Genomic DNA, 90,034 nt, shown 5'->3' with positions numbered 1-90,034 from the left:
GCAGGGGAAGATGCAGCCGATGATCCTGGTGATGCTGCGGCCGACCGTGGCGCCGCCGCGGGACACCGAGTGCGTCGACGTTCCCGGGGGCCCGCAGACCGAGACGTTCTTCGCGAAGGACCTGCGCGACTCGGTGATGGCCCACTACCGGGTCGACAAGACGCCCGCCAGCTGGGGCATCGTGGGCGACTCGACCGGCGGCTACTGCGCGCTGAAGGTCGCCATGCACCACCCGGGTTCGTACGCGGCCGCCGCGGGCCTGTCGCCGTACTACAAGGCGCCGATCGACCCCACCACCGGGGACCTCTTCCACGGCAACAAGAACCTGCAGAACCGGTCCAACCTCTTCTGGACGCTCAAGCACCTGACCGCGCCCGAGACATCGCTGCTCGTCACCAGCAGCAGGATCGGTGAGCACAATTACAAGGACACGCTCTCCTTCATCAAGAGCGTGCAGGACACGAACGTGACCAGGATTTCGTCGATCATCCTCCCGAGCGGCGGCCACAACTTCAACACCTGGCGGCGGGAGATCCCCGCCACCCTCCAGTGGCTCAGCTCGCGACTGGTCGCCCACTGAAGGTGTGGGCCTGACGCCCCGTCGGGCAAGGCCCGGTCATCTGGCTGGCGTCACTGGCTGGCTGTCCGTTGACCGTGCTCATGCCGTTGGCGCGAACGGGTTGGAGCGTGTATGTGGATGCGATCGGACTCGCGGCTCTCGGAACATAGTTCACGGCTTTTCTTTCAACTTATATTGACGGCTTGTCGGGTGGCGCCTAACGTCCGATCAACATCGCGCCCCACAGGCGACCTAGGAGACACGCGTGGCAAACGTTCTCGCTGTGCTCGTCCGAGCCCACCGTCATCGCAGACGCGCAACCGCCCTCACGGCTGCGCTCCTGCTGCCGGCCGCCGCCGGCATCGCACTGGTCTCGGCCCCGAGCGCCGGCGCCGCGACCATCCCCACCGCCCCCACTACCGTCGTGAACGCGAACAGCGGCAAATGTGTTGACGCGCGTGCCGCGGCCACCGATAACGGCACCGCTGTGCAGCAGTACACCTGCAACGGCACCGGCGCCCAGTCCTGGCAGTTCACCCCGACCGACAGCGGCTACTACCGGATCGGGGTCGCCTCCGCGCCGAATCAGGTCTGGGACGAGACCGGCGTCTCCACCGCCGACGGCGCGCTGACCCAACTGTGGCTCTACGGCGGCGGCGCCAACCAGCAGTGGCTGCCCGTCGCCGAGGCCTCCGGCACGTACCACTTCGTCAACCGCAACAGCGGCAAGTGCCTCGACGTGCCGTCCGCGTCCACTGCCGACAGCGTCCAGTTGCAGCAGTACACCTGCAACGGCACCGGCGCCCAGTCCTTCACGCTCACCGGCGGCCTCACCCCGCCGCCCAACACCCCGGACTTCGGCCCCAACGTGACGGTGTTCGACCCGTCGATGCCGATGTCCACCATCCAGTCGAAGATCAACTCGGTCTACAGCACCCAGCAGACCAACGAGTTCGGCACCCAGCGCAACGCCCTGCTGTTCACCCCCGGCACGTACAACGTCGACATACCCGTCGGCTACTACACCCAGGTCGCCGGGCTCGGGCTGTCACCGGACCAGGTGTCGATCACGGGCGGCGGCATACACGTCGAGGGGCACACCAGCGACGGCAACGCCACCCAGAACTTCTGGCGCGACGCCGAGAACATGTCGGTGAGCCCCAGCTCGGGAAGCACCATGTGGGCCGTCTCGCAGGCGGACCCGTTCCGGCGCATGGACGTGCACGGCAGCATGAAACTGTGGGACGACACCCACGGCACCACCACCAACTGGTCCAGCGGCGGCTACATCGGCGACTCCCGCGTCTCCGGCCAGATCAACTCCGGAACCCAGCAGCAGTTCCTCACCCAGGACACCGCCATGGACGGCGGCTGGACCGGGCACAACTGGAACATGGTCTTCGTCGGCGACACCGGCGCCCCGGCGACCAGCTTCCCCAATCCGCAGTACACCACCGTCGCCCAGAGCCCGGTGATGCGCGAGAAGCCGTTCCTCTACGTCGACGGCTCGGGCAACTGGCAGGTGTTCGTCCCGTCTGTGCGCACCAATGTCCAGGGCCCGGACTGGGCGAACGGCAACGCCCCGGGCACCTCGCTGCCGATCAGCCAGTTCTACATCGTAAAGCCCGGCGACACCGCCACGACGATCAACAACGCGCTCGCCGCCGGCCAGAACCTGATCGTCACCCCGGGCGTTTACCACCTGTCCGCCCCGCTGAACATCACGCGCCCCGACACGGTGGTCCTGGGACTGGGCCTGGCCACCCTCGTGCCGGACAACGGCGTCACGGCGATCACGACCGCCGATGTCGACGGCATCGACATCGCCGGGCTGCTGATCAGCGCGAACACCACCAACTCCAGCACACTGATGCAGGTCGGCCCGGCGGGCTCGAGTGCCAGTCACACCGGCGACCCCATCGTGCTGCACGACGTGTTCTTCCGCATCGGCGGCGACATCGCCGGCAAGGCCACCCAGACACTGGTGATCAACAGCAACGACGTCATCGGCGACGACCTGTGGCTGTGGCGAGCCGACCACACCGACGGCGTCGGCTGGACGACCAACCCGGCCGCCAACGGACTGATCGTCAACGGCAACGACGTGACCATGTACGGCCTGGCGGTCGAGCACTACCAGAAGTACCAGACCACCTGGAACGGCAACGGCGGCCGCACGTACTTCTACCAGAGCGAGACCCCCTACGACGTGCCCGACCAGTCCAGCTGGACCACCAGTGGAGGCGACCTCGGCTACGCCTCCTACAAGGTCGCCAACTCGGTCACCTCACACGAGGCGTGGGGTGTGGGTGTCTACGCCTACCTCCGCGACAACCCCTCCGTCGTCCTCGGCCATGCCATCGAGACACCCACCACGTCCACGGTGAAGTTCCACAGCATGGTCACCACGGTCCTCGGCGGCGACGGCACCATCAACCACATCATTGACGGCACCGGCAACCAGGTGACCCCGAGCAGCAACGTGGCCTACCTGGTCGGCTATCCGTAAGTCCGACGCGGACCTGACGGCACACAGGACAGAGGCCGGCATGGGGCGAGAGGGCCCGGGCGGGGGACCGCCCGGGCCCTCTTGGTGGAGCGGAACCAGACCTTCTGCGGCGAGCCCGCCCCGCTCGCGGCCGCCGAACGGACGCTGATCGGTGAGCGCCCACAACTCCATGCCGTGGTGCCAGAACACCCGCTCATTCTCCGGCAGTTCGGCCGGCACCCAGTGCGGGTCGCTCGCGGCCTGAGCGTCCAACGGGGTCACAGACGGCAACACACGTCGTTTTCCGGAGCAGGGCGGACCCGCCCGGTATCTCGGGCTCAGTGGTCGTATGACAGGGCAGCCTGCTTCCGACAAGGTGAAGATCCCTTGGTCACCGGCACCAAGGGCTTCCGCGGCATCCAGACCCGCGTGAGCGGGGTCCTCGCCTGGCGGAACCTGTTCTGGGGGCTGACCTACGCCATGGCCGACAACCCGGACGTCTGGAAGGACGGCGCCCTCCTGCAAGTGGCGAGGAACTGCGCATGGCTCACGAAGCGCCACAATGCGTGAAAGCCGACGGCCACAGGTGACCTTCGCTGGTGCAAGGTCGATACTGCCAATAGACGGGAGGGACGTTACCCCGATCAGGGTGGCCCCAGCACCTGTCATCGCGTCACAAGAGTCAGCGTCGAGTCAGCAAGAGACCCGCCACAAGCCGCCTCCGACCGCCACGAACCGCCTGGATCAAGAAGGCCCTCAGTGCCGATGACCTGTGAAGACGCAGGCCCGAAGCCCAAGTGCCAAGCTCCCGAGGAGACACCCATGAAGATGCTGATCAACGTCCCGGAGACCGTCGTGGCGGACGCGCTGCGCGGAATGGCGGCCGCGTATCCCGATCTGATCGTGGACGTGGAGAACCGGGTGATCGTCCGCCGGGACGCTCCCGTGGCCGGGCAGGTGGCGCTGGTGTCCGGCGGCGGGTCGGGGCACGAGCCGCTGCACGGCGGGTTCGTGGGCCCGGGCATGCTCTCCGCCGCATGTCCCGGAGAGGTGTTCACCTCCCCGGTGCCGGACCAGATGGCGCGTGCCGCGGCGGCCGTGGACAGCGGCGCCGGTGTGCTGTTCGTCGTGAAGAACTACACCGGCGACGTGCTCAACTTCGACATGGCGGCCGAACTGGCCGAGGACGAGGGCATCCAGGTCGCCAAGGTGCTCGTCAACGACGATGTGGCGGTCACCGACAGCCTGTACACGGCCGGCCGGCGCGGCACCGGCGCGACGCTGTTCGTGGAGAAGATCGCGGGCGCCGCAGCGGCCGAGGGGCAGCCGCTGGAGCGGGTCGAGTCCATCGGGCGTCAGGTGAACGAGAACTCCCGGAGTTTCGGTGTCGCGCTCAGCGCCTGCACGACCCCGGCGAAGGGCAGCCCCACCTTCGATCTGCCGGACGGCGAGCTGGAGTTGGGCATCGGCATCCACGGCGAGCCGGGCCGGGAGCGGCGTCCGATGATGACCTCCGGGGAGATCGCCGACTTCGCGGTGAACGCGATCCTGGAGGACATGCCGCCGCGCAGCCCCGTGCTGGTGCTGGTCAACGGCATGGGCGCCACCCCGCTGCTGGAGCTGTACGGATTCAACGCCGAGGTTCAGCGGGTGCTGCGCGAGCGCGGGGTGGCCGTGGCCCGCACACTCGTCGGCAACTACGTCACCTCCCTGGACATGTCGGGCGCGTCGGTGACGCTCTGTCAGGTCGACGAGGAGCTGCTGCGGCTGTGGGACGCGCCGGTGCGGACTCCCGCGCTGCGGTGGGGGATGTGATACGGCGGACGAGGCGACCATCACCCGTAGCACGCCGGTCATCACCCCTACCACGCAAGGAGATCCAGTGCTCGACGCCGACTTCTTCCGCCGCTGGATGGCGGCGACCGCCACGTCCGTGAACCGCGAGGCGGAGCGGCTCACCGCCCTCGACTCGGCCATCGGGGACGCAGACCACGGCAGCAATCTGCAGCGCGGCTTCACCGCCGTGCACGCCGCCCTGGAGAAGGAGGCGCCGGACACCCCGGGCGCGGTCCTGGTGCTCGCCGGGCGGCAGCTCATCTCCACGGTCGGCGGCGCCTCGGGGCCGCTGTACGGCACGCTGCTGCGCCGGACCGGCAAGGCCCTCGGCGAGGCCGCGGAGGTCAGCGAGGAGCAGCTGGCCGAGGCGCTGCGCGCGGGCGTGGACGGGGTGATGGCGCTGGGCGGGGCGGCACCCGGCGACAAGACGATGATCGACGCCCTGGTGCCGGCCGTGGACGCGCTCGGCGACGGATTCGCCGCCGCGCGGGCCGCCGCCGAGGAGGGCGCGGTGGCCACCACCCCGCTGCAGGCCCGCAAGGGCCGGGCGAGCTATCTCGGCGAGCGCAGCATCGGCCACCAGGACCCGGGGGCGACCTCGTCGGCGCTGCTCATCGCCGGTCTCGAAGAGGCGGCGGAGGGCGGACGGTGAGTGACGAGAAGGTGGTCGGGATCGTGCTGGTGTCGCACAGCGCGGAAGTGGCCGCCTCGGTCGCCGAGTTGGCGAAGGGCCTGGCGGGCGGGGCCCCGGCGGTTCCCGTGGCCCCGGCGGGCGGCACCGAGGGCGGCGGGCTGGGCACCAGCGCCGAGCTGATCGCCGCCGCGGCGGCCTCGGTGGACCGGGGCGCCGGGGTGGCGGTGCTCACCGATCTCGGCAGTGCCGTGCTGACCGTGAAGGCGTTGATCGCCGAGGGGGACGAACTGCCCGACGACACGCGGCTGGTGGACGCGCCGTTCGTCGAGGGCGCGGTCGCGGCGGTGGTCACCGCCGCCACCGGGGCCGACCTGGACGCGGTGGAGGCCGCGGCGGCGGAGGCGTACGGCTACCGCAAGGTGTGACCCGGCCGCGGGGGCAGGCTGGTCATCTGTTCGCGACGAACAGCCTGGCCAGCCGCGCTCCTGCGGCGACGGCCGCCGTGTGGTCCTCGATGGGGTGCACGCGGGAGTGCCTGAAGACGATGTAGGTGACCCCGGAGGGCGCCCCGCCGCTACGCGGGTCGGCCCGGATGCCGAGGGCCCGTGCGGTGGCGTAGGAGGCCTCGCCGATGAGGTCGCGCGGACCGGTGTCGCCGACCACGGCGTACTGCACCCGGTCCCGGTAGATGACGGCGGCGACCGAGCCGCCTCGAACGCCGAGCTTGCGGGGGTTCCAGATACGGCTGGGGGCCGGGACGACGATGTAGGGCAGGGTCTCGGCGTTCAGATGCCGGCCGTCGGACTGCTGGTAGGCGGTCACGGTGGCGAACTGCGGGTCGGTGCGGCGATTGCAGCGGGCGGTGGACCGTCCGTCGCAGTCGACGTCCATGTCGGCCTTCCAGAAGACGGCGTCCTGGGTGCCGCAGACGGGCACGGTGGCGGGTCTGCCGGCGTCGGTGCGGTACCGGCCGCGGGAGATCTGGTGGCATTCGCCCAGCCGGGCCAGCAGGTCGGTGGCGGCCACCGCGCCCGCGCTGCGGGCCGCGGGCCGTTCCCAGGGCGGGACGGGGGCGGCCGGTACGTACAGCGAGGCCGGAAGGTGCAGTGCGGCCGGGGCGAGCAGGGCGACGCCGGCCAGGGCCGGCGTCAGCGACGGGACACGCACGATGAGAGAACCCTCTCGTCGGGGACGGGCGGACATCCAGCACACTGTGGTGGCGGTCCGGGCGGCCGGGCGTACCGGCCGCCCGGAAGGGGCTGGATGGAGCACGCTTCTGACGACTGATGAGGGACAAGAGGACGCTGCGGGACAACAGGGGCCGGGGATCGGGAACAAGCCCGCCCCCGATCCCCCGGCCACCCGCGTCGGCGCGGCTTCGGCGACGACAGCGTGTCCGCGCCAGCGGCATGAACTCCCCTGCCCTCTCGGGTAGTTCAGCCCTAGGGAAGCTCAGCATACGTAACTTCCCGGCATGGTCACCAACGCGGGCCCCCAGGTCACCCGTGCGGCCCTCTTGCCGCGCCCGCACCCGCCGCGCCATATTGGTCCGGACCTTTCTGTGATGTCCCATGGCGCCGGCCCCGGGAGGCAGAGCCGTGCGACGCGTTCCATGGCCGCTCGTGCCGGTCTGCGGGGCCCTGCTGCTGGTCGCGTCCTGCGCCTGGAGCCAGGCGGGCGAAAGCGACGAAGGCCTGGCGCCCGGCGCTCCCGGCGGGGTCACCGCGCAGGCGGGCAGTGCCACCAGCGTGCACGTGATGTGGAACGCGGTGCCGGACAGCCCTGGCATCCGCACCTATGAGGTGTATCGCGGCACCACGAAGGTGGAGGACGTGCCGGGTTCGCAGCACATGGTGGACGTCACCAGGCTCAGGCCGTCCAGCGTGTATGCCTTCACCGTGCGGGCCCGGGACACCGAGGGGCGGCTCGGACCGCCGAGTCGTACGGTGCGAGCGCGGACCCCGGCGCGGGTGGCGGCGGACCGCTCGGCGCCCAGCCGGCCGTCGCATCCCGCCGGGCGGGTGCTCGGCGCCCGGGAGGTCCAGCTGTTCTGGGGCGCTTCCCGCGACGACCGGGGCGTGGTGTCGTACGACGTGTACCAGGGCGGGGCGAAGATCCACAGCGTCGGCGGGAACCAGACCGCGACCGTGGTCACCGGACTGCGCCCCGGCACCCGTTACGCCTTCACGGTGCGGTCCCGCGACGCCGCCGACAACCTCTCCCCCGCGAGTGCCCCGGTCCGCCTCACCACCCCGGGCACCGACGACGGCCGGAACACCGCCCCCACCGGCTTCACCGCGAAGACCCACCGGGCCGGCGGGGCGTACTACCTCGACCTGGCCTGGGACCCGCCGCGCACTGACGGCGTGATCACCGAGTTCCAGATCGAGCTCGACGGCACCGCGGCGACCTCGCTGGTGTGGGGCGGCACTCCCCCACGCGGCCGGGCGACCTACAGCTTCTACGTCGGCCGGACCCCTGGGGACGAGCACCGGGTACGGCTGCGGGCACGGCTGCCGGACGGCACGTGGGGCGGCTGGTCTCCGGAGCTGACGGTAACGACGGAGGGCTGATGCGGAGGACGCGGTCCATGGCGCCCTGCGCCGGCCGAAGGAAACCGTCACCTGACCGGCTGCCTCCCAGGTGCGCGCGTCCCCGCGGCCACGTTGGCTGCTGCCCATGCACACCTCGCGACTCCTCGTCCGCTCCGGTCTGGCCCTGGTGGCCGCCGTGGCGCTCCCGGCCACCCTCGCCGGGCCGTCCGCAGCGGCCTCGGGCATCTCCGTCAGCACCACCGGGTCCGGCGTCTCGGTGGTCACCAGCGCCTGCTCGGAGATCAACGGCAGCTGGGGCAACGCGGCCCTGCTCACCAGCGGGCAGGCGAACTTCTCCCAGGGCCGGCAGGTGCCGCTGGCGGGCACGTCCGTCCGCCAGTCCGCGACCTGGTCGAAGGTGAAGCCGGGGACGTACACCGTGGTCGTGGTCTGTTCCAGCGGCAGCACCGCGGGCAGCCAGTCGGTGATCGTCACGTCCGGATCGGGGCCGACGATCTCCTCGACGGCCTCGCCGGCGTCCGCCCGGGGTGTGCTGGGCGGCCTGGGCGGTGCCGCCCGGGACTACGGCCCGCTGACGCTGGGCATCGGCGCGGCCCTGGTGAGCACCGGGGCCATCGCCACGGGCTGGTATCTGCGCCGGCGCGCGAAGCCCTACCGGCTCTGACGCAGCGGCCGCGGACCCGGCTCAGCCGCCCTCGGGTCGCAGTTCGGCGAACTCCGCCAGGGCATGGGCCAGCCACTGGGTCCAGAACGTCTCCAGGTCGATGCCGGCCCGCAGCACGAGATGGCGCAGCCGGTCCTCGGGGGCGTCCCGCTCGGGCGGGAAGTCGCGCTTCTCGATCTCCTGGTACTCGGCCAACTGCCGCCGGTGCAGGTCCAGATGGCGGCGCAGATCCGCCTCCAGGCCCGCCGTGCCGACCACCGCCGCGGCCCGCAGCCGCAGCAGGAGCGTGTCCCGCAGCGGCTTGGGGTCCTGCCCGGCGGCGGCCCAGCGGGCCAGTTCGGCGCGGCCCGCGGGCAGGACCTCGTAGCTCTTCTTCTGCCCACGGGCCGGCGCTTCCGCCGGCAGTGTGCGGATGAGGCCGTCGGCCTCCAGTTTCGCCAGCTCGCGATAGATCTGCTGGTGCGTCGCGGACCAGAAGTAGCCGATCGACTTGTCGAACCGGCGGGTCAGCTCCAGTCCCGACGACGGCTTTTCCAGCAGGGCGGTGAGGATCGCGTGCGGGAGTGACATGGCCTCATCCTAGGGATCGCCGGACGGCGCCCTACAGCGCCGCCGCCAGCTCCGTGCCCTGCTTGATGGCCCGCTTGGCGTCCAGCTCGGCGGCGACGTCCGCGCCGCCGATGAGATGGACGCTGCGCCCGGCGGCGGCCAGTTCCTCGTACAGGTCGCGGCGCGGCTCCTGGCCGGTGCACAGGACCACCGTGTCGACCTCCAGCACCGTGCTCTCCTCGCCGACGGTGAGGTGCAGGCCCGCGTCGTCGATCCGGTCGTAGCGGACGCCCGGGACCATGGTCACGCCGCGGTGCTTGAGCTCGGTGCGGTGGATCCAGCCGGTGGTCTTGCCGAGGTCCGCGCCCACCTTGGTGGTCTTGCGCTGCAGCAGGTGGACCTGGCGCGGTGGGGTGGGCCGCTGCGGCGCGGCGAGGCCGCCCGGCGTCCGGTAGTCCATGTCGACGCCCCAGGCGCGGAAGTACGTCTCCGGGTCCTCGCTCGCCTTGTCCCCGCCGTCGGTGAGGTATTCGGCGACGTCGAAGCCGATGCCGCCGGCGCCGAGGACGGCGACCCGGTCGCCGACGGACACGCGGCCCTGCAGCACGTCGAGGTAGCCGACGACGCGCGGGTGGTCGACGCCGGGGATGTCCGGGGTGCGCGGGGTGACGCCGGTGGCGACCACGACCTCGTCGTAGCCGGCCACGGTCTCGGCGGTGACCCAGGTGTCGAGGCGTACGTCGACCCCGTGCGCGTCGAGCTGGTGGCGGAAGTAGCGCAGCGTCTCGTCGAACTCCTGCTTGCCGGGGACCTTGCGGGCCACGTTGAGCTGGCCGCCGATCTCGCTCGCGGCGTCGAAGAGGGTGACCTCGTGGCCGCGTTCGGCGGCGCTCACCGCGCAGGCCAGGCCCGCCGGTCCCGCGCCGACGACGGCGACGCGCTTCTTCAGCCGGGTCGGGGAGAGCAGCAGCTCGGTCTCGTGGCAGGCGCGCGGGTTGACCAGGCAGGAGGTGATCTTGCCGCTGAAGGTGTGGTCGAGGCAGGCCTGGTTGCAGCCGATGCAGGTGTTGATGGCCTCGGGGGTGCCGGCGGCGGCCTTGGCGACGAAGTCGGGGTCGGCGAGCATCGGGCGGGCCATGGAGACCATGTCCGCGCAGCCGCCGGCCAGCAACTCCTCTGCCAGCTCCGGGGTGTTGATGCGGTTGGTGGTCACCAGCGGCACGGACACCTCGCCCATGAGCTTCTTGGTGACCCAGGTGTAGGCGCCGCGCGGGACGGAGGTGGCGATGGTGGGGATGCGGGCCTCGTGCCAGCCGATGCCGGTGTTGATGATCGTCGCCCCGGCGGCCTCGACCGCCTTGCCGAGGGTGATCACCTCGTCCAGCGAGGAACCGCCCGGAACCAGGTCCAGCATGGACAGCCGGTAGATGACGATGAAGTCCTCGCCGACCGCCTCGCGGACCCGCCTGACGATCTCGACGGGGAAACGCATCCGGTTCTCGTACGACCCGCCCCAGCGGTCGGTGCGCCGGTTGGTCTGCGCCGCGATGAACTCGTTGATCAGATAGCCCTCGGAGCCCATGATCTCCACGCCGTCGTAGCCGGCCTGCCGGGCGAGGCGGGCGGCACGGGCGTAGTCGTCGATGGTGCGCTCGACGTCGGCCTCGGTGAGTTCGCGCGGCACGAAGGGGCTGATCGGCGCCTGCAGCGGGCTGGGTGCGACCAGGTCCTGGTGGTAGGCGTACCGCCCGAAGTGCAGGATCTGCATCGCGATCCGGCCGCCCTCGCGGTGCACGGCCTCGGTGACCACCTGGTGCTGCTCGGCCTCCGCCTCGGTGGTGAGCCGGGCGCCGCCCTCGTACGGCCGGCCCTCGTCGTTGGGCGCGATGCCGCCGGTGACGATGAGGCCCACCCCGCCGCGGGCGCGGGCCGCGTAGAACGCCGCCATGCGCTCGAAGCCGCGCTCGGCCTCCTCCAGGCCCACGTGCATGGAGCCCATCAGTACGCGGTTGGGCAGCGTGGTGAAGCCCAGGTCGAGCGGGGTCATCAGGTGTGGGTAACGGCTCATCGGGCCCTCCGTGCGCGGTGTCGTCGCCTCTTGTTGTAGAGGAAGCGCGAGCCTTTATGCAACTAGTTGCACAACCGCTGGGAGGTGACACCGACCACCTTGTACCTACTAGTATGTACAAGCAGCACGCACCACTTCCGGACAACGGCGAGGCGCAGTACGCCCCGGCCGACGCCGAGCCGGCCGGGGCGCTGCAGTAGTACGGGAAGGGGTCAGCGGCTGCGCAGCCGCAGATGCAGGTCCCTCTCCTGGTCGCCGGAGGCCGTACAGGTCTCCTCGACGGTGAACATCGAGTCCAGGGTGTGCCGGAACCGGTCCACGGCCCAGTAGCCGCCCTGGACGTCCGCCTGGACGGACGCGTCGAGGTGGACCGGCGGGCAGCCCGGCCCCCGGGCGTCCGCGACGTCGTACGTGCCGAGCCACACCATCGGACGGACCTCGTGGAGCTGCTGAGGGATCTCGTCCGCGCCCCGGTCGGACGCGAAGCAGGAGCCCAGCGCGTCGAAGACGAGGCGCGCGTCCTCCTTGGAACCGCTGATCTCCACCGTGACGGTTTCCGGATGCGACCGCTCCGTGTGTGCCATTGATCGCTCCTTTCGTGGCGCGCCGCGGTGAAAGGGAGTACCCCGCCGAACCGCGTCCACCCTCAGGAAAGCACCACCTGCCGGTCGGCACACCCCAGGCGGGTTCAGCCGCGGGAGAACTTGTACGTCTTGCTGTCCGTCAGGATGCAGAAGCCCGGTGACATCACGATCACGCGCAGGATCCCGGTGCGCCGGTCGTAGTCGATGCCCTCCACCTCGAAGCTGCCGGAACAGGAACTGCGCAGCGGCAGCTGGCGCAGGGCGGTGACATGGCCGGTGACGTCACCGGAGCCGTTCGGCGGTGCCGACAGGTCGATCTGGAGCAGCGGCTTGGTCATGCCGAAGAGGCTGCCGTCGGGGTCGTCGGAGGAGCACAGCAGGGTGGTGGGGCCGGAGAAGTCGCAGCCCTGGACGTCACGGACGGCGTGGTCGAGGTTGACCGTGGACACCTGCGGGAGGTTCGCCGAGGGCGAGGTGGACGGGTTGACGCCGGGGGTGGGAAAGACCAGCAGGCGGTTCATCGTCCCCCACTCGCCCGAGAGCATCCACTGGCCGTCGGGCGAGATCGCGTCCCAGGAGTTGTTCAGCGCCTCGCCGGGGCTGAGCGTGTGGACGTACTCCGACCAGGTGCCGTCGGGCGCCTGCACGCGGTACATCTTCGAGTTGCCGGAGTCCTGCTGGTAGGGCTCGATGTAGTAGCCGTTGTACGAGGCGTCGGGGTCGCCGACGTGGTTCCAGCCGCGCATGGAGACACCGAGGGGAATGGTGCCGATACCGGTGTACCGGTTGGGGCTGTTCGCGGGGACCTCCACGGAGGTCAGTCCCTGGCTCTCGTCCAGTGGCCGGGCGCGGTCGGAGCCGGTCTCCGTCCAGGTGTCGGCCGCGGAGGCGGGCACGGGTGCGGTGAGGGACACGACAGCGGCGGTGGCGAGGGTGACGAGACCGGCGAGGACTGCGTGACAACGTTGCCGGGCGGACGCGGGCATGGCCGACTCCTCGGGCGGGGGGCGGGGCTGGGAACACTCGGTCGGCGGACAGTCTGGCGTGGCGTGTTAGTCATGTACAGGCCAATGCAGCAACATGAGCGTGAACTCTCCCCGTCCGCCGAACGGGCGTGCAGGATGTCCGGGACAGACTTCGGCCCCGGCCCGCGGGCTTCGACGGACGTGCACGGCTGTGGTGAGAGATGGTGGAGGTAACCGGCGCGGCGTCGGAAAGTCGGGTGTGAGCTTGGTGGATCAAGGGGAGTCGGCACGGGGGACGGCGTGCCGTGCGGACGGGCGAAGGCGGTGCATGGCATGAGTGCAGCCGAGGCTCCGGTGACGGAGGGCGGCGAGCCCGTGCGCGGGCCCGTGCGGCCGGGCGGACTGCTCGACGTGCTGGGCGTGGCGTCGGTGGTGCTGGACACCACCGGGCGGATCGTGCTGTGGAGCCCTCAGGCGGAGGAGCTGTTCGGCTACGGCGCGAGCGAGGCCCTCGGCCAGTACGCGGCCCGGCTCATGGTCCACGAACGGCACTTCGAGCTGGTCGGCAAGCTCTTCGCCGATGTGATGCGCACCGGGCAGAGCTGGGCCGGCGGCTTCCCGATCCGGCACAAGGACGGCAGCACCCGCCTGGTGGAGTTCCGCAACATGCGGCTGCTGGACGACCACGGTGACGTGTACGCGCTCGGACTGTGCGCCGACCAGTCGACCGTACGGCGTCTGGAGCAGGACGTGGCGCTGTCCGAGCGGATGGTGAAGCAGTCGCCGATCGGCTACGCGGTGCTGGACACACAGCTGCGGTACGTCTCGGTCAACCCCGCCCTGGAGAAGATCAACGGGGTGCCGGCCGCCGAGCACGTGGGGCGGACGCTGCGCGAGGTGCTGCCCATGCTGGACTCCGAGCCGGTGGAGACCGACGCCCGGCAGGTGCTGGACACCGGTGTGCCGGTCATCGACAACACGCTGGTCGGCCGTACCCCCGCCGACCCGGACGAGGACCACACCTGGGCCCATTCGCTGTACCGGCTCGAGGATGCCATGGGCAATGTGCTCGGAGTTGCGGTCACGGTGGTCGACATCACCGAGCAGCACCGGGCCTCCATGGAGGCGGAGGCCGCCCGCCGCCGGCTCGCGGTCATCGCCGACGCCTCCGCCCGGATCGGTACGACGCTCGAACTGGAACGCACCGCCTGCGAGTTGGCCGAGGTCGCGGTTCCGGAGCTCGCCGACCTGGCGGCCGTGGATCTGCTGGACTCGGTGGTGGAGGGCCGGCGCAGCACGCTCGGGCCGTCGGAGTCGGCGGTGATCCGGGCCCTTGCGGTGCGTCCGCAGGACGGCTCGGACGCGGTGCTGGCCGCCGATCCGCCCGGCCGGATCGCGCGGTACGGACCCGACCGGCTGGTCACCGAGTGTGTGCGCTCGGGCGAGGCGGTGCTGGTGCCGCAGGTGAAGGACGAGGACCTGCCGCGCATCGGCCGCTGCCCCGAGGCGGCCGAACTACTGGGCCGCGCGGGGCTGCACTCCTATCTCGCGGTGCCCCTGATCGCGCGCGGCGAGGTGCTGGGCGCCCTGGATCTCAAACGCACCCGCAATCCTGCGCCGTTCGACGAGGACGACGTGCTGCTCGCCCGGGAGCTGGCGGCCCGGGCCGCCGTGCAGATCGACAACGCGCGCTGGTACCAGAACGCCCGCAACACCGCCCTCACCCTGCAGCGGAGTCTGCTGCCCAGCAGCCCGCCGGTGACGACCGGCCTGGAGGTGGCCTCCCGCTACCAGCCCGCCGGGGCCACCAGCGAGGTCGGCGGCGACTGGTTCGACGTCATCCCGCTGGAGGGCGGCAAGACCGCGCTCGTGGTGGGCGATGTGATGGGCAGCGGACTCAGCGCGGCCGCGACCATGGGCCGGCTGCGCACGGCGACCACCACGCTGGCCGCCCTGGACCTCGACCCGGCACTGCTTCTCGAGCACCTGGACAAGACCACGTCGGCCCTCGACCACTCCATCGCGACCTGTATGTACGCCGTGCACGATCCGCATCTGCGGCAGTGCCGGATCGCCAACGCCGGCCATCTGCCGCCGGCCCGTCTCCGCCCGGGCCGGCCGCCGGAACTGCTCGACCTGCCGACCGGGGTGCCGCTGGGCGTGGGCGGCGTCGCGTTCTCCACGGTCACCGTCGACTTCGAGCCCGGCGATGAGCTGGTGTTCTACACCGACGGACTGGTGGAGACCCGCAGCCACTCCCTGGACGAACGCCTGGACTTCCTGCTGTCCCTGCTCGACGACCCCGCCCGCCCGCTGGAGGAGACCTGCGACCTCCTGCTGCGGACCCTGCACCACCCCGACAACCACGACGACGTCGCCCTGCTCATCGCCCGGGCACAGGAACTGCCCTGACGGTTACGGCAGTACGCCGATCACCACGTGCGCGGACAGCTCCTCCGACATCGCCGGACGGGCCGTCAGACCCGCGTCGGCGAAGGCTCGTACGGCGGCCGGTGCCTGGCGTTCGCTGGTCTCGGTCAGCAGACAGCCGCCCGGTGCGAGCCACTCGGGCGCCCCGGCGGCCACCCGGCGCAGGAGGTCCAGGCCGTCGGCGCCGCCGTCCAGGGCGACGCGCGGTTCATGGTCGCGGGCCTCGGCCGGCAGCAGGGGGAGTTCGGCGGTGGGGACGTAGGGCACGTTGGCGGTGAGGATGCCGACGCGGCCGCGCAGCGCGGGGGGCAGGGCGTCGTAGAGGTCGCCCTGATGGGCCCGGCCGTCGAAGGCGGCGAGGTTGCGCGCGGCACAGCGTACGGCGGCCGGGTCGATGTCGGCCGCGTGCACCTCGGCACCGTCCAGGGCGGCGGCGAGGGCCGCTCCGAGCGCGCCCGAGCCACAGCACAGGTCCACGACGACGCTCGCCTGCGGCGCCTGGGCCAGCGCCTGGTCGACCAGGAACTCGGTACGGCGGCGGGGGACGAAGACCCCCGGTTCCACCGTGACGCGCAGTCCGTGGAACTCGGCCCAGCCCAGGACGTGTTCGAGCGGGTGCCCGGCGGCGCGCCGTTCCACCATCGAGCCCGCCTCCTCCGGCGTGCGGGCGGTGGCGAGGATCAACTCCGCCTCGTCCTCGGCGAAGACACACCCGGCGGCGCGCAGCGCGGAAACGAGGGCGGCGGGAGAAGAAGAGGACAGAGAACCAGAGGAAGACATAGGGGCGGAAAGCCTTTCGGACCGCGGGACTTCAGGGCGCTCTCGCGGTCACCGCTGCCGGTGCGCCGTCCGCGACCGGACGGCCACCCTACCCCAACGGGTGTGCCCGGTTCCGGGTGGGAAAAACGCCTGGCGCGGTGGCGGGCCGGGCGGCTACGCTCGCCGCGATGACGACTCACGCCTCGCAGAGATTGGGGGTCCCGTCCGCGCAAGGTGAGCGCTGATGCTCCCTTCCACCGCGCACGGGGACTCCCGGCTTTCCTTGTGGCTGCGCGTACGGACGTACGCCGTGCCACCGTCCATGATCGAGCTCGCCACCGGCCGCCGTGCCGCCGGAGACTGGGCGGGGGCCTGCGCCGCCGCCCGGATCGACGTCGACCTCGATCTGCGTTCCGTCGCCCGCGCCCACGGCCGGGAGATCGCTGCCCGGCTCCGCGCCGACCTGCGGCGTCTCGCCCCGGACCTGTTGCGCTGGCACATGCCGAGGATCGCGCCCGACGGGCTGCTGCGCCCCGGCCTGACCCTGACACTGGCCCGGTACGAGCGGCCCGGCCGGGCCGGCCCACTGCATTTCGTGGCCCGCACGCCGCCGGCCTGGGCGGACGCCGGCCAGCGGATCAGCCTCGCCCTGTTCGATCCGGCCGATCCGCCCGCCGGCCGCCATCCGCATCCCCGCCCGAACCGCCGCTACCGGCTCGATCTGCACCGGCATCTGTGGGACGCGAGCAGGGCCGGCGAGCTGCGCGACCGGTCGGGCGCCGGCGGTCCCGCGCCACCGGACCACGATCCGCTGGGTCTCGTCCCGGCGGGGCATGGCTGTGCCGTCGGCCGGTGGGCGGCCGAGGCGGGCCTCCTGCTGCGCGCCGACGGACACCCCGGCGGAACCTTCGCCGTACGGCTCGGCGGTGGGCGCCGCTTGCTTCTGGCGGTGGCGGCGGACGGGGGCCACCCACCGGAGCCGAACGAGCACCGGCGCCGACCCGTCCCGTCAGACGGGCCGGGAGGCCCGGCCGGGCTGCGGCACCGTGGCCAACCGCACCACGTCGCCGCCGTTCACGACCACCCGCACACAGCCCGCCCGGCCGACGGATGCCCTGGCCGACCCGAGCTGCCGCACCACCGCCAACCGCACCTTGCCGCCGACGGGCACGACACCCCGAATCCGACCGAGCACCCGCACACAGCCCGCCCGGCCGACGGACCCCCAGGCCCGTCCGAGCTGCCACACCACCGCCAGCCCCACCACGCCGCCGACGCGCACGACACCACTGATCCCACCGGCCACCCGCACACAGCCCGCCCGACCGACGCGGCCCCAGGCCCCGCCGGAACGTGGCACCACCGCCAACCCCACCGCGTCGCCGACGAGCGTGTCACCCCGGATCCGGCCGAGTTGCCGCGACAGTTCGCACACGGTGACGGTGCACCGCGCCTGCGGATCGTCGAGGAGGTTCCGCCGGGCGGGCTCTCCGCCGTACCGGTGCTGCCCGATGCGGCGACCTGGGTGGCGCCCGATCTGGAGTTGCTGCGTGCCGGGCTGATCGGCGCGGACCGGCTGCATCCCCTGGTCGCCGACGCGCTGGTGCCCGGTCACAGGACCACCGCTGCGCTCCGCGATCCGGACCCGGTGGAGCAGGCGCGTCAGGTGCAGTGCCGGGGAGCCACGCACCGGATCGGCCTGGTCGGCGGTGTCCTCGTACCGCTGGACCACGATCCGGACGAGACCCGGCGCGAGGAGCTGCTGGCCGCGCTCGGCGGACCGCCACTGCCCTGTCTGCGGGTCATCGACGAGGCGCACCGGCGCCCCGACTGCCTGGCCGGTGTGCGGGAACGGCTGGACCACGGGGACACCGTAGGCGCCCTGGCCGTGGTCGAGGGGCTGCTGGGCCCCGGCGCTGTGCTGCGCGAGGGACCGCTGCGGGACGAACTCACGGCGGCCGCCGAGCGGCGCATCGCCTATGGGCTGTACCGGGCCGGTCTGACCGGCAACGGCGGCACGTCCACCGGCCCGAGCCGCCGCAGCGGCCGAAACCGCCGCCCCACCCGACGGCAGACCAGCACCGTCACCTTCTTCTGAACCTCCTTTCTCTTCCGCTCACTTCACATCCTTCAGGTGATCCCACATGACTGCTGCCACCGCTCCTGTCTCCCTGATTCCTCAACTCGACGTCGCCGAAGCCCTGTCGGCCCTGCTTAGCGACACGACCACCGAACCGCGCTCCGACGTCCAGCTGGAGGCGCTGACCCTGGCCGTGGCCGCCGATCTTCCGGTGCTGCTGTGGGGCGAACCGGGCATCGGCAAGACGGCGGCCCTGACCCAGCTGGCCTCCGCCCTGGACCTGCCGCTGACGACCGTCATCGCGAGCGTGCACGAGCCGTCCGACTTCTCCGGCCTGCCCGTCGTGGGGGACGATCCGGCGGTGCAGGGCGTCCCGATGGCCCCGCCGGACTGGGCGGTGCGGCTCGTACGGGCCGGGCGGGGACTGCTGTTCCTGGACGAGCTGTCCACCGCTCCCCCGGCGGTGCAGGCGGCCCTGCTGCGGCTCGTGCTGGAGCGGCGGATCGGCGCGCTGCGGCTGCCGCCCGGGGTACGGATCGTGGCCGCCGCCAACCCGCGTTCCTCGGCGGCCGACGGCTGGGAGCTGAGCCCGCCGCTGGCCAACCGGTTCGTGCATCTGCAGTGGACCCACGATCACGACGTCGTCGTACGGGGCCTCGGCGGGACCTGGCCGCGGGCCACCCTGCCCCGGCTCGACCCGGAGCGGCTGTCCGAGGCCGTGGCCTTCGCCCGGCGTGCGGTGTGTGAATTCCTCGTAGCGCGGCCGGGGTTGGTGCACCGGCTGCCGAGCGGGGAGAGCCGCCGGGGCGGTGCGTGGCCGTCACCCCGGAGCTGGGAGGCGACCCTGCGGCTGATCGCCTTCGCGACCGCCGCCGGATCCACTCGGGACGTGTTGTCGCTGCTGGTGCGGGGCACCGTGGGGGACGGCCCCGGCCTCGAACTGCTGGCGAGCCTGGACCGGATGGACCTGCCCGACCCCGAGACGCTGCTCGCCGACCCGGCGAGCGCCGAACTGCCCGAGCGCGGAGATCTGCGGCAGGCCGTACTGGACGGCGTGGTGAACGCGGTCCGGGGGCGCCCCGAGCGGGCCCGCTGGGACGCCGCCTGGGCCTTGCTGGTGCGGGCGATGGAGACCGGGGCACCGGACGTGGTGGTCGTGCCGGCGACCACGCTGGCCTCGCTGCGCCGGGCGGACTGGGAGGTACCGGCGGCGATCGAGCGGCTGGCCGGCGTGGTGTCGCTGTCCCGGCGGGCCGACCAGGCCGCCCGGATGGCCGGGACCCGCCGGTGACGGCGGACGCGCCCGGCGCGCTGGACCTCGGCAAGCTGTTGGCCGCGCGGCTGCACGCGGCCCGCGTCCGGCCATATCTGGCCACCGCGCTGTTCGCGCTGCGGCCGGTGGAGTCGCGGGAGGTGCCGACGATGGGGGTCGACCGGTACTGGCGGTGCTATGTGTCACCGGCGTTCGTGGATCGCACACCGGTGCCGGAACTGGCGGCGGTGTGGGTGCACGAGGTGTCCCATCTGCTGCGCGACCATCACGGCCGCAGCGACCGGTTCGCCCGCGAGCACCAGCTGACCGGGCCCGCGGAGCGGCTGCGCATGAACATCGCCGCCGACTGCGAGATCAACGACGATGTGTACGGCGAGGGGCTGGTGGAGCCCGAAGGCGCGGTGACACCGCAGACGATGGATCTGCCCTCGGGTTGGTTGATGGAGGAGTACCTACGGGCCTTCCGGCTCCGGCCGCGCCTGGACCGGCTGGCCTGGCTGGACTGCGGCAGCGGCGCCGACGGGCTGGACCGGGGCTGGGAGCTGGGGCCGGACGGCGCGCACGGGCTGAGCGAGCAGGAGCGCGACGCGGTCCGGTTCCGGGTGGCGCAGGGCATCAAGGGCAGCCCGGGCGACGCACCACAGGGCTGGCGGCGGTGGGCGGAGGAGGTGTTCCATCCGCCGCAGCCGTGGCGGCAGTTGCTGGGCTCGGCGCTGCGGTCGGCGGTCTCCGCTCCGGGTGTGGGCGAGGACTACAGCTACGGTCGGCCGGCGCGGCGTTCGGCCGGGCTGCCCGGGATCGTCCTGCCGAGTCTGAGGCGCCGGCCGCCCCGGGTGTGCGTCGTCATCGACACCTCGGGGTCGGTCAGCGACGCGGAACTGGGCAGCGCGTTGCTGGAGGTGACCGCGATCTGCCGGGCCGTGGGCGGCCGGCGGGACCTGGTCTCCGTGCTGTCCTGCGATGCCGCGGCCCGGACCGTGCAGCCGCTGTGCCGGACGGAGGGCATCGAGCTGGTGGGCGGCGGCGGGACGGATCTGCGCACCGGGTTCGCACGCGCGCTGCGGACCCGGCCCGACGCGGTGGTGGTCCTGACCGACGGTCACACGCCGTGGCCCGAGGAGCGGCCGTCGTGCCGGACGGTGGTGGGGCTGTTTCCGCGGGCCGGCGGGTCGTACGACGAAGATCGTCCCGACTACCAGCCGGACTCGCCCCCGGCGTGGGCGCGGGTGGTGACGATCGGGTCGGCGGCGGGGTGACAGGCCGGGCCGGGGCCGTCCGACGACATGCCGGCAGGGAGCCCCGCCCGTCGCCGGGCGCGCTCCCTGTTCCGGGCGGCACCGGGTCAGACGCCGACCGTCTCCTCGACCTCTTCCTCGGCCGCCCGCGCCGCCGCCCGCTCGGTCGGTGCCACGGCGGGCGTGGCAGCCGACTCGGTCCCGGTCGCGGTGCCGGGGTGGCCGGCCGCGTGCCGGGCCTGCCGGGGCCGCTCGTACAGGGCCGCGATCCCGGTCACGACCAGGCCCACCAGCAGCCAGGCGCCGAGGGTCCACACGTTGCGCGCGAGACCGTCGTCGCCGAAGTACAGCAGGCTGCGCGCGCCCTCGACGAATCCGGCGCCGTTCCAGAAGGCGTGCAGCGTGCCGAAGAAGCCGTTCTGCAGCTCGGGGCGGAACAACCCGCCGGAGCTGGTGAAGTTGAGCATCACGAACAGCACCATCATGGTGAGCGTGGTCCACCGCTTCAGGAAGGTGTGCAGTCCGACGCCGATGAAGAGGATGCCGGCCGAGTACAGCCAGGCCATGCCCCACACGCCCGCGAGGTCGTGGTGGGCGAGGTGGAACACCGGTCCGGCGAGCAGCGCTCCGATGCCGCCGACCACGGCGGAGACACCGAGGGTGAGCAGCGCCCGTACCCGCATCGAGAGGGCGGCGCCCGCGGCGCCGAGCGCGGCGACCGAGGCGTAGGAGCCGATGCTGAGGGCGATGAGCAGGAAGAACAGGCCCTGCCCCGTGGGGTCGTCGGCGACCGGCTCGGCCACGTCGGTGACCTTCAGCGGCACGCCCTCCTTGGCTGCGACCGGCGTGAAGACCTTCTCGACCGCCGTCGCGCCCATGTCGGAGGCGGCACTGGCCACCAGCAGTTCGGGCGCCTTGGCGCTCGGCACGTAGGCGCCGGTCACATCCCTGGACTTCAGCAGGTGGACGGCGTCGGCGCGGGTCGCGACCGTGCGGACGTCGAGCTTGTCCCCGGCGGTGTCCTTGACCGTCTGGGCGAAGACCTTCGCCTGCGGGGCGCTGCCGACGACGGCGACCGGCAGGTGGTGCGGCTCCGGGGTCACGAAGGCCCCCATGTACGCGAGCCCCATGCCTATGCACATCAGCAGCGGGGTGATCAGGTGCGTGAGCACATGCCGCAGTGCGGGCGACCTCATCGCGCGCGACCTCCAGATAGTTGGCTTATACAACTCTCACATCAAGTTGTACTATACAACTAGAACGCCGGAGGAGGGATTCCCGATGAGCGCAGCGGCGTCGGCCGTCGAGACGATCCAGCGCGAGATGACCATCTTCGCCCGCCGGGCCCGGGCCTCGGCGGGCCGTATGCACCCGGAGCTGTCCCTGGTGTCGTACACCCTGCTCGGCCATCTGGAGGAGCAGGGCGGCTGCCGGGCGACGGATCTCGCCGCCCACTACGCGCTCGACAAGTCCACGGTCAGCCGCCAGGTGGCCGCGCTGGAGCGGGCCGGGCTGATCGAGCGCCGCCTGGATCCGGAGGACCACCGGGTCCAGGTGCTGCATCTGACGGAGGGCGGCCGGGACATCCTCGCCCAGGTCACCCGCAGCCGCCGGGCCGCGTTCCGCGAGCGGCTCGCCGACTGGCCGGAGGAGGACCTGATGCGCTTCGCGGCCTACCTGGAGCGGTACAACGCGGGTCCGGGCGAGACCGGCGCCGACCGACCGCCGGCCCCGGCATGACAGCGCACCGGCCGCGAGAGCTACGCCACCGGCACCGCGGCCCGCTCGTCGGCCAGCCGCTCCGGGGCGCGCGCCGCCAGGAAGGCCGTACGGCGGCGGAGCCGGAAGCCGAGGGACTCGTACAGCCGGATCGCGCCGGTGTTCTGGGCGCTCGTGTGCAGGAAGGGTGTCTCACCGCGCTCCCGTATGCCGTGCGCGACCGCGAGGATCAGCCGGGTGGCGAGGCCTTCGCCGCGGAAGGCGGGGTCGGTGCAGACCGCGCTGATCTCGGTCCAGCCCGGCGGGCGGAGCCTCTCCCCCGCCATCGCGATCAGCGCGCCGCCGCGGCGGATGCCGAGGTAGGTGCCGAGCTCGACGGTGCGCGGCAGGAACGGTCCGGGCCGGGTGCGGTCCACGAGATCGAGCATCTCGGGTACGTCCGCCGGGCCTAGGCGCACCGCCTCCGGGTCCGGCGCGGCGGCCAGGCCGTCGTCCACGAGTTGCACGCCCTCGATCCGGAAGGTGATCTCCCAGCCGTCCGGTACCTCGCCGCTGTACCCGGCCAGCGGGATCTCCGCGCCGGGACCGGCCAGCGCGGCCAGGTCGGCCCAGTCCCGCGCGTCCGGTTCGTCGGGCAGCGCCAGCCAGGGAGAGACGTCGACGGGGTAGCGCAGCACCCGGCCGCGCCGCTCGGCGAAGCGGGCGTGCGGGCCGGTCAGGGAGGCGAAAGCGGGGTTGTCGAGGACGCGCTGGGCGTCGGCGGCGGGCCCGTCGCCGGCGCCCGCTCCGGCTATGACGCTCACGCGGCCACCTCGATCACGATCTTGCCGAGGGCGTGCCCGTCCTCGACGGCGCGCAGCGCCTGGCCGGCCTGCTCCAGCGGGAAGGTGCGGGTGATGTGCGGCTTCAGGGCGCCGCGTACGGCGAGGTCGGCCACCGCCTCGAGCACGGCGGAGGTGCGGACCCGCTTGACGGGGGCGCCGCCGACTGCGGCCGCGGCCTGCTGCGGCGAGCCCGCGGTGACCAGCTTGCCGCGGTCCTTCAGCAGTTCGGCGGCCTCGGTGAGCACCGGCTCGCCCACCAGGTCGTACACCCCGTCGATGCCGTCCGGCGCGGCGGCCCGCACCCGCTCGGCCAGGTCGGGTCCGGAGGGCACGTGCACCGCGCCCAGCGACTCCACGAACTCCCTCTTGCCCTCGCTCGCCACGCCCACGACCCGCAGCCCGAAGGCGCGGGCGATCTGCACGGCCGCGGTCCCGACGCCGCCGCCCGCGCCCGTCACCAGCAGGGTCGAGCCGCCGGGCAGGTCGAGCTGGCGGAGCCCGTCGTAGGCGGTCGCGGCGGCGACCGGGAGGGTGGCGGCGTCACGGAAGGACAGCGCGGCGGGTTTGTGGGCGGTCACGTCGGCGATGAGCACGGCGTACTCGGCGAATGCGCCGCGGGCGGCGCTGCCGAACACCTCGTCGCCCACGGCGAAGCCGGTGACTCCCGGGCCGACCTCCTCGACGACGCCGGCGGCCTCGCTGCCGAAGACCGTGGGAAAGACAGGCTCGCCCTCGCCGGGGCGGCGGAAGCCCTGGCGCAGCTTCCAGTCGACGGGATTGACGCCCGCCGCGCGGACCGCGATCAGGATCTCGCCGGGGCCCGGACCGGGGCGGTCGAGGTCGACCAGCGCCTCGGTCTCCGGTCCCCCGTGCCGCGTGTAGACATACGCCTTGGACATGCTGTTTCCCTCGCTTCTCTCGCCCTGCCACCGGTGTACCGGTGGCGGCATCGAGGGCAAAGGAGAAGCGCCGCAGAGCTATTCCCGTGGCCCGAAAGAGTTCATACGGCCGCAATCATCCAGGCGTGAGGGGCGATGACCAGGGACGGAGCACGCGGAACGACCACGTACGGTTGAAGGATGAACGTTACGCGAGGCTTCACGGGCCGCCCGCGCGTCCACAACCCCGGGCTGCCGCCCGGGCAGTACGACGCGCGCGAGGAGTGGCCGGTCCTGTCCGCCGAGGTCACCCCCGACCTCGCACCGGCCGACTGGTCCTTCCGCATCGACGGCCTGGTGGAACAGCCGCACAGCTGGGACTGGGACGCGGCGCACGCGCTGCCGGCGTCGGCGTACGACGGCGACATCCACTGTGTGACCGGCTGGTCGAAGTTCGGCGTGCGATTCGGCGGGGTCTCGCTGGACGCGTTCTTCCATGTGGTGCGGCCACATGTGTCCGCCACCCATGTGCTCGCCCGCTCCCACACCGGCTACACCACCAACCTGCCGCTCGCCGACCTCACCGGCGGGCGGGCCTGGATCGCCTGGGAGTACGACGGCGAGCCGCTCCCGGCCGAGCACGGCGGCCCGGCGAGGCTGCTGGTGCCCCATCTCTACTTCTGGAAGAGCGCCAAGTGGATCGCCGGCCTGACACTCCTCGACCACGACGAGCCGGGCTTCTGGGAACGCAACGGCTACCACGAACGCGGCAACCCCTGGCAGGAGCAGCGGTACTCCGGTGACTGACACGGTGACAACGAACCCGGGCAACCACGCCACAAACCCGGAACCAGGGATTCCGCCCGTGCCTCGGGCCCTGGCCCCGGCCGCCGGCGCCGCGGCACCGCAAGCAGCCGGCTGCGCGCCGGACGAGTTCGCCCGCGCTGCGGCCCCGGGCCCGGCCGTCCCCGCGGACCCGACCGCCGGGGTGGCAACCGGGAACCCGCAGGCTCCACTCCCGGATGCCGCCACCCCCTCCCCGCCGCCCCCTGAGCCGACCGGACCGGCGGCGGCCCCCGGCCTCGCTGCTCGCTCGCAGGACGCGGCCGCCATCACGGCCCCGCTCCTGGCCGCAGCCGCCCTCGCCCCGGGCCTCCCCTCCCACGGCGCCGCCGTTGCCGCGAGGCGTTTCGCGGTACCGGGACGCATCGCCGTGAGCGATCAGGTGGCGGCCGTGTGGCAGATCGCCACGGTGACGGAGATCCGGCGGGAGACGCCGCGCGCGGCCACCTTCCGGCTGGCGGTGCCGGGCTGGGCGGGGCATCTGCCCGGCCAGCACCTGATGCTGCGGCTGACCGCGGCAGACGGGTATGTGGCGCAGCGGCACTACTCGATCGCCTCGGCGCCTGACGACTCCGGGCACATCGAGCTGACCCTGGACCGGGTACCGGACGGCGAGGTCTCCGGCTGGTTCCACACGGTCGCCCGCCCCGGTGACACCGTCGAGGTGCGCGGGCCGCTGAGCGGCTTCTTCGCCTGGCCCGGCGACCGGCCCGCGCTGCTGATCGGCGCCGGCTCCGGGATCGTCCCGCTGATGTCGATGGTGCGGCACCACCGCAGCCGCGGTCTCACCGTGCCGCTGCGCATGCTGGTGTCCGCGCGCAGCCCCGAGGAACTGATCTACGCGGCCGAGCTGGGCGCGGAGACGACGCCCGTATTCACCCGCAGCGCCCCACAGGGGGTGCCCGTGGGACGTATGGCAGCCGCACATGTGGGGCCGCTCCTGGCCGAGCAGCCTCCCGGTGGGTGGGAGGCCTATGTGTGCGGATCCAACGGGTTCGCGGAGCACGCGTCCCGGCTGCTGGTCGCGGCGGGCCAGCCCGTGGACCGGATCCGCATCGAGCGGTTCGGCTGACCCTCCGGGTCGCGCGCGGGGATCGTTCGCGCAGCGGTGGGGCGCATGGCGCGTTCCGAGCTCCAAGTGGGCTTGAACCCGCGGTTCGCGTGTGAGCGAGGTGCTCCGTACGGGGTACGAAACGGGTGTGGACGCTCGTGTACGTGAGCGGCGGAGGGGGGCGACGAGCCCGGGCCTCATGGACCGGCTCGTCGGCTCTGCGGCTCCGACGGTGCGAGGAGGTGGACATGCGTACCGGGGTGCGTGGCTGGCGCTGGCAGCACAATCCGCTGCGGCGCCGCTCGGATGTCGTGGAGGCATGGACGCTGCTGATCGTGGCCGTCCTGCTGGTCGTGGTCACACCGCTGGTCGGCGTTGCCGCGGGTCTGCGCGCGCATGACACGGCCCGCAGCGTCGCGGTCGCCCAGCGGGCCGAGCGCCACCAGGTCCGTGCGCAGGTGTTCGGCGACCCGCCCGAGCGGCTGTCCGCCGAGCAGGGCGACCGCGCGTACCCGTACCGCGCCCACGTCCGCTGGACCGAGCCCGGCAAGGGCACCCGTACGGCGTGGGCCCGGGTGCCGGCGGGCACCCGTACCGGTGACACGGTCTCGGTGTGGTTCGACGCCCGGGGCCGCAGTGTCGCGCCGCCGCCGGACGAGGCGGCGGTCTGGCAGCACGCGGTGACCATCGGGCTGGTCGCGGCGGGCGGTTCGGCGGCCCTCGTGCTCCTCGTGCACGCGGTCGAGCGCCGGATCGCGCTGCGCCACCGGCTGGCGGAGTGGGAACGGGAATGGGCACGGACGGGACCGAGGTGGACCCAGCCCCGGGCGTGAGGGGCAAGGTGCCCGGCCGGCCGCAGGGGAGCAAACGCTTACTGGCCACTCCTGCGGCGCCCACGTACGGTGAGCTGACGCAGTCTCCCTTCGCAAAGGTGGTTGTTGATGGCCCTGTTCGACCTGCCCCTCGACGAACTCCGCGAGCACCGCAGCGAGTCCACCGAGCCCGAGGACTTCGACGCCTTCTGGGACAAGACCCTGGAGGAGGCACGCGAGCACGAGCTGGACGCCCGCTTCGAGCCGGTGGACACCGGGCTGTCGACGGTCCAGGTGTACGACGTGACGTTCGCCGGGTTCGGTGGCCACCCGGTCAAGGGCTGGCTCCGGCTGCCAGCCGGCGCGACCGAACCGCTGCCGCTGGTCGTGGAGTTCGTCGGCTACGGCGGCGGGCGCGGGCTGCCGCACGAGAGCCTGCTGTGGGCCTCGACGGGCCGGGCGCACTTCGTGATGGACACCCGCGGCCAGGGCAGCGCGTGGGGCGCCGGGGGCGGCACGGCGGACCCGGTCGGCACCGGCCCGGCGTACCCCGGGTACATGACGCGGGGTATCGACGCGCCGGAGAACTACTACTACCGGCGTGTGTTCACCGACGCCGTACGCGCCGTCGAGGCGGCCCGCTCGCACCCGCTGACCGACCCGGCCCGTACCGTGGCGCTCGGCGCCAGCCAGGGCGGCGGCATCACCCTGGCCGTCGGCGGCCTGGTCCCCGACCTGGTCGCGGTGGCGCCGGACGTGCCGTTCCTGTGCGACTTCCCGCGCGCGACCACGCTGACGGACCGGCATCCCTACCGTGAGATCGGCCTGTTCCTCAAGACGCACCGGGGCCGCTCGGCGGAGGTGCTGCGCACGCTGTCCTACTTCGACGGGGTGCACTTCGCGGCCCGCGGCCGGGCCCCGGCGCTGTTCTCGGCGGCGCTGGAGGACCAGACCTGCCCGCCGTCGACCGTGTTCGCCGCGTTCAACGCCTGGGCGCACGAGGACAAGGCGATCGAGGTCTACGACTTCAACGACCACGAGGGCGGCGGCCCCTTCCACGAGGCGGAGCAGCTGCGCTGGCTGCGGTCGTACGCCTGAGGCGACGGACGGGCGCGAGGATCTGCCGGACACTTCCATCCAGTCCGACCAGTCGGTACGTTCGGGGGGCCCGGGTCGCAGCGTCGCGGCCCGGGTTCCCGGCGACGACGGAGGTCCCATGTCCGCGCACGAGACACAGGTCCACGGCCACTGCGACGCGCGTTTCGCGGCGGTGCGGGAGGCGTTCGAGGACAACTTCCGGGAGCGGGGCGAACTGGGCGCCGCGGTGGCGGTGACCGTCGACGGCACCACGGTGGTGGACCTCTGGGGCGGCTGGGCGGACGCGGCCGGTACCCGACCGTGGGAACGGGACACGCTGGTCAACGTGTGGTCCACCACCAAGGGCCCGGTGGCCCTGTGCGCGCACCTGCTCGCCGACCGGGGGCTGCTCGACATCGACGCGCCCGTGGCCGCCTACTGGCCGGAATTCGCGGCGGCGGGCAAGGAGAAGGTGCTGGTCCGGCATCTGCTGTCGCACCGCGCCGGGCTCTCCGGACTGCGCGAGCCGCACTCCCTGGCGGACCTGTACGACTGGGAGCTGACGACCGCCCGGCTGGCGGCGACCGAGCCGTGGTGGGAGCCGGGCACCGCCTCCGGGTATCACGCGCTCACGTACGGCTTCCTGGTCGGTGAGGTCGTCCGGCGGATCTCGGGGCTGCGGCCGGGGGCCTTCCTGGCGCGCGAGGTGACCGGGCCGCTCGGCATCGACTTCACGGTCGGGCTGCCGGCGAAAGAGGCGGGCCGGGCGGCCGAGCTGGTGCATCCACCGGCCGCCTCCCGCAGTGAACAGGCAGCGGTCTTCGGCCAGTTGGCGCCCGCCGCGCTGGCGGCGCTGGCGAATCCGGTGGTCGGCGCGGCGGAGGCGAACACGCCCGAGTGGCGGGCGGCGGAGATCCCCGCGGCGAACGGGCACGGCACCGCACGCGCCGTCGCGGCGCTGTACGGCGTCTTCGCCGGGCGCGGCTCGCTCGGCGGGCGGCGCGTCCTGTCGCCGGAGGCGGCGGAGCGGGTGCGCGAGGGCCAGGGAAGCTGCCGCGATCTGGTGCTGGGCGCGGGCTTCGAGGGCGAGACCGAGGTCGGGCTCGGTCTGTGGCTGAGCGGGCCGAACCGGTCGTACGGCCCGAATCCGCGGGCTTTCGGCCATGACGGGTTCGGCGGCTCGTGCGGGCTCGCCGATCCGGAGGCGGGCGTGTCCCTGGGGTACGTGATGAACCGGATGGGGCCGCGCATCGCCGACGACCCACGGAAGATGGCGCTGATCGACGCCCTGTACAGCGCGCTGTGACGACGTGATCGCGCGGGCGGGTTTCGGCCGAACCGGCAGACCGCTCTTCCCTCGTGGTTTAGACCAATGCTATTTGTGGTCGCGCAACGAGCCCGCACGACTACGTCTTGTCACCACAGGAGGGCGCGGCATGGCCCGCACCACCCCGCACGAACCCGCGCAGTGCGACGACCGGCCCCTGTACGGGCGGATCGCGGCACTGCTCCTCGACGAACTGCGCGCCGGCACCATTCCGCCGGGCGAACGGCTGCCGGGCGAACGGCACTTGGCCGCCTATTTCCAGGTCAGCCGGGAGACCGTCCGGCAGGCGCTGGAGGTGCTGCGGCGCAGCGGTGCCGTCGCCACCGACCGGCGGGGCAGCCATGCCACGCTGTCCGCCCGGCCGGTCGCGGCGCCGGGGACTCCGGCCTTCCCGCTGGGTTCCCGCTCGGCGGACCCGTCCGCGGTCGACCGGGCCACGGTGACCTGGGAGGCGCCGCCGGAGGAGCACGCGCGGGAGCTGGGCCTGGCGCCGCACCGGCCGACGCTGGTGCACCGCTACCGGTCGGCCACGCCGGACGGCCGGGCGCTGCGGACGGCGGTGACGTCGTTCTCGGCGGTGGCGCTGACCGAGGTCGCGGAGCTGGCCCGCTACCGGGGCCGGGCCGACGGCACCACGCCCGCGCAGCTGCGCCGGGCCTACGACTGGATGCGCAAGGCCGGCCTGTCGCTGCACCACCGCGATTCCATCACCCAGGTGGACGGCGCCGCCTCGGTGCGGGTGACCCGGCGGGTGCACGACCAGTACGCCCGGCCGCTGGAGATCACGGATCTGGTGGTGGACGCCGAACGGGACGCGCTGGTCTACGAGTTCACACTGCCCGCGGCCGGCTGAGCCCGCCGGGCCACCACCAGCCGGGCCCGTGGGCTGCCGTCGCCGCGCCGCCCGAACTCGGGCAGGGCGTGCAGCTCGACGGTGAACCCGGCACGCCCCAACTCCGTGAGCACGCCACTGAGCCGGAAGGCCCGGTAGTACATGACGAACGGCGGCCGCCACAGCGCGTTGCGCACCCGCATCACCGTGTCGAAGCCGAGCAGCATCCAGTAACCGGCCTGCGTCGGACGGGGCGGGGCGAGCACCGGGAAGGCGAACCGGCCGCCCGGCCGCAGGACAGAGTGGACCTGGGTGAACAGCCCCGGCAGTTCACGCGGCAGGAAGTGACCGAAGGCCCCGAAGGAGACCACGAGGTCGAAGGCCGCCGCGAACGGCAGGGCCCGGGCGTCGCCGCGCACCCAGGCGACCTCGGCCCCGCCGGCGGACCGCACCCGGCGCCGGGCGACATCGAGCATGCCCGCGCTGAAGTCGACCCCGGTGATGCTCCGCCGGCACAGCCCGGTCAGGACCTCGGCACCCGCGCCCGTGCCGCAGCACAGGTCGAGCCCGTCCTCGAAGGGGCCGAGCGGGGTGAGTGCCTTCGCCACGGACTCCAGGACGTCGTCGGGTGTCCGGAAGGGCGTGTGGTCGAACTTCGGGGCGAGCAGGTCGTAACCGTGCTCGACGGACGACAGCGCCTGCACGGCGAGTTCACGCAGGCCGGGGCCTTGGGGACCGAACATCTCCTCAGCCTAGAGCCACGCGCTCGGCCAGGACCGCGAGAACCCGCTCGCACCAGCGCAGATTCTCCTCCTCGAAGCCGATCCCGGCCATGAGGGTGAGGTAGGGGCCGACGCGGTCGGCGCCCCGGAGGTACTCGTCCTCGGTCCGGCCGTCGAGGAGGCGGCGCTGCACCCGCCGGTAGCGGTCGAGCTTTCCCCGTGCCCAGGTCATGCGCTCCTCGATCAGGGCGCGGGTGACCTCGGGGTCGGCGCCGTCCATCGCCTGGATCTTGATGAGGAGTTCGTCGCGGATGGCGGTGGGCCGTTTGGGGGGCTCGGCGGCGAAGGCGTCCAGCTCCGCCCGGCCGGCCTCGGTGAGCGTGAACATCCGCTTGTTCGGCCGCCGCTCCTGCTGCACCGTCCGGGCCTGGACGAGCCCGTCCTGCGCGAGGCGCTCCAGCTCCCGGTAGAGCTGCTGCGGGGTGGCGGGCCAGAAGTTCGCGAGCGAGACGTCGAACGACTTCGACAGCTCGTAGCCCGAGGCCTCGGCCTCCAGCAGGGCGGCCAGGACGGCGTACTTGAGCGACATATGGACAGGCTAGCAGTCGTTGATTAATCTCATCCGCACCTATTCAACTAATTGACTAGTCATTCTGCGAGGTGATCCGATGCACGCGTTCCGCGCCGCGGTCGAGGCCGGCGACATCGATGCGGTCGAGGCGCTGCTGGCCGAGGACGTCGTCTTCACCAGCCCGGTCGTCTTCAAGCCGTATCCGGGCAAGGCGATCACCGCGGCGATCCTGCGCGCGGTGTCCCAGGTCTTCGAGGACTTCCGGTACGTCCGGGAGATCGGGGACCCGGCCTCCCCCGACCATGCGCTGGTCTTCACCGCCCGGGTGGGCGACCGCGAGCTGACCGGCTGCGACTTCCTCCATGTGAACGAGGACGGCCTGATCGACGAGCTCATGGTCATGGTCCGTCCGCTGTCCGGGGCGCACGCCCTCGCCGAGGCCATGGGCGCACGGTTCGACGAGATCGCGAAGGAGGCGGAGGCGCGGTCGGTGTGAGCACCCGCGAACGCTTCAGCCCTTGAGCCGCCCCAACGGCTGGCATGGCGAAGCGGGAACCGCTGCTGGAGGAGCCGCTGGTGGTGTCCTGACTGACCAGGTGGGCCTCGTCGCCGATGCCGCTGACCGGGAGACGTCGTAACCGCCGTTTCCATGGCCTGACGGACCCACGAAAAGGGCGGGGTTCGTATGGCTGGTGTGCGGCTCAGACTCCGGGGGATGCGCCGGGTGTGAGCCGGACCGGCAGGGTGCGGACGCTGTTGCCGACGAAACCGGCGTGCGGGACCAGGTCGCCCTCGGTCGCGGCGAGTTCGAGGTCGGGGAAGCGGGTGAAGAGCCGCTCCAGCGCGATGCCGGCCTCCAGTCGGGCGAGTGGCGCGCCCAGGCAGTAGTGCGCGCCGTGCCCGAGCGAGAGATGGCGTACGGCGCCGGGCCGGGCGGGACGGGTGACGTCGAAGCGGTCGGCGTCGGGGCCGTGCGCGGCGGGGTCGCGGCCGGCGGCGGAGTAGCCGGCGAGCACGGGGGTGCCGGCGGGTATGAGCGTGTCGTCGACGGTCAGGTCGCGCACCGGGTAGCGGAACGGGAAGTAGCTGACCGGCGCGTCCCAGCGCAGGGTCTCCTCGACCACGTCGGCCCAGCTCGCCCGGCCCGCGCGCACGTGGTCGAGCTGGTCGCGGTGGGCGCACAGGGCGCGTACGGCATTGGTGATCAGGTTGAGCGTGGTTTCGTGCCCGGCGACGATCATCAGCAGGAGCGTGCCGATCAGCTCCTGGTCGCCGAGCCGGTCGCCGCCGTCGTCGCGGGCGGCGATGAGCGCGCTGGTGAGGTCGTCGGCGGGCGCAGCGGCCTTTCTCGCCGCGATCTCGCCCAGGACGGCGACGAGTTCACGGTTCGCGGCGATGACCTCGGCCGGCTCGATGTCGGTGGCCACGACCTGGCTGCTGAGGTGGTGCAGCCGGTCGCGGAACCCGGCTTCCACGCCGAGCAGTTCGCAGATGACCCCCATCGGCAGGGGCAGGGCGAAGTGCCGCCGCAGGTCGGCGACGCCGTCCGCGGCCTGCGCGGCTCGCGCCAGGCCGTCCAGCAGGGAGGCGGTCAACTGCTCGATCCGCGGCCGCAGTTGCTCCACCCGGCGGGGCGTGAAGGCGTGCCCGACCAGGGACCGCAGCCGCCGGTGGTCCTCTCCGTCGGCGGTGGTCATGCCCTGCACGGTGGCGAACGTGAGCAGCGGCCAGCCCGCAGGGATCCGGCCCTGTCGCAGATCCGTGAAGTGACGTGCGTTCTTGGCGACTTCGGGATGCTGGAGGAACTCCCTCAGTGCCTCGTGCCCGAGTACGGCCATCCCCTCGATCCCGCCGGGCAGTTCCACCGGGGCCACGGCGCCGCCGGCCAGCAGCCGCGCGTTGACGGTGTGCGGGCAGCCGCCTGCGGGGTCGAGTCGGTGCGGGGGCCGGGCGGCAGAGGTCTCCACGGGTTCTTCTCCTGACGGTCGGACGGAAAAGCAGGGCGGCTCGGCGGAGGAGCCGGACGGCTCGGGGCGGGAATAGACGCGGACGGCATCATGTTGACCGAACCGAGCGCACGGGTATAGTGCGATCAGCGCATGTGCGTGTCCCGTCGTACGGACACCGGTGCCGCAGTTCTCTCCACCAGCCCCTCGGCCGAGGCTTCCGACCGGCCCGGGCTTCTTCTCTGCACCACCTCGTGACCAGGGCGATTCCGCCGTACCCGAGGTGCCGTTCCCGCCGCCCGGAGGCATCTGTCAAGCCCTCCCGCTCGCGGCCTCTCCCCCCTTCCCAGCTCTCTTCTCCCGTCCGTGAAAGGACCTCCCACCATGACCACCACACTCGAACACCCTCCCGTGGTCCAGCAGGCCCCGGCCGCCCGGCTCGTCACCGGTGTCCTCGACATCGACGCGCAGGGGAAGGGGCACCTGCGGGCACCGCACCTGCTGGCCTCCCCCGCCGATCCTCAGGTCCCGCCCGGCCTGATCCGGCGCCATGGGCTGCGCAAGGGCGACCTCGTCGAAGGCGTCCGCGGCGACCGGCGCGCACTGACCGAGGTCACCCGCGTCGACGGACACGACCCGGCCGCCCTGCGCGGCCGGCGTCACTTCCGCGACCTCACCCCGCTCCACCCGCACGAGCGCATCCGCCTCGAACACCCCGCGTCCGGACTGGCCGGGCGCGTCACCGATCTCTTCGCGCCGGTCGGCAAGGGCCAGCGCGGACTCGTCGTGGCCCCGCCGAAGAGCGGCAAGACGGTGCTGCTCCAGCAGCTCGCGGCCGCCGTGGCCGGCAACCACCCCGAGTGCCGGCTGATCGTCCTGCTGCTGGACGAGCGCCCCGAGGAGGTCACCGAGATGCGCCGCTCGGTGCGCGGCGAGGTGTACGCCTCCACCTTCGACCGGACGCCCAAGGAGCACATCGCCCTCGCCGAGCTCGTCGTCGAGCGGGCCAAGCGCCTGGTGGAGGCCGGCGAGGACGTCGTGATCCTGCTGGACTCGCTGACCCGGCTGTGCCGGGCGCACAACAACGCCTCCGCCGCCGGTGGCCGCACCCTGAGCGGCGGTGTCGACGCGGGCGCGCTGCTCGGCCCCAAGCGGTTCTTCGGCGCCGCCCGCCAGGCCGAGGAGGGCGGCTCGCTGACCATCCTCGCCACCGTCCTGGTGGACACCGGCTCCCGCGCCGACGGCTACTACTTCGAGGAGCTGAAGAGCACGGGCAACATGGAGCTGCGCCTGGACCGGGAAGCCGCCACCCGGCGTCTCTTCCCCGCCGTGGACCTCGACGCCACCGGCACCCGCCGCGAGGAACTCCTCCTCACTCCGGCCGAATTGACGGCCGTCCACGGTCTGCGCCGCGTCCTGCGCTCCCGCGAGGGCGCTCCGTCCGGTCTGGAGACCCTCCTGGAGCGGCTGCGCTCCACCCCCGACAACGCCGCGTTCCTGCGGCAGATCCGGCCCACCCTGCCCACCGGCTGAGCCTTGCGGAGAAGGCAGGGATGCCGCGTCCGGGTTGCTCGCGTGGGCCGAACGGCCCTTCCAGCGCGAAGGACGGCGAACCCGTTCGTACGTTGATCATATGATCACCGGACTTTCTCATCGGGTGGCCGTGTCGGCCTGTGCCCTGTGCGTGGCAGGCGTGCTGGCACTCACCTCGGCCACCGCCTCCGCCGGGCCCCGTACCGGGGAACCCGCTCCGCCCGCGCCCCGGGCGGCGATGCCCGGCCCGAACCAGCTCTACCGCTCCGGCGTCCTGGTACGGCCGCACCAGGACGCGCCCGAGGTGCCGGACGTGTCGGCGCTGTCCTGGGTGGTGGCCGACGCCGGCAGCGGGGCGGTGCTGGCCGCGAGCGACGCGCACCGCAAGCTGCCGCCCGCGAGCACCCTGAAGACCCTGTTCGCCCTCACGGTGCTGCCCGCCCTGCCCGCCGACATGCGGCACACCGTGCGCAACGCGGAGCTGGCGGACATCGGCCAGGGCAGCAGCCTGGTCGGCGTCCGGGAGGGACTCACCTACCGGGTCTCCGACCTGTGGCGCGGGGTCTTCCTCCACTCCGGCAACGACGCGGTGCATGTGCTCGCCTCGCTGAACGGCGGCTGGGAGGCCACGGCCGCCGAGATGCAGACCAAGGCACGCTCGCTCGGCGCCATGGACACCCATGTCGTCTCCCCTGACGGCTACGACGCCGACGGCCAGGTGTCCTCCGCCTACGACCTCGCGGTCTTCGGCCGGGAGGGCCTGCGCAATCCGGACTTCGCCCGGTACTGCTCCACCGCCGAGGCGAACTTCCCCGGTGACGGCGCGCCGTACGGCATCAGGAACACCAACCGGCTGCTGACCGGCCAGAGCGGCGTGAAGAAGTATCCCGGCCTCATCGGCATCAAGAACGGCTACACCACCAAGGCGGGCAACACCCTGGTGGCCGCCGCCCGCCATGGCGGCCGCACGCTGGTGGTGACCGTGATGAACCCTCAGGAGGGCGGCGGGTTGGCGGTGTACCAGGAGGCGCGCGAGCTGCTCGACTGGGGCTTCGCTGCGGTCGGCCGGGTGGACCCGGTGGGCTCGCTGGACGGGCTGCGCGTCACCTCGCGGCCGGTGTCGAAGGCCAAACCGGTGGTCGCGGCCGCGTCGCACGCAGCGGGCTCGGGCTGGCCCAGCCCCGCCGTCGTCGCGGGGCTGGCGGGTCTCGTCGCCGGCGCCGCGGTGGTGGCGCTGCGGGCCGTCGCGGTGGCGGCGGTGCGGGCCAGGAGCAAGCGCACCCCGCGCGACTGACCCGTCGGCAGGCCGAGGAGCAGCCCCAGCGTGATCCAGGTGTAGGTGTTGCTGCCGAGGAAGCCGCCGATGCCGGAGGCGCCGTCGAACCACAGCCACACCACGCTCGTGCACAGCACCGCGTACAGGGCGCCCGCGATCCGCGGGTGCCCGGCGCGCAGCAGCACGGCGAACGACGGCAGCAGCCACACCAGATGGTGGACCCAGGTGATGGGGCTGACCAGGCAGGCCGCCGCCCCGGTGAGTGCGAAGGCGGCCGTCCAGTCACCGGCCCGCACCGCCTGACGGGTCCGCCACGCCCAGACGCACAGGGTCAGCAGGACCGCCGTCGCCCACAGCGGGCGGCCCGGCTCGCCGAGGCGGGCCAGCACTCCCTGGAGCGACTGGTTCGACACATAGTCGAGCCGGCCCACCCGGCTGGTGTCCCACAGCGCCTCGGTCCAGTAGTAGCGGGACGCCCGCGGATCGGCCCAGGCGGCCAGCGCGGTCGCCGCGAGGGCGACCGCCGTCGCGACTCCGGCCGCCCGGCGCCGCCCGGCGAGCAGCAGCAGACCGATGAACAGGGCGGGCGTGAGCTTCACTGCGGCGGCGAGGCCGATCCCGGCGCCGGCCCAGCGCTCCCGGCCGGTCGCCAGGAGCAGGCAGTCCCCCAGGACGAGGGCGAGCAGCACCAGATTGACCTGGCCGAAGCTGAAGGTGTCCCGCAGCGGCTCGAACAGCGCGAGCAGGCAAAGGCACAGCGACCAGCGGTACCACCCATGCCGCCGCCAGCCCGGGCCGGCCAGGATGCGCAGGATCACCGCCAGCGCGGCCAGGTTGACCAGGAGGGACGCCACGATCGCCGAGTCACGGTCCAGCAGCGCCAGCGGCAGCATGGCGACCGCGGCGAACGGCGGATAGGTGAAGCCGTACGTGGTGCCCGGCACTTGGTAGTCGTAGATGCGCCCGCCGTGGTGCGCCCAGGTGTGCACGGTGCCGTAGTAGACGCGCAGGTCGAAGAAGTCGCGCAGCAGCGGCACGGTCGCCGTGAAGACGGTGACCGCGGCGCCGAGGACGAGGACCAGCGCCAGACGGCCCCTGGTCGTACGCGGCCCCCTCACGCCATGCGTCCCGGGGCCGGGGCCTGGGCCGCCTGGTGGGCCTGCCACAGGACGACCACGCCGAGGACCCCGCCGGAGACGGCGAGCACCAGTTGCCCGAGGTCGGCCGGGCCGCCGCTGGGCAGCACGGCGAGGGCGAGGACGCCGGCCAGGGCCGCGACCCGGTGCCGTACCGAGGTGTTGGGCGCGGCGGCGGCGATGAGGAACAGGCCCCACAGCATGTACCAGGGGCGGATCGCCGGGCCGAACACGGCGACCGTCAGCAGGCTGAGCCCGAGTGCGTACACCGGTCTGACGCGCAGCCGTAGCCATATCAGCGCCACGGCGACGGCGGTGGCGGCGAGGCCGAGCAGATGCCAGGCCGGTACGGCCAGCGGGGCCAGGCTGCTGCCGAGGTGCTCGAGCAGGGCACCGGTGGCACGGCCGAGCAGGCTGGTCAGGGCCCAGTTGTGCGGGGAGACGGGGGTGGCCAGGGCGCCGATCCAGCCATAGCCGGTGCCGGCGACGGCCGTGGCGGCGACCGTCGTCACGGCGGAGGCGCCAGCCGCGGTCAGGACGGCCGGCAGCGGGCGGCGGCCGGAGCGGACCTGGAGGGCCACGACCGCCAGCAGGCCGAGCGCGGCCGGCGCCTTGACCAGGGCGGCCAGGGTGACGAGGACGGCCCCGAGGACTCCGCAGGCCGGCCGTTCCCCGCGCGCGGCGACCAGGCCGAGCCCCAGCAGACCGAGCATCAGGGCGTCGTTGTGGGCGCCCGCCACCAGGTGCAGCAGGACGAGCGGGTTGAGGGCGCCGAGCCAGAGGGCGGCGGCCGGGTCGGCGCCGCTGTGCCGGGCGAGGCGGGGCAGCGCGACGGCCATCAGGGCCACGCCGAGCAGGGCGACCAGGCGCATGCCGAGCAGGCCGGCCGGCAACTGTCCGCGGGTCAGCCCGGACAGCGCGGAGGCCAGCGCCATGAAGGCGGGGCCGTAGGGGGCGCCGGTGTGCTGCCACATCGGGGCCACCTCGTCGGCGAGCGGGCCGCCGAGCTGGGCCGGGCCCTGGGTGTAGACGTCCATGTGGTGGTCGACCATGGCGCCCTGCGCGAGGTAGCTGTACACGTCCCGGCTGAACAACGGCGGTGCCAGCAGCAGCGGTGCCGTCCATACGGCGAGCACCAGCAGCAGGGCGCGCGGGGTGGGCGGCTGGGGGCCGCGCACCAGACGGCCTAGGAGCACCCAGGCCGCTATCAGCAGGACGACACCGAAGTACACCCCGACCAGGCCGAGTGCCGCCTGCACCGAGGCGGGGGCCAGCAGATCCTGCACGGGCAGGGCACCGGCCGTCTCACCGCCGAGCGCGAGAAAGGCGGTGCCGGCCAGCCCGAGCACCTGGCAGCTGCGGAGATCGACGGGGAATGCCATGGCCAACACTGACTCAGCGTGTCAACGCCGGGTGGCCGGAAGGCGACGCTCCTCTCACCTGCGGGCGGCTCGCACGTGACCGGCGTGTGAGAAACGATGACTTTCGGGCGTACGGGAGGTCACTTCTGTGCACCATCGGCCTGTCCTTCGGCGCCCTCCTGCCCGCCCTCGCCGCAACGCGCCAGGTCGTCCCCGAGCCGGGTCGGGCGGCTCAGCCGCCTGCGCCCCACCGCCGTTGACCGGTCAGGACCAGCCCGGTCTGCTCGCCCACATGGTGCCGTGCGGGGCGGACGCAGTCCGTCGGACTGAAGGGTGCGGGCCGGTCAGAACACCGAGAGCCCGGTCAGCGTGGTGAACCGGTCGAGGGCCGCCACTCCGGCCACCGAGTTGCCGCGCTCGTCCAGGCCCGGGCTCCACACGCACAGCGTGCACCGGCCCGGTACGACGGCGATGATCCCGCCGCCGACGCCGCTCTTGCCGGGCAGGCCCACGCGGTAGGCGAAGTCCCCGGCCGCGTCGTACGTCCCGCAGGTCAGCATCACCGCGTTGACCTGCTTGGCCTGGCTGCGGGTGAGCAGCCGGCCGCCGTCGGCGCGGATGCCGTGCCGGGCGAGGAAGCCGGTGGCGAGGGCAAGGTCGGCGCAGGAGGCGGTGATGGAGCACTGCCGGAAGTACTGGTCGAGCAGGGTCGGCACGTCGTTGTCGATGTTGCCGTAGGACGCCATGAAATGCGCGAGGGCGGCGTTGCGGTCGCCGTGGGCGGTCTCGGAGGCGGCGACCTCCTTGTCGAAGTCCAGGGTGGCGTTGCCGCTCTCGGTGCGCAGAAAGGTGAGCAGCTCGCCGGCCGCGTCACCGGTACGGGTCTGGAGGCGGTCGGTGACGACGAGGGCGCCCGCGTTGATGAAAGGATTCCGCGGGATGCCGTTCTCGTACTCCAGCTGGACCAGGGAGTTGAAGGGGTTGCCGGAGGGCTCGCGGCCCACGTGCTCCCAGAGTTCGTCGCCCTCGCGCGCCAGGTCCAGGGCCAGAGTGAAGACCTTGGTGATGGACTGCGTGGAGAACGGCTCGCGCCAGTCCCCCACCCCGTACACCGTGCCGTCCAGCTCGGCGACGGCCATGCCGAAGCGGCGGGGATCGCAGGCGGCGAGGGCCGGGATGTAGTCGGCGGCCCGGCCGCGGCCGGGGGTGCGCTCGATCTCCTCGGCGATGCGCTCCAGGACCGGCAGGAAGGTGAGGGACGACGTCGTTGTCATGATCACCATTGTGCCTCCGGACCGGCCCTGGAGCCCATTCGCGTACGGGTTGATATCTGCCCGTAACCGCAGGTCAGGCGGCAGGTGCCCCGCTGCCCGCGACGACCTCGGGGCGCAGCAGCTCGGCGAGCCGCTCGGCCGGCAGGAGGCCCTTCTCCAGGACGAGTTCGGCCACGCCCCGGCCCGTGACGAGCGCCTCCTTGGCGATCTCGGTGGCGGCCGTGTACCCGATGTGCGGATTGAGGGCGGTGACCAGGCCGATGGAGTTCTCCACGGTGGCGCGCAGCCGGTCGGTGTTGGCGGTGATGCCGGACACGCAGCGCTCGGCCAGGGTGAGGCAGGCGCTCTGCAGGTGCGTGATGGACTCCGACAGGGAGTGCAGGATGATCGGCTCGAAGGCGTTGAGCTGGAGCTGTCCGGCCTCGGCGGCCATGGTGATGGCGACGTCGTTGCCGATCACCTCGAAGGCGACCTGGTTGACCACCTCGGGGATCACCGGATTGACCTTGCCCGGCATGATGGACGAACCGGCCTGCACCGGCGGCAGGTTGATCTCACCGAGGCCCGCGCGCGGACCGGAGGACAGCAGCCGCAGGTCGTTGCAGCTCTTGGAGAGCTTGACCGCGATCCGCTTCAGCACGCCGGACATCTGCACGAAGGCACCGCAGTCCTGGGTGGCCTCGACCAGGTTGGCGGCGGTGACCAGCGGCAGCCCGGTGATGTCGGCCAGGTGCCGGCGGGCGGCCTCGGCGTATCCGGCCGGGGCGTTGAGGCCCGTTCCGATCGCCGTGGCACCGAGGTTGATCTCATGGATCAACTCGACGGCCTCGGCAAGACGGCTGCGGTCCTCCTCGATCATGACGGCGAATGCGGAGAACTCCTGACCGAGCGTCATCGGCACGGCGTCCTGCAATTGTGTACGGCCCATCTTGAGCACGTCACGGAACTCGACGGCCTTGCGGGCGAAGGCGTCCTGCAGTACGGCCATCGCCTTGAGCAGGCCACGGACCGCGAACACCGTCGCTGTCCTGACGGCGGTCGGGTAGACGTCATTGGTCGACTGACCGAGGTTGACGTCCTCATTGGGGTGCAGATACATGTACTCGCCCTTGGCGTGACCGAGCAGCTCCAGCGCCCGGTTGGCCACGACCTCGTTGGCGTTCATGTTGGTGGACGTGCCGGCGCCGCCCTGGATGACGTCGACGACGAACTGGTCGTGCAGCTTGCCCGCCCGGATCTCCTGGCAGGCGGCCACGATCGCGCGCGCCTTCTCCGGCGCCAGCAGGCCGAGTTCCTCGTTGGCGAGGGCGGCGGCCTCCTTGACGGCGGCCAGGGCGTCGATCAGATGCGGGTAGGCGGAGATCGGGGTGCCGGTGATGGGGAAGTTCTCCGTCGCGCGCAGGGTGTGCACACCCCAATAGGCGTCGGCGGGTACGTCACGGTCGCCGAGCAGATCGTGCTCACTGCGCGTGGTGGCGGCGGTCATGAGGGTAGGGTCCTCTTTCCGAGGGTTGAGGGTGTGAGGGGCGCGGGCACCGAGTGCTACGCGCAGGCAGGGAACGGAACCGGATCCAGCGCACGCACAGCCTGCACGCACCCCACCGGCTCCCCACCCCCGAGCAACGGCTCTCCGGCGAACTCGGTCAGCAACTCGGGGGCCACGCCCGCGCGAGCGAGCGCCGCGGCCGCGACCGGAATCCGCGCCCGATTCGCCCCGTCGGCGATCTTCACCGCGATGGCTCGGCCATCAGGCAGGGCAGCGACCTGAACGCCCTCGAAGCCGTCCTTGGCCAGCAGTCCGGGCACGGCCCGCATGAGCGCGGCGACATCGCGCCCAGAGCCGGAGGCCATCTCGGCGTGCGTGCGCATTGCGTCGGCGACCCGGGCCTCGGGGGTGCCCGGGGCGGCCGAGGTGATCCGGGCCAGGGCGCGGGCGAGGCCGTGCAGGGAGATGGCGAACAGCGGCGCGCCGCAGCCGTCCACGGTGACCCGGGCGACCCGCTGGCCGGTCAGGTCCTCGACGATCTCCTGGATCGCCTGCTGGAGCGGGTGCTCCGGGTCGAGGTAGTCACTCAGGGACCAGCCGTTGAGCTTGGCCGTCCACAGCATGGCCGCGTGCTTGCCGGAGCAGTTCTGGGCCAGCCGGGAGGGCATGCGGCCCTCGCGCACCCAGGAGTCCCGGACGACCGGGTCGAACGGCATGTCGGGGACGTTGCGCAGGTCGTCCTCGGTGAGCCCGGCGAGTTCGAGGATGCGCCGGGTGCCGGCCAGGTGGCGGTCCTCGCCGGAGTGGCTGGCGGCGGCCAGCGACAGCAGTTCGCCGTCCAGCGGCAGCCCGGCCCGCAGCATGGCCACGGCCTGGAGGGGCTTGACGGCCGAGCGCGGGTAGAAAGCGGCCTCGATGTCGCCGAGTTGGAACTCCACCCGGCCGTCGGCGCCGAGGACGACGACGGAGCCGTGGTGGATGCCCTCGACGACTCCACCGCGGATGAGGTGGGCGACCGGGGCGTGGAGTGGTTCGCGGACGAGGGGTGCGTCTGCGGGGGAACTGCTGTACATCACTGCCTGCATCGATGGGTTGGGACGGGCCGGGTCGCGGGTCACGCGTCGGCACCCGTGGATGTCCGGGATATCCGGCCGCGGATGCCGTACCAGCCCGCGACCAGGGTTGCGACGATCAGCGGCAGACAGAGCACGGTGGTGCGTCCGGCGCCGCCGTCGGCGTACATGAGGACCAGGACGGAGGCGAGGAACGCCAGCGTCACGACCTCGGTCCAGGGGGAGCCCGGCAGCCGGTACGACGGCCGGGTCAGTTCGCCCTTCCGGGTCTTCTGCCAGAAGAGCAGGTGACAGAGCATGATCATGCCCCAGGTCGCGAGGATGCCGATCGCCGCGAAGTTGAGGACGATCTCGAACGCGTCGGCGGGGACGACGTAGTTGAGGCCCACGCCGAGGACACAGATACCGCTGGTGAGCAGGATTCCGCCGTACGGCACCTGGCTGCGGCTCATCCGCGCGGTGAACTTCGGGGCCGACCCGCTCATGGCCATGGAGCGCAGGATGCGGCCGGTGGAGTAGAGGCCGGAGTTCAGCGAGGACATGGCGGCGGTGAGCACGACCAGGTTCATCACGTCGCCGGCCGCCGGGATGCCGATGTGCGACAGGACCGTCACGAAGGGGCTCTCGCCGGCGCTGTACGCGTTCCAGGGCATCAGCATGGACAGCAGGACGACGGAGCCGACGTAGAACAGGCCCACGCGCCACATGATCGAGTTGATCGCCTTCGGCATGATCTTCTCGGGGTTCTCGGTCTCACCGGCGGCCACGCCGACCAGTTCGACGGAGGCGTAGGCGAAGACGACACCCTGGATGATCAGCAGCATCGGCAGCAGGCCGTTGGGAAAGACGCCGCCGTTGTCGGTGATCAGGGACGGGCCGGGGTGGTGGCCGGCCACCGGGTGCTGGGTGACCAGCAGGAAGATGCCGATCGCCATGAAGACCACGAGCGCGCCGACCTTGACGATCGCGAACCAGAACTCCAGTTCGCCGAAGATCTTCACCGAGATCAGGTTCACGGTCAGGACGACCGCCAGGGCTATCAGCGCGATCACCCACTGCGGGATGTCGGAGAACATGCCCCAGTAGTGGGTGTAGGTGGCGACGGCGGTGATGTCGGCGATGCCGGTGGTCGCCCAGTTGAGGAAGTACATCCAGCCCGCGGTGTAGGCGCCCTTCTCGCCCAGGAACTCCCGGGCGTACGACACGAAGGCGCCGGAGGACGGGCGGTACAGGACGAGTTCGCCGAGGGCGCGTACGACCAGAAAGGCGAAGACGCCGCAGACGGCGTAGGCGATGAACAGGGAGGGCCCGGCGTCGGCGAGCCGCCCGCCCGCGCCGAGGAAGAGGCCGGTGCCGATGGCTCCGCCGATGGCGATCATGTTGACGTGCCGGTGCTTCAGGCCTTTGCTGTAGCCGGCGTCTCCGGCGTCGACATGGCCGGACGAGGGGCGCGTCTCGTCTTTGAGGTGCTGCTCGCTCACGCCTCGGGTCCGCCTTCCGTGGGGAGATCGTCCGTCCGCTGGGGACGGACGATGTCGGTGAGGGTCGTCTCGACGCGGTCCAGGTGGTGGCTCATGGCCTGGACGGCGTCGTGTTCGGAACCGTCGATCAGCGCTTCGACGATGGCCCGGTGCTCGCGATTGGACTGCTCGCGGCGCCCGCCCAGCTCGTTGAGGAAGGCCGACTGACGCGCCAGTGCGTCGCGGATCTCCTCGATGACCCGGCGGAAGACCGGGTTCTGGGCGGCTTCGGCGATCGCGAGGTGGAAGAGGGTGTCCATCGCGACCCAGGCCGTGGTGTCCGTCTCCCGCTCCATGCGGTCGAGCAGATGGGCCAGGTGGTCCAGGTTCTCCGGGGTGCGGCGCGCGGCCGCGTAGCCCGCGACCGGGATCTCGATGTGCCGGCGCACCTCGAGCAGGTCGCTGGCCGCGTAGTCGCCGAAGGTGGGGTCCTCGACGGCGTTCGCGACGACGAAGGTGCCCTTGCCGGTCCGGGAGACCGTGAGGCCCATCGTCTGCAGCGCGCGCAGCGCCTCGCGCAGCACGGGCCGGGACACCTCGAGGGTGCGGCACAGCTCGGCCTCGGAGGGGAGCTTGTCGCCGATGGCGTACTCGCCGCGTTCGATGGCGCCGCGGAGGTGGGCGAGGACCGCTTCCATGGCGCTCACACGCCGGGGACCCTGACCACCTGTCTGGCTGTCTGACAGGTTCACGGGAGTGATCCTGCGGGTTGCGTGCCCGGGCTGTCAAGGCGTCGCGTAAGGAAACATTCACGGGGTGCGGCGCCTGAATGCAGGCATCCGCACCCCGTGGGTGATCAGGAGGGTTCGGTCAGGCGTTGAGCACGCCCGTGGCGAGCAGGCCGAGCAGGCCCACGCCGATGACGATCCGGTAGATGACGAAGGCGTTGAAGGAGTGCTTGGCGACGAACTTCAGCAGCCAGGCGATGGAGGCGTAGGCGACCACGAAGGAGACGATGGTGCCGACGGCGAGCGGCGCCGCGCCCACGCCCGCGCCGAGGGCGTCCTTGAGCTCGTAGATGCCGGCGCCGGTCAGGGCCGGAATGCCGAGGAAGAAGGACAGCCGGGTGGCGGCGACACGGTCCAGGTCCAGGATGAGCGCGGTGGACATGGTGGCGCCGGAGCGGGAGAAGCCGGGGAAGAGCAGGGCGAGGATCTGCGAGCAGCCGACCCACATCGCGTCCTTGAACGAGGTGTCGTCCTCACCGCGCTTGTGCCGGCCCATCTGGTCCGCCGCCCACATCACGGCCGAGCCGACGATCAGCGAGCCGGCCACCACCCACAGCGAGCCCAGCGGACCCTCGACCAGCTTCTTCGCGGCCAGGCCGACCACGACGATCGGGATGGTGGCGTAGATGACCCACCAGGCGAACTTGTAGTCGTGGTGGTAGCGCTCCTCACGGTTGGTCACACCGCGGAACCAGGCCGAGACGATCCGCTTGATGTCCTTGAAGAAGTACAGGAGCACGGCGGCGATGGCGCCGACCTGGATGACGGCGGAGAACCCGACGACGGACTTGTCGTCGACGGGGATGTGCATGAGCCCCTCGGTGATCTTGAGGTGACCGGTGGAGGACACCGGGAGGAACTCGGTCACCCCCTCGACTACTCCGAGGACGACGGCCTGACCGACGGAGATGGCGCTCATGGGATCCAGTTCTGAGGAGAGTTGGTCGACATTGTTGTAGACAGTACTTGTTGCGTCCGGCGCTCTGGCAAGCACCTAGGACCACAGGGCGGCGGCGATCGAGACTCCGGCGAAGGCGGCGGCGAGCCCCGCCACCACGCTCCCCACGACGTTGGCGGCAGCGTAGAGGCCGGAGCCCGCCTCGGACAGCCGCAGTGTCTCGTAGGAGAAGGTCGAGTACGTCGTCAGTGCTCCGCAGAACCCGGTGCCCACGAGCAGCTGCAGATGAGGCCCGGCCGCCCCGGCGGTGAACGCGCCCGTGAGCAGCCCGAGGATCAGCGAGCCGGTGACGTTCACCACGAAGGTGCCCCAGGGGAAGACGGAGTCGTGTCGGGCCTGCACCGCACGGTCGGTGAGATAGCGCAGCGGTGCGCCGACCACGGCCCCCGCGATGACGAGCAGCCAGTTCACAACTACTTCTCACCCTTCGGCTGCGTGCCCTCGGGGCCGCCGGTGCGCCCCACGTACCGGACGACCTCGCACTCCTCCAGGGTCACGAGCCCCTCCTCGACGAGTTCGTCGAGCTGCGGCAGGAAGGCCCGTACCCGCTCCTCGGTGTCCACTACGACGACCGCGACGGGCAGGTCCTCACTCAGGGAGAGCAGGCGGGAGGTGTGGATGAGAGAGGAGGCGCCGAAGCCCTCGATGCCCCGGAAGACGCTCGCCCCGGCGAGGCCGGCCGCGTGTGCGCGGTGCACGATCTCGGAGTAGAGGGGCTTGTGGTGCCAGGTGTCGTCCTCGCCGATGTAGACGGTCAGCCGGAGGGCACGGCCGGTGAGTGACGTCATCGCTTCCTCCTGATCAGCACACGGCGCGCGGCGATGGAGGCGAGCCACACCGCGGCGAGGGCCGCGCACAGCGTCGCGGCGAGGTAGGCGAGCCCGAGGCCCGGGCGGCCCGCGTCGACGAGCTTGCGGATGTCGACGGCGTAGGTGGAGAAGGTGGTGAAGCCGCCGAGCACGCCGGTGCCGAAGAAGGGGCGTACGAGGCGGTGGGCGGCCCACACGTCGGTGATGAGCACCATGAAGACGCCGATCACCGCGCAGCCGATGACATTGGTGAGGAAGGTCGCCCAGGGGAAGCCGCCGGACGGCGTGGGCCAGGCGAGGGCGAGGCCGTAGCGGGCGCACGCGCCGAGGGCGCCGCCGAGGGCGACCATCGCGACGACGGGTATCTGGGCACGCCACTGTGACCGCCGCCGTGGGGTGGGGCGGACACGGAGGCTCTGCGCTTCCGGGGCTGTCATGCGGGTGCGTCTCCTGTTCGGCCTGCCCCGACGGGTGATCACGGCCGGGCACCAGAGTACCGCCGTGTCAGCGGGCCGAGGTCCGTGCGCAGACCGCGACACCGGACTCCCACAGGCTGCCGAGGACGAGGTGGTCCCCGCTCGCGCAGACGCTGGTGACCATGCGGAAGCCGGAGCGGCGGCGGGTGAGGTGCCGGACCGTCCGTCCGCTGTCGTCGAGGGCCATCACCCCGATCGTCCCGCTCGGACGGTACGGCGCGTGTACGGCGGCCCGGGCGGCGGCGCCGCGCACCGCGGGCGGCGTGCGGTGCAGAAGGTCCAGCGGCGGAACCCGGGGACCGGCGAGCGCGACCCAGAGCGGGCCGTCGGGGCCCTCGCGCCAGAGGTTGTCCGGCATGCCGGGCAGCGTGGCGAAGAGGTCGGCGTGGCCGGCGCGCGGACCGGTGAGGTGGTAGCGGGTGAGGCGGCAGGCGCCGGTCTCGGCGATCACCAGGAAGTCGCCGTCGGCGCTCACCGCCAGGCCGTTGGCGAACTGCAGCCCGTCCAGCAGGACTTCGGGCTCACCGCCCTCGGGCGGCAGGCGCAGCAGCCGTCCGGTGCCGGTGTGCTCGACGATGTCGCCGATCCACTGGTCGAGTGGGTAGCGGCGGCTGGAGACGGTGAAGTACACGGTGCCGTCGGGCAGGGCGACGACGTTGCTGCAGAAGCGGAGCCGCTCCCCCGCCGCGGAGCCGGCGAGCACGCGGACGGTGCCGGCGGCGCCTTCGCCGGGATCGACGCGCAGCAGTCCACGCTCCGCGTCGCACACCAGCAGGCCGCCGTCCGGGAGGAGTTCGAGTCCGAGTGGACGGCCGCCGGTCTCGGCCAGCACCTCCACGCGGGCAGTGCGCCGGTCGCCGGGATGGTGGACGCGCAGGATCCGGCCGTCCTCCACTCCGGTCAGCACGCGCCCGTGCGCGTCGACGACGACGTCCTCGGGGCCGCGGGCGCCCAGGGAGACGTAGTGGAGCGGGACCAGTGCCGTGGGTCGGTCCATGCGCGTGCCCTTCGCGGTCGGTCGGCCCATTCCGACTGTGTCGTCCCCTCACCACCCCTTCTCGAAAACCCGGGCCACCTCCGCGATGCGGATCTCGTCGCGCCGGTAGCAGGTGCCCCGGTAGCTGCGGCGGGTGCGCAGCAGGCCGAGGCGGGTGAGGAAGTCCAGGTGGGCGACGGCGGTCCGGCGGGGCACGCCCAGCTTGGCGGCGACGGCGCGCGCGGTGACTCCCGTCTCGGCGAGGTCGCGGCGACGGGGCGCCGGAAAGTGGGCCGCGGGGTCCTTGAGCCATTCCAGGATCGACTGCCGCATCCGGCCCGAGGGAGTTCCCATCATCCGTCCGCCTCCGTCCCCGACCTCCTCGTACGCAGTGTTCCCACTGTCGCGCGGCCGACTCCGGCACGTCCGGGACTCGGCGGCCGTTGTCCGGTACCGAACGGCCGTACGAGTGAGCGGGTGCATATGGCCCCGGAAAATCGGCGAAGGCCCCACCGCCCCTTACGGCCGGGCCCGTCACCGGTGGCTCAGCGGTGGCTGAACCACGTCATGGAGGAGAGCGCCTTGTCGTCGTAGCCGAACAGGGCCTCGTTCTCGTAGCCGTTGTCGGAGGTGGCGTCCGACGCGTTCGGCGCCGCCGCCAAGAACAAGTCGGACTTCGCCGCCGCCCTGACCAAGATGCAGGACGCCACGGTCGCCGACATGAAGAAGCATGCCTTCGGGGTCTGTCAGTGACCAGCACCGCAAGCCCGAAGTCATACGGGGTCAAGGGGGCCAACGTCCTGCTGCGTGGCTGCACGCAGGCGCTGGCCGCGCACGACGTGCCACTGTTGCTGATGCTGGCGGGCACCGAGGACGAACGGCGGCCCATCACTCGGTACATCACCGCCGGTCACGTCGACGGGGTGCTGCTGGTGTCCAGCCACTCGGGCGATCCGGTCGCAGAGGAGCTGCGGGAGGCGGGCGTGCCGCTCGTCGTCTGCGGCAAACCGATCGGCCTCGGCTCCAAGGTGAGTTACGTGGCCGCGGACGACCGGGACGGGGCCCGGGACATGGTCCGGCATCTGCTGTCGCTGGGCCGGCGGCGGATCGGTGTGGTCACCGGTCCGCTGGACACCCCGGTGGCGTGGAGCGGCTCGCCGGATACCAGGAGGTGCTGGCCGAGGCGGGCATCGGGGTCGACGAGAGCCTGATCGTCTCCGGGGACTACAGCCGGGCGAGCGGTGAGGCGGGCGCGGAGCGGCTGCTGGCGCAGGCCCCGGACATGGACGCGGTGTTCGTCGCCTCCGACCTGATGGCGCAGGGCGTGCCGGCGGCGCTGCGCCGGGCCGGGAAGGGGGTGCCGGATGACATCGCTGTCGGAGGCTTCGACGACTCGCCTGCGGCTACGGCCGCGACTCCTCAGCTCACCACGATCCGGCGGCCGTGGGACCGGATCAGCAACGAGATGGTGCGGGTGCTGCTCGCGCAGATCGGCGGGGAGGATCCGGCGGCGGTGATTCTTCCTACGGAGTTGGTGCGGCGGGAGTCGGCTTGAGCGGAAACGCCCACTGGGGTGCCGCGCTGCGCCGTCGTGCGTCTGCAGCGCCGTCGTGGCTGGTCGCGCAGTTCCCCGCGCCCCTTCGGCGCTACCGCGCCCCGGGGCGAACCAGCCCCGTCTCATAGGCGAGGACCACTGCCTGGGCGCGGTCGCGCAGGCCCAGCTTGGCGAAGATCCGCGCCACGTGGGACTTGACCGTGGCCTCGCTCAGGGTCAGCTCGGTGGCCAGTTCCGTGTTGGACAGGCCGCGGCCCAGCAGCGTCAGCACCTCCCGTTCGCGGGGTGTGAGCGTGGCCAGGTCGGCGGGTACGGCATCTGGAGTGTGCTCCGTCTCGGCCGCGTACCGCTGCACCAGGCGCCGGGTGATCTGCGGGGCGAGGAGGGCGTCGCCGGTGCCGACGAGTCGTACGGCCGCCGCCAGGTGCTCCGGGGTGACGTCCTTGAGCAGGAAGCCGCTGGCCCCGAGGGAGATGGCCTCGTACACATACCGGTCCAGGTCGAACGTGGTCAGCATGAGCACACGGCAGTCCGGGTTCTGCGCCAGGATTCGGCGGGTGGCCTCCAGACCGTCCATGGCCGGCATGCGGATGTCCATGAGGACCACGTCCGGGCGCAGTTCCCGCGCCGCGGACACCGCCTCGGCGCCGTCGGCGGCCTCGCCGACCACCTCGATGCCGCGGGCGGTGAGGATCAGCCGGAAGCCGGTGCGGATCAACCTCTGGTCGTCGGCGATCAGGACGCGGGGCGCGCGCTCGGGCGTGTCCGCCGTCACGGGCGGTCCAGGGGTATGCGGGCGCGGACGCGATAGCCGCCGCCGAGTCTGCGTCGGGCGTCCAAGTCACCGCCGTAGACGGCGACCCGCTCGCGCAGGCCGATCAGGCCTCGGCCGGTGCCGGCGGACCTCGGTCTCGGGGTCGCCCGGGCGGTGCCGGTCAGCACGCTGGGGCCGGTGTTGAGGACCTCGACGCGCAGGGCGTGGTCCGCGTACCGCACGGTCACCTCCGCCGAGCCGCCGTCGCCGTGTCGGAGCGCATTGGTCAGGGCCTCCTGGATGATCCGGTACGCGGTCACGTCGATGCCCTGTGGCAGCGGGCGCGGCTCGCCGGATATGCGGACCTCGACCGGGAGCCCGGCGAAGGATATCCGGTCCACGAGCGGGCCGAGCCGGTCGAGGCCGGGCTGCGGGGCGAGGGGTGTGCTCGCCGCGTCCGCGCGCGGTCCCGGGTCGGGGGCGCCGTCGGTGCCGTCCTGTGCGGGGGCCAGCAGTCCCAGCAGATGTCTGAGGTCGGTCATCGCGCCCCGGCCGGCGTCCTCGACGGCCCTGAGGGCCGTCGCCGCCTCGTCCGGCATCGTGGCCAGCACCTCGCGGGCAGCGCTCGCCTGGACGACCATGAGGCTGACGTTGTGACTGACGATGTCGTGCAACTCGCGGGCGATCCGGTCGCGTTCGCCCGCGATCGCGGCCTCCGTGGCGCTCTCCCGCTCGCGCTCCAGCAGCCAGCCGCGCTCCCCGACCGCCGCCTGCCAGCGGCGCCGGGTGCGCACCAGCGCCACCGTCAGCCCGAGGACGGCCGCGCACGCCACCGCGAGCGCCGCCGTCAGCACGTCGTACTCCCCCATGCCGTTCATGGTCGCAGACGGCACTGACATCGGCGTCGACCTGGGGATTCAGCCCTCTGCATCCGGAGGATGAGTCCGGGGGCGGAGTGCCATCCGGGGAGGGATGCCGGGGACGGCGTCGCGCGTCTAGCGTCCTGGCCATGGTCACTGAGGTGAGAACGGGAGACACCGTCGTACGGCTCGACGGTGTGCGCAAGGAGTACGGCGAGACGGTCGCACTCGACGGGGTGTCGCTGGGGATCCGGGCCGGGGAGGCGGTCGCGGTGATGGGCCCCTCGGGGTGCGGCAAGTCCACGTTGCTCAACATGATCGCCGGCCTTGACCGGCCGACGGCCGGCCGTGTCGTCGTCCACGGCGAGAGCGTCGGGGAGCTGGGCGAGAAGCGGCTTGCGCTGTACCGGCGGCGCCGGATCGGCATGATCTTCCAGTTCTTCAACCTCATCGACGATCTGTCGGCGCTCGACAATGTGGCGCTGGCCGCCCAGTTGACCGGCACCCCGGCCCGGCAGGCCCGGCGGCGGGCACTGGAGCTGTTCGAGGAGCTGGGCATCGCGGACCGCCGCAATGCCTACCCCGCGGTGCTCAGCGGCGGTGAGCGGCAACGGGTGGCCGTGGCACGGGCGTTGATGAACCGGCCCGCGCTGCTGCTGGCGGACGAGCCGACCGGCGCGCTGGACAGCCGGGCCGGGGAGCAGGTGATGGACCTGCTGATCGACCTGAACCAGATCGGCCAGACTCTGGTCATCGTCACGCACGACGAGCGGCTCGCGCAGCGCTGTGCGAGCCGGCTGGTGCAGCTGGCCGACGGCCGGGTGACCGGTGAGCACACCCTGGAGCCGTCGGTATGAGAGCGGTGTGGAAGGCCGCGCGGGCGGCGGTGCGTCGGCGGATCCTGCAGACGCTGGTGATCTGGCTGGTCACGCTGGTGTCGACGGGGTCGATCGTGGTCGCGCTGGGGTTGGTGGACGCGGCTTCGGCGCCGTTCGACCATGTCTTCGGCAAGCAGCACGGGCCGCATGTGGTTGCCGAGTTCGACCCGGGCAGGGTGTCGGACGCGCAGCTGGAACGAGCTGCCAGGCAGCCGGGAGTGGAGGCGACGGCCGGTCCGTTCCCGCAGGCGACGGTGGACGTTCCGCGCGACGCGGAGGACCTGGGTCTCGGCGGCGAGGTCACGGTCGTCGGTCGTCCCGGACCCGGCGGCGCGGTGGACCGGGTGGACCTGTGGGCGGGCCGGTGGCCGACCCGGCCGGGCGAGATGGTCCTCAACCGCCAGTCCGACTGGACCGGCGACGACATCGGCAAGAAATTCCGGCTGCCGTCCGGGCCGACCCTCACCATCGTCGGATTCGCCTTCGATCTGAGCGACACGGCGGACGTGTGGGTCGCCCCGGACCAGATCACGGCCCTGCACCCGCACACCACGCAAATGTTGTACCGGTTCCGGGACGCGTCCTCGCAGAGTGCGCTGAGCGCGGGGCTGGCCCGGGTGACCGAGGCGCTGCCCAAGGGCTCGCTGAGTGGATCGCAGAGCTATCTGACGCTCAAGCAACGGATCGGCAGCAACGCGCGCGCGTACGCGCCGTACCTCATGGCGTTCGGCATCCTCGGCGTCCTGGTGGCGGTGCTGATCGTCGCCAACGTCGTCGGCGGTGCCGTGGTCTCCGGCTTCCGGCACATCGGCATCCTCAAGGCCCTCGGGTTCACTCCGGGGCAGGAGCTGGGCGTCTATCTCGTGATGGTCTCCGTACCGGCCGTACTGGGCTGCGCACTCGGCACGCTCGTCGGCAACCTGTTGGCCAAGCCGTTCTTCCAGTTCGTGTTCACGGGGCCCGACTCAGGGGTGCTGCACGACAGGATCGGCATCGCTCCCTGGGTGAACGGGCTGGCCCTGTTCGGCATGCCGCTGGTCTGTGTGCTGGCCGCGCTCGGCCCGTCCATGCGCGCCCAGCGGCTGTCGGCGGCGCGGGCGATCAGCGCGGGCAGCGCACCGCGTACCGGGCGGGCGCTCGGCGTCCAACGGCGGCTCGCGGGGCTGCGGTTGCCCCGGTCGGTGAGCCTCGGGGTGGGGCTGCCGTTCGCCAGGCCCGCGCGCAGTGCGCTCACGCTGGCCGCGGTGGTCCTGGGCGTGACCACCGTGACGTTCGCGACGGGTCTGGCGACGACGATGACCCTCTTCGGAGGCGGCAGGGATGCGTACGACGTCACGGTTTACGCAAGCAGCTACGTCCATGGCAAGCAGGTGCTGCCGGTCCACGGCGACCGCGAACTCCAGTCGCTGCTGGGCTCGTTGCCGGGTGCCGCACGGGTGACGGCCCGGGGGGACGAGGACGCGCGGCTCGAGGGGTCCACACAGAGGGTCATCTTCGAGGGCAGGCGCGGGCCGGACCTGTCCCTGGACGATGTGCTCGTCCGGGGCCGCTGGATGCACCGTCCGGGAGAGGTCGTGGTCGGCTCGGCCTTCCTGCGCCGTAACGGGGTGCGCATCGGAGACCATCTCCGGCTGCGCAGGAGCGGCCGTGCGGAGGAGGTCACCGTGGTCGGCGAGCTGATGCAGCAGAACGACCGGGTGGTCGCCGGCACCTGGCCGACGTTCACCGCACTGGTCCCGGACGGAAAGGCGTTCGCCTACCACGTCAAACTGCGCAAGGGCGCGGACGGGACGGCGTACGCCCGCGCCGCCCGAGCCGTCGACAAGGGGCTCAGTACCCAACTGACCGGACCGAGCAGCGGCGCCGAGACCATCATCGACTCGGCGACCGCCCTCACCCTGATGCTGGCCCTGGTCGCCTCCCTCGGCGTCTTCAACACGGCCGTGCTCAACACCCATGACCGGCGCCGCGACCTCGGCATGCTGAAGTCGATCGGCATGACCCCGCGCCAGGTGACGGTGATGACGGTGACGTCGATGGCGGTGCTCGGCGCGATCGGGTCGGTGCTGGGCGTCCCGCTGGGCATCGCCGCCTACGAGGTGGTCGTCCCACGGATGGCCGCGGGGATCGACATCACCCTGCCGTCGTACATGACGGACGTCTGGCACGTGCCGAAACTGGCGGAACTGGCGCTGGCGGGTCTGGTGATCGCCGTGGTCGGCGCGCTGGTCCCCGCGCGGCGCGCCGCCCGCCTCACCGTCGCCGAGGTGCTGCACAACGAATAGGGCCACCGGGGAGCCCGCAACCGGTCAGAATCGAAGAAGCCGGAGCGGGCTCCTCGGTCCTAGCGTGAGGTGCACCGGCGGAAAACCCGTCGGGCCACGCACCTCAGAAGGAGAGTCCCATGACCGCCGGCGTGCAGACGATCATCTACCCCGTCAAGGACAAGGACCGTGCCAAGGCCCTGTTCACCGCCCTGCTGGGTGTCGAGCCGTACGCGGACCAGCCCTACTACGTCGGCTTCAAGGCCGAGGGACAGGACATCGGCCTCGACCCGAACGGGCACGCTCAGGGCCTGACCGGGCCGGTGCCGTTCTGGCACGTCACCGACCTCCGGGAGCGGCTCGCGGCCCTGCTCGCGGCGGGCGCCGAGGTGGTCCAGGACGTGCGGGACGTCGGCAACGGCCGGCTGATCGCCTCCGTGAAGGACCCCGACGGCAACCTGATCGGCCTGCTCCAGGACCCGGCCGCCTGAGCACCGCCACCTCCGCTCACACCCGCACTAGTTGCACACTCAACGATTGGCTGGATCGGTGCTACGGTGCGGGTATGGCAGTCAAGACGGCCGAGGCCCGGCTCGAGGAACGGTGGCGGGACATCCTCGCCGTGCACGCGCGCACGATGTGCGAGATCGACCGGGCCCTGCACCCGCACGGGCTGGGCGCCAGCGACTTCGAGGTGCTGGACATCCTGGCGACCGAGTCGCCCGCGGAGGGCGACCAGTGCCGGGTGCAGAACCTGGTCGGCCGGGTCCATCTCAGCCAGAGCGCACTGTCCCGGCTGATCGGCCGGCTGGAGAAGGACGGGCTGGTGGAGCGCTCGGTGTGCGCGGAGGACCGGCGCGGGGTGTGGGTGGCACTGACCCCCAAGGGCCGCGCGCGGCACGCCGAGGTGCTGCCGCTGCAGCGCGAAGTGCTCGAGCGCATGCTGACCGGGGAGGAGCGCTGGAACGCCGGGCAGGATCACTAGAGCACCAGCTCGGCCCCGTCGGGCAGGACCTCGACGCCCTCCTCGGCGACACGCGCGCGTGCCGGTGAGGCGGGGTCGAGCAGCGGGTTCGTGTTGTTGAGGTGGGTGTAGATCCGGCGTGCGCCCGGATGCCGGGCCAGGGCGGCGAGGCTGCCGTCCGGTCCGGTGACCGGCAGGTGCCCCATGGCGGCCTGCCCGGCGCCGGACCGCACCGCCGTGCCCATCTCGTCGGCCGCGTAGAAGGTGCCGTCCAGCAGCACGCAGTCGGCCTCGGCGCACAGGTCGTCCAGCGCCGGACTCCAGGCGCCCACACAGGGCGCGTACACCAGCACTCCCCCGCTGGCCAGTGATTCCACCCGGTACGCCGTCACCCACGGGCCGGCCGGTCCCGGCGCCTGCACCGGCACATACTTCGGGATCTTCACACCCACCGGATGGGCCGTGACCACCAGCCCGCCGGCCAGCACGAACCCGCCGTCGGCCAGGCTGTCCGGCCACTCCCAGGGGGCATAGCGGTCCAGGGCCGCCCGGGCGGGGGCCAGCACGGTGCGGACCGGCGGGGCCGCGTAGACCTTCAAACCCGCCGCGCCGCGCAGGTCGGCGAGGCCGGTGACGTGGTCGGCCTCGGCGTCGGTGAGCAGGACGCCGCGGAGCGGGGTGTCCCGGGGGCCGGGTCCCGGCCGTAGCGCCGGTGTGGCGGCGAGCTGGGTGCGCAGGTCGGGCGAGGCGTTCAGCAGCCACCAGTCGCGGCCGTTGCCGGTGACGGCCGCGCACTCCTGGGTCCGGGAGGGCAGCTTGCCGTCCCTTGCCGCCGTACACAGCGAGCAGGCGCAGTTCCACTGCGGGAAGCCACCACCGGCGGCGGTGCCCAGCAGGACGACCCTCACGACCATCGGCTCCTTCGACATGCGTCCGGACCTGTTCTCGCTGGGGATCTTCCCGTGTCGGGCGGGGACTACCCGGCGGCGGGGGGCAGTTCCGGCCGTCCTGCGCCCGGCCGGCGGTCCGCCGGGCGGTCGGGCGGGATCGGCCCACCGGGGAAGTCGCGGGGACCGGTCCACAGAGCGGGTACGGCGTCGCAGCGCCGGCACAGTTCGTAGGCGATCGCCTCGTAGTTGACCCGCCAGCCCCGGAAGTGCGGCCAGGCCTCCTTAGGCGGGCGCTCGGCCCGGAACCCGGCCGACTCCAGCATGGCCACGGCCGCGTCGAACTCGGCGAAGGTGAGCCTGATGGCCGTGTCCGGCGACGGGTCGGTGTCGAAGGGGATGCGCAGCGCGCGGGCGATGTCGCGCAGGGCGGTGAAGCCGGCCCGCAGCACCAGCCGGGCCTCCGGCGGGGCGAGCCGCGGGGCCAGGGCCAGCTGCATCGCGGCCGCGTCCATCACCGCGACGAGACCGACCAGCCAGCTGCGGTGCGGGCGCGGGGAGCGGAAGGTCAGCAGGACGGGGTAGGTCGAGTGGCTCTCGCCCATGTCCGAGGCGAGGCGTTCCCAGGCGCGGTACAGCGTCGGCAGCGCGGTCTCGGTGTCGACCAGCCACTGCCGGGCGAGGATCTCCGGCCCCCAGGCGGGCTCGCCGGCCCGTGCCTGGAGCAGGGTGACCTCCAGTTCGCGGCGGTTGTAGGCGGCGTACAGGGTGGGCAGATAGGCGATCTGCAGCGCGATCACGACCGGTCCGGTGGCCGCGGCGACGAAGTCGAGCACCGACAGCTTCAGCCGGGCGCCGCCGGCGAAGCCGAGCGTGAACAGGCTGGACCCCGCCTCCCGGAACGAGGTGGTCCAGGACAGCGGGGACAGCGAGTACAGCAGGAGGCCGAAGCCGAGCAGCGCACCGGCGAGCCAGGTGGCGAGCATGCCGATGAGCATCAGCGGGGCCAGCCAGGTCTGTGCGCGGTCGATGGATGCGTAGTCCTTGCGGACGGCGGTGACCCGGAGGATTCGGCGCAGGGCCCACCAGAGGCGGAAGACCAGCACGGAGTAGAGGCCCCGGGGGACCACGAGGGTGCGGAGAATGCTGGTCAGGACCAGCACCAGGACCAGTGCCCCTGCCGCGCCGGCGATGTATTCCATGGGCCCATTTTTGTCGCCCATGGCGGTGGGCTGATCGCTTTCCTGCGCGGGTGCGGGTCGTCGGCGGTGTCTCGCGCCGTTCCCCACGGCCCTTCGGGGCGCTTCATCAGCGGGCCAGCAGCGTGCGCACCCCCTGTGAGGTGAGCGTCAGGGCGTGGGTGGAGTTGCCGTCTATGGCCAGGGAGAGGTCCTCGTCGGGCCATTGGGAGGCCAGGGCGCCGAGGGGTATGAGGCGGTAGCGGGAGACGAAGGGCAGGAGCTCGGCCATTTCGCCCTCCGTGGTGAAGACGGGGACGACCGGATCGCCTCCGGGCTGTTCCAGGACGGGCAGGGCCACGGTCGTGGCGTCGGCGCCCTCCCCGTCGACCGCGTCGTCCGGCACGGGGACGAGCACGTCACTGTGGGCGAGGACGTCCAGCGCGGCCTGGTCCTCGGCGTTCACGGTCAGCGCGTCCAGCGCCTGCTGGGCCGGTGTCGGCAGGTCGTTGTGTGCGGGTGTCTCCATGGCAGATCCCCAGGTAGCGACGGTCGTACAGGCGGGGGCGGAACCGCGCCCCCGGGCGTGCTTCGCCTCGCGTACCCGGTGGGCCGCGGGACATGCGTGAGGATCGGCGGGAGATCCGGTGACGACCCGGCTCCGGTGGTCCCCGGGTGCGGTGAAAATGCGCGGGCAGGGGCGATCGTCGCCCGTGCGGGTCGCCCGGCTCTAGGTCCTGTCGTCAAACTCCCGCCGTCCGCCCGGAGGGCGGGCCTCGCGCCCGCCGCGGAGCGGCTGATGTATGCAGTAGGTGCGTGCTCTGGGGGTCCCCCCGGCCGAAGGCTGGGGGAGTGCCGGGCCCTGGCCCTCGTACTGGGCGTACTTGGGCCCGGGCCCGGTGCGGCGAGTGGGGGTGCCCCCTTTGGGGGAGCGTGCATGGCGTCGCGGGGCTGGGGGCACCGCCCGGCCGAATGCTGGGGGAGGGAGTTTGACGACAGGGCCTAGCGTGGCCGCATGCCGATGCAGCCATGGTTCCGGGACGCCAAGCTGGGATCTTCGTCCACTGGGGCATCTACGCGGTGGACGGGGTCCCGGAGTCCTGGTCGTTCTGCACCGGACAGGTGTCCCACGAGCAGTACATGAAGCAGCTGGACGGCTTCACCGCGTCCCGCTACGACCCGCGTGCCTGGGCCGACCTGTTCGCCCGTGCCGGTGCCCGGTACGCCGTGCTCACCGCGCGCCATCACGACGGTGTGGCCCTGTGGGACAGCGCCCACGGCGGTCTGAACGTGGTGCGCCGCACACCGGCGGGGCGCGACCTGATCGCCGGATACGCCGACGCGCTGCGCGAACGCGGCCTGCGGGTGGGTCTCTACTACTCCCATTCGGACTGGAATCACCCCGACTACGCGAGCGTGCGGCACCCCGACCCGGACGAGAATCCCCCGAACCCCCTGGCGCACGCCCGGCCCGGCGAGGAGGATCCGGCGGCCTGGGCGCGGTTCCTCGCCCACCGGGACGGTCAGGTCGGGGAGCTGGTGGAGCGGTTCCGGCCGGATCTGCTCTGGTTCGACGGCGAATGGGAGCGCACCGAGGAGCAGTGGGGCCTGGACGCCCTGGCCGCGCGGATCCTGGCCGGCAACCCGGAAACGGTCCTCAACGCGCGCATGCTGAGCCACGGCGACTACGCCACCCCGGAACAGGGCGTGCCGCTCCAGGCGCCCGACGGACCCTGGGAGTTGTGCCTGACCGTCAAGGACTCCTGGGGTTTCCAGCACCGGGACCACAACCACAAGTCGGTGCGCCAGTTGGTGCGTTACTTCACGGAGACGATCGGCGCGGGCGGCAACCTGCTGCTCGACGTGGGCCCGCGCGAGGACGGCACGATCCCCGCGGAGCAGGCGGAGCGCCTGGCGGGGCTCGGGGCGTGGATCGGCCGGCACGCCGAGGCCGTGTACGGCACGGTGGCCGGCCTGCCACCGGGACATCACTACGGTCCGAGCACCCTGTCGGCCGACCGGCGGACGCTGTACCTCGTGTGCTTCGACGTCCCGCGCGAGACGGTGTGCGTGCGCGGGCTGCGCAACCGGGTGCGCAGGGTGAGCGTGCTCGGGACGGGCGCCGAGCTGGGCCACCGCGTCACGGGCGGGCTGCACGAGGTGCCGGGCGTGACCTGGCTGGACGCGCCGGCGGCGGGGCACGTGGACGAGTACGCCAGGGTGCTCGCCGTGGAACTCGACGGGGAGCTTGACCTCTACCGGGGGACGGGGCGCACCTGACGCGGGAGCGTCAGCCGAAGGCGAGGGTCAGCTCGAAGTAGGCGGCGTCGAGCAGGGTGACGACGTGCCCGGCGAAGAGGCCCTCGGCGGCCCGGCCGGTCCACCGCGTCACCAGGAACCACTCCCCCGGCGCGCGCCCGAGCAGCTCCGCCTCGCGGGCGTCCAGCGGCCGTCCGAACGCCCGCTGCTCCCCGTGGTCCGGCCGCAGCCCGGCCCGCAGCAGCACCTCGGTGAGCGAGGCCCGGCCGAGGCCCCGGGAGGGCAGCTCGCGGATCCCGGGCACCGGCGGCAGAAGGCTGCGCTCGTACGACACCACCGTGCCGTCCGCGACCAGCTCCCGGGTCCGCTCCACGCACACGAACTCGTCCTTCTCCAGGCCGAGTTCGGCAGCCAGGACCCCGTCGTGCGTCTCGCCTACGGCGAGGGTCCGCACGGTGGTGTCCACGCGCCGCACGAGGCGGGCGCGGGCCCAACCGGGCCGGTCCTCCGCCGGGCGGCCGTCGAAGACGACGTACGAGCCCTTGCCCGTGCGGGTCGCGATCAGGCCCTCCTCGGACAGTTCGGCGAGGGCCGCGCGGATGGTCGTACGGCTGACGCCGAACCGCTCGGCGAGGGCGTGTTCGCCGGGCAGCCGCTCACCGGCTCGGCGGCCGCCGTCGCGGATCTCCCGGGCGAGGATCCGGCTGATCCGCTGGTGCTTCAGTGGCACGCCGGTCACGGCCCGGCCTCGGCGAGCAGGTCGTCGACGGTGGTGACCCGGACCAGCGGCCGGTACAGGTCCATGATCTGCAGGGCCGTGAGGTGGGAGTCGTCGTCCACGCCCGCGCAGGCGTCCGCGACCACCAGTACTTCGGTGCCGGCGTCGGCGGCGGCGAGGGCGGTGGAGAGCACACAGCACTCGGTGCTGACACCAGCCAGGACCAGACGGTCGTCCGGGCCGACCCGGGCGGCGAGCTCCGGGGTCCACTTGCCGAAGGTGGTGGCGTCCACGACGTGGCCGGCCAGGTCGGCGAACTCGTCGGACAACTGCCAGAGTTCGGCGTCCGGGGGCTGCAGGGCGAAGGGCCATGCGTCGTAGTAGGCGCGCCAGGCCCCGGCCGGTTCCCCGGGGGCCAGGAAGCGGGTGAAGGTGACGCGGTCGGCGAAGGCCGGCAGCAGGCTGCGCACGCCCGCCACCGCGTCGGCGTACCGGGGTGTGGCCCAGGGGCTCGCCGGGTCGGCGAAGACGCGCTGCATGTCGATGACGGCGAGGTGTCCGGCGGTCATGGGTGGAGCACCCCCTCGCCGGTCACGGAGCTCGGTGCCTGCGCCTCCTGGGCGCGGACCCGGGCCCGGCCCGTCAGCAGGTGGCCGACGAAAGCGAGCGCCAGCGCCACCAGGACGCCGAGGTTGGCGTACGCCCAGGCCCCGGTCTTGCCGCCGAGACCGAACGGGCCGAGGAGGTAGCCCTGCCAGGTGAGCCAGCTCGCCGCGGTGTTGGTGACCAGGCCCCAGCCGACGGCCGTGGCGGTGAGGGTGAGGAGCAGGGGCGGCAGGGGGACGTCGCCGTAGCGCCCGTGCGGGCGGTAGAGGTCGCCGTCGTCGTAGTCGCGGCGGCGCAGGGCGAGATCGGCGAGGATGATGCCGCACCAGGCCGCGATGGGGACGCCGAGCGTGGTGAGGAAGCCCATGAACTGGCCGAGGAAGTCGCCGGCGAAGAACACGATGTACACCGAGCCGGCGATCATCAGGAGGCCGTCGAGGAAAGCCGCCAGATAGCGGGGCACCGGCAGGCCGGCGGAGAGCAGGGCGAGGCCCGAGGAGTAGATGTCGAGGACGGCGCCGCCGACCAGGCCGAGGACGGCGACCACGGCGAACGGCACCAGGAACCAGGTGGGCAGGATGGTGGTGAGCGCGCCGATCGGGTCGACGGCGATGGCCTTGCTCAGCTTCGGCGAGGAACCGGCCAGCAGCAGGCCGAAGACCAGCAGGAGCAGCGGGGCCACCGAGGCGCCGAAGGTGGTCCAGCCGATCACCCCGCGGCTGGACGAACTCCGGGGCAGATAGCGGGAGTAGTCGGCGGCGGCGTTCACCCAGCCCAGGCCGAAGCCGGTCATCATGAACACCAGCGCGCCGATGAACTCCTGCGCGGAACCCGACGGGACGGCGCTCACCGTGCTCCAGTGGATGTGGCCGGCGACGAGAGCGACGTAGACGACGGTGAGGACGCCGGTGATCACGGTGATCGCCGTCTGCAGCCGCATGATCAGGTCGAAACCCATGACCCCGCCGACGACGGTCAGCGCGGCCACCACCACGAGGGCCGCGATCTTGGTCTCGGTACCGCCGCCCCAGCCGAGGCGGGCGAAAACGGTCGCGGTGGCCATCGTGGCGAGCGCGGTGAGGACGGTCTCCCAGCCGACGGTGAGCATCCAGGAGATCACCGAGGGCAGCCGATTGCCGCGCACACCGTACGCCGCCCGGCTGAGCACCATCGTGGGCGCCGAGCCGCGCTTGCCGGCGACCGCGATGAACCCGCACAGCAGGAACGAGACGACGATGCCGAGCACGCCGGCGGCGAGCGCCTGCCAGAAGGAGATCCCGAAGCCGAACGCGAAGGCGCCGTAACTCAGGCCGAGGACGGAGACATTGGCGCCGAACCAGGGCCAGAAGAGCGTGCGCGGGGTGCCCTTGCGCTCCGCGTCCCCGATCACGTCGAGGCCGTGCGTCTCCACCTGCATCGCACGGCCGGCGGATCTGCCCCCGGTGCTGCCGAGCGAGTCCTGCGGAAGCGTCATCGCCGAGCCACCTGCCCTACCTGTCCAGACGTGTCCACTCAAGCTAGAAGTGCCGTAGTGGACCGTCAAGAAGGGCGCTTCGGACCGTCAAGAAGGGCACTTCGCAAGGGCCCGGCGGTACGTACGGTTCAGCGGTCGAACTCCTCCTGGATCGGTGTCTTCGGTTCCTCCCGCAAGTGCTGGGAGAGTCCGGGCTTGCCGCCCCCGCGTGCCTGTTCCGCGCGCTGTGCAGCGGTGCGGTCGAGGTCCGAGTCCGGGTCCACCCGCACCGATCTCGCCACGTCGTCACGGCCGGTGTACTGCTCGGCGGGGATGCCGCGCAGGGCCTTGACGACCTCCTCCGACGCACCCGCCGCACGCGCGGCCGTGACCAGGCGCTCCTTGTCGGCCGGGTACGACACGTCCTTCAGCGCGTACAGCACCTCGGGGACGCTGGTGTGTGCCGTGCTCATGGCGTCTCCCTCACTCGTCGCCTTCCTCGGCATTCTCGTCCGCGGTGTCCTCGCCCTCGGCCTGGGACGGGGTCGTACGCGGCGGCTGCTCGTCCTCCGCCATGCCCGGCTCCCGCTCGCCCTCGGCCTGCGAAGGGGTGCTCTCACTCATCGGGCCTCCCCCTCGCGTCCGTGCCGGTTCCCAAGACCCCGAGTACCCGTCCCTCGCGCCGCCATGACCGGGGAGAACTCCCGCCTGCCATGACCGGCGGAATCCGTGATTCCGCTGCCGGGCGATGGGTACCTGAGCGGTCCCGGCGCAGTATGCGGCGCCGGCGAACGGCCCAGAACCATCTCACCGTCTGGAGGAGCCATGGCGGGTATCCGCCCCCCAGATCTGCAGAAAGCCCTGTCCGGCGCCGAATACCCGGCCGACACGGAGCAGCTCAAGAAGGTCGCCAGGGACAACCATGCGTCCAAGGAGATCACCGACCGCATCTCCCACCTCGGTAAGAAGGAATTCCAGAACCCGGCCGAGGTGAGCAAGGCGGTCTTCCAGAACGAGTGACCGAGCAGCTCGACGAGGATCCTGCGCGCGGACCCGGCCGACGGCCGCACCCTGGCCGAGCTGGGCCGGGAGGTCGGGGCGAGCGACCGTACCCTCTCCCGGCTGTTCCGCGCCGACCTCGGCATGACGTTCCCGCAGTGGCGCACCCAGTTGCGGCTGCACCACGCCCTGGTCCTGCTGGCGGAGCGAACGCCGGTCACGACGGTGGCGCATCGGTGCGGCTGGTCCTCGGCCAGCGCGTTCATCGACGTCTTCCGGCGCACTTTCGGGCACACCCCGGGCTCCCGGCCGGCCGAGCACCTGGGGTAGGCGGCGCCGAGCGCCGCGGCCTGGAACAGGGCACCGACCGCGAACGCCGGCCCACGGCCGCGGGCCGGGCGGGGTGCGAAGATCCACGGTGTCGGGGCCGTGACCAGGAACGCACCCATGTCGGCGACGCTCGTGTGCGCGTGCCGATGGGCAGCCGAGGGAGCGCCGCGAACCGCCCATGCCGCGGAACCTCCCGTGATCGTCTCCGCTGCCCACGGTCCCGCGGTACGGCGCCGGCGGCGTAAGCAGCCGTAGTCACGTTCCCCCGCACGCCTGCCCAGGGAGCCACGTCGGCGGCGTGGCGCGTGCGGCGTCGGAGCGGTCCGCGGTGAGGATGGCGAGCGGGAGCAGCCGGCTGGGAGGTGGGTATGACGTTGAACCGTGTCGGCCTCGTGGTGCACGGCGGCCGTGCCGAGGCCGTGGCCGCCGCGCGGGTGGTGCGCGAGTGGTGCGCGGAGCACGCCGTGGGGTGCGCGGACATCGACGTGTGGCGGGAAGGGGCGCGGCACAGTGCCCGGGAGGAGGTCGACTCGGCGGGCGATCCCGACCTCATCATCACCCTCGGCGGGGACGGCACCTTTCTGCGCGGCGCACGGCTGGCGGCCGAGAACGACGCCCTGGTCCTCGGCGTCGACCTCGGCCGTGTCGGCTTTCTCACCGAGGTCCCGGCCTCGGCGGTGCGCGAGGCGCTGGACGCGGTCCGGTCCGAGCGGATCACCGTGGAGAGCCGGATGCTCCTCACCATGCGGGCATCCTGCCGGCTGGAGGTGCCCGCACAGATGGAGGCGCTGTTGCGGTACGGCCGCGGGCCGATGCTGCCGCCGCCCCGGGTGCGTGGGGAGTGCGAGGCGGGCGGCGAGTGGGGCGTCGCGCTGAACGTCACCGCGCTCAACGACGTCGTCGTGGAGAAGCTCGCCAGGGACCGGCAGGTGTCGGTCGGTGTCTATCTGGCCGGCCGGCTCCTGGCCAGCTACTCCGCCGACGCGCTGCTGGTGGCCACGCCCACGGGCTCCACCGCGTACAGCTTCGCCGCCGGCGGGCCGGTGGTCTCGCCGCGCGCGGAGGGCCTGGTCTTCACGCCGGTGGCCCCGCACATGGTGTTCAACCGTTCGGTCGTGGCCGCCCCCGACGAGCCCGTCGCGCTGCGGATCCTCGATCGGTCGGGCGAGGCCGCCGTCAGCATCGACGGCCAGTTGCGCGGTGTGCTGAGCCCCGGGGACTGGATCGGCGTGTACGCCGCACCGCGCCGGCTGAAGGCGGTCCGGCTCGGCCCGATGGACTTCTACGGCCGGCTGCGCGAGCGGATGAACCTCACCGACGCGCCTGCCGCGCTCGCCGACGGGGTAGCCGCTCCACTGTGGCCGGTGACCACACCCCGGCCGGGCGACCTGGCCCACCTCGCGCTGCCGCCGGCTCCCGAGGACGGACGCCGGCCGTCCTGAGATCCGGCGGTGTACGGCGCTGCCGTGAGGCCAGGTCAGTCCGTCGAGGACGCCTCCCGCTTCGGCAGCTTCCAGTTCGGTCGCGGGAAGTGGCAGGTGTAGCCGTTGGGGTAGCGCTCCAGGTAGTCCTGGTGCTCGGGCTCCGCCTCCCAGAAGTCGCCCACGGGCTCCACCTCCGTGACCACCTTGCCCGGCCACAGCCCGCTCGCCTCCACGTCCGCGATCGTGTCCACGGCGACGCGGTGCTGCTCCTCGTCGCCGTAGAAGATGGCGGACCGGTAGCTGCGCCCGATGTCGTTGCCCTGGCGGTCCCGCGTGGTCGGGTCGTGGATCTGGAAGAAGAACTCCAGGATGTCGCGGTAGCTCGTCACCGTGGGATCGAAGACGATCTCGATGGCCTCGGCGTGGTCGCCGTGGTCGCGGTACGTGGCGTTCGGCGTGTCACCGCCGCTGTAGCCGACGCGTGTGGACACCACGCCGGGCTGCTTGCGGATCAGATCCTGCATGCCCCAGAAACAACCGCCCGCCAGGACGGCCCGCTCGGTTCCCACGGTCATCGGTCACTCCCTGAAGCTCCAGCCCGGCGCGGTCGTCGACACGCCGGTTCGATGGTCACCCAGCCTAATACGGCCCGCGCACGACCGGCTTTCACCGCCCTCGGCACGCAGTCCCAGGCACCGGAGATCCAGATGGACGAGTTGGTCTAGTCCTCTTGACGAGGCGACCCACCGGCGCTTTGGTATGTACCAACTCGGCTCGCACGGCACCACCCCACCACTCCACGCCCGAGGCATCCCCAGAAGGGGCACTGTCATGCACCTGGCAAGATTTGCGGCTTCCGCCTGCGCGCTCGCGCTCGCCGCCACCGGCGCCGCCGCGGCCCTGGCACCGGCCGGCAGCGCCGCGGCGGCGAGCAGCGTCTACTCCGTGGCTCCCTACGTCGACATGTCCAACAGTCAGGAAGGACTCCTCGACACCGCCATCACCGGACACCAACTCAAGGCCTACACCGCGGCGTTCGTGCTCGGCGAGGGCTGCAACCAGATCTGGGGCGACACGCTCCCCATCGGCAACGACTCCTACACCGACCCCGAGTTGGCCAAGGCGAAGTCCGAAGGCGCCTCGGTCATCATCTCCTCCGGCGGGGCGAGCGGCGAACCGCTCGCCTGGACCTGCTCCACCCAGAGCAGCATCGACGCCGGGTACCAGGCCCTCATCAACGACTACGGCGTCACCCGGCTCGACTTCGACGTCGAGGGCGCCGCCGTCGCGGACACCGCGGCCGCGGCCCGCCAGATGCAGGCGATGAAGGACCTCAAGGCGTCCAACCCCGGCCTGCAGTTCTCCATGACCCTGCCGGTACTGACCAGCGGCCTGACCAACGACGGCGTCAACATCCTCAAAGCCGCGAAGAACGCGGGCATCAGGATCGACGTGGTCAACGTCATGGCCATGGACTACTACGCCGGCACGGGCACCGAGATGGGCCAGGGTGCGATCGACGCGGCCAGGGCCACGCTGGCGCAGATGCAGTCCGTCGACTCCGGTTACACCTACGCCAACCTCGGGATCACCCCGATGATCGGCAAGAACGACGACGGCTCTACGTTCACCCTGGCCGACGCCCGGACCGTGGAGAACTTCGCCGCGCAGAACGGCGTCGGGCGGCTCGCCTTCTGGTCCGTCAACCGGGACCAGCCGTGCGGCGGAAGCGCCAACTCGCTGCCCACGTGCAGCGAGATCAGCCAGAACAGCCTGGCGTTCACGGACGCGTTCGTGCCGTACGAAGGGAGCGCGGGCGGCGGCGGAGGTACGACGAGTGACTTCTCCTTGTCCCTGTCGCCGGGCTCCGCCTCGGTCGCCCAGGGCGGCTCGGCGACCGCGACCGTCGCCACGGCCGTCACCTCGGGCAGCGCCGAATCCGTCAGCCTCTCCGCCTCCGGCGCGCCCTCCGGCGTCAGCATCTCCTTCAGCCCCGCGTCCGTGACATCCGGCGGCACCTCGACGCTGACGGCGACGGCCGGCTCGGCCGTGGCCGCGGGCACCTACCCGATCACCGTCACCGGCAGCGCGGCCGGCGGCAGCCACAGCGCGACCTACACGCTCACCGTAACCTCCAGCGGCGGTGGAGGCGGCGGGGGCTCCCTGACCAACGCCGGCTTCGAAACCGGCAGCCTCAGCCCTTGGACCTGCACGGGCGGCAGCACGGTGGTGACCGTCCCGGTCCACAGCGGCAGCCACGCCCTCCAGGTCACCCCGAGCTCCAGCAGCACCGGCGAGTGCGACCAGACCGTCACCCTGTCCCCCAACCACAGCTACACGCTCACCGGCTGGGTCCAGGGCCCCTACGCCTATGTCGGGGTCAGCGGCGGCGCCAGCACCTGGTCCAGCAACACGAGTTGGAACCGGCTGACCGTCAACTTCACCACGGGCAGCAGCGGAACCGTCACCGTCTACGTCCACGGCTGGTACGGCCAGGGCAACGTCTACGCCGACGACTTCGCTCTGGGCTAGGCATCACCGACCCCATCGCACATGCGGCGCACCTCCTCCAGGGGCGGTGCGCCGCAGCCGACTGGTACCTGTGACAGCCGCCGATCTGCCCGGTATACGCTCCAGCACATGCCGAATCCCGCCGTGTCCTTCTTCTCCGGCCGTGACGGTGTGCGCCTCGCCTACCGGGAGACGGGTGAGGGGCGCCCGCTGGTCCTGCTGCACGGCTTCACCGGAGACGCGACGCTGTGGCTGCTCAACGGCCAGGCCGAGGCGCTCGCGGCGGCCGGCCACCGCGTGATCATGCCGGACTTCCGCGGGCACGGCCGGAGCGCCAAGCCCCATGACTCCGCCTCCTGTCCTCCGGACGTACTGGCCGATGACGGCTTCGCTCTCGTCGAGCACCTCGGGCTGAACGAGTACGACCTCGGGGGATATTCGCTCGGCGCCCGCATCGTGGTGAGGATGCTGGTGCGCGGCGCGGCACCCGGCCGGGCCGTGGTCGCGGGCCAGGGCCTGCGCCAGGTGCTCGGCACCGGCGGCGGGGCGGGCACGGCCCTGCGGCCGGTCCTCACCGGCTGGGGGACCTTCGAGCCGGGATCGCCGGAAGAACGCTCCGAACGGTGGCTCCGCTCGACCGGCGCGGACCCGGTCGCGCTCCTGCACGTCCTGGACTCCCTCGTCGCCACGCCGGCCGAGCAGCTCGGCCGGATCGAGGTGCCGACACTCGTCGCGGTGGGCTCCGACGACGAACGCGCCGCCTCGGCCGACGAGCTGGTCGGGGTTCTGCCGCACGCCACCCGCGCCATGGTGCCCGGGAATCACTGGACGGCGGCCGGATCTGCGGAACTGGTCGCGGCGATGGCGGACTTCCTCGCCGGGCACCGGTGAGCACTCTGCATTTCCCGGCCGGGACGGTCGCTGACGGCCCGTCGGGGGCTACTGTGCGCCGTACACCGGCTGCGGGGGCTTCGTCTCGGCCAGTAGTTTCAGGGTTGCCTCGCCCGCCTCCGTCGGGGTCCAGCGGGCGCCCTTGTCGGTCGTGGGCCCCGGGTGCCAGCCCTCCATGACGGTGATGCGGCCGCCCTCGGACTCGAAGACCCGGCCCGTGACCCCGGCCGAGGCGGCGGAGCCGAGCCAGACCACGAGCGGGGAGACGTTCTCCGGAGCCATGGTGTCGAAACCGCCGTCCTGCGGGGCGGCCATGGTCTCGGCGAAGGTCCGCTCCGTCATCCGGGTCCGCGCGGCCGGGGCGATGGCGTTGACCTGGACGCCGTAGCGGCCCAGTTCGGCGGCGGCGACCAAAGTCAGGCCGACGATCCCGGCCTTGGCGGCGGAGTAGTTGCCCTGGCCGACGCTGCCCAGCAGCCCCGCTCCGGAGCTGGTGTTGATCACGCGGGCCTCGGGCATGCGGCCCGCCTTCGCCTCGGAGCGCCAGTGTGCGGCGGCGTGCCTGAGCGGCAGGAAGTGACCCTTGAGGTGGACCCGGACAACCGCGTCCCAGGCGTCCTCGTCGAGGTTGACGAGCATGCGGTCCCGCAGGAACCCGGCGTTGTTGACCAGCGTGTCCAGGCGGCCGTAGGTCTCCAGGGCGGTGGCCACGAGGGAGGCCGCGCCTTCGGTGGTGGCGATGTCGCCTCCGTGCGCGACCGCCTCGCCGCCGAGCGCGCGGATCTCGTCCACGACCTGCTGAGCCGGTCCGCCGGCCCCGCCCGTGCCGTCGAGACCGACACCGAGGTCGTTGACGACCACCTTGGCTCCGTCGGCGGCGAAGGCGAGGGCGTGGGCACGGCCCAGGCCGCGGCCCGCACCGGTGATCACGGCCACGCGGCCGGTGCACAGTCCGGTCATGAGGGGAAAGTCCTTTCGTCGAATCTGGCAGGACCTGCTACTTGTTGACGCCGGCCGCGTCGAGGAACGCCGGGCGCTCCCCTCCGCCGTGGACGTGCAGGCTCGCCCCGCTGATGTAGCCGGCCCGGTCGGAGGCGAGGAAGACGCAGGCGTCACCGATGTCGGCGGGCGTGGCCAGGCGGCCGAGCGGAACGGTGCGGCCGACGGCGGCGATGCCGTCCTCGTCCCCGTAGTGCAGGTGCGCCAGTTCGGTGCGGACCATGCCGGGGACGACCGTGTTGACCCGCACCCGGGGCGCCCATTCCACGGCCATGGAGCGGGCCAGGCTGTCCAGGCCGGCCTTGGCCGCGCCGTACGCCGCGGTGCCCGGTGACGGGCGGGTTCCGCTGACGCTGCCGATCATCACGATGGAGCCGCCGCTCCGCTGGTCGCGCATCACCTCGTACGCGGCGAGCGACGCGGTGAGGGGGGCGAGGAGGTTCAGCCCCACGACCCGGGCGTGCTGTACGGCTCCGCCCTCGCCGAGCATCCGGAAGGGGGTGCCCCCGGCGTTGTTGACGAGGGTGTCGAGGCGGCCGTACTCGCCTCGCAGCCGCTCGAAGAAGGCGCCGACCGCGTCCTCGTCGCGCAGGTCGACGGGGAGGAAGCGAGCCGTGCGGCCGGCCGCCTCGACCGGCTCGTCCGGGGGCCGGCGCGCGCAGGTCACGACGTCGGCGCCGGCATCCAGGAACGCCCGGGCGATGCCGGCGCCGACGCCTCGGGTTCCGCCGGTGACGACCGTGACGCGTCCGGTGAGATCGATGACCGCCGCCAAAGGACACCTCCCGCAGTACGCGCTCCGCTGCTACCTTCTCGCCTAACAAACGTTTGGTGGAAAGGTAGCTGATCTGCTCATGGGTGTCTCCACCTCCGTCCCCGAAGAAGGCGTCGCCGTCGTCACCGTGGACTTCCCGCCGGTCAACGCCCTTCCCGTGCAGGGCTGGTACCAACTGGCCGCCGCCATGCGCGCCGCCGGCGCCGACCCGAAGGTCCGGTGCGCGGTGCTCACCGCCGAGGGCCGCGGCTTCAACGCCGGTGTCGACATCAAGGAGATGCAGCGCACGGCCGGGTACGAGGCCCTCGTCGGGGCCAACCGGGGCTGCTTCGAGGCGTTCGCCGCCGTGTACGACTGCGAGGTGCCGGTGATCGCCGCCGTACAGGGCTTCTGTCTGGGCGGCGGCATCGGGCTGGCCGGAAACGCCGACGCGATCGTGGCCGCCGACGACGCGGTGTTCGGCCTGCCCGAGCTGGACCGTGGCGCCCTCGGCGCGGCCACCCATCTCGCCCGGCTGGTGCCCCAGCACCTGATGCGGGCCCTGTACTACACCTCCCGCACCGTCACCGCCGAGGAGCTGCACCGGCACGGCTCGGTGTGGCGGGTGGTCCCTCGCGCACAACTCCACTCCGCCGCACTGGAGTTGGCCCGGGAGATCGCCGCCAAGGACGGGTCCCTGATCCGGCTTGCCAAGGCTGCGATCAACGGCATCGACCCGGTCGACGTGCGCCGCAGCTACCGGTTCGAGCAGGGCTTCACCTTCGAGGCCAATCTCAGCGGTGTCGCCGACCGCGTCCGCGACACCTTCGGCAAGGACAAGGAACCCGTCGGCAAGGGCCGGGAATCCGTCGGCACGGACCGGGAGCGGCGGTCGTGAGCAGGGACAAGACGATGACCGCCGAAGAGGTCGTCGGCCGGCTGGACAGCGGCATGACGATCGGCATCGGCGGCTGGGGTTCGCGGCGCAAGCCGATGGCGCTGGTGCGGGCGCTGCTGCGCTCGGACGTCACCGATCTGACCGTCGTCTCCTACGGCGGCCCCGACGTAGGGCTGCTGGCCGCCGCGGGCAGGATCCGCACGCTGGTCGCGGCCTTCGCCACCCTCGACTCCATCCCCCTGGAGCCGCACTTCACGGCGGCCCGGCAGCGGGGCGCGCTGGAACTGGTGGAGCTGGACGAGGCCATGTTCATGTGGGGGCTGACGGCCGCCGCGCACCGGCTGCCCTTCATGCCGGTCCGGGCCGGTCTCGGATCCGATGTGATGAGGGTCAACCCCCGCCTGCGGACGGTGCGTTCGCCGTACGAGGACGGCGAGGAGCTCGTCGCGGTCCCGGCCCTGCGCCTGGACGCCGCGCTGGTGCACCTCAACCGGGCGGACGCACATGGCAACGCGCAGTACCTCGGCCCCGACCCGTACTTCGACGACCTGTTCTGCGAGGCCGCCGACGCCGCGTACGTCTCCTGCGAGCGGATCGTGGACAGCGCCGATCTGCTCAAGGCCGCCGGGCCACAGACGCTGCTGGTCAAGCGCGCGTTCGTGAACGGCGTCGTGGAGACACCGCACGGCGCCCACTTCACCTCCTGCGTCCCCGACCACGACCGTGACGAGGCGTTCCAGCGGGCCTACGCGCGGGCCGCCCGCGACCCGGAGGCCTGGCGGGCCTTCGGCGAGCGGTTCCTGTCCGGCGACGAGGACGCGTACCAGGCCGCGGTGGCGGCGTTCCACGAGGAGGTCGCGGCAGATGAGTGAGGCCCGTACGGCGACGACGGCGACGCGCGCCGAGTACTGCGTGCTGGCCTGCGCCGAGGTCTGGCGCGGGGCGGGGGAGGTTCTGGCCGGCCCGATGGGCACCGTCCCGACGATCGGGGCCCGGCTGGCGAAGCTGACCTTCTCCCCCGACCTGCTGCTGACCGACGGCGAGGCGCTGCTGATCGGTGACGTCCCGGCGGTCGGTGCCAGGGCCGGGGTGGTCGAGGGCTGGCTGCCGTTCCGGCAGCACCTGGCGCTGGTCGCGACCGGGCGCAGGCACGTGATGATGGGCGCGAGCCAGCTCGACCGGTACGGCAACCAGAACATCTCCTGCATCGGCGACTGGGCGAGGCCCACCAGGCAGCTGCTGGGCGTACGTGGCGCCCCCGCCAACACCCTCAACAACCCGACCAGTTACTGGGTGCCGCGACACTCGAAACGGGTGTTCGTCGAGCGGGTGGACATGGTCTGCGGCGTCGGCCACGACCGTGCCGCCGCGGCCGGTCCCTCCGCGACCCGCCACCATCGCATCGCGGATGTCGTCACCGACCTGGGCGTCCTCGACTTCCGGACGCCCGACCGGACGATGCGGCTGCGCTCCCTGCACCCCGGGGTCACGGTCGAGCAGGTGGCCGAGGCGACCGGCTTCGCGCTCACGGTCCCGGACGAGGTGCCGTACACCCGGGACCCCACCCCCGAAGAGCTGCGGCTGATCCGCGAGGTCATCGACCCGAGGGCGCTGCGCGACCGCGAGGTGCCGGCGTGAGCGACTTCGCGATCGCCACCCCGCTGACCGAGCTCGTCGGTGTGCGGCATCCCATCGTGCAGACCGGCATGGGCTGGGTGTCCGGTCCGCGGCTGGTGTCGGCCACCGCCGACGCGGGCGCGCTCGGGATCCTCGCCTCGGCCACCTTGACGACCGACCAGCTGCGCGCGGCCGTCCGCGAGGTCAAGTCCCGCACCGACGCGCCCTTCGGGGTCAATCTGCGGGCGGACGCCTCGGACGCGGCCGAGCGGGTGCGGATCGTCATCGAGGAGGGGGTGCGGGTCGCCTCGTTCGCGCTCGCGCCCTCAAGGGAACTGATCGCCCGGCTCAAGGACGCCGGAGTGGTGGTCATCCCGTCCATCGGCGCCCGGCGGCACGCGGAGAAGGTGGCCGCGTGGGGCGCCGACGCGGTGGTGGTGCAGGGCGGGGAGGGCGGCGGGCACACCGGGAAGGTCGCCACCACCGTTCTGCTCCCCCAGGTGGTCGACGCGGTCGGCATCCCAGTCGTCGCGGCCGGCGGCTTCCACGACGGACGCGGCCTGGTCGCCGCGCTCGCCTACGGCGCCGCCGGCATCGCCATGGGCACCCGCTTCCTGCTCACCTCCGACAGCACCGTGCCCGACGCGGTCAAAGCCCGGTATCTGGCGGCCACGGTGGACGACATCACCGTCACGACCAAGGTCGACGGACTCCCCCACCGGATGCTGCGCACCCAGCTGGTCGACTCCCTCGAACGCTCGGGCCGGGCGACCGCGCTGCTGCGCGCCGTACGTCACGCGGCGTCCTTCAAGGCGCTGTCCGGCATGAGCTGGACGCGGATGGTCCGCGACGGTCTGGCGATGAGACACGGCAAGGACCTGACGTGGAGCCAGGTCCTGCTGGCCGCCAACACCCCCATGCTGCTCAGGGCGTCGATGGTCGAGGGCCGGACCGACCTCGGTGTGATGGCCTCCGGCCAGGTCGCCGGTCTGATCGACGATCTGCCCTCCTGTGCCGAGCTCGTCGACCGGATCATGGCGGAGGCCCGGGCCACGCTCCGCGGACTGCCGCCGGCCGAGTAGCGGACTCCCCGCGGTCAGAGCCGCTCGACGATGGTGACGTTGGCCTGGCCGCCGCCCTCGCACATGGTCTGCAGGCCGTAGCGTCCGCCGGTGCGTTCCAGTTCGTGCAGCAGCGTGGTCATGAGCTTGGTGCCGGTGGCGCCCAGCGGGTGGCCGAGGGCGATGGCACCGCCGTTGACGTTGACCTTCTCCGGGTCGGCGCCGGTCTCCTTCAGCCAGGCGAGCACCACCGGGGCGAAGGCCTCGTTGATCTCCACCAGGTCGATCTCGTCGAGGGTCATCCCGGCCTTCTTCAGCGCGTACGCCGTGGCCGGGATCGGTGCGGTCAGCATCCGGATGGGGTCCTCGCCGCGCACCGACAGGTGGTGGACGCGGGCGCGGGGCGTCAGACCGTGCTCCCGTACGGCTCGTTCGCTCGCGATCAGCAGGGCCGAGGCGCCGTCGGAGACCTGGGAGGAGACGGCGGCGGTCAGCCGGCCGCCGTCGACCACCGGCTTCAGGGCCGCCATCTTCTCCAGTGTGGTGTCGCGTCGGGGGCCCTCGTCTCGGGTCACCTCGCCATAGGGGACGAGTTCGCGGTCGAAGCGGCCCTCGTCGATGGCGCGGACGGCCCGCTGATGGGAGCGCAGCGCGAACTCCTCCATGTCCCGGCGGGAGATGCCCCACTTCTCGGCGATCATCTCGGCGCCGGCGAACTGGTTGACCGGCCGGTCACCGTAGCGGGCCCGCCAGCCCTCGGAGCCGGCGTAGGGGCCCTGGGTGAGCCCGAGGGGTTCGGCGGCCTGGCGGGTGGCGAAGGCGATCGGGATCATCGACATGTTCTGCACTCCGCCCGCGACGACCAGGTCCTGGGTGCCCGAGAGCACTCCCTGTGCGGCGAAGTGCAGGGCCTGCTGGGAGGAGCCGCACTGGCGGTCCACCGTCACCCCCGGCACCTCCTCGGGCAGCCCGGCGGCCAGCCAGCAGGTGCGGGCGATGTCGCCGGCCTGCGGGCCGACGGTGTCCACGCAGCCGAGGACGACGTCCTCGACGGCGGCCGGGTCGACGCCGGAGCGCTCCATCAGCGCCGTCAGCGCATGGGCGCCGAGATCGGCCGGGTGGACGGACGCGAGCCCGCCGCCGCGCCTGCCGACCGGCGTGCGGACCGCTTCGACGATGTATGCCTCGGCCATGGCCACTCCTTGGTGATCGGTGGTGTCTGCGGTGTCAGTGGAAACGCGGTCGGCTCACCAAGTACCCGGACCCTTCCGGCACAGGGCGCCCGCGAGGATCAGGCGTGCTGACTGCTGACGGACAGGACCTCGCCGGTCAGGTACGAGGAGTAGCCGCTGGCCAGGAAGACGATGACGTTGGCCACCTCCCACGGCTCGGCCCAGCGGCCGAACGCCTCGCGGGCGGTCAGTTCCTCCAGCAGTTCCGGCGTGGTGACCTTCGCCAGGTGCGGGTGCATGGCGAGGCTGGGCGAGACGGCGTTGACCCGCACGCCGTACGCCGCGGCCTCCACGGCGGCGCAGCGGGTGAGGGCCATGACCCCGGCCTTGGCGGCGGCGTAGTGCGCCTGGCCCCGCTGCGCCCGCCAGCCGATCACCGAGGCGTTGTTGACGACGACGCCCCCGGCGCCCGCCGCCCTCATCCGGCGCAGCGCGGCGCGGGTGCAGCGGAAGGTGCCGGTGAGGGTGACGTCGAGGACCTTGTCCCACTGCTCGTCGGTCATCTCGACCAGGTCGGCGGTGCCGCCGAGTCCGGCGTTGTTGACGACGACGTCCAGGCGCCCGTGCCGCTCGGCCGCGAAGTCGAAGAGCGCGGCGACCTGCTCCTCCTCGGTGACGTCACAGGGCAGTGCGGCGACGCGGTCCGCGCCGAACTCCGCGGCCAGCGCCGCCTCCGACTCCTTGAGCCTGCGGGCGTGAGCGTCGGAGAGCACGATCCGGGCGCCTTCCTCCAGCAGCCGGCGGGCGGTCGCCCCGCCGATACCGGCGCCCGCGGCGGCGGTGACCACGGCGGTACGGCCGTGCAGGAGGGCGTGCCCGGGGACGTAGGGCGGTGGGGGCGTGGTCACGGGCGGGCCTCCTTCGACAGGCCGAGGACGCGCTCGGCGATGAGGGCGAACTCGCCGGTCGCAGCTCATGGGCGGCTCCGGACGCCCCTCGACGGCTGACGGTCCGTCAGGTTAATCTACCAAACACTTGTTAGGGAAGGAGAGCGAATGCCCGCCACCCGCACCGCGCCCACGGAGCCCGTCCGCCGCGTACGCCCCGGACCAGTGGCCGTGGGCCACTGATGGACCTCGACTTCTCCGCCGCGGACGACACCTTCCGCGCCGAGGCCCGCGCCTGGCTCGCCGACCATGTGCCCTCCACCCCGCTGCCCTCGCTGGAGACGGCGGAGGGGTTCGCAGCCCACCGGGAGTGGGAGCGGGCCCTGTTCGCCGACCGCTGGTCGGTGGTCTCCTGGCCCGAGGAGTACGGCGGCCGGGGTGTCTCGATCCTGCAGTGGCTGATCTTCGAGGAGGAGTACTACGCGGCCGGTGCGCCCGGCCGGGTCGGCCAGAACGGCATCAACCTCCTCGCGCCCACCCTCTTCGAGCACGGCACACCGGAGCAGTGCGCGCGCGTCCTGCCGTCCATGGCGAGCGGTGAGGTCGTCTGGGCCCAGGCCTGGTCCGAGCCGGAAGCCGGCTCCGACCTCGCCTCGCTGCGCTCCACAGCCGTACGCACCGCCGGCGGCTGGCGCGTGAGCGGCCAGAAGACCTGGTCCTCGCGGGCGGCGTTCGCCGACCGCGCCTTCGGACTGTTCCGCAGCGACCCGGACGCCGAGCGGCCGCACCGGGGCCTGACGTACCTGATGTTCCCGCTGGACGCGGACGGGGTGACGGTGCGGCCGATCGGGCGGCTCGACGGCAAGCCCGCCTTCGCGGAACTCTTCCTGGACGAGGTGTTCGTGCCCGACGAGGACGTCATCGGCGAGCCCGGACAGGGCTGGCGGGTGGCGATGAGCACGGCGGGCAACGAGCGCGGCCTCACCCTGCGCAGCCCCGGCCGCTTCACGGCCGCCGCCGACCGGCTGGCCCGGCTGTGGCACGAGCACGCCGACCCCTCCGACACCGCGCTGCGCGACCGGGTCGCCGACGCGGTGATCGGGGCCCGCACCTACCAAATGTTCGCCTACGCGGCCGCCTCACGTCTGGCGGCGGGAGGTTCCATCGGCGCGGAGTCGAGCCTCAACAAGGTGTTCTGGTCCGAACTGGACATCGCCCTGCACGAGACCGCCCTCGATCTCCTCGGCCCCTACGGCGACCTCGCCGACGACGCCGCGGACGCTCCCGCGCACGGCGGCTGGGCCGAGGGATACGTCTTCTCGCTGGCCGGTCCCATCTACGCGGGCACCAACGAGATCCAGCGCGACATCATCGCCGAGCGGCTGCTCGGCCTGCCGAAGGGACGCCGGTGATGCGCTTCCTCCTCGACGCCGAGCAGCGCGACTTCGCCCGCTCGCTGGACGCCATGCTGACGGCGGCGGGCACGCCGGACGTCGTACGGTCCTGGGCCGCCGGGGACACCGGGCCGGGCCGCGCGCTGTGGTCCAGGCTGGCCGAGGCGGGGGTGTTCGCGCTCGGAACACCGGAGCGGTACGCCGGCCTGGGCCCACTTCCGGTCGAACTGGGCGTGGCTTTCGTGGAGTTGGGCCGTCACGCGGTGCCGGGTCCGCTGGCGGAGACGGTCGCGGCGGCGGCCCTCCTGGACCGTCTGGGCGACGCGACCACGGCCGCCGCGTGGGTGCCGGGGATCGCCGCCGGCAAGGTCGTCGCCTCGGTGTGCCTGCTCTCCCCCGACAGTCCCTACGCCCTGGACGCGGACACCGCCGACGCGGTGTTCGTCGTCGAGGGCGACATCCTGCGCCTGGCCGAGGCGCATGGTCCCGTACAGCACTGCCTCGACCCGGCCCGGCGGCCGGCCCGCCCGCTCGGCGGCGCCGTGCTGGCCCAGGGGCCGGCCGTCGCCGCCGCGGCCGCGCACGCCGCCGAGGTCGCGGCGCTCACCACGGCGGCGCAGGCCCTCGGACTGGGCCGTGCCCTGCTGGACCGGACCGTCGAACACGCCCGGCAGCGCAGGCAGTTCGGGGTCGCCATCGGCTCGTTCCAGGCGGTCAAGCACCGGCTGGCCGACTCGCTGATCGCCCTGGAGTTCGCCCAACCGCTGCTCAGCGCCGCCGCGTTGGCGATGGAGCGGGGCGACGCCGGGTGCGGGCGCGAGATCGCCGCGGCGAAGGTCTCCGCCTGCGAGGCCGCCTACACCGCGGCGCGCACCGCCCTGCAGTTGCACGGCGCCCTCGGCTACACCGATGAACTGGACCTGTCCCTGTGGATCCGCAAGGCCCGCGCGCTACGGACCTCCTGGGGCACACCGTCGGCCTGCCGGGCCCGGGTACTCGCGCCCTGACCGGCCTGTCACCCGCTCGATACCCACGGTCACCCGACCCCGTCACGGGCGGCCCCTCGCGAAGGCCACCGCGACGGTTCAGTGGTTCGGTGCCGCCGTGCTGATCTCCGCCAGCGCCGAGTGCGGATCCTCGACGGCCGCCAGGTCACCGAGGCTGACGAAGCCGACCGGGCAGCCGCCGTGTTCCACAACGGGGAGTCGGCGCAGGCCGTGCCGGCGCATCAGCTCGACCGCGTGGTCCGTGGTGTCCTCGGGGGTCAAGGTCAGCAACGGCGGCCGGCTGCACACCCTGCCGACCGTGGTGGAGTGCGGGTCCAGTCCCGCGGCGAGCGTCCGCACCACGATGTCGCGGTCGGTGAGCACACCGAACAGATCGCAGTCGTAGGCGACCAGGACGTCACCGATGTCGTGCTCCCGCATGAGAAGCGCCGCCCGTTCCACCGTGGTCATGGGCTCCACCGCCACCGCGCCGGGCGACATGACCTCACGTATCCGCCGTGTCATCGGGCACCTCCCGGATCCGAAATGGTGAGGCGTACGGCCTCGCCCGCCCGCGTAGCCACGGACGGCCCGGGCAAACCGGCTTTTCCGTCCTCTGCCGCGCACGGCGTGGCGCCGCCGAGCCCGGCGAGTGACGATGGAAGCCGAGGGGGGTCGCAGAAGGGATCACGGCGGCCATGGTGGGTGACATCAGCGACGAGCTACGGGCACGGCGCGAGGGCGAGAACGGTCACCGCTCGATGCCGCACACCGCCGACACCCGTCTGCAGGCCTGGGGCACGACCCGGGAACAGTGCCTGACCGAGGCGGTACGCGCCATGGTCGAGGCCTTCGCCGATGTGTCCGAGGCACACCCCGCCACCATGGAACGGGTCCGTCTCGACCCCGGCGACGACGCGGATCTGCTGGTCGCGCTGCTGGAGGAGGTGGTCTACCGGCTGGAGGTGGCGGGCCGGATCCCCGTCGACGTGGAAGCGGAGCCCACCTTCGACGGTGGACTGGCGGTACGGCTGTCGCTCGCCGACCTCGCGGACGTCACCGTCATCGGTGCCGCACCCAAGGGTGTCTCCTGGCAGGAGTTGCACATCGGTCCGGACGCGTACGGGTGGTCCTGCACGGTGATCGTGGACGTGTGACCGCACAGGCGCACCCCGCCGCACGGGTAGCCGACGGCCACTGGCGTCAGCCCTTCACCACCCCGAGCGGCACCAGCCGGGCGACCTTCCGGCACAGCCCCGCCCCCTCGCTCGCGGCGACGACCGCGTCGACGTCCTTGTACGCCTCCGGCGTCTCCTCCGTCAGGCCGCGCCAGGACTTCGGGCGCGCGGCGATGCCGGCGTTGCGCAGCCGCGCCCGCAGCTCGCTGCCGGTGATGCTGCGCGCGGCCTGATGACGGCTCATGGTGCGGCCCGCGCCATGACAGGTGGAGTGGAAGGCGTCACCCCCGGACACGCCGGTCAGCACGTACGACGCCGTCCCGAGGGTGCCGGGGATCAGCACCGGCTGCCCGAACTCCCTTATGTCCTCCGGCAGTTCGGGATGTCCGGGCGGGAAGGCGCGGGTGGCGCCCTTGCGGTGCACGCACAGCCGTCGCCGCCGGCCGTCGACCGGATGGGTCTCGATCTTGGCGAGGTTGTGGGAGACGTCGTACACCAGCGTCAGTCCGGTGCCGGCGGTGCGCCGGAACACGCCGCGGGCCGCGTCGGACAGCAACTGCCGGTTCGCCCGGCCGTAGTTGGCGGCAGCGGCCATGGCCCCGAGATAGTCCTGCCCCTCGGGCGAGTCGACCGGCGTACAGGCGAGCTGCCGGTCGGGCACGGAGATGCCGTAGCGGGCCATGGCGCGATCCATGAGCCGCACATGGTCGGTGCAGATCTGGTGTCCGAGCCCGCGCGAGCCACAGTGGATCATGACGCACACCTGGCCCGGCCCGATCCCGAAGGCGGCAGCGGCCGGGGCGTCGTACACCTCGGCGACCTGCTGCACCTCCAGGAAATGGTTGGCGGAGCCCAGGCTGCCCACCTGACCGAGGCCACGCTCCCGGGCCCGCTGCCCGACCTGGGTCACGTCCGCGTCGGCGACCGCGCCGGCGTCCTCGCAGCGCAGCAGGTCGCGCTCCTCCCCGTGGCCCTGCTCCACGGCGTAGCGGGAGCCGCCGTCCAGCAGCCGCTCCAGTTCTCCGGGGCCGGTGAGGTGCCACACGCCGCCGGGCCCGGCCCCGCGCGGAATCGCCCGGTCCAGGCCGTCCATCACGGCGGTCAGCGCGGGCCGGAGCGTGTCGGCGTCGCAGTCGGCGGCCAGCAGCCGCACCCCGCAGGAGATGTCGAAGCCGACGCCGCCCGGCGAGACCACCCCGCCGGCGTCCACGTCGGTGGCGGCGACACCGCCGATGGGGAAGCCGTACCCCCAGTGGATGTCCGGCATGGCGTACGAGGCGGCGACGATGCCGGGCAGCGTGGCCACGTGCACGACCTGCTCCAGGGACTGCTCGGCATCCGCGAGCAGCTCCCGGGACGCGAACACGACCCCGGGCACCCGCATGCCCGCGTGCGGCTCGATGCGAAAGCGGAAGGAACGTTCCTCGACCAACTCCATCGCGGTCTCCGCTCCGGCTCGGCGCGCCCTGGGGTCACTGCCCCTGCAGCGCGGCGAGCACGTCGTCGTCGGTCAGCTGCTCGAAGTCCTCGTACCACTCCCCCACGGCCAGGAAGACGGTCGGCCGCTGCAGGCAGAGCACCTCGTCGGCCTCGCCGCGCAGCAGGTCCGCCGCCTGCGGCGAGCACACCGGCACCGCCAGCACGACCCGCTCCGGCGACTGGCGGCGCAGCCAGCGCAGCGCCGCCCGTGCGGTCGCCCCGGTGGCCACCCCGTCGTCCACCAGGATCACGGTGCGGTCCCGCAGCTCGGGCGCGGGACGGCCCTGCCGGTACCGCTCCTCCCGGCGGTGCAGCTCCGCCCGCTCCCGCTCCACCACGTCGTCGAGGGCCGCCTCGTCCAGGCCGAGTTCGTCCAGGGTCCGCTCGTCGAACAGCGGAGGGTCATCACCCGCGAGCGCCCCCACGCCCAGCTCCTCCTGGAACGGCGCGCCGATCTTGCGTGCGACGAGCACGTCGAGCGGTGCCTCCAGCGCCCGCGCCACCTCCCGGGCCACCGTCACCCCGCCACGCGGCAGGGCCAGCACGACCGGATGCGTCAGCGCCCCCGCCTCCTGCCGGATGCGCAGCCGCTCGGCCAGCTCCCGGCCGGCATGGACGCGATCATGAAACCGCATGCCCAGTCGACTCCTTCCACACCTGCGCCGTGCTCGTCACCGGGCCACGGCGTGCGGTCGTACGACGGCTCGCGCCCGGCGGGTGCGCCCGCTCGCACTCGGACCACCGGACCGGCACGACGGCACGTCCCTCCGGCGCCCCGGCCGGGTACCCGGGCCGGGGCGCCACGACACGGGACACGCCGAAGGTCCGCGCTCCGGGCTCGGGTGACGAGCGGCAGCGCCCGCAGCGGTGTCCGGCGGCCATCCGGAGAAGCGACGAGTATGGAACGGAGGAGCTGAGAAATGGCACGCATTCTCGTCGACGGGGACGACGTGGTCGTACGCCTGTCGTGGTGGCAGCGGGTGGCCGCCCGCCGTGGTGATGTGCGGGTGCCGCTGACAGCGGTGTGCCGGGTCACGGTCGAAGCCGACTGGTGGCGCGCCCTGCGCGGAGTGCGGCAGCGCGGCACCTGGATTCCCGGCGGCTGGTCCATCGGCACGCGCGGCCATCCCGGCGGGACGGACTTCGTGGCCCTGCGGCCCGGCCGACCCGTCGTGAGCGTCGAGCTGCGGCCCTCGGCGCCCTTCCGGCTCCTCGCGGTGTCCGTGCCGGACGACGAGGAGGCGACGGCCACGGCTGAGCGGCTCGGCCGGACCGCACCGAGGATCGACACCTCCACGCGCTACCGGCAGCCGGTTCCGGTTGCCGAGGAGACTTCCGACGGGAGCTCCCCTCGTGCCCTGCCCATGGCCGCCGAGAGGCGTCCGGACGGAAAGCGCGGGCGCTGAGCGACGGTCCAGGACGTGGCGGTGCCCGGTGCCCGGGTCGTCACCCGCCGCGGAAGGCACGCAGCAGGTGGTCCCGGACGCGGATCACGTCCGGGTTGTCGGGCACACCCGGCCGCTGGACCAGGTAGCCGGTGTTGATCGGAGGGTCGTCGGGCTCGTGCAGGAGGACGAGGGCTCCGGAGGCCAGTTCACCGGCGCACAGATAGCGGGGCAGCACGGTGAAGCCCGCGCCGGCCACGACCGCGGCCTTCACTCCGCGCAGGTCGGGCACGGTGACCGCGGCGGGGCAGGAGAGCCGGCGACCGAAGACGTGCCGCCAGTAGCGGCGGGCGATGGGCAGATCTTCGGCGTACGTCACCAGCGGGACCGAGTGCAGGGCCGAGGGGCCCTCGGCGGCGAGCGGTCCCTTCAGCCGCCCGGCCCACGCGGGCGCCGCCACCAGCACGAACTCCTCGTCCGCCAGCGGCACCGCGGAGAGCGTACGACCCCGGGGGCGGAGCGTGGCGATCACCAGGTCGTGGCGGCCCGCCCGCAGCTCGTCGAGCAGCGCATCGGTCAGCCCCGTCGCCACCCGCAGCCGTACCCCGTCCGCCACGAGCGGCGCCAGCGCCGGCAGCACGCTGGTGCACAGGAACTCGGCGGGACCGGCGAGGTGCACCGGTTCGGCGGTACGGCCCTCCGCCGTGTCCGGTCCCGCCACGGCGGCGAGCATGTCGAGCCCCGGCGCGACCCGCACCGCCAGTTCGTCGGCCACCGCCGTCGGCGCGACCCCGCGCGGCAGCCGTTCGAACAGCTCCCGTCCCGTCTGCCGCTCCAAGGTGCGCATCTGTGTCGTCACCGTGGGCTGCGACAGCCCCAGCAGCTGGGCGGCACCGGTGAACGAACCCGACCGGTACACCGCGAGGAACGTGCGCAGCAGGTTCAGATCGAGATCGGTCACGCAGTCAATGTAGCCATAGAAGTTCCAATGCCTGACATTGGCGTCCCCATTGGAAACAAATGGCTCGGGGCCCTACGTTCGAGAGCGATCCCTCCGGCTCCTCCCGAAAGAAGCACCATGTCGAAGATCCTCTTCGTGATGACCGGCGTCGACCACTGGACGCTGGCCGACGGCACCAAGCACCCCACCGGCTTCTGGGCCGAGGAGGCCGCCGCCCCGTACGAGGCGTTCACGGCCGCCGGTCACGAGATCGTCGTCGCCACGCCCGGCGGTGTCGTCCCGACCGTCGACCGCGGCAGCCTCGCGCCCGAGGTCAACGGCGGCCAGGAGGGCGCCGACAGGATCGCCGCCGTCCTCGCCTCCATGGCCGAGATCAAGAAGCCGGTCCGGCTGGAGGACGTCCGCCTGGACGACTACGACGCCGTCTTCTACCCCGGCGGCCACGGCCCCATGGAGGACCTCGCCGTCAGCGCCGCCTCCGGCAGGCTCCTCGTCGACACGCTCGGCTCCGGCAAGCCGCTGGGCGTGGTGTGCCACGCCCCGGCCGCGCTGCTCGCCGCCGAGAAGAGCGACGGTTCCAACGCCTTCGCCGGTTACCGGGTGGCCGCGTTCACCAACGCCGAGGAGACGCAGGCGGGCTTCGCCGACAAGGCCAAGTGGCTGCTGCAGACGCGGCTCGAAGAGGCGGGCGTCGACGTCCAGGTCGGCGAGCCGTGGGCGCCCAACGTGGTGGTCGACCGCAACCTGATCACCGGACAGAACCCCGCCTCCTCCGCCCCGCTCGCCGCCGAGCTGCTGAAGAAGCTGGGCTGAAGGGTGGGCGGGTCCCGGTCAGCGGTCCAGCGGTAGGTCGCACCAAGGAGGCGGCGCCCTCCGCCGTCGTCACCGCGGGCCCCGCTCGGCCTCACGGCGGCGGAGTTCCCGGTGGGCGATGGTGCGCTTGTGGACCTCGTCGGGGCCGTCCGCCAGGCGCAGGGTGCGCAGATGGGCGTACATGCCGGCCAGAGGGAAGTCGTCGGAGACGCCGGCGCCGCCGTGGACCTGGATGGCGCGGTCGACGACCCTGAGGGCGATGTCCGGTGCGGCCACCTTGATGGCGGCGATCTCCGTCCGTGCGACCTTGTTGCCCACGGTGTCCATCAGATGGGCCGCCTGGAGGGTCAGCAGCCGGGCCATGTCGATCTCGATACGGGCCTCGGCGATCCAGTCCTGGATGTTGGCCCGCTCGGCGAGCGGCCCCCCGAACGTCGTCCGCTCCTGGGCCCGGTCGATCATCAGGTCCAGGGCCCGCTCGGCCATGCCGATGCTGCGCATGCAGTGGTGGATGCGCCCGGGACCCAGCCGGGCCTGACTGATCATGAAGCCGTCGCCCTCGTGGGCCAGCAGGGCCTTGGACGGTACCCGCACGTTCTCGAAGAGGACCTCACCGTGGCCTTCCCGGTCCTGGTAGCCGAACACGGGCAGGTTGCGCACCACGGTGATGCCGGGGGTGTCCAGCGGCACGACCATCATGCTCTGCTGACGGTGGCTGGGCGCATCCGGGTCGGTCTTGCCCATGACGATGAGGACCCTGCAGTTCTTGTGCAGGACGTTGGAGGTCCACCACTTGCGTCCGTCGAGGATGTAGTCGTCACCGTCGCGTCGCATGCGCAGCTGGATGTTGCGTGCGTCGGAACTGGCGACGGCGGGTTCGGTCATCGCGAACGCGGAGGCGATCTCTCCGGCGAGCAGCGGCTTGAGCCACCTCTCCTTGTGCTCCTCGGTGCCGAAGAGCGTCAGCACCTCCATGTTCCCGGTGTCCGGCGCGTTGCAGTTGGTGGCCTCCGGCGCCAGGTGCGGGCTGCGCCCCATGATCTCGGCGAGCGGGGCGTACTCGAGGTTGGTCAGGCCCGGTCCGCACTCGGGATGCGGGTGGAAGAGGTTCCACAGTCCCTGCTTCCTGGCCTCGGCCTTCAGCTCCTCCAGGACGGGCGGGTGGAAGTGCGGATCGCCCGACTGCGCCATCTGCGCCTCGTAGACGGGCTCCGCGGGGTAGATGTGCTCGTCCATGAAGGCCAGCAGCTTCTCCTGGTACGCCTTGGCCCTGTCGGTCGTCTGGAACACGGGTTCACCTCGGTGGGTTCGTGGTCGGGGAACGAAGGCAGGTCACCGCGTCCGCGCGGGCGGGTGGAGCACGGACTTCAGCGCCGCGGCCGTCGCGGCGGCGTCCGTGTGCACGATCCCGGCGAGACCCGCGCGTTCGGCCGCGGTGATGTTCTGCTCCAGGTCGTCCACCATCACCGCGTCCCACGGGCGGACGCCCAGCCGTTCGCAGGCGATCTCGTAGGCCCGGCGCGAGGGTTTGCGGACGCCCACCTCTCGCGAGACGGTGACGGCGTCGAACATGCCCGGCAGGTCGAACCCGGCGTAGCAGTCGTCGCCGAGCGAGTTGGACAGCAGCCCGACGCGGTATCCGGCCTTCCGTACCCGTGCGACCAGGCCGATCATGGCGCGGTCGGGCTCCATCGCGCTCTGTACGCGGCGTACGATGCCCGGCTCGGCGGGGTCGATCGCCACTCCGTGGGCACGGAGCCGCTCGGCGAAGCCCTGTTCGAACTGCAGCTCGCCGATCCGGCCTTCCTCGTGCGCCACGAGCAGGGCGCCGCTCTCCTCGTCCCTGGCCAGCAGGCGCAGCGGCAGCCGTGGGTCGCAGCCCAGGGCGGAGCCCAGCTGCTCGAAGGCCGCGAGCACGCTGGCGGTGAGCACCCCTCCGAAGTCGAACAGGACGGCGGTGCGGGTCCCGGGCGGGGTGGTTCGAGTCACCTGCGTGTCCTCCTCGTCCCGTCGGTGCGCGGGGGCCACAGCCCTGTATAGTTGAATCCAACGTCAAGTTCAATACTTACAACACCCAGCTGAGCAGGGCAGGTTCGCTCGGTGGGATCAGCCGATTGGCGGTGTGGTGGCACATGACGACGAAGGCTTCACTCGCGGACTGGGAGCGCCTCAAGTCGCGTGATGTCGCGACGAACGGCATCACGCTGCGCGTCTTCGAGCACGGCGAGCACAGGCCCGGCACACCGCCGGTCGTGCTGTGCCACGGCTTCCCCGAACTCGCCTTCTCCTGGCGCCATCAGGTCTTCGCCCTCGCCGAGGCCGGATACCGGGTCCTCGCGCCCGACATGCGCGGTTACGGAGGAAGCTCACGGCCGCGGGACGTCGAGGCCTACGACGTGGTGAACCTGTGCGCGGACCTCGTGGGCCTCCTGGACGACGTGGGCGCCGAGGACGCTGTCTTCGTGGGACACGACTGGGGAGCGAACGTCGTGTGGCACATGGCCTGGCTGCACCCCGGACGGGTGCGTGCCGTGGCCGGCCTGAGCGTTCCCGCCACCCCGCGTTCCCCCGTTCCGCCGCTGCCCGTCCTTCGTTCACGGCTGGGCGACGACTTCTACATGGTGTGGTTCCAGGAACCCGAAGTCGCGGACCAGGCGCTGGCGCGGAACGTCCGCAGGACCCTTGTCGCACGGGAGATCTACTCCGCCGAGTGGGCGTCCCGCGACGAGGCCGAACTCGCGCCCCCGCCGTGGCTCGACGAGGAGGAGCTGGCCCATTACGTCAGGACCTTCGAGGAGACCGGGTTCACGGGCGGCCTCAACTACTACCGCAACATGGACCGCAACTGGGCACTGACCCGCGACCTTCAGGGCCGCCCCATCACACAGCCGTCCTTCTTCCTCACCGGCTCCAAGGATCCCGTCGCCCGGTTCATGCCCGCCGACAACCTGGGGACGGTCCTCACCGATCTGCGCGAGCACGTCGTCCTGGAAGGCGCCGGCCACTGGGTCCAGCAGGAGCGCCCCGAGGAGGTCGACGCAGCGCTGCTCCGCTTCCTGGGATCCCTCGGCCTGGGGCGGTGATGCGGCTGCCGGGGCCGATCCGCCGGGCGGCGACTATCATCGGCTGCCACCTGCACGTGTGCGAACGACGGCGAATGGACTGCATTGGCTTCCCAGGCCCCGGCTCATGACGGTTCCCGGCAACCGCTCGCCCCGCGCAGCCGGCGGGGCGAGCGCACGCGCAACGCGCTCATCGCCGCGGCGCGCGAGGTCTTCGAGCGCGACGGCTATCTCGACGCCCGGATCACCGACATCACCGCTGCCGCCCATGTCGCCTCCGGCTCGTTCTACACGTACTTCAACGACAAAGAGGATGTCTTCCGGGCGCTCGTGGACATCGTGCAGGAGGAGATGCTCCACCCGCACCTGCGCGAGCGCACCGGCATCACCGACACCCGGCAGCTCATCGACGCGGCCACCCGTGACTATCTGCGCTCGTACAAGAAGAACGCGCGCCTGATGGCCCTGTTCGAGCAGGTCGCCCACATCGACGACAACTTCCGGGCCCTGCGCATCGAACGCGGCAACGCCTTCGCGCGACGCAACGCCAAGATGATCCGCGCCCTGCAGGACGGCGGCCAGGCCGACCCCACGCTCGATCCCCTGGTGACGGCCCACGCCCTGTCCGGCATGGTGAGCCGCATGGCCTACAGCGTGTTCGTGCTCGGCCAGCGGATCCCCTTCGAACGGCTGGTGACCACGCTCAACAAGATCTGGGAGAACGCACTCCAACTGAAGCCCACCGGCGACGAATAGGACCGTCGCCGGGAGGCGTCGGCTGCTCGGCGAGGTCCAGCGCGATGCCTCAGAACTTCTTCGCGCCGGCCTGGATCGCCTCGCGGATGCGGTGGTAGGTGCCGCACCGGCAGACGTTGCGGATCTCGTCGAGGTCGGCCTCCGTGATCTCCCGGCCCTCCTCGCGTGCCTGGCGGACCTTGGCCACGGCGGCCATGATCTGACCGGGCTGGCAGTAGCCGCACTGCGCGACGTCGTACTCCAGCCAGGCCTCCTGCATCGGATGCAGGTCACGGCCGACGGTGGCGGGCAGGCCCTCGATGGTGGTGATCTCGTCATCGGCGCCGATGTCCTGCACCGGCACCGAACACGGGTTGAACGCCTTGCCGTTGACGTGGCTGGTGCAGGCCTGGCAGACGCCGAGACCGCAGCCGTACTTCGGTCCGGTGACACCGAGGACGTCTCTGAGCACCCACAGCAGCCGGACGTCGTCCTCGATGTCGACGGTCACCCGGTTGCCGTTGAGGATGAAGGTGTGTTCGGGCACAGAGGTCTCCTAGTAGGCGCGGTCGAGGCCGTCGGTGGGCGACGCGGGGATCGGCGGCGTGGTGGGCAGCGGCTCGAACCCGAGCGGTCCGGCGTGGTTGAGCGGGAAGCTGGTCGGCATGGTGCCGGTGGCCCGGCCGTAGGCGCAGGCCACGGCGGCGGCCGCACCCGCCACCGCCAGCTCGCCCGCACCGCCGGGCTGCCCGGTGGTCGGCGGCATGACGACGATCTCCAGCTCGGGTGGGGTGTTCCACTGCCGGGTGTAGAAGTAGTTGTCCCAACTCCCTTCCAGGAAGTGGCCGTTGTCCAGGTGGAGGCCGGAGCTGAGGGTGATCGCGATGCCGTCCATGATGCCGCCCATCATCTGCGCCTCAAGGCCCCGAGGGTTGACGGCCAGACCCACGTCGACAGCGCACACGACCTTGGTGACGCGGGGGCCGGTGTAGGCGTCGCGGACCGTGCGGCCGGTGGTCTCCGGCCGGCAGTCGATCTCGGCGAGGACAGCGACGTACGCATGGTATTCGGGATGGAGCGCGATGCCCTGCGCCGTCCCGGCGGGCATGCTCCGCCCCCAGTTGCCGACGTCGGCCACCTTGTCGAGGACGGCCCGCGCCCGCTCGTCCTTGAGGAACTCCCGGCGGAACCGGTAGGGATCCTTGCCCATCCGCCTGGCCAGCTCGTCCACGACGAGTTCCTGCGCACAGCGCACATTGGGCGAGTAGATGTTGCGCATCGAGCCGGTGTTGAAGCCCTTGTCTGTCTCGCCCAGCGTCTGGGTGACGACACCGAAGTTGTACGGGGTCTGCTGGCTGAGCGCGAAGATCGTCTCGGAGAAGGTGAGGTCGCCGACGGGCAGCCGCGCGGCCTCCGCGGTGATGATCTCGCCGACGCCGTGGCCGAAGTCGGTGGCGACGGAGGTGTGCCGCTGGTCGTAGGTGAGGACCTGGCCGAGCGCGTAGGTGGCGCGGACCCGTGAGGTGGCCATCGGGTGGGTACGGCCCTGCCGGAAGTCGTCGGTGCGGTGCCACATCAGCTTGACCGGCTTGCCCATCGCCCGGGAGATCTCGGCGGCCTCGGCGGCGGCGTCGTGGAAGAGCTTGCGCCCGAAGGAGCCGCCGCCCTCGGTGACATGGACCTTCACGGCGGAGACCGGCAGCCCCAGCTTCAGCGCGATCTGCTCCTGGGCGGCGATCGGGGACTTCAGGCTTCCCCAGATCTCGGCGGAGTCGTCTCGTACGTCGGCGATGGCGCAGTTGGTCTCCAGCGCGCTGTTGCTCGCGAAGTGGAAGGTGAACCGGGCGTCGACCGACTTGGTCAGCAGGTCCAGTGCCGGAAGCGGGAGTTCGGCCCTGCGGAGTTCGTCACGGACGGTGTCGTCGCTCTTTCCGTCGGCCGTTCCGGCGCCCCAGGAGACCTTCAGCGCGCGCACGGCGTCGATGCACTGTCCGAACGTACGGCCGCGGACGGCGACGCCGGTGGAGACGGCCACGACGTCCGTGACGCCGGGCATCGCCCGCACCTCCGCGAGATTCTCCACCGAGCGCACCGTGCCGTTGATCGTCGGCGGCCGGCACACCATCGTCGGCAGGGCGCCGGGGATGTGCAGGTCCATGGCGAACGTCTTGCGCCCGGTCACCGCTTCACGCGCGTCGATACGCCCCTGCGCGGTGCCGATGACCTCGAACTCCG

Annotated in this window: 88 protein-coding genes and 5 pseudogenes (1 of these 93 only partly in view); 44 read left to right on the top strand and 49 right to left on the bottom strand. The window is 72.2% G+C overall.

Annotation, left to right across the window (positions count from 1 at the left end; translation table 11 throughout):
• From ACWCQS_RS37300 to ACWCQS_RS37275, 6 genes and pseudogenes are all read left to right on the top strand, one after another.
• Positions 1 to 580 (top strand): alpha/beta hydrolase (locus ACWCQS_RS37300; protein WP_451008590.1); only part of this gene is annotated, 580 nt, incomplete at its 5' end.
• A gap of 244 nt (positions 581 to 824) precedes the next feature.
• A complete protein-coding gene (locus ACWCQS_RS37295) occupies positions 825 to 3,068 on the top strand; it encodes an RICIN domain-containing protein (protein ID WP_451008589.1) in 2,244 nt (747 codons plus the stop codon).
• 369 nt (positions 3,069 to 3,437) lie between these two features.
• A pseudogene (locus ACWCQS_RS37290) lies at positions 3,438 to 3,569 on the top strand (4-hydroxyphenylacetate 3-hydroxylase C-terminal domain-containing protein); the annotation flags it as partial.
• A gap of 300 nt (positions 3,570 to 3,869) precedes the next feature.
• Complete coding sequence (gene dhaK / locus ACWCQS_RS37285) at positions 3,870 to 4,862, top strand: dihydroxyacetone kinase subunit DhaK (protein WP_451008588.1); 993 nt, start codon at positions 3,870 to 3,872, stop codon at positions 4,860 to 4,862.
• 67 nt (positions 4,863 to 4,929) lie between these two features.
• Positions 4,930 to 5,535: a dihydroxyacetone kinase subunit DhaL gene (dhaL, locus tag ACWCQS_RS37280; protein ID WP_451008587.1), complete on the top strand. Its 606-nt coding sequence runs from the start codon at positions 4,930 to 4,932 to the stop codon at positions 5,533 to 5,535.
• A complete protein-coding gene (locus tag ACWCQS_RS37275; protein WP_451008586.1) occupies positions 5,532 to 5,942 on the top strand; it encodes a PTS-dependent dihydroxyacetone kinase phosphotransferase subunit DhaM in 411 nt (136 codons plus the stop codon). The genes dhaL and ACWCQS_RS37275 overlap by 4 nt, the downstream gene beginning before the upstream one ends.
• A 22-nt stretch (positions 5,943 to 5,964) precedes the next feature.
• Here ACWCQS_RS37275 and ACWCQS_RS37270 read toward each other — a convergent pair whose 3' ends face one another.
• Positions 5,965 to 6,684 carry a glycoside hydrolase family 75 protein gene (locus ACWCQS_RS37270; RefSeq protein WP_451008597.1) on the bottom strand — a complete coding sequence of 240 codons (720 nt, stop codon included), beginning with the start codon at positions 6,682 to 6,684 and terminating at the stop codon, positions 5,965 to 5,967.
• A 431-nt stretch (positions 6,685 to 7,115) separates the two neighbouring features.
• Here ACWCQS_RS37270 and ACWCQS_RS37265 point away from each other — a divergent pair, with 431 nt between their 5' ends.
• Together ACWCQS_RS37265 and ACWCQS_RS37260 are read left to right on the top strand one after the other, a co-directional pair.
• Positions 7,116 to 8,090: a fibronectin type III domain-containing protein gene (locus ACWCQS_RS37265; RefSeq protein WP_451008585.1), complete on the top strand. Its 975-nt coding sequence runs from the start codon at positions 7,116 to 7,118 to the stop codon at positions 8,088 to 8,090.
• 106 nt (positions 8,091 to 8,196) lie between these two features.
• Complete coding sequence (locus tag ACWCQS_RS37260; protein WP_451008584.1) at positions 8,197 to 8,736, top strand: hypothetical protein; 540 nt, start codon at positions 8,197 to 8,199, stop codon at positions 8,734 to 8,736.
• Positions 8,737 to 8,757: 21 nt separating this feature from the next.
• Here the strand turns inward: ACWCQS_RS37260 and ACWCQS_RS37255 are convergent, their stop codons facing one another.
• From ACWCQS_RS37255 to ACWCQS_RS37240, 4 genes are all read right to left on the bottom strand, one after another.
• Positions 8,758 to 9,306 carry a PadR family transcriptional regulator gene (locus ACWCQS_RS37255; RefSeq protein ID WP_451008583.1) on the bottom strand — a complete coding sequence of 183 codons (549 nt, stop codon included), beginning with the start codon at positions 9,304 to 9,306 and terminating at the stop codon, positions 8,758 to 8,760.
• 31 nt (positions 9,307 to 9,337) lie between these two features.
• The gene (locus ACWCQS_RS37250; RefSeq protein WP_451008582.1) at positions 9,338 to 11,353 is read right to left on the bottom strand and encodes an FAD-dependent oxidoreductase; all 2,016 of its coding nucleotides are present in this window, start codon (positions 11,351 to 11,353) and stop codon (positions 9,338 to 9,340) included.
• A 212-nt stretch (positions 11,354 to 11,565) separates the two neighbouring features.
• Positions 11,566 to 11,937 carry a hypothetical protein gene (locus tag ACWCQS_RS37245; RefSeq protein WP_351604009.1) on the bottom strand — a complete coding sequence of 124 codons (372 nt, stop codon included), beginning with the start codon at positions 11,935 to 11,937 and terminating at the stop codon, positions 11,566 to 11,568.
• Between the two features lie 104 nt (positions 11,938 to 12,041).
• Entirely contained in the window at positions 12,042 to 12,923 is an 882-nt protein-coding gene (locus tag ACWCQS_RS37240; RefSeq protein WP_451008581.1) for a hypothetical protein, read from the bottom strand.
• Between the two features lie 312 nt (positions 12,924 to 13,235).
• Here ACWCQS_RS37240 and ACWCQS_RS37235 point away from each other — a divergent pair, with 312 nt between their 5' ends.
• The gene (locus ACWCQS_RS37235) at positions 13,236 to 15,314 is read left to right on the top strand and encodes a SpoIIE family protein phosphatase (protein WP_451008580.1); all 2,079 of its coding nucleotides are present in this window, start codon (positions 13,236 to 13,238) and stop codon (positions 15,312 to 15,314) included.
• A 3-nt stretch (positions 15,315 to 15,317) separates the two neighbouring features.
• Here the strand turns inward: ACWCQS_RS37235 and ACWCQS_RS37230 are convergent, their stop codons facing one another.
• Positions 15,318 to 16,112: a putative protein N(5)-glutamine methyltransferase gene (locus ACWCQS_RS37230; RefSeq protein ID WP_451008579.1), complete on the bottom strand. Its 795-nt coding sequence runs from the start codon at positions 16,110 to 16,112 to the stop codon at positions 15,318 to 15,320.
• 223 nt (positions 16,113 to 16,335) lie between these two features.
• Between ACWCQS_RS37230 and ACWCQS_RS37225 the strand changes: the two genes are divergently transcribed.
• The 3 genes from ACWCQS_RS37225 to ACWCQS_RS37215 are packed head-to-tail and all read left to right on the top strand — an operon-like array spanning position 16,336 to position 20,700.
• A complete protein-coding gene (locus tag ACWCQS_RS37225) occupies positions 16,336 to 18,189 on the top strand; it encodes a hypothetical protein (protein ID WP_451008578.1) in 1,854 nt (617 codons plus the stop codon).
• A gap of 46 nt (positions 18,190 to 18,235) precedes the next feature.
• Positions 18,236 to 19,462, top strand: coding sequence for an AAA family ATPase (locus tag ACWCQS_RS37220; RefSeq protein ID WP_451008577.1), 1,227 nt, complete (start codon positions 18,236 to 18,238; stop codon positions 19,460 to 19,462).
• A complete protein-coding gene (locus tag ACWCQS_RS37215) occupies positions 19,459 to 20,700 on the top strand; it encodes a vWA domain-containing protein (protein ID WP_451008576.1) in 1,242 nt (413 codons plus the stop codon). Before ACWCQS_RS37220 ends, ACWCQS_RS37215 begins: the two co-directional genes overlap by 4 nt.
• A gap of 86 nt (positions 20,701 to 20,786) precedes the next feature.
• Here ACWCQS_RS37215 and ACWCQS_RS37210 read toward each other — a convergent pair whose 3' ends face one another.
• A complete protein-coding gene (locus tag ACWCQS_RS37210) occupies positions 20,787 to 21,875 on the bottom strand; it encodes a hypothetical protein (protein WP_451008575.1) in 1,089 nt (362 codons plus the stop codon).
• Positions 21,876 to 21,960: 85 nt separating this feature from the next.
• Between ACWCQS_RS37210 and ACWCQS_RS37205 the strand changes: the two genes are divergently transcribed.
• Positions 21,961 to 22,419: a MarR family winged helix-turn-helix transcriptional regulator gene (locus tag ACWCQS_RS37205; protein WP_451008574.1), complete on the top strand. Its 459-nt coding sequence runs from the start codon at positions 21,961 to 21,963 to the stop codon at positions 22,417 to 22,419.
• Positions 22,420 to 22,439: 20 nt separating this feature from the next.
• On the opposite strand, the gene ACWCQS_RS37200 is transcribed toward ACWCQS_RS37205, so the two are convergent.
• On the bottom strand, positions 22,440 to 23,201 hold the full coding sequence (locus ACWCQS_RS37200; protein ID WP_451008573.1) for a GNAT family N-acetyltransferase: 762 nt from the start codon (positions 23,199 to 23,201) through the stop codon (positions 22,440 to 22,442).
• Positions 23,198 to 24,121 carry an NADP-dependent oxidoreductase gene (locus ACWCQS_RS37195; protein ID WP_451008572.1) on the bottom strand — a complete coding sequence of 308 codons (924 nt, stop codon included), beginning with the start codon at positions 24,119 to 24,121 and terminating at the stop codon, positions 23,198 to 23,200. The genes ACWCQS_RS37200 and ACWCQS_RS37195 overlap by 4 nt, the downstream gene beginning before the upstream one ends.
• Positions 24,122 to 24,301: 180 nt before the next feature.
• Between ACWCQS_RS37195 and ACWCQS_RS37190 the strand changes: the two genes are divergently transcribed.
• The 6 genes from ACWCQS_RS37190 to ACWCQS_RS37165 all read left to right on the top strand — a co-directional run bounded on the left by ACWCQS_RS37190 (position 24,302) and on the right by ACWCQS_RS37165 (position 30,063).
• On the top strand, positions 24,302 to 24,907 hold the full coding sequence (locus tag ACWCQS_RS37190) for a sulfite oxidase-like oxidoreductase (protein ID WP_451008571.1): 606 nt from the start codon (positions 24,302 to 24,304) through the stop codon (positions 24,905 to 24,907).
• Positions 24,908 to 25,307: 400 nt separating this feature from the next.
• The gene (locus tag ACWCQS_RS37185; RefSeq protein ID WP_451008596.1) at positions 25,308 to 26,015 is read left to right on the top strand and encodes a ferredoxin reductase; all 708 of its coding nucleotides are present in this window, start codon (positions 25,308 to 25,310) and stop codon (positions 26,013 to 26,015) included.
• Positions 26,016 to 26,242: 227 nt separating this feature from the next.
• Positions 26,243 to 26,827 carry an Rv1733c family protein gene (locus tag ACWCQS_RS37180; protein WP_451008570.1) on the top strand — a complete coding sequence of 195 codons (585 nt, stop codon included), beginning with the start codon at positions 26,243 to 26,245 and terminating at the stop codon, positions 26,825 to 26,827.
• A gap of 108 nt (positions 26,828 to 26,935) precedes the next feature.
• Entirely contained in the window at positions 26,936 to 27,904 is a 969-nt protein-coding gene (locus ACWCQS_RS37175; RefSeq protein WP_451008569.1) for an acetylxylan esterase, read from the top strand.
• A gap of 118 nt (positions 27,905 to 28,022) precedes the next feature.
• Positions 28,023 to 29,189 (top strand): serine hydrolase domain-containing protein, encoded by a 1,167-nt coding sequence (locus ACWCQS_RS37170; RefSeq protein ID WP_451008568.1) that lies wholly within the window; start codon positions 28,023 to 28,025, stop codon positions 29,187 to 29,189.
• 130 nt (positions 29,190 to 29,319) lie between these two features.
• Entirely contained in the window at positions 29,320 to 30,063 is a 744-nt protein-coding gene (locus ACWCQS_RS37165) for a GntR family transcriptional regulator (RefSeq protein WP_451008567.1), read from the top strand.
• On the opposite strand, the gene ACWCQS_RS37160 is transcribed toward ACWCQS_RS37165, so the two are convergent.
• A complete protein-coding gene (locus ACWCQS_RS37160) occupies positions 30,033 to 30,785 on the bottom strand; it encodes a class I SAM-dependent methyltransferase (RefSeq protein ID WP_451008566.1) in 753 nt (250 codons plus the stop codon). The two genes, ACWCQS_RS37165 and ACWCQS_RS37160, sit on opposite strands and share 31 nt — an antisense overlap.
• A gap of 4 nt (positions 30,786 to 30,789) precedes the next feature.
• Positions 30,790 to 31,353, bottom strand: a complete 564-nt coding sequence (locus tag ACWCQS_RS37155; RefSeq protein ID WP_451008565.1) for a PadR family transcriptional regulator — start codon at positions 31,351 to 31,353, stop codon at positions 30,790 to 30,792.
• A gap of 79 nt (positions 31,354 to 31,432) precedes the next feature.
• Between ACWCQS_RS37155 and ACWCQS_RS37150 the strand changes: the two genes are divergently transcribed.
• Positions 31,433 to 31,831: a nuclear transport factor 2 family protein gene (locus tag ACWCQS_RS37150; RefSeq protein WP_451008564.1), complete on the top strand. Its 399-nt coding sequence runs from the start codon at positions 31,433 to 31,435 to the stop codon at positions 31,829 to 31,831.
• 205 nt (positions 31,832 to 32,036) lie between these two features.
• Here ACWCQS_RS37150 and ACWCQS_RS37145 read toward each other — a convergent pair whose 3' ends face one another.
• Positions 32,037 to 33,302 carry a cytochrome P450 family protein gene (locus ACWCQS_RS37145; RefSeq protein WP_451008563.1) on the bottom strand — a complete coding sequence of 422 codons (1,266 nt, stop codon included), beginning with the start codon at positions 33,300 to 33,302 and terminating at the stop codon, positions 32,037 to 32,039.
• A gap of 363 nt (positions 33,303 to 33,665) precedes the next feature.
• On the opposite strand from ACWCQS_RS37145, the gene rho reads away from it, so the two are divergent.
• Positions 33,666 to 34,814: a transcription termination factor Rho gene (gene rho, locus ACWCQS_RS37140; protein ID WP_451008562.1), complete on the top strand. Its 1,149-nt coding sequence runs from the start codon at positions 33,666 to 33,668 to the stop codon at positions 34,812 to 34,814.
• A gap of 100 nt (positions 34,815 to 34,914) precedes the next feature.
• Positions 34,915 to 35,748 (top strand): annotated as a pseudogene (locus ACWCQS_RS37135) (D-alanyl-D-alanine carboxypeptidase family protein); the annotation flags it as partial.
• Positions 35,749 to 35,807: 59 nt separating this feature from the next.
• On the opposite strand, the gene ACWCQS_RS37130 reads toward ACWCQS_RS37135, so the two are convergent.
• The 14 genes from ACWCQS_RS37130 to ACWCQS_RS37065 form a co-directional block, all read right to left on the bottom strand.
• The gene (locus ACWCQS_RS37130) at positions 35,808 to 37,208 is read right to left on the bottom strand and encodes a glycosyltransferase family 87 protein (RefSeq protein ID WP_451008561.1); all 1,401 of its coding nucleotides are present in this window, start codon (positions 37,206 to 37,208) and stop codon (positions 35,808 to 35,810) included.
• Positions 37,205 to 38,608: a polyprenol phosphomannose-dependent alpha 1,6 mannosyltransferase MptB gene (mptB, locus tag ACWCQS_RS37125; protein WP_451008560.1), complete on the bottom strand. Its 1,404-nt coding sequence runs from the start codon at positions 38,606 to 38,608 to the stop codon at positions 37,205 to 37,207. Before mptB ends, ACWCQS_RS37130 begins: the two co-directional genes overlap by 4 nt.
• Before the next feature lie 323 nt (positions 38,609 to 38,931).
• Positions 38,932 to 39,870 (bottom strand): glutaminase, encoded by a 939-nt coding sequence (locus ACWCQS_RS37120; RefSeq protein WP_451008559.1) that lies wholly within the window; start codon positions 39,868 to 39,870, stop codon positions 38,932 to 38,934.
• Positions 39,871 to 39,934: 64 nt separating this feature from the next.
• A complete protein-coding gene (aspA, locus tag ACWCQS_RS37115) occupies positions 39,935 to 41,347 on the bottom strand; it encodes an aspartate ammonia-lyase (RefSeq protein WP_451008558.1) in 1,413 nt (470 codons plus the stop codon).
• A gap of 56 nt (positions 41,348 to 41,403) precedes the next feature.
• Positions 41,404 to 42,420, bottom strand: coding sequence for an asparaginase (locus ACWCQS_RS37110; protein WP_451008557.1), 1,017 nt, complete (start codon positions 42,418 to 42,420; stop codon positions 41,404 to 41,406).
• Between the two features lie 41 nt (positions 42,421 to 42,461).
• Entirely contained in the window at positions 42,462 to 43,901 is a 1,440-nt protein-coding gene (locus ACWCQS_RS37105; RefSeq protein ID WP_451008556.1) for an amino acid permease, read from the bottom strand.
• The gene (locus ACWCQS_RS37100; RefSeq protein ID WP_450984669.1) at positions 43,898 to 44,578 is read right to left on the bottom strand and encodes a FadR/GntR family transcriptional regulator; all 681 of its coding nucleotides are present in this window, start codon (positions 44,576 to 44,578) and stop codon (positions 43,898 to 43,900) included. The genes ACWCQS_RS37105 and ACWCQS_RS37100 overlap by 4 nt, the downstream gene beginning before the upstream one ends.
• Positions 44,579 to 44,750: 172 nt before the next feature.
• Positions 44,751 to 45,587, bottom strand: a complete 837-nt coding sequence (locus ACWCQS_RS37095; protein ID WP_451008555.1) for an undecaprenyl-diphosphate phosphatase — start codon at positions 45,585 to 45,587, stop codon at positions 44,751 to 44,753.
• Positions 45,588 to 45,662: 75 nt separating this feature from the next.
• Entirely contained in the window at positions 45,663 to 46,037 is a 375-nt protein-coding gene (crcB, locus tag ACWCQS_RS37090) for a fluoride efflux transporter CrcB (protein ID WP_451008554.1), read from the bottom strand.
• Positions 46,038 to 46,039: 2 nt separating this feature from the next.
• Positions 46,040 to 46,414: a DUF190 domain-containing protein gene (locus ACWCQS_RS37085; protein ID WP_451008553.1), complete on the bottom strand. Its 375-nt coding sequence runs from the start codon at positions 46,412 to 46,414 to the stop codon at positions 46,040 to 46,042.
• Positions 46,411 to 46,872: a fluoride efflux transporter CrcB gene (crcB, locus tag ACWCQS_RS37080; protein WP_451008552.1), complete on the bottom strand. Its 462-nt coding sequence runs from the start codon at positions 46,870 to 46,872 to the stop codon at positions 46,411 to 46,413. Before crcB (ACWCQS_RS37080) ends, ACWCQS_RS37085 begins: the two co-directional genes overlap by 4 nt.
• A gap of 67 nt (positions 46,873 to 46,939) precedes the next feature.
• Positions 46,940 to 47,908 carry an SMP-30/gluconolactonase/LRE family protein gene (locus ACWCQS_RS37075; protein WP_451008551.1) on the bottom strand — a complete coding sequence of 323 codons (969 nt, stop codon included), beginning with the start codon at positions 47,906 to 47,908 and terminating at the stop codon, positions 46,940 to 46,942.
• Between the two features lie 48 nt (positions 47,909 to 47,956).
• Positions 47,957 to 48,244 (bottom strand): ArsR family transcriptional regulator, encoded by a 288-nt coding sequence (locus tag ACWCQS_RS37070; protein WP_451008550.1) that lies wholly within the window; start codon positions 48,242 to 48,244, stop codon positions 47,957 to 47,959.
• A 188-nt stretch (positions 48,245 to 48,432) separates the two neighbouring features.
• Positions 48,433 to 48,609 carry a hypothetical protein gene (locus ACWCQS_RS37065; RefSeq protein WP_451008598.1) on the bottom strand — a complete coding sequence of 59 codons (177 nt, stop codon included), beginning with the start codon at positions 48,607 to 48,609 and terminating at the stop codon, positions 48,433 to 48,435.
• Positions 48,610 to 48,678: 69 nt separating this feature from the next.
• Here ACWCQS_RS37065 and ACWCQS_RS37060 point away from each other — a divergent pair.
• A pseudogene (locus ACWCQS_RS37060) lies at positions 48,679 to 49,442 on the top strand (LacI family DNA-binding transcriptional regulator); the annotation flags it as partial.
• 91 nt (positions 49,443 to 49,533) lie between these two features.
• Here ACWCQS_RS37060 and ACWCQS_RS37055 read toward each other — a convergent pair.
• Complete coding sequence (locus ACWCQS_RS37055; RefSeq protein ID WP_451008549.1) at positions 49,534 to 50,217, bottom strand: response regulator; 684 nt, start codon at positions 50,215 to 50,217, stop codon at positions 49,534 to 49,536.
• Entirely contained in the window at positions 50,214 to 51,065 is an 852-nt protein-coding gene (locus ACWCQS_RS37050; protein ID WP_451008548.1) for a sensor histidine kinase, read from the bottom strand. The genes ACWCQS_RS37055 and ACWCQS_RS37050 overlap by 4 nt, the downstream gene beginning before the upstream one ends.
• Before the next feature lie 140 nt (positions 51,066 to 51,205).
• Between ACWCQS_RS37050 and ACWCQS_RS37045 the strand changes: the two genes are divergently transcribed.
• The 4 genes from ACWCQS_RS37045 (at position 51,206) to ACWCQS_RS37030 (ending at position 55,183) form a co-directional block, all read left to right on the top strand.
• Positions 51,206 to 51,913, top strand: a complete 708-nt coding sequence (locus ACWCQS_RS37045) for an ABC transporter ATP-binding protein (protein WP_451008547.1) — start codon at positions 51,206 to 51,208, stop codon at positions 51,911 to 51,913.
• Positions 51,910 to 54,219: an FtsX-like permease family protein gene (locus ACWCQS_RS37040; protein ID WP_451008546.1), complete on the top strand. Its 2,310-nt coding sequence runs from the start codon at positions 51,910 to 51,912 to the stop codon at positions 54,217 to 54,219. Before ACWCQS_RS37045 ends, ACWCQS_RS37040 begins: the two co-directional genes overlap by 4 nt.
• 119 nt (positions 54,220 to 54,338) lie before the next feature.
• The gene (locus ACWCQS_RS37035) at positions 54,339 to 54,689 is read left to right on the top strand and encodes a VOC family protein (RefSeq protein WP_388628574.1); all 351 of its coding nucleotides are present in this window, start codon (positions 54,339 to 54,341) and stop codon (positions 54,687 to 54,689) included.
• A gap of 74 nt (positions 54,690 to 54,763) precedes the next feature.
• Positions 54,764 to 55,183, top strand: a complete 420-nt coding sequence (locus ACWCQS_RS37030) for a MarR family winged helix-turn-helix transcriptional regulator (protein ID WP_451008545.1) — start codon at positions 54,764 to 54,766, stop codon at positions 55,181 to 55,183.
• On the opposite strand, the gene pqqB is transcribed toward ACWCQS_RS37030, so the two are convergent.
• From pqqB to ACWCQS_RS37015, 3 genes are all read right to left on the bottom strand, one after another.
• Positions 55,180 to 56,091 carry a pyrroloquinoline quinone biosynthesis protein PqqB gene (gene pqqB / locus ACWCQS_RS37025; protein WP_451008544.1) on the bottom strand — a complete coding sequence of 304 codons (912 nt, stop codon included), beginning with the start codon at positions 56,089 to 56,091 and terminating at the stop codon, positions 55,180 to 55,182. The two genes, ACWCQS_RS37030 and pqqB, sit on opposite strands and share 4 nt — an antisense overlap.
• Before the next feature lie 47 nt (positions 56,092 to 56,138).
• On the bottom strand, positions 56,139 to 57,251 hold the full coding sequence (locus ACWCQS_RS37020) for a hypothetical protein (RefSeq protein ID WP_451008543.1): 1,113 nt from the start codon (positions 57,249 to 57,251) through the stop codon (positions 56,139 to 56,141).
• A 106-nt stretch (positions 57,252 to 57,357) separates the two neighbouring features.
• Positions 57,358 to 57,756: an SseB family protein gene (locus ACWCQS_RS37015; protein ID WP_450670467.1), complete on the bottom strand. Its 399-nt coding sequence runs from the start codon at positions 57,754 to 57,756 to the stop codon at positions 57,358 to 57,360.
• 486 nt (positions 57,757 to 58,242) lie between these two features.
• Here ACWCQS_RS37015 and ACWCQS_RS37010 point away from each other — a divergent pair.
• A pseudogene (locus ACWCQS_RS37010) lies at positions 58,243 to 59,507 on the top strand (alpha-L-fucosidase).
• A gap of 10 nt (positions 59,508 to 59,517) precedes the next feature.
• On the opposite strand, the gene ACWCQS_RS37005 reads toward ACWCQS_RS37010, so the two are convergent.
• The 5 genes from ACWCQS_RS37005 to ACWCQS_RS36985 form a co-directional block, all read right to left on the bottom strand.
• Positions 59,518 to 60,216: a GntR family transcriptional regulator gene (locus ACWCQS_RS37005; protein ID WP_451008542.1), complete on the bottom strand. Its 699-nt coding sequence runs from the start codon at positions 60,214 to 60,216 to the stop codon at positions 59,518 to 59,520.
• A 5-nt stretch (positions 60,217 to 60,221) separates the two neighbouring features.
• Positions 60,222 to 60,773 (bottom strand): cysteine hydrolase family protein, encoded by a 552-nt coding sequence (locus ACWCQS_RS37000; RefSeq protein ID WP_451008541.1) that lies wholly within the window; start codon positions 60,771 to 60,773, stop codon positions 60,222 to 60,224.
• Positions 60,770 to 62,284: a purine-cytosine permease family protein gene (locus ACWCQS_RS36995; protein WP_451008540.1), complete on the bottom strand. Its 1,515-nt coding sequence runs from the start codon at positions 62,282 to 62,284 to the stop codon at positions 60,770 to 60,772. Before ACWCQS_RS36995 ends, ACWCQS_RS37000 begins: the two co-directional genes overlap by 4 nt.
• Positions 62,285 to 62,412: 128 nt before the next feature.
• Positions 62,413 to 62,736, bottom strand: a complete 324-nt coding sequence (locus ACWCQS_RS36990; RefSeq protein ID WP_451008539.1) for a DUF2795 domain-containing protein — start codon at positions 62,734 to 62,736, stop codon at positions 62,413 to 62,415.
• Between the two features lie 10 nt (positions 62,737 to 62,746).
• Positions 62,747 to 62,887 (bottom strand): hypothetical protein, encoded by a 141-nt coding sequence (locus tag ACWCQS_RS36985; RefSeq protein WP_451008538.1) that lies wholly within the window; start codon positions 62,885 to 62,887, stop codon positions 62,747 to 62,749.
• A 201-nt stretch (positions 62,888 to 63,088) separates the two neighbouring features.
• Between ACWCQS_RS36985 and ACWCQS_RS36980 the strand changes: the two genes are divergently transcribed.
• From ACWCQS_RS36980 to ACWCQS_RS36970, 3 genes and pseudogenes are all read left to right on the top strand, one after another.
• Positions 63,089 to 63,283: a DUF2795 domain-containing protein gene (locus ACWCQS_RS36980; RefSeq protein ID WP_366487164.1), complete on the top strand. Its 195-nt coding sequence runs from the start codon at positions 63,089 to 63,091 to the stop codon at positions 63,281 to 63,283.
• Positions 63,284 to 63,301: 18 nt separating this feature from the next.
• Positions 63,302 to 63,592: pseudogene (locus tag ACWCQS_RS36975) on the top strand (helix-turn-helix transcriptional regulator); the annotation flags it as partial.
• Between the two features lie 368 nt (positions 63,593 to 63,960).
• Positions 63,961 to 65,034, top strand: coding sequence for an NAD(+)/NADH kinase (locus ACWCQS_RS36970; RefSeq protein WP_451008537.1), 1,074 nt, complete (start codon positions 63,961 to 63,963; stop codon positions 65,032 to 65,034).
• 35 nt (positions 65,035 to 65,069) lie between these two features.
• On the opposite strand, the gene msrA is transcribed toward ACWCQS_RS36970, so the two are convergent.
• Positions 65,070 to 65,591 (bottom strand): peptide-methionine (S)-S-oxide reductase MsrA, encoded by a 522-nt coding sequence (gene msrA / locus ACWCQS_RS36965; protein ID WP_451008536.1) that lies wholly within the window; start codon positions 65,589 to 65,591, stop codon positions 65,070 to 65,072.
• A gap of 256 nt (positions 65,592 to 65,847) precedes the next feature.
• On the opposite strand from msrA, the gene ACWCQS_RS36960 reads away from it, so the two are divergent.
• Positions 65,848 to 67,548, top strand: a complete 1,701-nt coding sequence (locus ACWCQS_RS36960) for a carbohydrate binding domain-containing protein (protein WP_451008535.1) — start codon at positions 65,848 to 65,850, stop codon at positions 67,546 to 67,548.
• A gap of 108 nt (positions 67,549 to 67,656) precedes the next feature.
• Complete coding sequence (locus tag ACWCQS_RS36955; protein ID WP_451008534.1) at positions 67,657 to 68,418, top strand: alpha/beta fold hydrolase; 762 nt, start codon at positions 67,657 to 67,659, stop codon at positions 68,416 to 68,418.
• 48 nt (positions 68,419 to 68,466) lie between these two features.
• On the opposite strand, the gene ACWCQS_RS36950 is transcribed toward ACWCQS_RS36955, so the two are convergent.
• Together ACWCQS_RS36950 and ACWCQS_RS36945 are read right to left on the bottom strand one after the other, a co-directional pair.
• The gene (locus tag ACWCQS_RS36950) at positions 68,467 to 69,378 is read right to left on the bottom strand and encodes an SDR family oxidoreductase (protein WP_451008533.1); all 912 of its coding nucleotides are present in this window, start codon (positions 69,376 to 69,378) and stop codon (positions 68,467 to 68,469) included.
• A 37-nt stretch (positions 69,379 to 69,415) separates the two neighbouring features.
• Positions 69,416 to 70,192, bottom strand: coding sequence for an SDR family oxidoreductase (locus tag ACWCQS_RS36945; RefSeq protein ID WP_451008532.1), 777 nt, complete (start codon positions 70,190 to 70,192; stop codon positions 69,416 to 69,418).
• A gap of 79 nt (positions 70,193 to 70,271) precedes the next feature.
• Between ACWCQS_RS36945 and ACWCQS_RS36940 the strand changes: the two genes are divergently transcribed.
• From ACWCQS_RS36940 to ACWCQS_RS36925, 4 genes are read left to right on the top strand one after another with little or no spacing between them, the layout of a single operon-like run.
• On the top strand, positions 70,272 to 71,069 hold the full coding sequence (locus tag ACWCQS_RS36940; protein ID WP_451008531.1) for an enoyl-CoA hydratase family protein: 798 nt from the start codon (positions 70,272 to 70,274) through the stop codon (positions 71,067 to 71,069).
• A 14-nt stretch (positions 71,070 to 71,083) separates the two neighbouring features.
• The gene (locus ACWCQS_RS36935) at positions 71,084 to 71,941 is read left to right on the top strand and encodes a CoA transferase subunit A (RefSeq protein ID WP_451008595.1); all 858 of its coding nucleotides are present in this window, start codon (positions 71,084 to 71,086) and stop codon (positions 71,939 to 71,941) included.
• On the top strand, positions 71,934 to 72,707 hold the full coding sequence (locus ACWCQS_RS36930) for a CoA-transferase subunit beta (RefSeq protein WP_451008530.1): 774 nt from the start codon (positions 71,934 to 71,936) through the stop codon (positions 72,705 to 72,707). The genes ACWCQS_RS36935 and ACWCQS_RS36930 overlap by 8 nt, the downstream gene beginning before the upstream one ends.
• A gap of 11 nt (positions 72,708 to 72,718) precedes the next feature.
• A complete protein-coding gene (locus tag ACWCQS_RS36925) occupies positions 72,719 to 73,768 on the top strand; it encodes an NAD(P)H-dependent flavin oxidoreductase (RefSeq protein WP_451008594.1) in 1,050 nt (349 codons plus the stop codon).
• A 14-nt stretch (positions 73,769 to 73,782) separates the two neighbouring features.
• On the opposite strand, the gene ACWCQS_RS36920 is transcribed toward ACWCQS_RS36925, so the two are convergent.
• Together ACWCQS_RS36920 and ACWCQS_RS36915 are read right to left on the bottom strand one after the other, a co-directional pair.
• Positions 73,783 to 74,940, bottom strand: a complete 1,158-nt coding sequence (locus ACWCQS_RS36920) for an acetyl-CoA C-acetyltransferase (RefSeq protein WP_451008529.1) — start codon at positions 74,938 to 74,940, stop codon at positions 73,783 to 73,785.
• A gap of 98 nt (positions 74,941 to 75,038) precedes the next feature.
• Positions 75,039 to 75,827, bottom strand: a complete 789-nt coding sequence (locus ACWCQS_RS36915) for an SDR family oxidoreductase (protein WP_451008528.1) — start codon at positions 75,825 to 75,827, stop codon at positions 75,039 to 75,041.
• Between the two features lie 221 nt (positions 75,828 to 76,048).
• Between ACWCQS_RS36915 and ACWCQS_RS36910 the strand changes: the two genes are divergently transcribed.
• Both ACWCQS_RS36910 and ACWCQS_RS36905 read left to right on the top strand, forming a co-directional pair.
• On the top strand, positions 76,049 to 77,218 hold the full coding sequence (locus ACWCQS_RS36910; RefSeq protein WP_451008527.1) for an acyl-CoA dehydrogenase family protein: 1,170 nt from the start codon (positions 76,049 to 76,051) through the stop codon (positions 77,216 to 77,218).
• On the top strand, positions 77,218 to 78,207 hold the full coding sequence (locus ACWCQS_RS36905; RefSeq protein WP_451008526.1) for an acyl-CoA dehydrogenase family protein: 990 nt from the start codon (positions 77,218 to 77,220) through the stop codon (positions 78,205 to 78,207). The genes ACWCQS_RS36910 and ACWCQS_RS36905 overlap by 1 nt, the downstream gene beginning before the upstream one ends.
• A gap of 78 nt (positions 78,208 to 78,285) precedes the next feature.
• Here ACWCQS_RS36905 and ACWCQS_RS36900 read toward each other — a convergent pair whose 3' ends face one another.
• On the bottom strand, positions 78,286 to 78,711 hold the full coding sequence (locus ACWCQS_RS36900) for a CBS domain-containing protein (protein WP_450984599.1): 426 nt from the start codon (positions 78,709 to 78,711) through the stop codon (positions 78,286 to 78,288).
• Between the two features lie 173 nt (positions 78,712 to 78,884).
• On the opposite strand from ACWCQS_RS36900, the gene ACWCQS_RS36895 reads away from it, so the two are divergent.
• Positions 78,885 to 79,343 carry an archease gene (locus ACWCQS_RS36895; protein WP_451008525.1) on the top strand — a complete coding sequence of 153 codons (459 nt, stop codon included), beginning with the start codon at positions 78,885 to 78,887 and terminating at the stop codon, positions 79,341 to 79,343.
• A 46-nt stretch (positions 79,344 to 79,389) separates the two neighbouring features.
• Here the strand turns inward: ACWCQS_RS36895 and ACWCQS_RS36890 are convergent, their stop codons facing one another.
• Together ACWCQS_RS36890 and ACWCQS_RS36885 are read right to left on the bottom strand one after the other, a co-directional pair.
• Complete coding sequence (locus tag ACWCQS_RS36890; protein ID WP_451008524.1) at positions 79,390 to 80,802, bottom strand: RtcB family protein; 1,413 nt, start codon at positions 80,800 to 80,802, stop codon at positions 79,390 to 79,392.
• A 34-nt stretch (positions 80,803 to 80,836) separates the two neighbouring features.
• Complete coding sequence (locus tag ACWCQS_RS36885; protein WP_450984596.1) at positions 80,837 to 81,478, bottom strand: phosphoribosyltransferase; 642 nt, start codon at positions 81,476 to 81,478, stop codon at positions 80,837 to 80,839.
• A gap of 285 nt (positions 81,479 to 81,763) precedes the next feature.
• Here ACWCQS_RS36885 and ACWCQS_RS36880 point away from each other — a divergent pair, with 285 nt between their 5' ends.
• The gene (locus ACWCQS_RS36880) at positions 81,764 to 82,249 is read left to right on the top strand and encodes a hypothetical protein (protein WP_451008523.1); all 486 of its coding nucleotides are present in this window, start codon (positions 81,764 to 81,766) and stop codon (positions 82,247 to 82,249) included.
• Between the two features lie 40 nt (positions 82,250 to 82,289).
• Here ACWCQS_RS36880 and ACWCQS_RS36875 read toward each other — a convergent pair whose 3' ends face one another.
• Positions 82,290 to 83,189 carry a LysR family transcriptional regulator gene (locus ACWCQS_RS36875; RefSeq protein ID WP_451008522.1) on the bottom strand — a complete coding sequence of 300 codons (900 nt, stop codon included), beginning with the start codon at positions 83,187 to 83,189 and terminating at the stop codon, positions 82,290 to 82,292.
• A gap of 117 nt (positions 83,190 to 83,306) precedes the next feature.
• Here ACWCQS_RS36875 and ACWCQS_RS36870 point away from each other — a divergent pair, with 117 nt between their 5' ends.
• Positions 83,307 to 84,002, top strand: coding sequence for a type 1 glutamine amidotransferase domain-containing protein (locus ACWCQS_RS36870; RefSeq protein WP_451008521.1), 696 nt, complete (start codon positions 83,307 to 83,309; stop codon positions 84,000 to 84,002).
• A gap of 69 nt (positions 84,003 to 84,071) precedes the next feature.
• Here the strand turns inward: ACWCQS_RS36870 and ACWCQS_RS36865 are convergent, their stop codons facing one another.
• Complete coding sequence (locus tag ACWCQS_RS36865; RefSeq protein ID WP_451008520.1) at positions 84,072 to 85,292, bottom strand: acyl-CoA dehydrogenase family protein; 1,221 nt, start codon at positions 85,290 to 85,292, stop codon at positions 84,072 to 84,074.
• Positions 85,293 to 85,334: 42 nt separating this feature from the next.
• On the bottom strand, positions 85,335 to 85,991 hold the full coding sequence (locus ACWCQS_RS36860) for an HAD family hydrolase (RefSeq protein ID WP_451008519.1): 657 nt from the start codon (positions 85,989 to 85,991) through the stop codon (positions 85,335 to 85,337).
• A gap of 143 nt (positions 85,992 to 86,134) precedes the next feature.
• Here ACWCQS_RS36860 and ACWCQS_RS36855 point away from each other — a divergent pair, with 143 nt between their 5' ends.
• Together ACWCQS_RS36855 and ACWCQS_RS36850 are read left to right on the top strand one after the other, a co-directional pair.
• Positions 86,135 to 87,085, top strand: coding sequence for an alpha/beta fold hydrolase (locus tag ACWCQS_RS36855; RefSeq protein WP_451008518.1), 951 nt, complete (start codon positions 86,135 to 86,137; stop codon positions 87,083 to 87,085).
• Between the two features lie 84 nt (positions 87,086 to 87,169).
• Positions 87,170 to 87,820: a TetR/AcrR family transcriptional regulator gene (locus ACWCQS_RS36850; protein ID WP_451008517.1), complete on the top strand. Its 651-nt coding sequence runs from the start codon at positions 87,170 to 87,172 to the stop codon at positions 87,818 to 87,820.
• A 49-nt stretch (positions 87,821 to 87,869) separates the two neighbouring features.
• Here the strand turns inward: ACWCQS_RS36850 and ACWCQS_RS36845 are convergent, their stop codons facing one another.
• On the bottom strand, positions 87,870 to 88,346 hold the full coding sequence (locus tag ACWCQS_RS36845) for a (2Fe-2S)-binding protein (protein WP_451008516.1): 477 nt from the start codon (positions 88,344 to 88,346) through the stop codon (positions 87,870 to 87,872).
• Between the two features lie 9 nt (positions 88,347 to 88,355).
• Positions 88,356 to 90,034 carry the 3' portion of a molybdopterin cofactor-binding domain-containing protein gene (locus ACWCQS_RS36840; protein WP_451008515.1) on the bottom strand. 640 nt of this gene lie beyond the right edge of the window, so only the last 1,679 of its 2,319 coding nucleotides appear in the window; its start codon lies off the right edge, out of view; its stop codon occupies positions 88,356 to 88,358.

The sequence above is a fragment of the Streptomyces sp. NPDC002076 genome (assembly GCF_053593835.1).
The sequence above is the reverse complement of the archived record's forward strand: the minus strand, read 5'-3'. Positions and strand labels throughout refer to the sequence as shown.

Bases quoted from the DNA above. Each gene is read 5' to 3' on its own strand.
- dhaK (WP_451008588.1), top strand. From the start codon at position 3,870: ATGAAGATGCTGATCAACGTCCCGGAGACCGTCGTGGCGGACGCGCTG.
- ACWCQS_RS37260 (WP_451008584.1), top strand. From the start codon at position 8,197: ATGCACACCTCGCGACTCCTCGTCCGCTCCGGTCTGGCCCTGGTGGCC.
- ACWCQS_RS37255 (WP_451008583.1), bottom strand. From the start codon at position 9,306: ATGTCACTCCCGCACGCGATCCTCACCGCCCTGCTGGAAAAGCCGTCG.
- ACWCQS_RS37250 (WP_451008582.1), bottom strand. From the start codon at position 11,353: ATGAGCCGTTACCCACACCTGATGACCCCGCTCGACCTGGGCTTCACC.
- ACWCQS_RS37245 (WP_351604009.1), bottom strand. From the start codon at position 11,937: ATGGCACACACGGAGCGGTCGCATCCGGAAACCGTCACGGTGGAGATC.
- ACWCQS_RS37240 (WP_451008581.1), bottom strand. From the start codon at position 12,923: ATGCCCGCGTCCGCCCGGCAACGTTGTCACGCAGTCCTCGCCGGTCTC.
- ACWCQS_RS37235 (WP_451008580.1), top strand. From the start codon at position 13,236: ATGAGTGCAGCCGAGGCTCCGGTGACGGAGGGCGGCGAGCCCGTGCGC.
- ACWCQS_RS37230 (WP_451008579.1), bottom strand. From the start codon at position 16,112: ATGTCTTCCTCTGGTTCTCTGTCCTCTTCTTCTCCCGCCGCCCTCGTT.
- ACWCQS_RS37225 (WP_451008578.1), top strand. From the start codon at position 16,336: ATGCTCCCTTCCACCGCGCACGGGGACTCCCGGCTTTCCTTGTGGCTG.
- ACWCQS_RS37220 (WP_451008577.1), top strand. From the start codon at position 18,236: ATGACTGCTGCCACCGCTCCTGTCTCCCTGATTCCTCAACTCGACGTC.
- ACWCQS_RS37210 (WP_451008575.1), bottom strand. From the start codon at position 21,875: ATGAGGTCGCCCGCACTGCGGCATGTGCTCACGCACCTGATCACCCCG.
- ACWCQS_RS37205 (WP_451008574.1), top strand. From the start codon at position 21,961: ATGAGCGCAGCGGCGTCGGCCGTCGAGACGATCCAGCGCGAGATGACC.
- ACWCQS_RS37195 (WP_451008572.1), bottom strand. From the start codon at position 24,121: ATGTCCAAGGCGTATGTCTACACGCGGCACGGGGGACCGGAGACCGAG.
- ACWCQS_RS37190 (WP_451008571.1), top strand. From the start codon at position 24,302: ATGAACGTTACGCGAGGCTTCACGGGCCGCCCGCGCGTCCACAACCCC.
- ACWCQS_RS37180 (WP_451008570.1), top strand. From the start codon at position 26,243: ATGCGTACCGGGGTGCGTGGCTGGCGCTGGCAGCACAATCCGCTGCGG.
- ACWCQS_RS37175 (WP_451008569.1), top strand. From the start codon at position 26,936: ATGGCCCTGTTCGACCTGCCCCTCGACGAACTCCGCGAGCACCGCAGC.
- ACWCQS_RS37170 (WP_451008568.1), top strand. From the start codon at position 28,023: ATGTCCGCGCACGAGACACAGGTCCACGGCCACTGCGACGCGCGTTTC.
- ACWCQS_RS37165 (WP_451008567.1), top strand. From the start codon at position 29,320: ATGGCCCGCACCACCCCGCACGAACCCGCGCAGTGCGACGACCGGCCC.
- ACWCQS_RS37160 (WP_451008566.1), bottom strand. From the start codon at position 30,785: ATGTTCGGTCCCCAAGGCCCCGGCCTGCGTGAACTCGCCGTGCAGGCG.
- ACWCQS_RS37155 (WP_451008565.1), bottom strand. From the start codon at position 31,353: ATGTCGCTCAAGTACGCCGTCCTGGCCGCCCTGCTGGAGGCCGAGGCC.
- ACWCQS_RS37150 (WP_451008564.1), top strand. From the start codon at position 31,433: ATGCACGCGTTCCGCGCCGCGGTCGAGGCCGGCGACATCGATGCGGTC.
- rho (WP_451008562.1), top strand. From the start codon at position 33,666: ATGACCACCACACTCGAACACCCTCCCGTGGTCCAGCAGGCCCCGGCC.
- mptB (WP_451008560.1), bottom strand. From the start codon at position 38,608: ATGGCATTCCCCGTCGATCTCCGCAGCTGCCAGGTGCTCGGGCTGGCC.
- ACWCQS_RS37120 (WP_451008559.1), bottom strand. From the start codon at position 39,870: ATGGTGATCATGACAACGACGTCGTCCCTCACCTTCCTGCCGGTCCTG.
- aspA (WP_451008558.1), bottom strand. From the start codon at position 41,347: ATGACCGCCGCCACCACGCGCAGTGAGCACGATCTGCTCGGCGACCGT.
- ACWCQS_RS37110 (WP_451008557.1), bottom strand. From the start codon at position 42,420: ATGTACAGCAGTTCCCCCGCAGACGCACCCCTCGTCCGCGAACCACTC.
- ACWCQS_RS37100 (WP_450984669.1), bottom strand. From the start codon at position 44,578: ATGGAAGCGGTCCTCGCCCACCTCCGCGGCGCCATCGAACGCGGCGAG.
- ACWCQS_RS37095 (WP_451008555.1), bottom strand. From the start codon at position 45,587: ATGAGCGCCATCTCCGTCGGTCAGGCCGTCGTCCTCGGAGTAGTCGAG.
- ACWCQS_RS37085 (WP_451008553.1), bottom strand. From the start codon at position 46,414: ATGACGTCACTCACCGGCCGTGCCCTCCGGCTGACCGTCTACATCGGC.
- crcB (WP_451008552.1), bottom strand. From the start codon at position 46,872: ATGACAGCCCCGGAAGCGCAGAGCCTCCGTGTCCGCCCCACCCCACGG.
- ACWCQS_RS37075 (WP_451008551.1), bottom strand. From the start codon at position 47,908: ATGGACCGACCCACGGCACTGGTCCCGCTCCACTACGTCTCCCTGGGC.
- ACWCQS_RS37070 (WP_451008550.1), bottom strand. From the start codon at position 48,244: ATGATGGGAACTCCCTCGGGCCGGATGCGGCAGTCGATCCTGGAATGG.
- ACWCQS_RS37065 (WP_451008598.1), bottom strand. From the start codon at position 48,609: ATGTCGGCGACCGTGGCGTCCTGCATCTTGGTCAGGGCGGCGGCGAAG.
- ACWCQS_RS37050 (WP_451008548.1), bottom strand. From the start codon at position 51,065: ATGGGGGAGTACGACGTGCTGACGGCGGCGCTCGCGGTGGCGTGCGCG.
- ACWCQS_RS37045 (WP_451008547.1), top strand. From the start codon at position 51,206: ATGGTCACTGAGGTGAGAACGGGAGACACCGTCGTACGGCTCGACGGT.
- ACWCQS_RS37040 (WP_451008546.1), top strand. From the start codon at position 51,910: ATGAGAGCGGTGTGGAAGGCCGCGCGGGCGGCGGTGCGTCGGCGGATC.
- ACWCQS_RS37035 (WP_388628574.1), top strand. From the start codon at position 54,339: ATGACCGCCGGCGTGCAGACGATCATCTACCCCGTCAAGGACAAGGAC.
- ACWCQS_RS37030 (WP_451008545.1), top strand. From the start codon at position 54,764: ATGGCAGTCAAGACGGCCGAGGCCCGGCTCGAGGAACGGTGGCGGGAC.
- pqqB (WP_451008544.1), bottom strand. From the start codon at position 56,091: ATGTCGAAGGAGCCGATGGTCGTGAGGGTCGTCCTGCTGGGCACCGCC.
- ACWCQS_RS37020 (WP_451008543.1), bottom strand. From the start codon at position 57,251: ATGGAATACATCGCCGGCGCGGCAGGGGCACTGGTCCTGGTGCTGGTC.
- ACWCQS_RS37015 (WP_450670467.1), bottom strand. From the start codon at position 57,756: ATGGAGACACCCGCACACAACGACCTGCCGACACCGGCCCAGCAGGCG.
- ACWCQS_RS37000 (WP_451008541.1), bottom strand. From the start codon at position 60,773: ATGACCGCCGGACACCTCGCCGTCATCGACATGCAGCGCGTCTTCGCC.
- ACWCQS_RS36995 (WP_451008540.1), bottom strand. From the start codon at position 62,284: ATGACGCTTCCGCAGGACTCGCTCGGCAGCACCGGGGGCAGATCCGCC.
- ACWCQS_RS36990 (WP_451008539.1), bottom strand. From the start codon at position 62,736: ATGAGCACGGCACACACCAGCGTCCCCGAGGTGCTGTACGCGCTGAAG.
- ACWCQS_RS36985 (WP_451008538.1), bottom strand. From the start codon at position 62,887: ATGAGTGAGAGCACCCCTTCGCAGGCCGAGGGCGAGCGGGAGCCGGGC.
- ACWCQS_RS36980 (WP_366487164.1), top strand. From the start codon at position 63,089: ATGGCGGGTATCCGCCCCCCAGATCTGCAGAAAGCCCTGTCCGGCGCC.
- ACWCQS_RS36970 (WP_451008537.1), top strand. From the start codon at position 63,961: ATGACGTTGAACCGTGTCGGCCTCGTGGTGCACGGCGGCCGTGCCGAG.
- msrA (WP_451008536.1), bottom strand. From the start codon at position 65,591: ATGACCGTGGGAACCGAGCGGGCCGTCCTGGCGGGCGGTTGTTTCTGG.
- ACWCQS_RS36960 (WP_451008535.1), top strand. From the start codon at position 65,848: ATGCACCTGGCAAGATTTGCGGCTTCCGCCTGCGCGCTCGCGCTCGCC.
- ACWCQS_RS36955 (WP_451008534.1), top strand. From the start codon at position 67,657: ATGCCGAATCCCGCCGTGTCCTTCTTCTCCGGCCGTGACGGTGTGCGC.
- ACWCQS_RS36950 (WP_451008533.1), bottom strand. From the start codon at position 69,378: ATGACCGGACTGTGCACCGGCCGCGTGGCCGTGATCACCGGTGCGGGC.
- ACWCQS_RS36940 (WP_451008531.1), top strand. From the start codon at position 70,272: ATGGGTGTCTCCACCTCCGTCCCCGAAGAAGGCGTCGCCGTCGTCACC.
- ACWCQS_RS36935 (WP_451008595.1), top strand. From the start codon at position 71,084: ATGACCGCCGAAGAGGTCGTCGGCCGGCTGGACAGCGGCATGACGATC.
- ACWCQS_RS36930 (WP_451008530.1), top strand. From the start codon at position 71,934: ATGAGTGAGGCCCGTACGGCGACGACGGCGACGCGCGCCGAGTACTGC.
- ACWCQS_RS36920 (WP_451008529.1), bottom strand. From the start codon at position 74,940: ATGGCCGAGGCATACATCGTCGAAGCGGTCCGCACGCCGGTCGGCAGG.
- ACWCQS_RS36910 (WP_451008527.1), top strand. From the start codon at position 76,049: ATGGACCTCGACTTCTCCGCCGCGGACGACACCTTCCGCGCCGAGGCC.
- ACWCQS_RS36905 (WP_451008526.1), top strand. From the start codon at position 77,218: ATGCGCTTCCTCCTCGACGCCGAGCAGCGCGACTTCGCCCGCTCGCTG.
- ACWCQS_RS36900 (WP_450984599.1), bottom strand. From the start codon at position 78,711: ATGACACGGCGGATACGTGAGGTCATGTCGCCCGGCGCGGTGGCGGTG.
- ACWCQS_RS36895 (WP_451008525.1), top strand. From the start codon at position 78,885: ATGGTGGGTGACATCAGCGACGAGCTACGGGCACGGCGCGAGGGCGAG.
- ACWCQS_RS36890 (WP_451008524.1), bottom strand. From the start codon at position 80,802: ATGGAGTTGGTCGAGGAACGTTCCTTCCGCTTTCGCATCGAGCCGCAC.
- ACWCQS_RS36885 (WP_450984596.1), bottom strand. From the start codon at position 81,478: ATGCGGTTTCATGATCGCGTCCATGCCGGCCGGGAGCTGGCCGAGCGG.
- ACWCQS_RS36880 (WP_451008523.1), top strand. From the start codon at position 81,764: ATGGCACGCATTCTCGTCGACGGGGACGACGTGGTCGTACGCCTGTCG.
- ACWCQS_RS36870 (WP_451008521.1), top strand. From the start codon at position 83,307: ATGTCGAAGATCCTCTTCGTGATGACCGGCGTCGACCACTGGACGCTG.
- ACWCQS_RS36855 (WP_451008518.1), top strand. From the start codon at position 86,135: ATGACGACGAAGGCTTCACTCGCGGACTGGGAGCGCCTCAAGTCGCGT.